The sequence below is a fragment of the Kaistia defluvii genome (assembly GCF_026343955.1).
GTDB lineage: Bacteria > Pseudomonadota > Alphaproteobacteria > Rhizobiales > Kaistiaceae > Kaistia > Kaistia defluvii.
In genome coordinates this window covers 168,112-283,454 of record NZ_JAPKNI010000002.1, presented here as the reverse complement: position 1 = coordinate 283,454, position 115,343 = coordinate 168,112, and the positions used below count along the sequence as shown (strand labels likewise).

At 65.0% G+C, this 115,343-nt stretch carries 102 protein-coding genes (1 of these 102 running past the window's edge); 49 read left to right on the top strand and 53 right to left on the bottom strand.

What is annotated here, in order from left to right:
• Positions 1-71 precede the first annotated feature (71 nt).
• Entirely contained in the window at positions 72-1,496 is a 1,425-nt protein-coding gene (locus tag OSH10_RS05755; RefSeq protein WP_266330669.1) for a mannose-1-phosphate guanylyltransferase/mannose-6-phosphate isomerase, read from the top strand.
• A gap of 231 nt (positions 1,497-1,727) precedes the next feature.
• On the opposite strand, the gene OSH10_RS05750 is transcribed toward OSH10_RS05755, so the two are convergent.
• From OSH10_RS05750 to OSH10_RS05725, 6 genes are all read right to left on the bottom strand, one after another.
• On the bottom strand, positions 1,728-2,594 hold the full coding sequence (locus OSH10_RS05750; RefSeq protein WP_266330668.1) for an NAD(P)-dependent oxidoreductase: 867 nt from the start codon (positions 2,592-2,594) through the stop codon (positions 1,728-1,730).
• 184 nt (positions 2,595-2,778) lie between these two features.
• On the bottom strand, positions 2,779-3,561 hold the full coding sequence (locus tag OSH10_RS05745) for an amino acid ABC transporter ATP-binding protein (RefSeq protein ID WP_266330666.1): 783 nt from the start codon (positions 3,559-3,561) through the stop codon (positions 2,779-2,781).
• Positions 3,558-4,214 (bottom strand): amino acid ABC transporter permease, encoded by a 657-nt coding sequence (locus tag OSH10_RS05740; RefSeq protein WP_266330665.1) that lies wholly within the window; start codon positions 4,212-4,214, stop codon positions 3,558-3,560. Before OSH10_RS05740 ends, OSH10_RS05745 begins: the two co-directional genes overlap by 4 nt.
• Positions 4,215-4,232: 18 nt before the next feature.
• The gene (locus OSH10_RS05735) at positions 4,233-4,892 is read right to left on the bottom strand and encodes an amino acid ABC transporter permease (RefSeq protein ID WP_266330664.1); all 660 of its coding nucleotides are present in this window, start codon (positions 4,890-4,892) and stop codon (positions 4,233-4,235) included.
• Between the two features lie 18 nt (positions 4,893-4,910).
• Complete coding sequence (locus OSH10_RS05730; protein ID WP_266330663.1) at positions 4,911-5,756, bottom strand: transporter substrate-binding domain-containing protein; 846 nt, start codon at positions 5,754-5,756, stop codon at positions 4,911-4,913.
• A 260-nt stretch (positions 5,757-6,016) separates the two neighbouring features.
• Positions 6,017-7,378: an aspartate aminotransferase family protein gene (locus OSH10_RS05725; RefSeq protein ID WP_266330662.1), complete on the bottom strand. Its 1,362-nt coding sequence runs from the start codon at positions 7,376-7,378 to the stop codon at positions 6,017-6,019.
• 128 nt (positions 7,379-7,506) lie between these two features.
• Here OSH10_RS05725 and OSH10_RS05720 point away from each other — a divergent pair, with 128 nt between their 5' ends.
• From OSH10_RS05720 to OSH10_RS05695, 6 genes are all read left to right on the top strand, one after another.
• Complete coding sequence (locus OSH10_RS05720) at positions 7,507-8,304, top strand: IclR family transcriptional regulator (protein ID WP_266330661.1); 798 nt, start codon at positions 7,507-7,509, stop codon at positions 8,302-8,304.
• Between the two features lie 254 nt (positions 8,305-8,558).
• Positions 8,559-9,014 carry an RbsD/FucU family protein gene (locus OSH10_RS05715; protein ID WP_266330660.1) on the top strand — a complete coding sequence of 152 codons (456 nt, stop codon included), beginning with the start codon at positions 8,559-8,561 and terminating at the stop codon, positions 9,012-9,014.
• Positions 9,015-9,027: 13 nt separating this feature from the next.
• Positions 9,028-9,966, top strand: coding sequence for a ribokinase (gene rbsK, locus OSH10_RS05710; protein ID WP_266330659.1), 939 nt, complete (start codon positions 9,028-9,030; stop codon positions 9,964-9,966).
• Positions 9,967-10,324: 358 nt separating this feature from the next.
• Positions 10,325-12,001, top strand: a complete 1,677-nt coding sequence (locus OSH10_RS05705) for a type 2 periplasmic-binding domain-containing protein (RefSeq protein WP_266330657.1) — start codon at positions 10,325-10,327, stop codon at positions 11,999-12,001.
• A gap of 183 nt (positions 12,002-12,184) precedes the next feature.
• Positions 12,185-13,300: a carbohydrate ABC transporter permease gene (locus OSH10_RS05700; RefSeq protein WP_266330656.1), complete on the top strand. Its 1,116-nt coding sequence runs from the start codon at positions 12,185-12,187 to the stop codon at positions 13,298-13,300.
• 11 nt (positions 13,301-13,311) lie between these two features.
• Entirely contained in the window at positions 13,312-14,253 is a 942-nt protein-coding gene (locus OSH10_RS05695; protein ID WP_407660676.1) for a carbohydrate ABC transporter permease, read from the top strand.
• A gap of 182 nt (positions 14,254-14,435) precedes the next feature.
• On the opposite strand, the gene ligD is transcribed toward OSH10_RS05695, so the two are convergent.
• The 5 genes from ligD to OSH10_RS05670 form a co-directional block, all read right to left on the bottom strand.
• Positions 14,436-17,195, bottom strand: a complete 2,760-nt coding sequence (ligD, locus tag OSH10_RS05690; protein WP_266330655.1) for a DNA ligase D — start codon at positions 17,193-17,195, stop codon at positions 14,436-14,438.
• A gap of 1 nt (position 17,196) precedes the next feature.
• A complete protein-coding gene (gene ku / locus OSH10_RS05685) occupies positions 17,197-18,063 on the bottom strand; it encodes a non-homologous end joining protein Ku (protein ID WP_266330654.1) in 867 nt (288 codons plus the stop codon).
• A 180-nt stretch (positions 18,064-18,243) separates the two neighbouring features.
• Positions 18,244-20,505, bottom strand: a complete 2,262-nt coding sequence (locus OSH10_RS05680) for a N,N-dimethylformamidase beta subunit family domain-containing protein (protein WP_266330653.1) — start codon at positions 20,503-20,505, stop codon at positions 18,244-18,246.
• Between the two features lie 70 nt (positions 20,506-20,575).
• The gene (locus tag OSH10_RS05675; RefSeq protein WP_266330652.1) at positions 20,576-20,896 is read right to left on the bottom strand and encodes a hypothetical protein; all 321 of its coding nucleotides are present in this window, start codon (positions 20,894-20,896) and stop codon (positions 20,576-20,578) included.
• Positions 20,897-20,919: 23 nt separating this feature from the next.
• Positions 20,920-22,137 carry an ROK family protein gene (locus OSH10_RS05670; RefSeq protein ID WP_266330651.1) on the bottom strand — a complete coding sequence of 406 codons (1,218 nt, stop codon included), beginning with the start codon at positions 22,135-22,137 and terminating at the stop codon, positions 20,920-20,922.
• Between the two features lie 332 nt (positions 22,138-22,469).
• On the opposite strand from OSH10_RS05670, the gene OSH10_RS05665 reads away from it, so the two are divergent.
• From OSH10_RS05665 to OSH10_RS05650, 4 genes are all read left to right on the top strand, one after another.
• A complete protein-coding gene (locus OSH10_RS05665; RefSeq protein WP_266330650.1) occupies positions 22,470-23,918 on the top strand; it encodes a substrate-binding domain-containing protein in 1,449 nt (482 codons plus the stop codon).
• A 152-nt stretch (positions 23,919-24,070) separates the two neighbouring features.
• Complete coding sequence (locus tag OSH10_RS05660) at positions 24,071-24,985, top strand: carbohydrate ABC transporter permease (protein WP_266330649.1); 915 nt, start codon at positions 24,071-24,073, stop codon at positions 24,983-24,985.
• Between the two features lies 1 nt (position 24,986).
• Positions 24,987-25,820: a carbohydrate ABC transporter permease gene (locus OSH10_RS05655; RefSeq protein WP_266330648.1), complete on the top strand. Its 834-nt coding sequence runs from the start codon at positions 24,987-24,989 to the stop codon at positions 25,818-25,820.
• 7 nt (positions 25,821-25,827) lie between these two features.
• On the top strand, positions 25,828-26,871 hold the full coding sequence (locus OSH10_RS05650) for a Gfo/Idh/MocA family protein (RefSeq protein ID WP_266330647.1): 1,044 nt from the start codon (positions 25,828-25,830) through the stop codon (positions 26,869-26,871).
• 65 nt (positions 26,872-26,936) lie between these two features.
• Here OSH10_RS05650 and ku (OSH10_RS05645) read toward each other — a convergent pair whose 3' ends face one another.
• The 12 genes from ku (OSH10_RS05645) to OSH10_RS05590 all read right to left on the bottom strand — a co-directional run bounded on the left by ku (OSH10_RS05645) (position 26,937) and on the right by OSH10_RS05590 (position 37,637).
• Positions 26,937-27,737, bottom strand: coding sequence for a non-homologous end joining protein Ku (gene ku / locus OSH10_RS05645; protein ID WP_266330646.1), 801 nt, complete (start codon positions 27,735-27,737; stop codon positions 26,937-26,939).
• Positions 27,738-27,759: 22 nt separating this feature from the next.
• Entirely contained in the window at positions 27,760-27,912 is a 153-nt protein-coding gene (locus OSH10_RS05640; RefSeq protein WP_266330644.1) for a hypothetical protein, read from the bottom strand.
• A 46-nt stretch (positions 27,913-27,958) separates the two neighbouring features.
• Complete coding sequence (locus tag OSH10_RS05635; protein ID WP_266330643.1) at positions 27,959-28,276, bottom strand: plasmid stabilization protein; 318 nt, start codon at positions 28,274-28,276, stop codon at positions 27,959-27,961.
• Between the two features lie 74 nt (positions 28,277-28,350).
• The gene (locus OSH10_RS05630) at positions 28,351-28,803 is read right to left on the bottom strand and encodes a PTS sugar transporter subunit IIA (protein ID WP_266330642.1); all 453 of its coding nucleotides are present in this window, start codon (positions 28,801-28,803) and stop codon (positions 28,351-28,353) included.
• A gap of 62 nt (positions 28,804-28,865) precedes the next feature.
• Complete coding sequence (locus tag OSH10_RS05625; RefSeq protein WP_266330641.1) at positions 28,866-29,558, bottom strand: response regulator transcription factor; 693 nt, start codon at positions 29,556-29,558, stop codon at positions 28,866-28,868.
• The gene (locus OSH10_RS05620; protein WP_266330640.1) at positions 29,555-32,254 is read right to left on the bottom strand and encodes a sensor histidine kinase; all 2,700 of its coding nucleotides are present in this window, start codon (positions 32,252-32,254) and stop codon (positions 29,555-29,557) included. Before OSH10_RS05620 ends, OSH10_RS05625 begins: the two co-directional genes overlap by 4 nt.
• Before the next feature lie 66 nt (positions 32,255-32,320).
• A complete protein-coding gene (kdpC, locus tag OSH10_RS05615) occupies positions 32,321-32,890 on the bottom strand; it encodes a potassium-transporting ATPase subunit KdpC (protein ID WP_266330639.1) in 570 nt (189 codons plus the stop codon).
• 11 nt (positions 32,891-32,901) lie between these two features.
• On the bottom strand, positions 32,902-34,974 hold the full coding sequence (kdpB, locus tag OSH10_RS05610; RefSeq protein ID WP_266330638.1) for a potassium-transporting ATPase subunit KdpB: 2,073 nt from the start codon (positions 34,972-34,974) through the stop codon (positions 32,902-32,904).
• Positions 34,975-35,015: 41 nt separating this feature from the next.
• A complete protein-coding gene (locus OSH10_RS05605; RefSeq protein WP_266330637.1) occupies positions 35,016-35,201 on the bottom strand; it encodes a hypothetical protein in 186 nt (61 codons plus the stop codon).
• Positions 35,202-35,210: 9 nt separating this feature from the next.
• Complete coding sequence (gene kdpA, locus OSH10_RS05600) at positions 35,211-36,914, bottom strand: potassium-transporting ATPase subunit KdpA (RefSeq protein WP_266330636.1); 1,704 nt, start codon at positions 36,912-36,914, stop codon at positions 35,211-35,213.
• Positions 36,915-36,963: 49 nt separating this feature from the next.
• Positions 36,964-37,053 carry a K(+)-transporting ATPase subunit F gene (locus OSH10_RS05595; RefSeq protein ID WP_266330635.1) on the bottom strand — a complete coding sequence of 30 codons (90 nt, stop codon included), beginning with the start codon at positions 37,051-37,053 and terminating at the stop codon, positions 36,964-36,966.
• 377 nt (positions 37,054-37,430) lie between these two features.
• The gene (locus OSH10_RS05590; protein ID WP_266330633.1) at positions 37,431-37,637 is read right to left on the bottom strand and encodes a hypothetical protein; all 207 of its coding nucleotides are present in this window, start codon (positions 37,635-37,637) and stop codon (positions 37,431-37,433) included.
• A 402-nt stretch (positions 37,638-38,039) separates the two neighbouring features.
• On the opposite strand from OSH10_RS05590, the gene OSH10_RS05585 reads away from it, so the two are divergent.
• Positions 38,040-39,470, top strand: a complete 1,431-nt coding sequence (locus OSH10_RS05585) for an aldehyde dehydrogenase family protein (RefSeq protein WP_266330632.1) — start codon at positions 38,040-38,042, stop codon at positions 39,468-39,470.
• Between the two features lie 46 nt (positions 39,471-39,516).
• On the opposite strand, the gene OSH10_RS05580 is transcribed toward OSH10_RS05585, so the two are convergent.
• Positions 39,517-39,966 (bottom strand): PPC domain-containing DNA-binding protein, encoded by a 450-nt coding sequence (locus tag OSH10_RS05580; RefSeq protein ID WP_456077678.1) that lies wholly within the window; start codon positions 39,964-39,966, stop codon positions 39,517-39,519.
• A gap of 174 nt (positions 39,967-40,140) precedes the next feature.
• Between OSH10_RS05580 and OSH10_RS05575 the strand changes: the two genes are divergently transcribed.
• The 12 genes from OSH10_RS05575 to OSH10_RS05520 all read left to right on the top strand — a co-directional run bounded on the left by OSH10_RS05575 (position 40,141) and on the right by OSH10_RS05520 (position 54,933).
• Entirely contained in the window at positions 40,141-40,371 is a 231-nt protein-coding gene (locus OSH10_RS05575; RefSeq protein WP_266330630.1) for a hypothetical protein, read from the top strand.
• A gap of 172 nt (positions 40,372-40,543) precedes the next feature.
• The gene (locus OSH10_RS05570) at positions 40,544-42,586 is read left to right on the top strand and encodes a GAF domain-containing protein (RefSeq protein ID WP_266330628.1); all 2,043 of its coding nucleotides are present in this window, start codon (positions 40,544-40,546) and stop codon (positions 42,584-42,586) included.
• Positions 42,587-42,597: 11 nt separating this feature from the next.
• The gene (locus OSH10_RS05565) at positions 42,598-42,975 is read left to right on the top strand and encodes a response regulator (RefSeq protein ID WP_266330627.1); all 378 of its coding nucleotides are present in this window, start codon (positions 42,598-42,600) and stop codon (positions 42,973-42,975) included.
• A 370-nt stretch (positions 42,976-43,345) separates the two neighbouring features.
• Entirely contained in the window at positions 43,346-44,077 is a 732-nt protein-coding gene (locus tag OSH10_RS05560) for a GntR family transcriptional regulator (protein WP_266330626.1), read from the top strand.
• A gap of 330 nt (positions 44,078-44,407) precedes the next feature.
• A complete protein-coding gene (locus OSH10_RS05555) occupies positions 44,408-45,568 on the top strand; it encodes a sugar ABC transporter substrate-binding protein (RefSeq protein WP_266330625.1) in 1,161 nt (386 codons plus the stop codon).
• Positions 45,569-45,646: 78 nt separating this feature from the next.
• Positions 45,647-47,158, top strand: a complete 1,512-nt coding sequence (locus OSH10_RS05550; protein ID WP_266330624.1) for a sugar ABC transporter ATP-binding protein — start codon at positions 45,647-45,649, stop codon at positions 47,156-47,158.
• A gap of 23 nt (positions 47,159-47,181) precedes the next feature.
• A complete protein-coding gene (locus OSH10_RS05545) occupies positions 47,182-48,216 on the top strand; it encodes an ABC transporter permease (RefSeq protein WP_266330622.1) in 1,035 nt (344 codons plus the stop codon).
• Positions 48,217-48,450: 234 nt separating this feature from the next.
• The gene (tkt, locus tag OSH10_RS05540) at positions 48,451-50,454 is read left to right on the top strand and encodes a transketolase (RefSeq protein ID WP_266330621.1); all 2,004 of its coding nucleotides are present in this window, start codon (positions 48,451-48,453) and stop codon (positions 50,452-50,454) included.
• 404 nt (positions 50,455-50,858) lie between these two features.
• The gene (locus OSH10_RS05535; RefSeq protein WP_266330620.1) at positions 50,859-52,082 is read left to right on the top strand and encodes an ABC transporter substrate-binding protein; all 1,224 of its coding nucleotides are present in this window, start codon (positions 50,859-50,861) and stop codon (positions 52,080-52,082) included.
• 197 nt (positions 52,083-52,279) lie between these two features.
• Complete coding sequence (locus OSH10_RS05530) at positions 52,280-53,020, top strand: carbohydrate ABC transporter permease (protein WP_266330618.1); 741 nt, start codon at positions 52,280-52,282, stop codon at positions 53,018-53,020.
• On the top strand, positions 53,013-53,831 hold the full coding sequence (locus OSH10_RS05525) for a carbohydrate ABC transporter permease (RefSeq protein WP_266330617.1): 819 nt from the start codon (positions 53,013-53,015) through the stop codon (positions 53,829-53,831). The genes OSH10_RS05530 and OSH10_RS05525 overlap by 8 nt, the downstream gene beginning before the upstream one ends.
• A gap of 157 nt (positions 53,832-53,988) precedes the next feature.
• Positions 53,989-54,933 (top strand): sugar-binding transcriptional regulator, encoded by a 945-nt coding sequence (locus OSH10_RS05520; RefSeq protein WP_266330616.1) that lies wholly within the window; start codon positions 53,989-53,991, stop codon positions 54,931-54,933.
• A gap of 25 nt (positions 54,934-54,958) precedes the next feature.
• On the opposite strand, the gene xylB is transcribed toward OSH10_RS05520, so the two are convergent.
• The 5 genes from xylB to OSH10_RS05495 are packed head-to-tail and all read right to left on the bottom strand — an operon-like array spanning position 54,959 to position 60,982.
• Positions 54,959-56,431, bottom strand: coding sequence for a xylulokinase (gene xylB / locus OSH10_RS05515; protein ID WP_266330615.1), 1,473 nt, complete (start codon positions 56,429-56,431; stop codon positions 54,959-54,961).
• 20 nt (positions 56,432-56,451) lie between these two features.
• The gene (locus OSH10_RS05510) at positions 56,452-57,423 is read right to left on the bottom strand and encodes a sugar-binding transcriptional regulator (protein WP_266330614.1); all 972 of its coding nucleotides are present in this window, start codon (positions 57,421-57,423) and stop codon (positions 56,452-56,454) included.
• A 32-nt stretch (positions 57,424-57,455) separates the two neighbouring features.
• Positions 57,456-58,244 carry an alpha/beta fold hydrolase gene (locus OSH10_RS05505; RefSeq protein WP_266330613.1) on the bottom strand — a complete coding sequence of 263 codons (789 nt, stop codon included), beginning with the start codon at positions 58,242-58,244 and terminating at the stop codon, positions 57,456-57,458.
• Between the two features lie 11 nt (positions 58,245-58,255).
• Positions 58,256-58,495 (bottom strand): lipoyl domain-containing protein, encoded by a 240-nt coding sequence (locus OSH10_RS05500; RefSeq protein ID WP_266330612.1) that lies wholly within the window; start codon positions 58,493-58,495, stop codon positions 58,256-58,258.
• A gap of 27 nt (positions 58,496-58,522) precedes the next feature.
• Complete coding sequence (locus OSH10_RS05495; RefSeq protein ID WP_266330611.1) at positions 58,523-60,982, bottom strand: alpha-ketoacid dehydrogenase subunit alpha/beta; 2,460 nt, start codon at positions 60,980-60,982, stop codon at positions 58,523-58,525.
• A 222-nt stretch (positions 60,983-61,204) separates the two neighbouring features.
• Here OSH10_RS05495 and OSH10_RS05490 point away from each other — a divergent pair, with 222 nt between their 5' ends.
• Complete coding sequence (locus OSH10_RS05490; protein WP_266330610.1) at positions 61,205-61,459, top strand: BrnA antitoxin family protein; 255 nt, start codon at positions 61,205-61,207, stop codon at positions 61,457-61,459.
• Between the two features lie 287 nt (positions 61,460-61,746).
• Here the strand turns inward: OSH10_RS05490 and OSH10_RS05485 are convergent, their stop codons facing one another.
• From OSH10_RS05485 to hutI, 13 genes are all read right to left on the bottom strand, one after another.
• Entirely contained in the window at positions 61,747-62,733 is a 987-nt protein-coding gene (locus OSH10_RS05485; RefSeq protein WP_266330609.1) for an acetamidase/formamidase family protein, read from the bottom strand.
• 25 nt (positions 62,734-62,758) lie between these two features.
• The gene (locus tag OSH10_RS05480) at positions 62,759-63,469 is read right to left on the bottom strand and encodes an ABC transporter ATP-binding protein (RefSeq protein WP_266330608.1); all 711 of its coding nucleotides are present in this window, start codon (positions 63,467-63,469) and stop codon (positions 62,759-62,761) included.
• Positions 63,462-64,178: an ABC transporter ATP-binding protein gene (locus OSH10_RS05475; protein WP_266330607.1), complete on the bottom strand. Its 717-nt coding sequence runs from the start codon at positions 64,176-64,178 to the stop codon at positions 63,462-63,464. Before OSH10_RS05475 ends, OSH10_RS05480 begins: the two co-directional genes overlap by 8 nt.
• On the bottom strand, positions 64,178-65,239 hold the full coding sequence (locus tag OSH10_RS05470) for an ABC transporter permease subunit (RefSeq protein ID WP_266330606.1): 1,062 nt from the start codon (positions 65,237-65,239) through the stop codon (positions 64,178-64,180). The genes OSH10_RS05475 and OSH10_RS05470 overlap by 1 nt, the downstream gene beginning before the upstream one ends.
• 17 nt (positions 65,240-65,256) lie before the next feature.
• Positions 65,257-66,129: an ABC transporter permease subunit gene (locus OSH10_RS05465; RefSeq protein ID WP_266330605.1), complete on the bottom strand. Its 873-nt coding sequence runs from the start codon at positions 66,127-66,129 to the stop codon at positions 65,257-65,259.
• A gap of 195 nt (positions 66,130-66,324) precedes the next feature.
• On the bottom strand, positions 66,325-67,563 hold the full coding sequence (locus tag OSH10_RS05460) for an urea ABC transporter substrate-binding protein (protein ID WP_266330604.1): 1,239 nt from the start codon (positions 67,561-67,563) through the stop codon (positions 66,325-66,327).
• 20 nt (positions 67,564-67,583) lie between these two features.
• The gene (locus OSH10_RS05455) at positions 67,584-68,243 is read right to left on the bottom strand and encodes an ANTAR domain-containing response regulator (protein ID WP_266330603.1); all 660 of its coding nucleotides are present in this window, start codon (positions 68,241-68,243) and stop codon (positions 67,584-67,586) included.
• The gene (locus OSH10_RS05450; protein ID WP_266330602.1) at positions 68,240-69,391 is read right to left on the bottom strand and encodes a transporter substrate-binding domain-containing protein; all 1,152 of its coding nucleotides are present in this window, start codon (positions 69,389-69,391) and stop codon (positions 68,240-68,242) included. Before OSH10_RS05450 ends, OSH10_RS05455 begins: the two co-directional genes overlap by 4 nt.
• 358 nt (positions 69,392-69,749) lie before the next feature.
• Positions 69,750-70,328 (bottom strand): HutD/Ves family protein, encoded by a 579-nt coding sequence (locus OSH10_RS05445; RefSeq protein ID WP_266330601.1) that lies wholly within the window; start codon positions 70,326-70,328, stop codon positions 69,750-69,752.
• Positions 70,328-71,998, bottom strand: a complete 1,671-nt coding sequence (gene hutU / locus OSH10_RS05440) for a urocanate hydratase (RefSeq protein WP_266330600.1) — start codon at positions 71,996-71,998, stop codon at positions 70,328-70,330. Before hutU ends, OSH10_RS05445 begins: the two co-directional genes overlap by 1 nt.
• Complete coding sequence (gene hutG, locus OSH10_RS05435) at positions 71,995-72,810, bottom strand: N-formylglutamate deformylase (RefSeq protein ID WP_266330599.1); 816 nt, start codon at positions 72,808-72,810, stop codon at positions 71,995-71,997. The genes hutU and hutG overlap by 4 nt, the downstream gene beginning before the upstream one ends.
• Positions 72,807-74,348, bottom strand: a complete 1,542-nt coding sequence (gene hutH, locus OSH10_RS05430; RefSeq protein WP_266330598.1) for a histidine ammonia-lyase — start codon at positions 74,346-74,348, stop codon at positions 72,807-72,809. Before hutH ends, hutG begins: the two co-directional genes overlap by 4 nt.
• A complete protein-coding gene (hutI, locus tag OSH10_RS05425) occupies positions 74,348-75,547 on the bottom strand; it encodes an imidazolonepropionase (RefSeq protein WP_323181555.1) in 1,200 nt (399 codons plus the stop codon). The genes hutH and hutI overlap by 1 nt, the downstream gene beginning before the upstream one ends.
• 133 nt (positions 75,548-75,680) lie before the next feature.
• Here hutI and OSH10_RS05420 point away from each other — a divergent pair, with 133 nt between their 5' ends.
• Together OSH10_RS05420 and hutC are read left to right on the top strand one after the other, a co-directional pair.
• Positions 75,681-77,027: a formimidoylglutamate deiminase gene (locus OSH10_RS05420; protein WP_266330597.1), complete on the top strand. Its 1,347-nt coding sequence runs from the start codon at positions 75,681-75,683 to the stop codon at positions 77,025-77,027.
• A 59-nt stretch (positions 77,028-77,086) separates the two neighbouring features.
• Positions 77,087-77,806: a histidine utilization repressor gene (gene hutC, locus OSH10_RS05415; RefSeq protein WP_266330596.1), complete on the top strand. Its 720-nt coding sequence runs from the start codon at positions 77,087-77,089 to the stop codon at positions 77,804-77,806.
• A gap of 59 nt (positions 77,807-77,865) precedes the next feature.
• Here the strand turns inward: hutC and dhaL are convergent, their stop codons facing one another.
• Positions 77,866-79,545 carry a dihydroxyacetone kinase subunit DhaL gene (gene dhaL, locus OSH10_RS05410; RefSeq protein WP_266330595.1) on the bottom strand — a complete coding sequence of 560 codons (1,680 nt, stop codon included), beginning with the start codon at positions 79,543-79,545 and terminating at the stop codon, positions 77,866-77,868.
• A gap of 32 nt (positions 79,546-79,577) precedes the next feature.
• Positions 79,578-80,357 (bottom strand): UTRA domain-containing protein, encoded by a 780-nt coding sequence (locus OSH10_RS05405; protein ID WP_266330594.1) that lies wholly within the window; start codon positions 80,355-80,357, stop codon positions 79,578-79,580.
• Positions 80,358-80,786: 429 nt separating this feature from the next.
• Here OSH10_RS05405 and OSH10_RS05400 point away from each other — a divergent pair, with 429 nt between their 5' ends.
• From OSH10_RS05400 to OSH10_RS05380, 5 genes are all read left to right on the top strand, one after another.
• Positions 80,787-81,728, top strand: a complete 942-nt coding sequence (locus OSH10_RS05400) for a transporter substrate-binding domain-containing protein (protein ID WP_266330593.1) — start codon at positions 80,787-80,789, stop codon at positions 81,726-81,728.
• Between the two features lie 72 nt (positions 81,729-81,800).
• The gene (locus OSH10_RS05395) at positions 81,801-82,691 is read left to right on the top strand and encodes an amino acid ABC transporter permease (protein ID WP_407660675.1); all 891 of its coding nucleotides are present in this window, start codon (positions 81,801-81,803) and stop codon (positions 82,689-82,691) included.
• Position 82,692: 1 nt separating this feature from the next.
• On the top strand, positions 82,693-83,457 hold the full coding sequence (locus tag OSH10_RS05390) for an amino acid ABC transporter ATP-binding protein (RefSeq protein ID WP_323181554.1): 765 nt from the start codon (positions 82,693-82,695) through the stop codon (positions 83,455-83,457).
• A 78-nt stretch (positions 83,458-83,535) separates the two neighbouring features.
• Positions 83,536-84,015 carry a cucumopine synthase-related protein gene (locus tag OSH10_RS05385; RefSeq protein WP_266330592.1) on the top strand — a complete coding sequence of 160 codons (480 nt, stop codon included), beginning with the start codon at positions 83,536-83,538 and terminating at the stop codon, positions 84,013-84,015.
• A 28-nt stretch (positions 84,016-84,043) separates the two neighbouring features.
• Positions 84,044-84,469, top strand: a complete 426-nt coding sequence (locus OSH10_RS05380; protein WP_266330590.1) for a hypothetical protein — start codon at positions 84,044-84,046, stop codon at positions 84,467-84,469.
• Positions 84,470-84,711: 242 nt separating this feature from the next.
• Here the strand turns inward: OSH10_RS05380 and OSH10_RS05375 are convergent, their stop codons facing one another.
• Both OSH10_RS05375 and OSH10_RS05370 read right to left on the bottom strand, forming a co-directional pair.
• Entirely contained in the window at positions 84,712-86,115 is a 1,404-nt protein-coding gene (locus tag OSH10_RS05375; RefSeq protein ID WP_266330589.1) for a nucleotidyltransferase family protein, read from the bottom strand.
• 38 nt (positions 86,116-86,153) lie between these two features.
• A complete protein-coding gene (locus tag OSH10_RS05370; protein WP_266330588.1) occupies positions 86,154-87,101 on the bottom strand; it encodes a polysaccharide deacetylase family protein in 948 nt (315 codons plus the stop codon).
• A gap of 137 nt (positions 87,102-87,238) precedes the next feature.
• Between OSH10_RS05370 and OSH10_RS05365 the strand changes: the two genes are divergently transcribed.
• Entirely contained in the window at positions 87,239-89,071 is a 1,833-nt protein-coding gene (locus OSH10_RS05365; RefSeq protein ID WP_266330587.1) for a glycosyltransferase family 2 protein, read from the top strand.
• Here the strand turns inward: OSH10_RS05365 and OSH10_RS05360 are convergent.
• Positions 89,041-90,132 (bottom strand): phosphoenolpyruvate carboxykinase (ATP), encoded by a 1,092-nt coding sequence (locus OSH10_RS05360; RefSeq protein WP_266330585.1) that lies wholly within the window; start codon positions 90,130-90,132, stop codon positions 89,041-89,043. The two genes, OSH10_RS05365 and OSH10_RS05360, sit on opposite strands and share 31 nt — an antisense overlap.
• A 123-nt stretch (positions 90,133-90,255) precedes the next feature.
• On the opposite strand from OSH10_RS05360, the gene OSH10_RS05355 reads away from it, so the two are divergent.
• The 4 genes from OSH10_RS05355 to OSH10_RS05340 all read left to right on the top strand — a co-directional run bounded on the left by OSH10_RS05355 (position 90,256) and on the right by OSH10_RS05340 (position 93,180).
• Positions 90,256-91,185: a hypothetical protein gene (locus OSH10_RS05355; RefSeq protein WP_266330584.1), complete on the top strand. Its 930-nt coding sequence runs from the start codon at positions 90,256-90,258 to the stop codon at positions 91,183-91,185.
• A 99-nt stretch (positions 91,186-91,284) separates the two neighbouring features.
• Entirely contained in the window at positions 91,285-91,977 is a 693-nt protein-coding gene (locus OSH10_RS05350) for a glycosyltransferase family 2 protein (RefSeq protein ID WP_266330583.1), read from the top strand.
• Positions 91,977-92,714 carry a glycosyltransferase family 2 protein gene (locus OSH10_RS05345; RefSeq protein ID WP_266330582.1) on the top strand — a complete coding sequence of 246 codons (738 nt, stop codon included), beginning with the start codon at positions 91,977-91,979 and terminating at the stop codon, positions 92,712-92,714. The genes OSH10_RS05350 and OSH10_RS05345 overlap by 1 nt, the downstream gene beginning before the upstream one ends.
• Positions 92,715-92,757: 43 nt before the next feature.
• Positions 92,758-93,180 carry a hypothetical protein gene (locus OSH10_RS05340; protein ID WP_266330581.1) on the top strand — a complete coding sequence of 141 codons (423 nt, stop codon included), beginning with the start codon at positions 92,758-92,760 and terminating at the stop codon, positions 93,178-93,180.
• A 116-nt stretch (positions 93,181-93,296) separates the two neighbouring features.
• On the opposite strand, the gene OSH10_RS05335 is transcribed toward OSH10_RS05340, so the two are convergent.
• Positions 93,297-93,461 (bottom strand): hypothetical protein, encoded by a 165-nt coding sequence (locus OSH10_RS05335; protein ID WP_266330580.1) that lies wholly within the window; start codon positions 93,459-93,461, stop codon positions 93,297-93,299.
• On the opposite strand from OSH10_RS05335, the gene OSH10_RS05330 reads away from it, so the two are divergent.
• From OSH10_RS05330 to OSH10_RS05320, 3 genes are all read left to right on the top strand, one after another.
• The gene (locus tag OSH10_RS05330; RefSeq protein WP_266330579.1) at positions 93,437-93,787 is read left to right on the top strand and encodes a GMC oxidoreductase; all 351 of its coding nucleotides are present in this window, start codon (positions 93,437-93,439) and stop codon (positions 93,785-93,787) included. The genes OSH10_RS05335 and OSH10_RS05330 overlap by 25 nt on opposite strands.
• Before the next feature lie 177 nt (positions 93,788-93,964).
• Positions 93,965-94,516: a DUF1349 domain-containing protein gene (locus OSH10_RS05325; protein ID WP_266330578.1), complete on the top strand. Its 552-nt coding sequence runs from the start codon at positions 93,965-93,967 to the stop codon at positions 94,514-94,516.
• 83 nt (positions 94,517-94,599) lie between these two features.
• Positions 94,600-95,784, top strand: a complete 1,185-nt coding sequence (locus OSH10_RS05320) for a glycoside hydrolase family 88 protein (RefSeq protein WP_266330577.1) — start codon at positions 94,600-94,602, stop codon at positions 95,782-95,784.
• Between the two features lie 463 nt (positions 95,785-96,247).
• Here the strand turns inward: OSH10_RS05320 and OSH10_RS05315 are convergent, their stop codons facing one another.
• Entirely contained in the window at positions 96,248-101,923 is a 5,676-nt protein-coding gene (locus OSH10_RS05315) for an autotransporter domain-containing protein (protein ID WP_266330576.1), read from the bottom strand.
• Positions 101,924-102,972: 1,049 nt separating this feature from the next.
• Positions 102,973-103,875, bottom strand: coding sequence for a LysR substrate-binding domain-containing protein (locus OSH10_RS05310; RefSeq protein WP_266330575.1), 903 nt, complete (start codon positions 103,873-103,875; stop codon positions 102,973-102,975).
• Between the two features lie 170 nt (positions 103,876-104,045).
• On the opposite strand from OSH10_RS05310, the gene OSH10_RS05305 reads away from it, so the two are divergent.
• Genes OSH10_RS05305 through OSH10_RS05295 form a run of 3 tightly spaced genes read left to right on the top strand, consistent with a single transcriptional unit; the run spans position 104,046 to position 105,784 of the window.
• Positions 104,046-104,591: a sugar ABC transporter gene (locus OSH10_RS05305; RefSeq protein WP_266330574.1), complete on the top strand. Its 546-nt coding sequence runs from the start codon at positions 104,046-104,048 to the stop codon at positions 104,589-104,591.
• A 6-nt stretch (positions 104,592-104,597) separates the two neighbouring features.
• Complete coding sequence (locus tag OSH10_RS05300; protein ID WP_266330573.1) at positions 104,598-104,924, top strand: hypothetical protein; 327 nt, start codon at positions 104,598-104,600, stop codon at positions 104,922-104,924.
• Between the two features lie 20 nt (positions 104,925-104,944).
• Positions 104,945-105,784 (top strand): MBL fold metallo-hydrolase, encoded by an 840-nt coding sequence (locus OSH10_RS05295; protein WP_266330572.1) that lies wholly within the window; start codon positions 104,945-104,947, stop codon positions 105,782-105,784.
• Between the two features lie 131 nt (positions 105,785-105,915).
• Here the strand turns inward: OSH10_RS05295 and OSH10_RS05290 are convergent, their stop codons facing one another.
• Positions 105,916-106,803, bottom strand: coding sequence for a LysR family transcriptional regulator (locus OSH10_RS05290; RefSeq protein ID WP_266330571.1), 888 nt, complete (start codon positions 106,801-106,803; stop codon positions 105,916-105,918).
• A 95-nt stretch (positions 106,804-106,898) separates the two neighbouring features.
• Here OSH10_RS05290 and OSH10_RS05285 point away from each other — a divergent pair, with 95 nt between their 5' ends.
• From OSH10_RS05285 to cyoD, 6 genes are all read left to right on the top strand, one after another.
• The gene (locus tag OSH10_RS05285) at positions 106,899-107,606 is read left to right on the top strand and encodes a type 1 glutamine amidotransferase domain-containing protein (RefSeq protein ID WP_266331119.1); all 708 of its coding nucleotides are present in this window, start codon (positions 106,899-106,901) and stop codon (positions 107,604-107,606) included.
• Positions 107,603-108,856 carry an MFS transporter gene (locus OSH10_RS05280; RefSeq protein WP_266330570.1) on the top strand — a complete coding sequence of 418 codons (1,254 nt, stop codon included), beginning with the start codon at positions 107,603-107,605 and terminating at the stop codon, positions 108,854-108,856. The genes OSH10_RS05285 and OSH10_RS05280 overlap by 4 nt, the downstream gene beginning before the upstream one ends.
• Positions 108,857-109,764: 908 nt before the next feature.
• Positions 109,765-110,604: a COX aromatic rich motif-containing protein gene (locus tag OSH10_RS05275; protein WP_266330569.1), complete on the top strand. Its 840-nt coding sequence runs from the start codon at positions 109,765-109,767 to the stop codon at positions 110,602-110,604.
• Positions 110,601-112,601, top strand: a complete 2,001-nt coding sequence (locus OSH10_RS05270) for a cbb3-type cytochrome c oxidase subunit I (RefSeq protein WP_266330568.1) — start codon at positions 110,601-110,603, stop codon at positions 112,599-112,601. Before OSH10_RS05275 ends, OSH10_RS05270 begins: the two co-directional genes overlap by 4 nt.
• Positions 112,598-113,221, top strand: coding sequence for a cytochrome c oxidase subunit 3 (locus tag OSH10_RS05265; protein WP_266330567.1), 624 nt, complete (start codon positions 112,598-112,600; stop codon positions 113,219-113,221). The genes OSH10_RS05270 and OSH10_RS05265 overlap by 4 nt, the downstream gene beginning before the upstream one ends.
• On the top strand, positions 113,218-113,574 hold the full coding sequence (gene cyoD, locus OSH10_RS05260; RefSeq protein WP_266330565.1) for a cytochrome o ubiquinol oxidase subunit IV: 357 nt from the start codon (positions 113,218-113,220) through the stop codon (positions 113,572-113,574). Before OSH10_RS05265 ends, cyoD begins: the two co-directional genes overlap by 4 nt.
• A 64-nt stretch (positions 113,575-113,638) precedes the next feature.
• Here the strand turns inward: cyoD and OSH10_RS05255 are convergent, their stop codons facing one another.
• Both OSH10_RS05255 and zwf read right to left on the bottom strand, forming a co-directional pair.
• Positions 113,639-114,319: an ROK family protein gene (locus OSH10_RS05255; RefSeq protein ID WP_266330564.1), complete on the bottom strand. Its 681-nt coding sequence runs from the start codon at positions 114,317-114,319 to the stop codon at positions 113,639-113,641.
• Positions 114,320-114,330: 11 nt separating this feature from the next.
• A protein-coding gene (gene zwf / locus OSH10_RS05250) for a glucose-6-phosphate dehydrogenase (RefSeq protein WP_266331118.1) crosses the window boundary here: on the bottom strand, positions 114,331-115,343 show its 3' portion. It continues 364 nt past the right edge of the window; only the last 1,013 of its 1,377 coding nucleotides appear in the window; the start codon falls outside the window, past its right edge; its stop codon occupies positions 114,331-114,333.

The window sequence follows — 115,343 nt, the reverse complement described above, 5'->3', positions numbered from 1 at the left end:
CCCCGCAAAGCGAGGGGGCATCCCCGGCAAAAGGCGCATGAGGCGCAAGCTGCGTTTGAGAGGCGATCACTATGGCAGGTTCGAAGATTGTTCCGGTTATTCTGGCAGGCGGATCGGGAACACGACTCTGGCCGATCTCGCGCGACAGCATGCCGAAGCAGTTTTTGGCGCTCGGATCCGATCGCACCTTCTATCAGGACACGCTGCTGCGGGTGCCGCCGAAGAGTGCGGGCGGTACGGATCCGATCATCATCACCGCCGATGCCTTCCGTTTCTTCGCCCGTCGCCAGGCGGCGGAAATCGGCGTCGACGTCACCATTATCCTGGAGCCGGCGCGACGCGATTCCGCCGCGGCGCTGATCGTCGCCGCCCGCTATGCGCAGAAGATCCATGGCGATGATTGCCTGGTGCTGGCGCTCGCCGCCGACCATCTGGTGCCTGACGTCGCCCTGTTCCAGCAGGCCTGCCTGGACGCCGCCGCCGCGGCCGAGGAAGGCCATATCGTCACCTTCGGCATCACCCCGACCGAACCGCGCACCAGCTATGGCTATATCAAGCCGGGCAAGCCGCTCGGCACGCCAGGCGCCTTCGCCGTCACCTCCTTCGTCGAGAAGCCGGACCGGGAGACCGCCGAGCGCTACGTCGCCGACGGCTATCTATGGAACTCCGGCAATTTCATCTTCCCGGCCGCCCTGATGCTCGCGGAAGCCGCCAAGTTCGAGCCCGAGATCGCGGCCGGCGCCGACAGGACGATCGCCGGCGCCCATGAAGACCTCGGTTTCATTCGACTGGAAGAGACGAGCTTCAAGTCGATGCCGGCGAAGTCGATCGACTATGCCGTGCTCGAGCGCACCGACCGCGCCGCCGTCATCGAGGGCCGCTTCAGCTGGTCCGACATCGGCAGCTGGGACGCGGTGCGCGACAGCCGCGAGGCCGGCGAACATGGCAATGTCACTTCCGGCCCCGTCGCGCTGATCGACAGCCACAACGCCTTCATCCACTCCGAGGGTCCGCTCGTCACCGGCATCGGCCTCGACAACATGACCGTCATCGCCTCCGAGGATGCGATCCTGATCATGCCCTCCGACCGCGCCCAGGACGTCAAGCATCTGGTCGCCAGCCTCAAGGCCGAAAAGCGCAACGAAGCCAACGAGCACATCAAGATTCACCGGCCGTGGGGCACCTACCAGACGATCTGCCGGGGCGACCGATTCCATGTGAAGAAGATCGTGGTCGAGCCCGGCGCCAAGCTGTCGCTGCAGAAGCATCATCACCGCGCCGAGCACTGGGTCGTCGTGCGTGGCACCGCCGAGGTGACGCTCAACGACACCATCAGGACCGTGAACGAGAACGAATCGATCTACCTGCCGCTCGGCGCCATCCACCGCGTCTCCAACCCCGGCAAGATCCCGCTCGAACTGATCGAGGTGCAGACGGGTTCGTATCTGGGTGAAGACGACATCGTCCGCATCGAGGATATTTACGCGAGGGTGTGAGGGGGGCGCGCCTTTTCGCTAGCCCCTCCCGGAAGCGTGGCATACCCACGCCGCCCCTCCTCAGTCGTCATCCCGGGCGGAGACCCGGGATCCATTCAGCAGGGTTGCCAGCCGTGCCAAACGCCCAAGTTCACGGCTGGATGGGCAAGTTCACGGCTGGATGGGTCCTCGCCTTCGCGAGGATGACGGCGGAGGGTGGGCGTTGGCGGGAGCGCGGGCCCCAAAAGGCCCCTACGTCTCCAGCCGGGCGATCAGGCTCGACGTGTCCCAGCGGTTGCCGCCCAGGGCCTGGACATCGGCGTAGAACTGGTCGACCAGCGCGGTCAGCGGCAGCTTCGCGCCGTTGTTGCGCGCTTCGTCAAGGCAGATGCCGAGATCCTTGCGCATCCAGTCGACCGCGAAGCCGAACTCGAACTGGCCGGCATTCATCGACTTGTAGCGGTTCTCCATCTGCCAGGACTGCGCCGCGCCCTTCGAGATGACCTCAACCACCGCCTCGACGTCGAGGCCGGCGCGCTTGCCGAAATGCAGCGCCTCGGCCAGGCCCTGGACGATGCCGGCGATGCAGATCTGGTTCATCATCTTGGCGAGTTGGCCGGAGCCCACGGGTCCGAGCAGGCGGCAGGCGCGGGCGTAGCTGGCGATCACCGGCTCGACGCGGGCGAAAGGCTCGGCATCGCCGCCGCACATCACCGTCAGCAGGCCGTTCTCCGCGCCCGCCTGGCCGCCGGAAACGGGAGCATCGATGAAGGCGAAGCCGCGGCTCTCGGCCTCGGCGTGCAGTTCACGCGCCACCTCGGCGGAAGCGGTCGTGTGATCGACGAAAACGGCGCCCTGGCCGAGCCCGGCAAAGGCCCCGTCCGGCCCGATGGTGACCGAGCGCAGATCATCGTCATTGCCGACGCAGGCGAAAACGATGTCCTGCCCTTCGGCGGCCTCCTTCGGCGTCGCGGCAGCGCGGCCGCCGAATTCCGAGACCCACTTGGCCGATTTGGCGGCATTGCGGTTGTAGACGGTGACCGCGTGGCCCTTCGCCTGCAGATGCCGCGCCATCGGATAGCCCATCACGCCGAGGCCCAGGAACGCTACCTTCGTCATCTCGATCTCCGTCCAATTCCATCCTGCCGGCATCGGTCCACGACGCCCTCGCACAGGCCTAACATGGCACCCGCTTCCTGGCACCCCGCCTCGGGCGAGACACCGCCCTGCCCCATGAAAAAAGCGGGCGCCGGTGAGGGCTGCCCGCTTCCGTCATTTTGATGGACGTCCGGCGCAGCGCCGTTCAGTGGCGCGAGCTCTTCAGGAACTCGTTGAGACGCTGGCTGCGGCCCTCGCCGAAGATCTCCGCAGGCGTGCCTTCCTCGGCGATCCGTCCCTGCTCCATGAAGACAATGCGGCTGGAGACCTCGCGGGCGAAGCGCATCTCATGCGTGACGATCAGCAGGGTCGCGCCATCGTCGGCAATGCTCTTGATGGTCGTCAGCACTTCCTGCACCAATTCCGGATCCAGCGCCGAGGTCACCTCGTCGAGCAGCACCAGCTTCGGATTCATCGCCAGCGCGCGGGCGATCGCAACGCGCTGCTGCTGGCCACCGGAAAGCTGGCTCGGATAATGCTCGAGCCGCGCGCCGAGCCCGACCCGGTTCAGCCATTTTTCCGCGATGACGAAGGCTTCCTCCTTGCCGAGCTTCTTCACCTTGCGCAGGCCGAGCATGACGTTGCCGGCGGCGGTCAGATGCGGAAACAGGTTGAAGCTCTGGAACACCATGCCGGTCATGGCGCGCTGGCGCGACAGCTCGGCGTCGCGCAGCCGGACCCGCTTGCCGCCGACCGTCTTGTAGCCGATCGTCTCGCCATCGAGAATGATGTCGCCGCCCTGGAATTCCTCCAGCAGATTGACGCAGCGAAGCAGCGTCGTCTTGCCGGAGCCGCTCGAGCCGATGATCGAGACGACGTCCTTCGGACGGAGGCTGAGATCGACGCCCTTGAGGATTTCCACGGCGCCGAAATTCTTCCGGAGCCCGCGAATGTCGAGCAGCGGTCGCGCGGTGTCTGTCGTGGTCATTGGCGGGCTCCGAGGCGGCGTTCCATCGACTTGCCGAGCAGGTCCAGGGCGATATTCACCACCAGATAGAGGACGCCGGCGAAGACGTAGAATTGAATGGTCATGAAATTGCGGCCGATCACTTCCTGCGTCTTCAGCAGCAGTTCACCGACGCCGATCATCGAGAGCAGGCTGGAGCCCTTGATCAGTTCGACGCCGGTATTGATCCAGGGCGGCAGCGAGATGCGGAGCGCCTGCGGCAGCAGCACGTTGGCGAGGATCTGCGGGAAGGTAAGGCCGATCGAACGCCCCGCCTCGATCTGGCCGGGCGGGATGGCCTGCAGCGATCCGCGCAGCAGCTCGCCGATATGGGCGCCGGCGAACAGGCCAAGCGCCAGCGTGCCGGCATGCGCCGCCGACAGCGATAGCCCCAGCACGGCCGGGATGTAGAAGGCGGCGAGGATCAGGACCAGCAGCGGCGTTCCACGCATGATGTCGACATAGGCGCGGAATGGAAGACGGAGCCAGAGCGGCGCGAAAACGAGCTGGATGCCGACGATGCAGCCGAGGATCGTGCCGAACACGATCGCCCCGGCCGAAATGCCCAATGTCATCAGGAAGCCGTCGAATATCGGCCATCGGGCGATCCAGAGCTGGGCGAGAAAAGCGTCCATAGGATAGGTGTGACCCGATCAGAATTTGGGGAAGCGGCGCTCGAGCCTTCGCAGCAGGGCGGCGATCGTGAAGCAGGCGGCGATGTAGAGGCCGCTCGCGACCGTCCACGTCTCGACGACGCGAAACGTGTCGACATTGATCTTGCGGGCTTCGAAGGTCAGTTCGGGAATGGCGATCGCGGCGGCGATCGAGCTGTCCTTGAACATGCCGATAAAGGTATTGCCGAGCGAAGGCAGCGAATTTCGCAGCATCACCGGCATGACGACCGACAGATTGGTCTGCATCCGCGTCAAGCCGATCGCACGGCCAGCCTCGACGATGCCCTTCGGCACGGAAAGCAGCCCGGCGCGGAACACCTCGGTCAGATAGGCGCCGGCATAGAGCGCCAGCGAGCCGATGAAGCTCTCATATTTGTCGAGCCGGATTCCGGTCGCCGGCAGCGCAAAATAGACCAGCAGCACCAGAACGAGCAGCGGAATGTTGCGGATCAGCAGGACATAGGTCCCGCTGATCCCGCGCAGCAGGCGTGATTTCGACACGCTGGCAAAGGCCGAAAGCAGCCCGAGAACCGTACCGACCGCCACGGCGGCGACGGCAAGAGCCAGTCCTATGGCGAGCCCGCCCAGCAGATGGTCGAAGCTCGCCCAGACGGCACCGAAGTGCAGCGTGTAGTTCACGGCGGAAATGGCTCCGGCTTAGCGGAATTCGGCCGGGAAGCCGATCGTCGGCTCGGACGGCGACGTGCCGAACCAATGCTCATACGCCTTCTTGTACATCGGGAAGGTCGTGCCGGTCATCGACTCGCGCAGCGCGACATTGACGAAGTTCAGCCAGTCCGGATCGCCCTGCTTGACGATGCAGGCATAGGTCTGCGGGTTCCAGCTGAAGCCGGAGTCGACGTAACGACCCTCGTTCTGCTTCATGTAGTAGGCGAGCGACGAGGTGTCGGTCGCCGCGGCGTCGGCCCGGCCCGAATTCAGCGCCTGGTACATCAGGTCGACGCTCTCGAACTGATCGACCTTGGCGTCGGGCAGCGCGGCCTTGACCATGCCCTCGGCGAAGACGTTCTGCAGCACCGAGACGGTCACGGCATTACCGGCAGCCTTGAGCGCGGCATAGTCGGGATACTTGCCGCCGGCCACCATCATCAGGCTGACGCCCTCGCGATAATAGGGAACGGTGAAGGCGACCTGCTGGGCGCGGGCGGCCGTCACGGTGATGAACTGGCAGCTGATGTCGACCTTGTCGGTGACGATGTTCGGGATGCGGGCGTCGGACGCCTGGTTCACGAACTCGATCTTGGTGTCGTCGTCGAACAGGCCCTTGGCGATGATCTTGGCGACGTCGATGTCGAAGCCGACCAGTTCGCCCGATTCATCGCGGAAATGCCAGGGCGGATTGGTGCTCCCGGTGCCGACGACGAGCTTGCCGCGGCTCAGCACGTCCTGGAGCTTGCCGGCGGCGGAAGCCACCTGCGTGAAAGACAAAGCGAGCGAAAGGGCACCAAGACCCGCCGCAACCTTCAATGCAGTAGAGCGCATATTATTCCCCTCTGTCAGGCAGCGCGACTAGTCCAAAGACTTTCCCTGCCGCGCCGCGAATGGATAAGATTGCGTGGCGAATTAAACTTCGCCTACCCAAAATTTCACTCTCGATTTTGCTGGCGCGGGTGCGGCTTGACGCCGTTTCTCTGCGCCGCAGTTTCGAAGCTGCGGCGCACAACGTCCCCTGCGGATGGACGCAAAGCAAGACGGCATCGTTTCACGTGGTGGAATTTTTCACGACCGCCGCGCTTTACAACCTAAAGGATACCCTGCCCCTTCAGTTCGCTCACAGCACCCTCGACGGCTGCCAAAGTGGCGTCGACGACGGCCTCGTCATGGGTCACCGACATGAACCAGGCGCCACGCTCGAGCGCGCGAACGCCGCGTTGCAGCAGGGCCGTGGTGAAGGCGACGTAGGCCTTCTTGTCGGAGCGGGCGAGATCGCGATAGTCATGCGCCGGCGCATCGAGGCCGAAGGCGACGTGGAAGATCTGCGGATAGCCGGTGACGACGGCCTTGACGCCGGCCTTGTCGAAAACGGCGCGCATGCCTTCCATGAGCCGCGTGCCGTTGCGGCCGATCGTGGCATAGAGCTCGGGCGTCAGCGACTTGAGCGTCGCCACAGTCGCCGCCATGGACAGGGGCTGCGAGTTGTAAGTACCGCCATGCACGACGCCGCCGGACACGAACATGTCGAGCAGGTCGGCGCGGCCCGCGATGGCCGCGACCGGGAAGCCGTTGGCGATCGCCTTGCCGAAGGTGGAGAGGTCGGGCTTGACCCCGAAATGGGCCTGCGCGCCGCCGGCGCCGAGACGGAAACCGGTGATGACTTCGTCGAAGATCAGGATCGTACCGGCCTTGGTGCAGGCCTCGCGCACCCCTTCGAGATAGCCGGGCGCCGGATGGATGGCGCCGGCATTGCACATCGTCGCTTCCATGATCACGCCGGCGACGTCGCCCTTGGCGAGACGCTGCTGCAGCAGCGCGAGATCGTTCCAGGGCAGGACTTCGAGACCCTCGACCGATTGCGGCAGCTGGCCCTTGCTGCCGGCGAAGGGCACGGGCTTGTCGGCCGGGCCGGCGGCGTCGAGCGGCGGCGCGGTCGACCACAGGACGTTGTCGAACCAGCCGTGATAATGGCCTTCGAACTTGATGATGACCTGGCGTCCGGTGGCCGCGCGCGCTAGCCGCAGCGCGGCCTGGTCGGCTTCCGAGCCGGACGAGGCGAAGCGCATGCGCTCGGCGCTGGGGACCATCTCGCAGACGAGGCGCGCGGCCTCGACTTCGACCTTCGACTGGCCTCCGAACAGGATGCCGTGCCGCATCTGCTCGGTGACGGCGTCGGTGAGCGCCTTCGGATTGTGGCCGAGGATCATCGGCCCCATGCCGAGGTAGTAGTCGATGAGCTTGTTGCCATCGACATCGAACAGATAGGGGCCTTCCGCCTTCTCGAAGACGAGCGGCGTCGGCGAGATGTTCAGGCGGAAGTTGCTGTTGACGCCACCGGCGATCCACTGGGCATTGCGGCAGATCTCCTCCGCGGAACGCTCGAAGGTCAACGGCTTGGACGACTGGGCGGTTTCGGTGGACGTGCTGGCCGCCTGGTTGTGGATGGTCAACGCTAGCTCCTCTGCTTGGTATGCCAGCACCAAGCCAGAAGGTCCGTTTCATGTAAACGAGCGCTTGTTTCGCGTGGCGGAAAAAAGCTAGTTTCCGCGCGGCGGAAGCGAGAATGGGACGACCGGCAATGAGCACGGAAACGGACGAGCGTTATCTTGTGGGGCCCGTCCTGAAGGCCCTCAAGGTACTGGATGCGATTGCACAGAAAGGCCATCCTGCCTCGCTGACGACGATCGCCAGCGAACTGGGGCTGCCGAAGACCAGCGTGTTCCGCTATCTGCGCACGTTGAGCGCCGCAGGTTTCCTCACCTATGACCCGAACAGCGACCGCTACAGCGTGGGCATCCGGTTTCGCGCGCTGGCGACTGCCGACAAGAGCATCCAGAGGCTGCGCGAATGCGCGCTGCCGGCGCTGACCGAGATCAACCGCGAATTCAACGAGACGACCAACCTCGCCGTGCTGGCCGACAACCACGTCGTCTATATCGACATCATCGAATCGACCCGCGCGCTGCGGATGCAGGCGCGCATCGGCAGCCGCGATCCCGTGCACTCGACCGCGCTGGGCAAGGCGATCCTGGCGCAGTTGCCGCTCGACGAACGGACGCAGTTGCTCTCCGACGCGCTGCCGCAGCGCACGCTGCGCACGATCACGCAGCTGAAGACGATCGAGAAGCAGCTCGTCGAGGCGGCGGCGACCGGCGTCGCCATCGAGATCGGCGAGAACGAGGAAGGCACGATGTGCATGGGCGTCGCCATCCTGAACGAGACCGGCTATCCCGTCGCGGCGATCAGCATCTCGGCGCCCGAGCGTCGTGTCACGGCGGAGATCCGCCCGCGCCTCATCGCCAGGCTTCAGGAAGCGACGGCGCAGATCTCGCAGAAGCTCGCCTCATCGCAATTGGAGCGGCTGGCGACGGACTGAACTCGCCAACGCCATCGCCGGCCTCGCCGAGCGGCCCTGCGCTCCTTTGTGGATCGTACCTGTCACCGCGCTCGAACGTGCTCCAACGCGCGGAAAGCCGCGATTCTTTTTGTGCATCGGAGGGCGGAGTCGGGCCAGAATCAGCGTTCTGGCCATTCCCGCCGCCGCTCGTGTCACGCTAGAGTGGCCCGGTAACCGGCCGGTCGGCGACGCCAAGATCTGCTCACGCGAACGGACGGACAACGGAGGGACTCATGCTGAAATCGATCGACCCGCTTTTGAACGCGGACGTGCTGTACGCCCTGAGGGCGATGGGCCATGGTGACGACCTCGTCATTTGCGACACCAATTTTCCCGCCGACTCCGTCGCCCGCGAAACCGTGCTGGGCGAATTGCTGCGGATCGACAATGTCTCGGCCGCCGAGGCGGCGCGCGCGATCCTCTCCGTCATGCCGCTCGACAGCTTCGTCGACCAGCCGGCACTGCGGATGGAGATCGTCGGCAGCCCCGACCAGCTTCCCGACGTGCAGAACGAAGTACAGGCCGAGATCGACGCCGCCGAAGGCCGTTCCTGGCCGATGGGCTCGGTCGAACGCTTCGATTTCTACGAGCGCGCCCGCAACGCCTATTGCGTCATCCAGACCGGCGAGCGCCGCTTCTATGGCTGCTTCATCCTGAAGAAGGGCGTCATTCCGCCCGACGCGCGCTAGGCGGAGGCGCAACATGACGGATACGAGGCGCGGCGTCGCCATTCTCGGAATCTTCGTGGCGGACCTCGCGTTTCGTGCCGGCCGGATGCCGGCCGTCGGCGAGACCATCGCCGGCTCCGGCTTCAAGATGGGCCCGGGCGGCAAGGGGTCCAATCAGGCCGTCGCGGCGGCCCGGGCGGGCGCACCGGTCACTTTCCTGTCGAAGATCGGCAAGGACGCATTCGGCGCCGTGGCCCTCGACACCTGGCGGACCGAGGGCATCGCCGCCCAGGTCACCGAGATGACGGACCAGCCGACCGGCGCCGCCTTCATCTATGTGAACGACGCGACGGGCGAAAACGCGATCATCGTTGTGCCCGGCGCCGCGGCGACGATCAGCGCCGGCGATGTCGAGGCGGCGGCGGACGGGATCCGCACGGCTGCGGTGTTCATCACCCAGCTCGAGCAGCCGGTCGAGGCCGCCCGACGGGGGCTCGAGATCGCCCGCGCCGCCGGCGTGGTGACGATCTTCAACCCGGCCCCCGCCGAAGCCTTCGACGACGCGCTCTACGCGCTTTGCGACTATGTCACGCCCAACGAGAGCGAAGCGGCGCTGCTGACCGGCATCGCCGTCACGGACCTCGCCAGTGCGCGCCAGGCTGGCGACGCCTTTCTCGCCAAGGGCGTTGGCACGGCACTGATCACGCTGGGCGAAGCCGGCGTGCTGCTGCACAGCCGCAGCGGCTCGATTCACATCCCGGCCGTGAACGCCGGCCCGGTCGTCGAGACAGCCGGCGCTGGCGATGCGTTCAATGGCGGCTTCGCCGCGGCGCTGGCGGGCGGCGCGGACCCGGTCGCCGCCGCGCGCTTCGGCTGCGCCGTTGCCGGCATTTCCGTCACGCGCGCGGGCACGGCGCCCTCGATGCCCTACCGGGCCGAGGTCGAAGACCTGCTTCAGGCGAGCGGTGCATGAGGCGGCAGATCCGGCACCTGTGAAGTCCGCACGGGCGCCGAGCAAGCGAAGATAGCAGCAATCTTTGAATATCGCAGAGGCAGATAGTATTGCTTCCATACTTTTTGCTTTTTTCATGTATGAAAAGCAAAATGCAAGGAAGAAAAACTTACCCGTTGACGCCGCCTGCGATTGCCGCTTTTGTTGTTGCCCAGCCCGGCAGGCGCATCCTTCGCGCAACGCCGGCCAGATCGGGAATTGTGCCGCCGCGAGGCTGCATGGAGGAAGGTGAATGCACGCGCTCGCCAGATGAACCGTCCAACGGTCCGGCACCAGCAGCGGCAATCACCGAAACGTCGTCTCAATCGGGAGGATTTTCATGAAGACGCAGGACTACGAACAGCATTCGAAGTGGCTGGCCAGCCGCCGCGGCATCCTGAAGGGCGCCGCCGGCCTCGGCGCGCTCGCCGCGACCGGCGCGCTCGGCATGGGCGGCGCCAGCCTGTTCGCCCAGCCCGCCATGGCGCAGGCCGGCGACCTTCGCGCCCAGCTTCTGGCGGTTCCCGGCGTCGGCAAGGGTTCGCCCACCGATGCCGACTGGCAGAAGGTCGGCGAGATGGTGCTCGACGCGACCAAGAAGAACGTCAAGGAAGGCGAGTTCGCCGGTGTTGAGCTGACCTTCATGGGGCTCAACAACCAGAACCTGCACAACATGCTGTTCCGCGGCTTCCTGAAGCCGTGGGAGGCCTATACCGGCGCCAAGATCAACTGGATCGACCTCGCCCAGGCCGACTATAACGCCCGCCTGCAGCAGTCGATTGCCACCGGCACCGTCGATTTCGACGTCATCGAGATGGGCGCTCCCTTCGAGGGCGACGTCTGCGGCAAGGGTCTCGCTTCCGAGATGCCGGACTGGGTCAAGGCCCAGATCGACATGGACGACTATGTCGGCTACCTCAAGGCGCCGGTCGGCACCTGGAACGGCAAGACCTATCGCGTCTCGATCGACGGCGACTGCCACACCTTCAACTATCGGACCGACGTGTTCGCCGATGCCGACCTCGCCAAGGCGTGGAAGGACGAAGGCCATGAGGGCGAGTGGGGCGTGCCGAAGACCTGGCAGCAGGTTCAGGCCGCGACCAAGTTCCTCAAGGGCAAGAAGCTCGGCGGTCAGGACCTCTATGGCTATCTCGACGCGCCGAAGGCCTGGGGCGGTTTCGGCTTCTACTTCCTCGGCAGCCGCGCCACCGGCTATGCGAAGCATCCCGACGACAAGGCCTGGCTTTTCGATGCCGACACGATGAAGCCGCGCATCAACAATCCGGCCTGGGTGCGCGCCATCCAGGACGTGATCGACGCGCTGCCCTCGGAGCCGGCCGACCAGATCAACGCGGACCCGAACACCACCGCCTTCCAGCAGTTCCTGGGCGGCACCGGCTCGATGGTCTCCTGGTGGGGCGACGTCGGCTCCAACGCCAAGACCAGCGACACCTCGGTCGTCGGCGACGTCACCGGCTTCTCGATCCTGCCGGGCTCGGACGACGTCTACAACGCCAAGACCGGCCAGTGGGACAAGCTCGCCTCCGGCCCGAACTATGCGCCCAACATGGCCTTCCTTGGCTGGGGCGTCTATGTCATGGCGCGCGTCGACGCCGACGAGAAGAAGAAGAAGGCGGCCTGGTCCGCTGCCGCCCATCTCGGCGGCAAGGACATCGCACTCTGGATGTCGGCCTATCCCTCGGGCTTCCAGCCCTACCGGAACAGCCAGTTCAACATTCCGGAATGGGTCGCTGCCGGCTATGACGAGGCGTTCATCACCGCCTACCTCAATGCCAACAAGGACAGCTACAATCACCCCAACGCGGCGATTGAGCCGCGCATCCCCGGCATCTTCCAGTACTACTCGATCGCCGAGGACGAACTGGCCAAGACCTTCGCGGGTCAGGGTACCGCCCAGGAAGGCGCCGACAGGATCGCCGCTGCCTGGGAGAAACTGACCGATCAGATCGGCCGCGACAAGCAGATCGAGCTCTACAAGGCCTCGCTCGGCGGCTAAGCCTGGCGCCTGCCGGCTCCGGGGCCAGCAGGCGGTTCTTCGGCCCCAGGGCCGGGAGACCGTCCATCGGCCGCAAGCCGGCGGACATGCCAGCGGAACGTAATGGGCTGGCGGCGCGAATGCGTCGCCAGCCGGTTTTTTCTGGGAGCGTCGTCCGCGACGTTCATTGATGAGCAAACCTCTATGCAGACGTCCCAAGTTGCCGCGCCGCAGGACCTGATCGCCACGCACGACATACCGCCCGCGCGCCGCGCGGCGGGCAAGTGGCTGATCACGCTGGCGACGCTCGCGCTCGCCGCCATCGTCCTGTTCCAGATTCTGTACGCCGCCGGCCAGACGGAAACCGGCTTCGCCAACTGGCGTCCGGTCCTCTACGCCTATCTCGCCTGGGGCGTCGCCCTCGGCGTCGGCCAGGTGATGATCCGTGGCGAGGGCGGCAAACGGGCGCTGTTCGTACTGCCGGCAATCCTGTTCACCGTCGCCGTGGTGATCTTCCCCACCATCGCCGGCCTCTACATCGCCTTCACCGACTGGAACCTCGCGTCGTTCGAGGGCCGCTCGTTCAACGGCCTCGCCAATTTCTGGGCGCTGATGAACGACGGCTATTTCTGGAACGCGCTGCGCAACATGGGCTTCTATGTGCTGGCGGTGCTGCTGCAATACGCCATCGCCTTCGGCCTGGCGCTTCTCCTCAACGCCGAAATCCGCGCGCGAAAATTCTTCCGCGTCGCCTTCCTGATGCCCTTCATGCTGAGCCCGGTCGCCGTCGGCTGGATGGTCGGCAAGTCGCTGATGGAATACCGCTTCGGCCCTGCCGCTACCCTCGCGCGCCATCTCGGCTGGGAGAGCCCCGCATTCTTCGCCTCGCCCTGGATCGCCCGCTTCTCGATCATGGCGATGGATGCCTGGGTCTGGATCCCGTTCGTGATGATCCTGTTGCTCGCCGGTCTGCAGGCGCTGCCCAAGGAAATCATGGAGGCAGCCAAGGTTGACGGCGCCAATGGCTGGCGCTCGTTCTGGCAGATCGTTTTTCCGCTGATGCTGCCGGTTTCGATCACCGCCATCATCATCCGCGTCATCTTCCAGCTGAAGCTGGCCGACATCGTCATCACCGTGACCTCGGGTGGGCCCGGCGGCTCGACCGACACCGTATCGAGCTTCATCTTCCGCGAATATCGCGACCGTTCGAATGTCGGCTACGGCACCATGGTGGCGGAGTTCTATTTCATCCTGATCGCCCTGTTCATCGCCCTGCTGCTCTGGGGTTCCAGCCGCTGGATGAAGCGGGTGACCGGATAATGGCCACGAGCATGAAAGCACAAAACGCCATGGCCCCCCGCTATCAAGCCTACCGCGAACCGCCGAGCGAGCTCGTCAGCAATTCGAAGCGCATCGCCGGCAAGGTGGCGATCTACACGCTGCTGATCCTGTGGACCTTCATCGCGCTGTTCCCGATCTACTGGACCATCACGACGTCGTTCAAGGTCGCCGTCGACGTCACCCAGGGCCACATGATTCCCTGGTACGACTACACGCCCGACTGGCGTGGCTGGCGCTCGATCGGCCTGTCTCCGGATACGATCTTCAGCACCTCCACGGTGCGCGAAGAGTTCATGAAGCGCTTCCTGAACTCGGCCATCATGTCGATCGGCGCCTCGCTGCTGGCCGTCATCCTCGGCTCGCTCGCCGCCTACGGCCTGGTCCGCTTCGACTACAAGTTCGCGATCTGGCGCAACCGCGACATCTCGTTCTTCTTCCTGTCGCAGCTGATCCTGCCGCCCGTCGTGCTCGCCATGCCGTTCCTCGTTCTCTACAAGGAACTGGCGCTGCTCGACACTCGCATCGGCCTCATCGTCGTCTACACGCTGATGGTGCTGCCGATCGTCATTTGGATCATGCGCGACCAGTTCCGCGGCATTCCCGTCGAGCTCGAACAGGCGGCCCTCGTCGACGGCTGCTCCACCTGGGGCGCGTTCATGCGCATCGTGCTGCCGATCTCGCTGCCGGGCATGGTCGCCGCCTTCATCCTGTCGGTGGTGCTCTGCTGGAACGAGTATTTCTTCGCCGCCCTGCTGACCTCGACCAACGCCAACACGCTGCCGGTGATGGTGGCGAGCCAGACCGGATCGCAGGGCATCAACTGGTGGTCGATGGCCGCGCTCTCGACGGCCGCGATCGCGCCGCTCGCCATCGTCGGCATCTTCCTGGAGCGCTACATCGTCAAGGGCTTGACGGCCGGCGCGGTGAAGTAGCCAAGCGAGCTTCAAGCAAGGTCCCTCACCCCCACCCTCTCCCGCGCGCGGGAGAGGGCTTTTCGGTCGGCGGGCTTCCCCAAATGCGAGTTTATCCAGCGCAGCTCGATCCCCTCTCCCGCACGCGGGAAAGGGTTAGGGTGAGGGTCTCGCTACCCAGCCACACCTCCAAGAAACCGACGCTACTTCTTGGGCGCCCGGACCTTCTTTTTGCCGGCCGGAGCGATCTCCAGCGGCTTGGCCGCCTTGCGAAAGTCGGCCCAGGGATCGGTACCGAGCGAGGCTAGACGGGTCGGCATGTTGAGAACCGTGAAGTAGGCCGGCCCGATCGCCGGGCTCAATTCCTCCCAGGCGAGCGGCGCTGAGACCGGCGCGCCAGGGCGCGCACGGGTCGAATAGGGCGCCACCGCCGTCTGGCCGCGCTGGTTGCGCAGATAGTCGATCAGGATCTTGCCGGGGCGCTTGGCCTTGCTGATGGTCGAGACGTAGAGATCCGGGCTGTCGGAGGCCATCGCGTCGGCAAGCCCCTTGGTGAAGGCCTTGATCTCGGGCCATTCGGCCTTGGGCGCGAGCGGCGCCACGACGTGCAGCCCCTTGCCGCCGGATGTCTTCACGAATGCGTCGAGCCCCGCATCGGCCAGCCTCTGCCGAACCTCCTGCGCCGCGTCGATCACGGCCTGCCAGTCGATACCCTCGCCGGGATCGAGGTCCAGGATGATCATGTCCGGCTTCTCCCAGGCGTCGAGCGTCGAGCCCCAGGGATGGATTTCGAGCACGGCCGATTGGACCAGCGCCGTCAGCCCGTCGAGATCCTCGATGCTGATCAACTGCTCGATGTCCCGGGTCGACGGGTCGTCGACCAGCACGATCGCCTCGTTCAGACCCTTCCAGGCGTTCTTCTGGAAGAACTGCTCGCCCGTGATGCCACTCGGACAGCGCAGCAATGACAGGGGCCGGTGGGTGATATAGGGCGCGATCGAGGGCCAGATCTCGGCATAGTAGTCGGCGAGCCCCTGCTTGGTGACCCCCGCATCCGGCCAATACACGCGGTCGGGATGGGTCAGCTTGACGGTTGAGCGCGCGGGTTCTCCCCGCGCAGGCTTCTTCTTGCTCGCCGGCTTCTCATCCATGGCAGCGGTCTCCCGGGTAATCTCGACGGCCGGCTTGTCCTCGCGCAGGCCGCGGAAGGAAGCATGGCGGAGATGACCATCCGCCGTCCAGGCGCGAAACTCGACCTCGGCAACCAGATCCGGCCGGACGAAACGAACCTTTCGCCCCTCCTCCGTCGTGAGCGGCGAGCCGAACGGACTTTCGCTGGTCCGCATCCTTTCGAGCGTCTTGAACAGATCCTCCGCCACGCTCGCGGAAAAGCCAGTGCCGACGCGGCCGACATGCTGAAGCGCGCCGCCCTCCTGCACGCCCAGCACCAGCGAACCGATGGCGCGACGCGAGGTCGTCGACGGCACATAGCCTCCGATGACGAATTCCTGCCGCTTCGAACTCTTCGTCTTCAGCCAACTCTTGCTGCGACCCGAACGATAGGGTGAATCCGCGACCTTGGAGACGATGCCTTCGAGGCCGAGCCGGCTCGCATGGCGAAACACCACAGCGCCTTCCTCCTCGAAATGCTGGCTGAGGCGCAGGCAGGGCCCAGCCTGCGCCACGACCTGGGCCAGTAGTTGCTGGCGCTGGGTAAGGGGCAAGTCGCGAAGATCGTAGCCATCGAGATAGAGCAGGTCGAAGACATAGAACACGAAGCGATCCGAGCGCCCCTCACTCAGATCGGCCTGCAGCGCCGAAAAATCCGACGCGCCGCCATCCGTCTCGACCACCAGTTCGCCGTCGATCCAGGCCGTGCCGATCGGCAGCGCCTGCAGCGCGCCGGCGACCTCCTTGCCGAACTTCTTGGTCCAGTCGAGGCCGGTGCGGGTGAGCAGCTTGACCCGTCCGGCCGCGACATGCGCGAGCAGCCGGTAGCCGTCGAACTTGATCTCGTGGATCCAGCGCTCGCCGGCGGGCGGCGCGTCAGTGAGCGTCGCCAATTCCGGCTCTATGGAGGCCGGCATGGCCATCTTCCTGGCGCCCTCGAACTGGGCGGGGTCCGGAAGTGACGGCGGGGGTTCCGCTTCGCCCTCCGATGCCGGTTCGGTCTTTGCCGAAACCTCCTTTACGGCGGCCTTGGCTTTGGCCGGCGCTTTGGCTTTGCTCGAAGGCCTGGCCTTTACCACCGGCTTTGCCTGGGCCTCGGGCTTTGCCTTCGCCCGGGGGTTGCGGGCGGGCTTGGCCTTGTCCGCCTCGCCCTGGTCGCGCTCGATCTTGCCGGTCTTGGACGACCAGCCGGGCTCTTCGCCCTCGACATCTTCCAGCGCGCGCCCGCTCTTCACCGAATCCGGCATTTCCTCCAGAATATCCGGCGCGCCGGAAGGACGGGCGGCCTCATCCTCCGCCTTGATCAGCAGCCAGTTCTCGCGCTTCTCGCCGGGCCGGCCATGCATCTTCACGAGATGCCAGCGGCCATGCAGCTTCTCGCCCTTAAGCTCGAACTCCAGATGCCCCTTGGCGTAGCCCTTGTGCGGGTCACCGACCGGTTCCCAGCTGCCACGGTCCCAGACGAGCACGGTGCCACCGCCATACTCGCCCTTCGGAATGGTGCCTTCGAAGCCGCCATATTCGAGCGGGTGGTCCTCGACATGCACGGCAAGGCGCTTCTCCGAAGGATCCAGGCTTGGCCCCCGGGTGACGGCCCAGCTTTTCAGGACGCCGTCCATCTCCAGGCGGAAGTCGTAGTGCAGCCGCCTCGCATCATGCTTCTGGATGACGAAACTATGCCCCGCTGCCTGACCCTTCGTCGCCTTGCCTCTCCGGGAGGCCTTGCCTCCCGCCGGCTCGGCGGTGACCTTGAAATCGCGCTTGCTGCGATAGACTTCGAGCGGCGCGGCCATGTCAGCTTGCCTTGCGGCGCGGCGCGGCCGCCGGCTTGGCCGCCGTCTTGCTCTTGCTCGCGGTCTTGGCCTTGGCCGGGACGGTCTCCTTGGCCTTCACACCTGCACTTTCGCGCAGCGCCGCCATCAGGTCGACCACCTTGGCGGTCTTGCGCGGCGGCGGCGCCTTGAAGGTCTTGCCTTCGAGCTTGGCCTTGACCAGATCGGCCAGGGCCGCCTCGTAGCGATCGTCGAAGGCAGCGGGGTCGAAGGTGCCGCGCTTGGTCTCGATGATGTGCTTGGCGAGCTCCAGCATCTCGCCTTCGATCTTCAGCTTCGGGATCGGATCGAACGCTTCGCGCGCCGGGCGAACGGCGTAGTCGAAGCTCAGAGTCGTTGCGACCAGTCCCTCCTCATCGGGCCGGATCAAGACGCTGCGCATGCGGCGGAACAGGACGGCGCGGGCAATCGCCACGGCCCCGCTCCTGCGCATGCCGTCGCGGATCAGCACGAAGGCCTCCATGGCCGCCTTATCGGCGGGCGTCAGGTAGTAGGGCCGATCGAAATAAGCATCGTCGACCTGATCCAGCTTCAGGAAGGTCTCGACCGCCAGCGTCTTGTCGCTTTCGGGCGTCGCGGCGGCGATTTCCTCGGGGTCGATCTCGACATATTCCCCGGCGGCGATCTCGTAGCCCTTGATCTGCTCGTCGGCCTCGACGGGCTTGCCGGTATCCTGGTCGACGAATTGACGCCGGATACGGTGGCCGGTGGCGCGATTGAGGGTGTGAAAAGCGATCCGGTCGGAGGTCGAAGCGGCGGTGTGCAGCGCCACCGGACAGAGGATCTCGGCGACCTTGAGGTAGCCCTTCCATATAGCCCTTGGAGCCATCTTCCGTACTCCCACGCACCACCGAACGATCCGCCAACCCTAGCAAGGGGTGCGAACGGAGAGTCCAATGACCATTGCGTGATTCAGTTCCGGTTTCGCACAGTCTCTCCGGTGGAGGCCAGGACCGGGGCACCGCCCCCGATGAATGACGGCGGAGCCAAGACTCCGCCGCCCCGTCGCCTAGACGAACGGCGTCTCGTCCAGGAAGCGCTCGAGCACGTTCCAGGTGATGCGCGAGACGTTGTTGTCATAGTCGTTGTGCGAGAGCGAGCCGCACCAGGCGATCGACGACGTGGCGAAAAGCGCGCCGCCCGAGGGCGTTTCGCCGAAGGCGAGATCCGCATGCACGCGCTCGTTCTGGTCACCGCCGAGATTGGGCGGCACGACGCCGAATTCCTCGTTGACCAGCATCATCATGGCGCTGTGGCCGTCCGACGAGGCGAGCCGCAGCATGTTGGGGGGGCCGCCGAGATTGGCCGAGATGCAATCGAGCTCGATGCCCGCCGCGCCGCCGCCAACCAGGCCGAAATCGCCGATGATTTCGTCCGGCACATCCTTGAAGATGAAGGCCGCGCGCGGATGGTCCGCGTCGGGCGCCCGCCGGTAGAAGGTCGAGATGTCGAAGCCCTGGGCGATGAAGCCGACGCCGGCCATGACGTTCGGCGCCCGGCCGATGCGCCGCCACAGGCCACCGAACTCGCCGTTGAACGACTGGTAATATTCGCCGGGCTCGGCCGCCCAGGTGCGGATGCCGTCCTCGGCGCGCCGCACCTCGATGACGCCGGGCTCCGTCTTGTGGAATCCGATGCGCCAGTACCAGCCATTGCCGCCCATATACATGAGCCGGCCGCCGCGATCGATCCACGCCTTCATCCCGTCCCACATCGCCGTCGAATGATATTCGGGATGGGTGCCCGTGATGACGATGCGATAATCGGCGAGAAGGTCATAGCCCTCCTCGTGCAGGTCCTCGTCGGTGATCAGGTCGTAGTCGACGCCCTTGTGGTCGAGCCAGTCGAAAAGATGCGTGTCGGCATTGTACTGGTAGAGCGCCGAACCGGGACCGCCGAGCCAGGAATGATAGCGCGGCGAGAAGTTGAGGTTCGGCCGCAGGCGGCTCGAATAGCAGACGCCCGAGCCGTCGGCATGGGTGTCGTAATGCGAACCGCCGAGTTCGGGGTGGTCGTACATGTAGAGGTCGGTATGGCCGAAGGTCAGCAGCCGGCCCATCTGCCGCTCCGCGCCGCGCGCCGTGATGTGCTCGGCGTGGTTGCAATAGGAGAGGTAGGACATGGTCGGCGCCAGCACCAGGACGGGCGGGCGCTTGCCGCGCTTCGCCTTGTCGCGCGGCGGGCGGACGAAGAAGGGAATGTAGGTCTCGCGCGTCGCGGTCTCGTCGCTGTCGCCCGACCAGGCATGCAGCGCATAGGCGCCGCTCTTCAGATCGTCCGGGATGCTCAGCGAGACCGAGGTCTCCCACTGCGCGTCATAGATGTCGTCATGGTGGAAATGCACCGCGCCGTAATGCTCGGGCTTGTTCGGCCAGGCCTGTTCCTCGCCGGTCCAGTTGTGGCCCTTCATGGCGCGGGCCGGCATCTGCATCAGCCGGCCATGCCGGCCGGACGGGCCGATGTCGATGGCGTTGACGCTTTCGATCTCGCGGGAAAAATCCCAATGGGCGATCCGCGCCGTCACCACGTCCTGCGGCGCGCTGCCAGCCAGCAGGCCATCATGATCGGCATGGGTGCGCACACCCGAAAGCAGGATCGGACCGTCGATCTTGCCATCGAAATGATGGCCGACCGTGCCGTCGCTATCGGGGCGGCCGGCGAGATAGAAGGCGACCGGCGGCGCCTGCACTTCCAGGCGAATGCGGCCGCGATACTGGCCATGGTCGCGGACGACCGCATAGGGGATGAGCGGACGCTGGTCGAGCGTGAACTCGCCGCTGGGCGGATCGAAGGTGACCGCGATCTGGTACCATTGGCGCTCCAGCATCGGATGATCGACGCGGACCGTCTCGGTGCCGCCGCTGCCGTCGCCGACCGTCAGCGAAAGCCGGCCCTCGTCGCCGATGCCGATCTGGAAGCCGGCCTGGGTCGCGGGATCCCATTGCGCCGCGATCACCTGCTCGCCGCGTCCGGGCATCGTCGGCCAGACGAAGCCGAGGAAGGAGAAGGTCTGAGCGGCCACCGCCGGCAGTTCCGTGGCCACCATGTAGGAGCCGGCGTCGATGCGCTGCGGCTTGCCGGCGTGAATGCCGTCGATCTCGGTCGGGATGTGGGGAAACTTCAGGCCGGGGCCGGCGGGATTGCAGTCGCCATTGACGACGCGGACCAGCCGCGCCTCGAAGGTCTCGCCTTCCTCCAGTGAAATCTTGAAGGCGATCTCTTCGCCCGGGGCGACGCTGTAGCGGTCGGGATAGCCGACGATCTTGAGCATGGAATGAAATCCGGATTGGCGCAGGAAACGGGATCGCTGTGGCAGCGATCGGCGATTCGAACGGGAAGGGTCAGTCGCGAAGCGGCCGGTTGATGCTTTCGCCTGTCAGCAGGCGCCAGCGGCGACGGAAGACTTCCCATTCCGCCTCTTCGATGTCGGTGAAGACGGGTCCGTCCTCGATCGCGATCGGTTCGCGACGATCGGCCGGCATCAGCCCCAGCACCCATTCCTCGAACGGGCGCTTGCAGACCAGCACCACCTGCTTGCCGGAAGGGTCGTGGCGCATGGTATTGAGAAGCCGCTGCAGGCCGGGGCTGTGCGCGCCGATCGGCTTCTGCCGGAACTCCTCGATGTAGTGTCGATCTATCTCCGGATCGATCTTGTAGACCATGAGCACTCCCCCTGCGTCGAACCCTACAATGGAAACTGAAGCAACTCCGACAAGACAAGACCGGCCGCGCCCAGCAGCGCTGCGCGGTCTTCCGTCTCCCCGATCGCGAAGCTGATTTCTCCCCCGCTGCGCGATGGTACGAGCGCGCGGACATGTCCCGCAATCGCCTCGGCCATGATTTCCCCGCCGCCGACGACGTCGCCGTGCAAAACGTAGAAATTCGGCGCCACGGTCTGCTGCAGATTGGCGATGCCGACGGCGACGTTGCGGGCGTAGAGATCGAGCAGGTCGCGCGCGCCCGGCGCGCCCGCGCCGGCCAGGGCGACCAGGCGGCGCGAATTGATCTCGTCGGGCGCGTCGATGCCGATGGCGCGCGCCTGGCGGCGCAGCCAGCCCACGGTCGCGATCGTCTCCCAGCAGCCGCGCCGGCCGCAGGAACAGATCTCGCCATCGACCTGCACGAAGGTATGGCCGAGTTCGCCGCCGGCGCCGCTGCGACCGCGATAGAGATGGCCGCCGAGATAGAGCGCGCCGCCGAGCACCTCGCCGGTATAGACAGCGGCGAAATTCTGCATGCCGCGCCCCTTGCCGAACCAGCGATCGCCGACCAGCAGGGCACGCGGATGATGGTCGAGCAAAGCCGGCAGGCCGTAGCGTCGAGCCAGCATGTCGCCGAGCTCGAAGCCATTCATCACCGGCGCCAGGTTGACGGCGATGATGGCGCGGCGATCGGTGTCGACCATGCCGCCGACCGCAACCCCGATGCCGAGCGGCTCGCGCCGGGCGGAAGCCAGGGTGCGCGAGGTGCAGCGCTCGATGGCGCGCTCGATATCGGCGATCTTCGGATTATCCGGAAACCGCACGCTGTGCTCGGCCGAGAGGGTGCCGGCCAGGGTGACGAGGCAGGTATGGACCGCGTCCGGCATCAGCATCATGCCGCAGATCGGCCGGGCATCCGGTGAAAACCACAGTGGCCGCGCCGGCTTGCCGCCTGCCTCGCTCGGCCGGATCGGCTCCCCCTCCACCAGCACCTGCTGGTCGAGCAAAGGCTGGACGATGCCGGAAATGGTGGTGCGGTTGACGCCGGCCAGTCGCGCCAGCTCCGCCCGGCTGGTCGGGCCGAGATCGAACAGCGTCTGCAGCACCCGCCCCCGATTGGCGGACCCGACCATCGAGGACGACAGCAGCGACCGGCCATGCGGCACCATCCGCACGTCGCCGGAGACATCTTCCTCGTCCATGGACCAACGCTGGGTGGAAGGTTCGCGCTCCAAGCTGCCCTCGTTGTGCTCGCGGCGACCGGATGGCCGGCCCTCCGCTTCCTATACGGAAACTCGGCTGGGTGCGCGCGCTGCCAGTCCGACCTCCGAATTAATTCTTAGCCGATCATCGGGTCGTTGACGAGTTAAAATGTTTGTGCGAGCCTCATACTAACAAGACGATCCGGTCGCCGCCACAGCCTTCGATGGGAACCGAGGCTGCAGCGGCCAGTAAGCAGCCGTGCTCGTCGTGCTCAACGAGCGCCAGTCATGGATCTGGCGCCGGACAATGCTTCCAAGAGGAGAGTGGGAACATGAAGTCTGGATTCGATTTCAATCTTTCGCGTCGAAGCCTGCTGAAAAGCAGCGCAGCGCTTGCTGGCACCGCGGCTATCGGCGGCGGGTTGATGCCGCGCCGTGCCATGGCTGCCGACAAGACCTTGCGCGTTCTGCTTGCCGGCGACCCGTTCTACTATGCGATCGAGGGGTTGAAGGACCAGTTCGAGCAGGAAACCGGCATCAAGCTGCAGATCGAGGCGATCTCGCTCGAGGCGCTGCAGGCGCGCCTGACCTCGTCCTTCATCAGCAACGAGCCGGACGCCGACGTCATTTCGGTCGACCAGATGTGGCTCGGCCAGTATCTCGAGAGCAAGTGGATCACCCCGCTCAACGAGTTCATCAAGGCGGATAGCGACACGCATATCGAGGACTACATCCCCGAGGTGCTCTACTCGCTGAATACCTGGCGTGGCCAGATCGGCACGCTGCCGGTCGCCGCCTATGGCCAGATGGTGCTCTACCGCAAGGATTTCGCCGACAAGGCCGGCATCGCCGTGCCGGAGGATGGCAGCTGGTCGTGGAACGACTATCTCGCCGCCGTGCAGAAGATGAACGGCCAGGATTTCGACGGCCACAAGATGAGCGGCACCGTGCTGGCAGGACAGCAGCCCGCCCCCGTCGTGCACATGTATTCGCAGCTCGCCGCCAGCATGGGCACGCGCTGGTTCAAGGACTTCCCGGCCGCGACGGCCTGGGATTTCCAGCCCACCATCAACAGCCCGGAAAACCTCGCCGCGCTGAAGATCTTCGCCGAGCTCTACAAGAACGCGCCGGCTGAATCGGTCGGCTACAACTGGTTCGACGCCGGCATGCGCTTCGCCAAGGGCGATGTCGGCATGTTCTACTGGTGGACGCCCTATGCCTACCTTTGCAAGAAGGACGGCTATATGAGCGGCAAGGACTCGGTCGTCGCCGACAAGCTCGGCATCGCACGCCTGCCCAAGGGCCCGGGTGAACAGGTCGTGTCGCTCGGCGGCCACAGCCTCGGCATCACCGCCAACACCGCCAATCGCGACGCCTCCTGGCAGTTCGTCAAATGGGCGACATCGGCCAAGACGCAGAAGGCGATGGGCCTCTACAACAAGTATGGCTACCAGTTCTCCGACTTCGCCCGGCCGTCGCTCTACAAGGATGCCGAGTTGCTGAAGATCTACCCGCACCTGACCGCCCAGCTCGGCGATCTGGAGCGCGGCAACGGCAAGATCGTCCGCCCGCCGGTGCCGGTCTACACGACGCTCGAAGGCATTTACGGCCTCAACCTCAACAAGGTCCTGACCGGCCAGCTGACGCCCGAGGCCTGCCTCTCGGATACCTCGACCTTCTTCGAGACCATCCTCAAGGGCAACTTCCTGATCCCGTACCAGCAGGCATCGTTCAACGATACGCTGGACGCGACCAAGAGCCTGCTCAAGTCGCTCGCCTAAGTCCGGCGGCCGGCCGGAACCTCCCTGCCAGGCGGTTCCGGCTTCAAGCAGAGCCTCTACCTGAGAGCAAAGAGCCCAAGATCTTTGCTCGACAAAGAGTGGACGGGACTTCCCTCCCGGCCCCGTCCACTCTCTTTTCCATTGGAGCGTCCATGTCCGCAGTATCCATCGCCACGCCGCCGCGGGCGCGACGGCGCTTGCCCGATTACACGCCGTGGCTGCTGATCAGCCCGTCCATCCTGCTGCTGGTGGCGCTGATCGCGTTCCCGCTGCTGTTCGCGCTCAAGAACAGCTTCTACTTCTGGAACCTGCAGATGGGCCCCTCGCCGATGGGTTTCATCGGCTTCGACAACTACAGGATGGCGTTGTCGAACGGCATGTTCCTCGACTCGCTGAAGACGACGCTGATGATGACCGTCGTCGGCACGGTGGTGGAATTCACGCTCGGCCTCGCCATCGCGCTCCTGCTCCTGCGCAAGCTGCGCGGCATCAAGCTGACCCGCGTGCTGCTGATCATGCCGACGACCATTGCGCCGATCGTGGTCGGTTTCCTGTTCCGCTACATGTATGATCCCAATGGCGGGCTGATCCCCTGGCTACTGACCTCGGCAGGCATCCCGTTGCCGGCCGCCGGTCTGCTCGGCTCGCCGTCGACGGCGCTCTGGGCAGTGCTGTTCGCCGATATCTGGCAGTGGACCCCGTTCTTTGCCATCGTGCTCTATGCCGCCCTGCTCGCCGTGCCCGGCGAGATCGTCGAGGCGGCGAAGATCGATGGCATCACGCCCTGGAAGCAGTTGCTGCACATCAAGCTGCCGCTCATCCGCAAGACGGCGATGATCGTGGTGATGCTGCGCTTCATGCAGATCTTCAACACCTTCGACCTGGTCGTGGTGCTCACCAAGGGCGGGCCGGGAACGTCGAGCCGGACGCTTGGCTACAGCCTCTATCAAGCCGGCATGGTCGATTTCAACATCGGCCTCTCCAGCGCCATGACGTGGATGATGGTCATCGTCGTCAACGCCATCATCGGCCTCTTCGTCTTCTTCGCGTTCAAGGATTGGGATTGATATGGAAGGCTCGGAAAGCGTCGCCGGCCGGCTGCTCGGCTATGCGGCCATGGGGCTGCTGCTGCTGATCTTCATCGGCCCGATCCTCTGGTTCGTGCTGCTCGCGATCCGGCCGGCGGAAACCTATTTCGCCATGCCGCCGGTCCTGTCCTTCACGCCCAACTGGGAATCGATCCGCTACACCTTCTTCAACCCCGGCAACAACGCGCCGCAGCTGATGAACAGCCTGATCGTCGCGGTGGGCGCGGTCGCGCTCAACCTGCCGTTCTCGTTCCCGGCGGCCTATGCGCTGTCGCGCTACAAGATCCGCGGCCGCAAGCACATCATGCTCTGGTATCTCGGCCTGCTGATGGCGCCGCCCGTCGCCTTCCTGATCCCCTACTCGATCCTGGCCAGCCTTGCCGGTGTGAAGGGGACGTATTTCTCGATGATCCTGATCTCGCAGACCCTGACCATTCCGTTCTCGGTCTGGCTGATGCGGAGCTTCATCGACGAGGTGCCGATCGAGATCGAGGAAGCGGCGCGCATCGACGGGGCGGGCACGACCACGATCCTGCTCAAGTTCATCCTGCCGATGGTGATGCCGGGCCTGATCGTCACCTCGATGTTCGCCTTCGTGTTCTCGTGGAACAACGCGGCCTTCCCGCTGGTGCTGGCCAACCGCAGCACGACGACGCTGCCGGTCGGCACGCTGCAATATTTCGGCACCGCCGGCGTCACCTGGGGCTTCATCGCCTCGGCCGCCGTCGCCGCCATGATCCCCCCCATGCTGATTTTCCTCGTGCTCGACCGCTATGTCGTCCGAGGCCTGACCTTTGGTTCCGTGAAAGGATAAAACGGAAATGACGTCATCGCGTAAAGTTCGCTTCGGCGTGGTGGGAGCGGGCCTCTGGGGCTCGTTCCATTGCAAGACCTTGAGCGCCATCGAGGGCGCCGAGCTCGCCGCGGTCTGCGATCTCGACCCCGCCCGCGTCGCCGACATGCAGAAGCAGTTCGGCGCGGCCAAGACCTATACCGATTATCGTCAGCTGCTGGCCGATCCCGATATCGACGCCGTCACGGTGGCGACGCCCGATTTCGCCCATGGCGACATCGTCCTGGCCGCCATCCAGGCCGGCAAGCATGTGATGAGCGAGAAGCCGCTCGCGACCACGCTGGCCGAGGTCGAGGCGATCGCCGCCGCCGCCGACAAGGCCGGCGTCAAGGTGATGGTCGACTTCCACAACCGCGTGAACCCGGCCATCGCCGCCGCCCGCGACGCCATCGCCGCCGGCGAGATCGGCATGCCGCTGCATGCCTCCGCGAAGCTGTCGAACACCGTGTTCGTGCCCTATGACCTGCTGTCCTGGGCCGGCCGCTCGTCGGCGCTCTGGTTCCTGGGCAGCCATTCGCTCGACGCGCTGCGCTTCATCATGGGCGCTGAAGTGAAGCGGGTGCAGGCGATGGTGCGGCGCGGCTACCTGGCGTCGAATGGCGTCGATACCGCCGACGTCCATCTCTCGATCCTCGAATTCGACAATGGCGCCATCGCCCAGATGGAAAACAGCTGGGTGCTGCCGCGCGACATGCCCGGCGTCGTCGATTTCCGGCTCGAGTTCATCGGCGAGAAGGGTGCGATCCAGACCGACACGGCGCAGAACAGCGCCTTCAGCAAATACACCGGCTCCGGCCGGCGGGCCCATGACCTGCTCGGCGTGACACCGGCGGCGGGCGGGCGCATCGGCGGCTTCGTCATGGAGGCGATCGCCCGCTTCATCGATTCAGTCGCGCATGACGCGCCGCTGCTGGCCGATGCGCAGGACGGCCTGCGCGTGACCCGCGTGCTGACGGCGATCGAAGAGGCGGCCGCAACGGGCAAGATCATTACGCTCGCCGACGGCGTCTAAGCGCGACGAACACAAGAGGGCAGCGCGGATCCTTCCGCGCTGCCTTTTTGACCCCGGTCAGGGGCTCAGCGCCCCTTCGGCTTGGACTCGGAAGCGATGCTCTTGCGCAGCGCATCCATGATGCTGACCACGTTGCCGTGGCTGACCGGCGCTTCCTTGCGGGCCGGGGGCTTCCTGCCCCTCTTCTTCGCCGCGATGATATCCAGGAGACGCTCCTGCACGGGATCGCTCACCATGGCCGGCGACCAGGTCTTGATGCGTTCCCTGATCAGGGTCTGCATCATTTCCAGCAGCTTCGCATCCGCCTTGGCGTCGCCAATCGGCTCGAAATAATCATCCTCCGGGCGGATCTCGTCACCGTAGTGGAGGGTCCAGAGTTCGATGCCATTGTCACGCGGCTTCAGCATCACGGCCCGCTCGCGCCGATAGAGGACCAAGCGGGAAATACCGACCGTGCCCGTCGCGGCCATGGCGTCGCGAATGACCGAGAAAGCCTCCTCGCCGACCGGGTCGTCCGGCACGAGATAATGCGGCTTGTCGTACCAGATCCAGTCAATGTCATCCGCCGGCACGAACATCTCGATATCGATCGTGCGCGTGCTTTCCAGAGCGACGGAATCGATCTCGTCATCCTCCAGCATCAGGAACTCGTGCTCGCCGCGCTGGTAGCCCTTGACCTGATCATCATCCTCGACGAGGTCGCCCGTTTCCGTGTCGACATATTGGCTGACGACCCGGTTGCCAGTGGCGCGGTTCAGCGTGTGAAAACGCACCTTTTCATTGTCGGTGGTGGCCGGGATCATCGCCACCGGACAGGTGACGAGCGAGAGCTTCAGATAGCCTTTCCAGAATGAACGCGGCGCCATGATGTTCTCGTCCGCTGGCAGGTTACGGAATCATGAAATAGACGGCGAGGAATCCGAGCACCACCGCCACGATACCGGCCAGCAGCATGTATCGCAGCCGATGCGGCGTGATCGCCTGCCGGGCCTGCGTCGTTGTCGCGTGTTCCTCGGAGGACTGTCCTGCTCGCCGGTCCATGCTCGCCTCTTTCGGTCGTGGGGAATGGGGACCAGTCGCCATGCGCTCAGCCATGCGCCCGATGCTCCGCATTGCGCTTCCGGGTGGCCGCGGCCTTCCTGGCTGCAGCCGAGCGATCGGCCGCCGGGCGCGCTGCCGACGCGGCACCGCCTTTTTCGCCGCCCTTATGCGCGGCGGGGTGGCCGGTGTCGGCCCCGCGGCCGGAGCCGGACTTCTTGCCGCCGCCATCATCCTTGTTGACGGTAGCCCAGGCACGTCGCTCGGCTTCCTTCTCCGGAACGCCGCGCTCTTCATAGCCCTCGGCAATATGATCGGCCTTGCGTTCCTGCTTGTCGGTATATTTCGATTTGTCGCCCCGGGGCATGTTGCACCTCCGTTTGCTTCAACCGGGGGTCAACGCAGCGGCGCCGGGGGAGTTCCGGCCAAGGCCGCCTTCGGTCAGGCCGCCTCGTCGCACAGCGCGGAATAGACCTGTTCGTTCAGAACCGCCTGGCGGATCGACTTGACCACCTTGGGCGAACGCAGCTTGCGTGCCAAGGAGGCCAGCACGTTCAGATAAGTCGTGGAACTCTGGCCCGGCAGCAGCAGCAGGCAGACGATGTCGACCGGGATGTCGTCGATCGACTCGAAATCGATCGGCTTCTTCAGCCGGATCACCATGCCGAACGGCGTCTCGAGGCCGGGAACCGGCGCATGCGGAATGGCGATGCCCTCTCCGACGCCGGTTGACCCGAGCCTCTCGCGATTGTGGATTGCCTGGAAGATGTCATCCGCCGGCAGGTCCAGCGCCTGCGCAGCCTGATCCGACAGGCCGCGCAGCAACTTCGCCTTCGAGGGGGCCGGAAGGTCAATCATCACGCTTTCGGGCTTGATGAATTGGGAAAGGATCATCGTCTCACTCGCATCGGCACCAAGGTGCGCATCGGATCACGGCACGGCCTGTGCCAGTTCATTCATTCGACGTCGCGCAACCGATAGCCGACGCCCGTTTCGGTGGTGATGTATTCGGGCTGGTCCGGCTGACGTTCGATCTTCTGGCGGAGCTGGCGCACATAGACGCGCAGGTATTGCACATCCGTCGAGCCGCCCCAAACCTGGCTCAGGAGATATTGATGGGTCAGCACCTTGCCGGCGTGCTGCACCAGCACGCGCAGGATGTCGTATTCCTTCGGCGACAGCTTGATCTCCCGGTCGGCGACCTTGACAATCCGCTTGACGAGATCGACGGAAAGCTCGCCCGTCTGAAAGATCGGCTTCTCGCCCTGCTGCTGCAACTTGTGGCGGAGAGCAACACGAATGCGCGCCACCAGTTCCTTCATCCCGAAGGGCTTGCTCATGTAGTCATCGGCGCCGAGTTCCAGCGCCCGCACGATGCCGGCCTCGTCGGTGCGGCTGGACAGCACGACGATCGGGAGATCCGGCAGCTCGGTCCGCCAGCGGCCGATCAGCTCGTGCCCCGGCATGTCCGGCAGGCCGAGATCGAGCAGGATCAGGTCCGGCTTTTCGGCCGCGACATGCTCGATCGCCGTGCGCGCATTGGTCGCCTCGTCGACGGCAAAGCCCTCGGACGTCAGCCCGACCCGCAGCAGGCGGCGGATCGGGGGTTCGTCGTCGACGATGAGGATTCGGACCATCGGACCGTTCATGGCAGCTCTTCCAGCGTGGCGGCGTCGGCCGGGACCGGCATCCTGATGGTGAAGACCGCGCCCGAGCGGCCGTTACGGTTGCTGGCCTCTATCGTCCCGCCCATCGCCTCGACGAAGCCACGGCAGATCGACAGCCCCAGGCCCGTTCCGGCCAGCACATGGTCGGTCTTGCGCACCCGATAGAAGGTATCGAAGACCCGTTCAAGGTCGGCCGACGGAATGCCAGGCCCCTCGTCCATCACCTGCAGCAGCACGATCCCGCCATCGGCCCAGCCCTGGATCCGCACCGTCGAGGCCTCGGGCGCGTATTTGGCGGCATTGTCGAGCAGGTTGAACAACACCTGCTCGAACAGAACGGGATCGAGCCGCACCATCGGCAGGTCAGCGGGGATGTCGACCTCGACGACATGGCGCGACAGGATCTTGGCCGCGCGGCGCAGCGCCGTTCCGACGACATCGCCGACATATTGCGCCGAGGCATTCGGCGCCATCGCGCCGGATTCGATCCGCGTCATGTCGAGCAGATTGGCGATGAAGCGATGCAGCCGCTCGGATTCGTCGATGACGGTCGAAAGCAGGTCGACCCGGTCGGCCTCGGCAATGGTGTCCGGATAGTCGCGCAGCGCCTCTGCCGCGCCCATGATCGCGGCAAGCGGGGTCTTCAAGTCGTGCGAGATCGAGGTCAGCAGCGCCGAGCGCAGCCGATCCGCCTCGGCCGCGAGACGGGCTCGGTCGACATCGGCGACCAGTTCGATCCGCTCGATGGCGAGCGCCGCCTGGTCGGCGAGCGAGTCGAACAGCCGCTGTTCCTCGGGCGTCAACAACGGCCCCTGCCCGTCATCGTCGAGCCCGACGACGCCGACCGCCGTGCGGCCGGTACGCAGCGGCAGATAGAGCCGCTTCGCGCCGGGCAACGTGTCGGCGCCGCGCCCGGCCGGGCGATTGTGCTCCCAGGCCCAGCGCGCCGCGGCGATATCCGCATCGAGCAACGTGTCATCCGGCGGATAGCCGGCGCGCACCGCAATCGTGCCGTTTTCGGGCAGAAGCACGACGACCCGTACCTTCAGCATCGAGGCGATCTGGTAGACCGTCGCCCAGAGCACATCCTCGAGCGTGCCGGCGCCGGCCAGCTTCTTGCTGAAAAGATAGAGGCCTTCGGTGGTGCGGGCGCGCTGCCGCGCCGCCGCCGCCTGGCGCTGCACGCGAGCGGTGAGATTGCTGGCAATGACCGCGACGCCAAGGAAGAACACGAAGGCGATCACGCTCTCCGGGTCGCCGATGTTGAACGTATACAACGGCGGCAGGAAGAAGAAGTTGAAGGCGAGCGCGGCGACGGCCGAGGTGAACAGAGCCGGCCCGAGACCCGCCGTTACGGCCGAGGTCAGCACCGCCATCAGGAAGACCAGCGCCAGATTGCGGACGTCGAGCACGCGCAGCAGCATGGCGAAGGCGAGCCCGATGCCGACATAGCCGACGCCGAGCGCATAGGGGCCAATCCTGAACCGGCGCGGCGTGGCCAACGCCACGCCGCGTGCTGGCGGCGCCTCGCGGTCGTCGCCGGAGATGACGTGGACGCTGATGTCGCCGGCAAGCCGGATCAGCTCATGCGACACCGAGCCTTCGAACGCCTCGCGCCAGCGGGACTTGTCCGGCTTGCCGACGATGATGTGCGTCGCATTGGCCGCCAGCGCATGACGGACAATGTCCCGGGCTACGTCCTGCCCCGGCAGGGTGATCGCCTCGCCGCCCAGTTGCTCGGCCAGCCGCAGCGTGGCGGCGATGCGGTCCTTGTCGGCCTCCGGCAGGCCGGCGGAACGCGCCGTCTCGATATGGATCGCCGCCCAGGGCGCCCGCAGCCGGTCCGCCTGACGGCGCGCATAGCGCACCAGCGACGCGCTACGCGGCTGCTCGTCGATGCAGACCAGCACGCGGTCGCCCGCCGCCCAGGGCCCGGAGATAGCATGCGCCTGCATGTGACTGACGAGTTGCTCGTCGACCCTCTGCGCCGTGCGGCGTAGCGCCAGCTCGCGCAGCGCGGTCAGATTGCCGGGCGAGAAATAGTTCTCGATCGCCCGCTTCGCCGTGCCGGCGAAATAGACCTTGCCCTCATGCAGGCGCTTGATCAGGTCGTCGGGGGTGAGGTCGATGACCTCGACATCGTCGGCGCGGTCGATGATCGAATCCGGCACCGTCTCGCGCACCCGGATCCGGGTGATCTGGGCAACGACGTCGTTCAGGCTTTCGACATGCTGGATGTTGAGCGTGGTATAGACGTCGATGCCGCACGCGAGAATCTCCTCGACGTCGAGATAGCGCTTGGGGTGGCGGCTGCCCTCGGCATTGGTATGGGCGAGTTCATCGACCAGCACCAGCGCCGGCCGGCGCGCGAGGATGGCGTCGAGGTCCATCTCTTCGAGCACGCGGCCACGATAGTCGACCGTCCTGCGCGGAATGACCTCGAAGCCCTCGACCAGCGCCTCCGTCTCGGCCCGGCCATGCGTCTCGACCACGCCGATGAGGACATCGACGCCATCGGCCTTGCGGGCCCGGCCGGACATCAGCATCTCGTAGGTCTTGCCAACACCGGGTGCCGCGCCAAGGAAGATCTTCAGCCGGCCGCGCGTCTCGCGCGTCGCCCGCTCCAGCAGTGCCTCGGGGGACGGCCGGTTCGGCGCGTCTCGACTGTCGTCAGGCATCAATCACGCCCCATCTGTCCGAACGGCCGGAACCGACGCCGGAGCGCGGGTTCCGGCCCCTGCCTGTCATGGCGCGCCGGCTGCGTCCAGCGCAAGGTTCAAGGCAAGAACGTTGACGACCGGCTCGCCCAGGAAGCCAAGCTGCCGATCCTCGACATGCGCCGTGACCAGCGCCTTCACGGTGACCTCGTCCAGCCCGCGCGCCTTGGCGACGCGGGGCACCTGGAACAGGGCGGCCTCCGGCGAGATATCGGGGTCGAGGCCGCTGCCCGAGGTGGTGACCAGGTCGATCGGCACGGCGGCGCCGGGGTTTTCCGCCTTCAGCTTTTCCGCTTCGGCCTGGATGCGCTGGATCAGGGCCGGATTGCTCGGGCCGAGATTGGAGCCGCCGGAAGACGCCGCGTCATAGCCCTTGCCGGCGGCCGAGGGGCGGCCGTGGAAATAGCGGTCGGTGGTGAAACTCTGCCCGATGAGCTCGGAACCGACGACCTTGCCCTCGCGCTCGATCAGGCTGCCATTGGCCTGGCGCGGGAACAGCGCCTGGGCGATGCCGGTCATCCCCAGCGGATAGATCAGGCCGGTGATCACGGTGAGCGCGACGATCATCAGGATCGCAGGGCGTAGCTGTTTCAACATGGAAATATCCTTCAGACGAGGCCGAGGGCCGTAATGGCCATGTCGATGGCCTTGATGCCGGCAAACGGCACGATGAGGCCGCCGACGCCATAGATCAGCAGGTTGCGCGACAGCAGCGCGCCGGCGCCGACGGCCCGGTATTTGACGCCGCGCAGCGAGAGCGGGATCAGGGCGACAATGATCAGCGCGTTGAAGATGATCGCCGACAGGATCGCGCTTTGCGGCGTGGCCAGCCCCATGACGTTGAGCGCGCCAAGCTGCGGGTAGAAGGCCAGGAACATCGCCGGGATGATGGCGAAATACTTGGCGACGTCGTTGGCGATCGAGAAGGTGGTGAGCGCGCCGCGCGTCATCAGCAATTGCTTGCCGATTTCGACGATCTCGATGAGCTTGGTCGGATCGCTGTCGAGATCGACCATGTTGCCGGCCTCGCGCGCCGCCACCGTGCCTGTGTTCATCGCGACGCCAACGTCGGATTGGGCCAGCGCCGGGGCGTCGTTGGTGCCGTCGCCGCACATCGCCACCAGCTTGCCCTTGGCCTGCTCCTCGCGGATCAGAGCGAGCTTCATCTCGGGCGTCGCCTGGGCCAGGAAGTCATCGACGCCCGCCTCGGCCGCAATGGCCGCCGCCGTCATCGGGTTGTCGCCGGTGATCATCACCGTCCGGATGCCCATCCGGCGAAGCTCCGCGAAACGCTCGCGGATGCCCCCCTTGACGATGTCCTTGAGATGGACGACGCCCAGCAGGCGGCCATCCTTGACCACGGCCAGCGGCGTGCCGCCGGTCTTGGCGATCTCGTCGGCGATGGTCTGCAGTTCGCGGATCGTGCCGGTGATGGCCCGACTGCCGCCGGCCGCCACGCCGGCCTGCTCGACATGCTTCAGCACGGCATCGACCGCGCCCTTGCGGATCGACGAGCCGTCGAAATCGACCCCGCTCATCCGGGTCTGTGCCGTGAAGGGCACGAAGGTGGCATGCAGGCTCTGCATGTCGCGGGCACGGATGCCGTATTTCTCCTTGGCGAGCACGACGATCGAGCGGCCTTCGGGGGTCTCGTCGGCGAGCGAGGCGAGTTGCGCCGCGTCGGCCAGTTCCGGCTCGGTGACGCCGCGCACCGGGCGAAGCTCGGTCGCCTGGCGGTTGCCGAGGGTGATCGTGCCGGTCTTGTCGAGCAGCAGCGTATCAACATCGCCGGCCGCCTCGACAGCGCGACCCGACATGGCGAGCACGTTGAATCGCACCAGCCGGTCCATGCCGGCGATGCCGATGGCTGAAAGCAGCGCGCCGATCGTCGTCGGGATCAGGGTGACGAACAGCGCCACCAGCACGACGACCGGAATGTAGCCGCCGGCGTAGTTCGCAAAGCTCGGGATGGTGACGACGGCGAGCACGAAGATCAGCGTCATGCCGGCGAGCAGGATGTTGAGCGCGATCTCGTTGGGCGTCTTCTGCCGTTCGGCGCCCTCGACCAGGGCGATCATGCGGTCGATGAAGGTCGATCCGGCGGCGGCCGTGATGCGGACCCGGATCCAGTCGGACAGCACCTGCGTGCCGCCGGTGACGGCCGAACGGTCGCCGCCGGATTCGCGGATCACCGGCGCGGATTCACCCGTGATCGCCGCCTCGTTGACCGAGGCGACGCCCTCAATGACTTCCCCATCGGACGGAATGATATCCCCCGCCTCCACCAGCACGACGTCACCAACCCGGAGGCTGGTGCCCGGCACGAGCTTGAAGTTGGCGGGGTCGTTGCCCGAAAGCAGCTTGGCCTGCGTCTCGGTGCGGGTGCGACGGAGCGATTCCGCCTGTGCCTTGCCGCGCCCTTCGGCGACGGCTTCCGCGAAATTGGCGAACAGCACCGTGAACCACAGCCAGATGACGATCTGCAGCGAGAAGCCGAGATTGGCGCCGCCGGTGGCGAGATCGCGCAGGAACAGCACCGTGGTCAGCGCCGAGACGACGGCGACGACGAACATCACCGGATTGCGCGCCAGGCTGCGCGGATCCAGCTTGCGGAACGCGCCGCCTATGGCGGGAACGAGGATGCGAGCGTCCATTATGCTCGCGGATTTGGACTGGCTCATCAGAGACTCCAGCATGAAGTTCCGGGACAGGCGGTTGGACCTCAGGTCGCCGCGATCCACCGGTTGAAAAGGTCAACGACCAGCGCGAGCAGGAACATCGAAACGGTCAGCCCCAGGATGAGGGACGACACGCGGGGAGCCCCCCGCTTCCCCCGCGCCAAACCGGCGCGAGGAGATTGGAGCGAGAGGGCGAGGTCCGGGCTGGCCAGCCAGAAACGGTAGCTCATGATGCTTCCTCACAGCCCCGGCGCCCGGATCATGGCGAGATGCTCGACGATCGGACCAAGCGCCAGCGCCGGGAAGAAGGTCAGGCCGCCGACGATCAGGATGACGCCGACCAGCAGGCCGACGAAGAGCGGCCCATGCGTCGGGAAAGTGCCGGCCGAAGCGGGCGAGACCTTCTTGGTCACCAGCGAACCGGCGATCGCCATGGCCGGGATGATGACCAGGAAGCGGCCCATCAGCATCGCCATGCCGAGGGTGAGGTTGTACCAGGGCGTGTTGCCCGACAGGCCGCCAAAGGCCGAGCCGTTATTGGCTGCCGCCGAGGTATAGGCATAGAGAACCTCGGAGAAGCCATGCGGGCCGGGATTGGCGATCGAACCGAGGCCCGTCGGCAGCACGATGGCAATGGCGGTGAAGCCGAGCATGGTCAAGGGCAGGCAAAGCACGGCAAGCATCGCCATCTTGACCTCCTTGGCCTCGATCTTCTTGCCGAGATATTCCGGCGTGCGGCCGACCATCAGGCCGGCGACGAAGATTGCGATGACGATGAACAGCAGGATGCCGTAGAATCCGGCGCCGACGCCGCCGACGATGATCTCGCCAAGCATCATGTTGATCATCGGGATCATGCCGCCGAGCGCCATGAAGCTGTCATGCATGGCGTTGACCGCGCCGCAGGAAGCGGCAGTCGTCACCACGGCGAACAGCGCGGAGAGAACGATGCCGAAGCGCGTCTCCTTGCCCTCCATGTTGCCGCCCTCGATGCCGAGCGCATGGACCAGCGGATTGCCAGACGCTTCCGCCCCGTAGCAGACGACGACGCCGGCCAGGAACAGCACGCCCATGGCGGCCAGGATCGCCCAGCCCTGCCTCTCGCTGCCGACCATGCGGCCAAACACGTCGGTCAGCGCCGCGCCGATGGCGAAGATCATCACCATGTGGATCAGGTTGACGAGCGCGGTCGGGTTCTCGAAGGGATGCGCGGCATTGGCGTTGAAGAAGCCGCCGCCATTGGTGCCGAGATGCTTGATCATCATCTGCGAGGCGACGGGGCCCTGGGCGATGGTCTGCTGCGCGCCTTCCAGCGTCGTCGCGACGGTGTAGGGGTTGAGGTTCTGCGGCACGCCCTGCCAGACCAGCACCAATGTGCCGACGACGCAGATCGGCAGCAGGATATAGAGCGTGGCGCGGAAAAGATCGGCCCAGAAATTGCCGAGCGTCTTCGCCGACTTGCGCGAGAAGGCGCGGATCAGCGCCACCGCGATGGCGATGCCCGATGCGGCCGAGACGAAGTTCTGGACGTTCAGCCCCGCCATCTGCACGAAATAGGACATGGTGCTTTCACCGCCATAGTTCTGCCAGTTGGTGTTGGTGACGAAACTGGCGGCGGCGTTGAAGGCGAGTTCCGGCGGCACGGCGCCCATGCCGGCGGGATTGTAGGGCAGCCCGCCCTGCAGCCGTTGCATCGCATAGAGCAACAGCAAGCCGGCTAAGTTGAATAGCAGGAACGCGCCGGTATAGGTCGTCCAGTGCTGCTCCTCGCGGTCGCTGGTGCCGGCAAGCCGGTAAAGCCCGCGCTCGAGCGGCCCGAAGACGAAGGAGAGGATCGTGCGCTCGCCGTTGAAGACGCGGGTCATGTAGCCGCCGAGCGGCTTCACGAGCGCGAGGATAATCCCGCAAAAGAGCAGGATCTGTAACCAACCGTTGACGGTCATGGGACGTGCTTTCCGAGAATGGCGCCTCGAACGGGGATCGCGCTGGCGATCAGAACCGTTCCGGGCGCACCAGCGCGTAGGTGAGGTAGACGAGCAGGAACACCGTCACGGCGCCGCCCAGAATGTAATCGACAAGCATGGTCGGCTCCGGCTCTACAATTTCTGGCAGAGTTTCACGTAAGCGAGGGACGCGGCGAAGAACAGGACGCCCATCCCGACGACGATGAAATCCATGGTCATGACTCCTTGCAGTGTTCAGTCCGTCCCGCTGCCAATTTCGAATATCGATGCCGTGCAACGACAGGCGACGCCCGCGAATCCACGTTTGCGGGGTCGTTCGGCTGGATCGAAGGACGACAGGAATATGGCCCCGAACCGCATAGGCGTTCGAGAGAGGCCGGGGAGCCAAGATATAAAGATCCCATATGAATCCGGCCCCTCGGCACGGCCGCTCCAGCCGCATTGGCGTGAGCCGCCGCCGCGGCGTCGCTCAACCTTGGCGAGTCGAGCCGGCGCTCAGCCGGTGAGGCAGAGCATCAGCAAGGCCATGCCGCCGAAGAAGGCCATGACCGCGAGGAGGCGAAGAACGAGGCCAAGTTCCTCGGAATGCTGACGCGCCAGCGCAACCGCCCTGGAGCGATGGCCGGGACGCGGCGACGAAGCGGCTGAACCGCGCCAATCGTGGCTGGAGGGCAAGACGTCAAAGGGGCTGCGAAGCTGCATGATTCCAATCCTTGTCCGGTCGGCATGCCAACGCGCTTCGCGCCGAAGGCGGCCCGTAGGACCGGGACCCGACATCCACGGCGCGTCGCTGCGACCCGAAAAAGGTGGATCGACCCGCATAGTTTCTCGATCGGGCTGGCGCAGCAACTCTATAAAAATATCATAGGAAAAAGATCCGGCTTTGTTAATTTTACATCCCGGAATTGCGCATCGACTTGATATCGCCACAACAAGCCCGGATCACATCTTGTAGAGGCAAAATCTCGAGGCAGGACGATCTTGCCAAGCCGGCAGCATGGTTCACCGCGAAGCGCGTCCTCTCACGCGTGGCGGATATCTGGTTGAACATGGCAGGGTCCATCGCCAAACTATAAGCGAGCCGGATCAACGGGAGGATTTTGGATGTCGCATAATCTGCAGTTCTATATAGACGGTGCCTGGGTGGACCCGGTGGTCCCGAAGGTCATCGACGTAATCGATCCCTCCAACGAGGATGCCTTCGCGCAGATCTCGCTGGGCTCGAAGGCGGATGTCGACAAGGCCGTCGCCGCCGCCAAGCGGGCCTTTGCCACCTTCGGCTTCACCAAGCCGGCCGAGCGGCTGGAGCTGCTGCGCAGCATCCTCGCCGTTTACAACAAGCGCGCCAACGATCTCGCCGATGCGATCTCGCGCGAAATGGGCGCGCCCCGTCCCTTCGCGCTCGACAGCCAGGTCGGCATCGGCCGCGCCCATCTCGAAAAGATCATCGAGGTTCTTGGGGATTTCCAGTTCCAGCATCCCAAGGGCACCTCGCTGGTGGTCAAGGAGCCGATCGGGGTCGTCGGCCTGATCACGCCCTGGAACTGGCCGCTCAACCAGATCACCTGCAAGGTCGGGCCCGCGCTCGCCGCCGGCTGCACGATGATCCTGAAGCCAAGCGAGATCGCGCCGCTCGACGCCATCATCTTCGCGGAGATCCTCGACGAGGCCGGCGTTCCGCCGGGCGTGTTCAACCTGGTCAATGGCGACGGCCCGACCGTCGGCGAGGCGCTTTCCAGCCATCCCGACATCGACATGATGTCGTTCACCGGGTCGACCCGCGCCGGCATCCTGGTGGCCAAGGCCGCCGCCGACACGGTGAAGCGCGTGGCGCAGGAGCTTGGCGGCAAATCGGCCAACATCCTGTTCCCGGACGTCGATTTCTCCGTCGCCGTGCCGAAGGGCGTCGCCAATTGCTTCGGCAATAGCGGCCAGTCCTGCAACGCGCCGACGCGGATGTTCGTGCCGCGCGAGCGCCAGGACGAGGTGATCGGCTACGCTCGGGAAGCGGCGGAAAAGTTCATCGTCGGCCCGGCGGATGCGCCGAACACCAAGCTCGGCCCGGTGGTCAGCCAGGTGCAGTACGACAAGATCCAGAACCTGATCGAAAGCGGCATCGCCGAGGGCGCGACGCTGGTCACAGGCGGCCCCGGCCGCCCGGCCGATCTCAATCGCGGCTATTATATCCGCCCGACCGTCTTCGCCGACGTGACGCCGGACATGCGCATCGCCAAGGAGGAGATCTTCGGACCGGTGCTGTCGATCCTGCCCTATGACAGCGTGGAGGAAGCGATCGAGGAGGCCAACAACACGGTGTACGGCCTCGCCGCCTATATCCAGTCGGCCGATCTGCAGACGGCCCGCGACGCCGCCGCGAAGATGCGGGCGGGCGCCGTCCACATCAACTATCCGGCGTGGGATTCGGGCATTCCGTTCGGCGGCTACAAGCAGTCCGGCAATGGCCGCGAATATGCCGAGTATGGCCTCGAGGACTTCCTGGAGACCAAGGGTATCCTCGGCTACGAGGCGGCCTAATCAAAACCGGGGGAGCCGATCGTTCGGCTCCCCCTGATTCGCATTCTCAACTCGACATCCGTCCGCCCTGCCCGCTGCTGGCGGCGAGCGAAATCAGGGTCAGCCCGCTTTCCGGATCCTCGCGCTTGCGCAGGTGGGCCGGGGACTCCGTCAGGATCACCTCGAGCGTGGGGCGCACGACGCCGCTCTTCAGGTGGCCCGCCAGAGCGGATCCGTCGGCGCGCCCGAGCACCGCGTGAAGATGCAGGGCCGGCTGTCCGTCCGGCCCCAGCGCGATATCGCCGATCAGCGAGGCGACCTCGACCTGCTCGTTCACCGGAATGGTCGAATATTCCTTGGTCTGCCAGTCGAGAAAAGCGAGCTCCGCGCGCTCGAACGCACCGATCGCCTTAAGGCTCGCAGCGGATAGACCGGTTTCGGCAGCGAAAGCCTGAAGGCAGGCCATCACCTCGTCGCCTGCCGAAAGGATGACGGCAAAGGTCTTCTGGCCGTCCACCTCGTGGATCAGTTTGCTTTGCAAGCTTGCCTCCTTTTCCGGCGCAGCGCACGCCCTCGTTCCGGCAACGCCAGCGTGTCGGAAACGTTGCCGCGATAAAGATCGCGGGACGGTGCGCGGAACCCAGCCCCGCGCTCTCCGTTGCCTCCCATAACCCTCGCAAAGGAGGCCATCATGTCCAATATGCCGCTGGTACCGCCCATTCTGCCCCTGGTGGAGGATGACGCGAACAAGCCCGAGCCTGGTAGCGAAGCCGAAGCGCGCAACGAAGCCGAACGCATCGACCGGCTCGAAAAGGGCGAGCAAGTGGGGGCTGACGATCTCGACGGCGAGCCTGTCGCAGACACGGTGCGTCGGGAAATCGAGGAAGCGGAGCGCCTTCAAAAGACCAATTCCGACGCCTAGACAGGGCGGGATCGGTTCGGGACCGCCACTTTCGGGATGGCGCGCTTTTATCGTCCGAGCCCAGCCGGTTGTCGGCGTCTCTCGTCAAACTCCTCTTGTGATGACTATGATGTGCCGTTGGACGCCTGCCCACCGGCCAATCGCGATGACCGAATGGCAAGGTTCACACTGAATGAACGAACATCCGATCGGGACCCTGGACCTTGAAGAGCGCCGGCTCGCGGCGCTTGCCAGCTATGACGTTCTCGATACGCCGCGCGAACGCGAATTCGATGAAATCGCCCGCCTGGCGTCGGATATCTGCGAAACTCCCATCGCCGTGGTCAACCTGATCGGCGCGTCCCGCCAGTTCTTCAAGGCCGAGGTGGGGCTTGGCGTCCGAGAGACACCGTTCGAAAGCTCCTTCTGCGCCAAGGCCATTTTGGAAGACGAGTTTCTTCTCGTCCCCGACGCGACGAAGGACTGTCGCTTTGACGGCAATCCGCTGGTCACCGGCGAACCGCATCTTCGCTTCTATGCCGGCGCGTTGCTGAAGACCGCCGATGGCTTTCCCCTCGGCACGATCTGCGTGCTCGACTACCAGCCCAAGACGCTGACCGAACTGCAGCAGCGAACCTTGCGCGTGCTCGCCAGCCAGGTGATGGCCCAGCTCGAATTGCGCAAGGTCCTGCAAGTGCAGGCGCGCGAACTCGCCATCGAACGGCGGCTTAGCGCGCGCCGCCAGGCCCAGGCGTCCAAGCTCGGCCGGGTCAGCGATCAGGCACGGCAGGAGGAGGAGCGCTACCGGGCGGCGCATGGGGCCGGCCGCGTCGGCGTGTTCGAGATCGACGTGCCGACCGGGCAGATGACGGTCTCCGAAGAGTTCTGCCGCATTTTTGGCGTGCCGGTGCGCCGGCACTATCCGGCCTCGACCTTCGAGAACATCGTGTTGCCGGAAGACCGGCGGGCGATTTCCAGCGATGACAGCCGGCGCGAGGGCACCGCCGAACTGGATGTCGAATATCGCATCCGCCGGGAGAACGATCAGAGCCTTCGCTGGATATCGCGCCGCGCCCGCTTCACGGTTGGCGAGACCGGCGTCGACCGGATGATCGGCATCATCCTCGATATCACGGAGAGCAAGCAGAAGGACGTCCGGACCCAGGCGCTACTCTCGCTCGGCGACCGGCTTCGCGTTGCCCGATCGGCGCAGGAAGCGGCGCGCACCGCTGCCGAAACCCTGGGCGAAGGCCTCGGCGTGAACCGGGCCGGCTATGCGACGATCGACCTGCCTGCCAATGCCTTCCTCGTCGAGTTCGACTGGCTTGAGCCCGGCGCAAGCTCGATGGAGGGGCGCCACCCGCTCACCGCTTTCCAGGCCACCACCGCGCGGCTGGCAAGCGGCGAAACCCTCGCCGTGCCCAATATTCCGGCAGCGCCGTGGCTGGGCGCGGACGCCCACGCCTATGAGGCGGCGGGCATCCGCTCGTTCATCAAGGTCCCCATTCTCGAAGCGGGCACGCTGATCGGCGTTCTGTTCGCCCATGACGATACGCCCCGCTTCTGGACCAATGACGAGATGGCGTTCGCCTGGGGCGTCGCCGACCGCACCTACGCCGCGCTTGGAAAGCTGCAGGCCGAGGCGCAGCAGCGGCTGCTCAACGAGGAATTGAGCCACCGGTTGAAAAATACGCTGGCCATGGTCCAGGCCATCGCCGGGCAGACGCTGAAGAATGTCACGGAGCAGGAAGCCGTGCGGGCGTTCACGAGCCGGCTCCAATCGCTGAGCACGGCTCACGACGTCCTGCTGCAGCAATCCTGGACCGCCGCCGACATGCGGGAAATCGTTCAGGCGGTGCTGCGTCCTCATGCCGAGCCGGCGCGATTTTCCATTTCGGGTCCAGAGCTCAAGATCGGACCGAAGGCGGGCCTTTCGATCTCGCTCATCCTGCATGAGCTGGCGACCAATGCGCTCAAATATGGCTCGCTTTCCAACAGCGAGGGCCATGTGGATATCTCCTGGGAGATCCAGGGCGAGGCAGCCGAAAGCCGGCTCGTCTTCATCTGGGCCGAGAGGCTTGGCCCACCTGTCACCGAACCCTCGCGCAGGGGGTTTGGCTCGCGGCTGATCCGGATGGGAATTATCGGAACCGCCGACGTCGATAAAAGTTACTTTCCCACGGGCCTTGTGGCGGTCTTCCGTGCCCCACTGGGGCTGGTCCGGGAAGTCGGATAGAGAGAGCAGACGTGGCATCAGCGCAAAAACCAGTCGCCGCCGTTCTTGTGGTCGAGGACGAGCCCCTCATCCGCATGTCCGCCGTCGACCTTGTCGAGGAAGCGGGCTTCAAGGCAGTCGAGGCCGATAATGCGGATCAGGCGCTGGCAATCCTTCAGAGCGGTGAGCCGATCCACGGCGTCTTCACCGACATCGACATGCCGGGCTCGATCGATGGGGTGGCCCTGGCCAATGTCGTCCGCGAGCAATGGCCGGGGATCGTGATCCTCGTTGCCTCGGGCAAGCGGCACGTTTCCGAGGTACAACTTCCGCCGGGCGCGCATTATTTTCCCAAGCCCTATGACGCGAAATCGGTCATCCGGACGCTTGAAGACGGCTTGCCGATCTAGCTGAAAGACATCTGGCAGCGCCCGCCCACGCGCGGCCAGGCGAGAGAGGGTGCGCGTCAGGCGAGGGTCCCGCGGACCCGGCTTCGGGGAAATGCGTCGTGCCGCATCCCCATCCTGAAGCCGGTTTCGGGAGGTTGGCCGTCGCCACCAGGCCGCCATTACTGAATACGCCTGTACGTACAAAATCCTCGATTTTGGCTGCCCCTCCGACAGGCTTCGGCGCGGAAGCCCGGAAAGCTCGGCTCCGCCAAGCTTCCCCCAGCGTTGCCTTTCGGTGGAAAGGTACCGCTCAGCATCTCCACCCGGCAGATTGAAACACCACAAACTGCGCCATGTATGATAGGCGTACAGGATGCACGGCCAGGGCAAGATGTTGATAGATCGCACGACCCCCATACCCCTGTACTTCCAACTCGCAGGGCTGCTCAAAGAGCAGATCCGCTCCGGCCAGTTCGCGGTGGGCGACCGCTTGCCCTCGGAACACGAGCTTTGCGCCGAATATGACGTGTCCCGAAGCGTCGTCCGCCAGGCCTTGCTGTCGCTGGCGCAGGACGGACTGATCGCGACCGAGCGCGGTCGTGGCGCGTTCGTGCGCGACCGCAAGGTCCCGATCACGCTCATCCAGAAGCTCGACCCCTTGCAGGAAGGCATGGCGAAAGCCGGCTTCAAACTGACGACGCGGGTTTTGCAGCAACGCCTGATCGACGCGCCGCCCCATGTTGCCGAGCAGATCGGGGACAAGAAGGCGGTCTTCCTGGAGCGGCTGCGCCTTGCCGATGGCGAGGTCCTTCTGCTGGTGCAGAACTACCTGCCCTATAGCCGCGTACCCGACCTGCTGCACTACAAGGAGCTCGAGACCACCTCGCTCTACAACTACCTGCGCAGCGAGCTCGGCATCATCGTCTCCACCGGCAAGCGGCTGATCGAAATCGGCAAGGTCGACAGCCATGTCGCCGGACTTCTTGGACTGGAAGCCGGCGCGCAGGCGCTTTTCAATCGCGAGACCACCTTTGACGAAGGCGGCAGAGCCGTCGAATACTACGAGTCCTGGCACCATCCCGACCGCACGCGGCTGACGATCGACCTGTATCGAAGCCTTTAGACGCGAACGTCGAAGCCGGACTTCACGGGTGCGGAAGATCCGCCTCCCCCTGCGGGCGGGCCTTAGGCGGACCGCCATGGTTCGCGTTTCCGCCTGCTCGCGCGGCGTGAGCCCCATTTCGCCATAGCGCCCCCATCGCGCCGACACCCTCCTCTTGCCTTGCCTCTCCTTGGCCTGAGCGCTGAGCACGCCCGCTGCCCCTCCCGGCCTGCGGGGGCAGGGTCAAGCCGGACGCAACAACCAACTTGTAATTACAGGCGTCTATCTTGACATACGTATTTTGCGCTGTCAGCCTCCCCGGGTCATGTTGGTCTTTGGGAGGAGAAAAATATGCGAGGGTTGAGGCAAGTACTGGCGAGCGCCATTGCGCCTCTGGCCATTATAGCCAGCGTATCTGGAGTGCATGCGCAGGATGCTCCGATAGACATAACAATCGGATGGGCGCCTCCGGACGTATCTGGTGTCTTCAAGACAGCGACCGATTTCTTTGAAAAATCGGCCGCGGATGCCAAAGGCAAAGGCTTTGACATCAAGATCATTACCTCTACCGGCCAAGGCCATGACATTGCTCAACAAGTCAATGCGATCGACGACCTGATCCAGCAGCAGGTCGACGTCATCGCCGTCTCTCCGGCTGATGTGAATTCGGTGAAGCCGGCCCTGCGTCGCGCCAAGGAAGCGGGCATCGGCGTCATTGTCGTGAACCTGCTCGAGCCGATCGAGGGTCTCGAGGTCGATAGCTATATCGGCTACGACAACACCGTCGCGGCTGAGGTCAGCGCGTCGGCGGTGGCGGATTACTTTGGCGCGCCGGGCGTGCTCGGGGCCGGCGACAAGCTGGATGTGAAGCCGGAAATCTATCTCGATCGCGCGTTCTGGAAAGAGACGTTCGACAAGCTCACCCCAGAGCAGAAGGCCGCCATCAAGGCGAAGGGCGTCATCATCGAAGGCGTCTCGGGCAACTTCTACTCGAATACCCGCCTGACCGGCTTCCGGAACGTCCTGAAGGAATTTCCGGGCATCGAGATCGTTGGAGCGCCCTGCGCCGGCGACTGGAAGCGCGAGAAGGGCACCAACTGCGCCGAGGACTTCCTGCAGGCCCATGACGACATTGACTTCATCTGGGCCGCCTCGAACGAGATGGGCCTCGGTGCGATGCTGGCGGCGCAGAATGCCGGCCGGCTGGAGACAGCCTCCGACGGCGTCAAGGTCGGCGACGGAAAGGTTGCCATCTTCACCAATGACGTGACGCCGGAATCGGTCGATCGCATCGCGGAAGGCAAGCTGATCGGGGAAACCACGCATGGTTTTGCCGACTGGGGCTGGTACGGCACCAAGATTGCCGTCGAGATCGCCTGCAAGGAAGAGGTCGCGAAAATCTTCGACATCCGCCCGCGCACCGTCGAGATCAACAACGCCCGTCTTTTCTATCCCGATCCGAAGCTTGAGCAGATCGACTGGCAGACGCTTCGCGCCAACTGCAAGAAGTAACGGTCCCGGGCCGGTCGGACCTCGGCGCAACGCCGTCGGTCCGCCCGAGACTGGACATACCTGACGGAGTTGCATCCGGTGGCTACCTCGCCCGCCCATGCTCTGCCTGACACGGTTCCGGAAGCGAAGGTTCTTCTGCGCCTCCGGAACATTGGCAAGGTATTTCCTGGCAACGTCGCGCTTTGCGACGTCTCGCTGGACATCCGCGCCGGAGAAATTCACGCCCTGATGGGCGAGAATGGGGCGGGCAAGTCGACCCTGATGAAGATCATCGCCGGCGAGTATTCGGCGACGTCGGGCGACATCCTTGTCGACGGCAAGAGCCTGCCGGCGAATTTCGACGCGGCACGCTACGGCATCGGCCTCGTCCATCAGGAACTGAGCCTCGTTCCGGCGCTCTCCGTGGCCGAGAACATCTATCTCGGCCGGCTGCCACGGCGCTTCGGCTCCATAGACTGGCGGGCGGCCGAGCGGAACGCACGGGCGATCCTGCAGCGCCTGGGCGTCGACCTCGACCCGCGCGCGCCCGTCGGCAGGCTGGAGGTGGCCGAGCAGCAACTGGTCGAGATCGCTCGCGTGCTGGAGCGCGCGCCGAAAATCGTGCTGTTCGACGAGCCGACATCCGCCCTGTCCGACAGCGAGCGAAGCCGCCTCTTCGACGTGATCCGCCTCCTCAAGGAGGAAGGACACGGCATCGTCTACATCTCGCACAATCTTTCGGAGATCATGGCGATCTCGGATCGCGTCACGGTGCTGCGCGATGGGCAGCTCGCGGCATCCCTGCCCATCGCCGAGGCGAGCGAGGCGAAGATCGTCGGACTGATGGTCGGCCAGGCGCTGGCGCAGCAATTCCCCAAATTCGAAAGCGACATCGGCCAGCCTGTCCTGCGCGTCGAAAATCTGGTTTCAGGCACGGCGCTCAAGGGCGTCTCCTTCTCGCTGCGCCAGGGCGAGATCCTGGGCGTCTATGGACTGATGGGCGCGGGACAGGCGGAACTGGCTGGCGCCATCTTCGGACTGACGCCCTTCGACAGCGGCGAAATACACGCCGGCGAGACGCCCCTGAAGGATCACAGCGCGGCCGATGCCATTGCCGCGCGGATCGGCCTTCTGTCGCGGGATCGACGGCAGAGCCTGATCCCGATGCAGCCGATCGCTCCCAATCTGAGCCTTGCCTGGCTCTCGGATCGCGCCATGCTCTCGAAGCTGGAGGTCGGCCGCGAGAAGCGCGAGAGCGCCGACTATATCAAGATGATGCGGATCCGGCCGCCCTCCATGACCCAGAAGCTCCTGCACTATAGCGGCGGCAACCAGCAGAAGGTCATCCTCGCCCGCTGGATGTCGAGCGGCTCGAAAATCCTCATCTTTGACGAACCAACCCGCGGCATCGACGTCGGCGCCAAGGCCGAAGTCTTCGCGATCATGAGCCGGCTGGTCGAGGCGGGAACCTCCATCCTGATGATCTCGTCGGAAATCAACGAGCTGGTCGCCTTGGCCGACCGGGTTCTCGTCATGCGCAGCGGCCTCATCAAGGTGGAACTGACGCGAGAACAGCTCTCCCAGGAAGCGCTGCTGCTCCATTCTCACTGACAGGCGTTACGATGGCACATGAAATGACCACCTCGAGCCCCGCCTCGACCAAGGCTGACCGGTCGCGGCTGGCCCTGCGGGACATTCTCTTCAAGGCAGGCCCGCTGATCGCCCTGATTGCGCTGATCGCCTATCTGTCCTTCGCCTCTCCGAAGTTCGCCACCCATACCAATTTCGCCAATATCGGCCGCCAGACCGCCCCCCTGGCGATCCTGGCGATCGGGCAGACCTTCGCCATCCTGACGGGCGGCATCGATCTGTCCGTCGCTGCCATCGCCGCCTTCGCTTCCGCGACGACGGCCGTCCTGATGACGTCGCCGCTGGTCCTGTTCGGGGTCGACCTCGGCTACCTCCCGATCCCGGTCTGCCTGGCGGCCGGCCTGATGGTCGGACTGCTCGCAGGACTGCTGAACGGATGGATCATCGCGACCTTCAAGATCCCCGATTTCATTGCCACGCTGGGGACGATGCAGGTATTTCGCGGCGTCGCGCTGCTGACCACCCAGGGACAGTCCGTGCCCGGACCCTCCTCGACCCGTGAAATGCCGCCCGCCTTCACCTGGCTTGGAACGGCCAATGTCGCGGGCATTCCAGCGAGCATCTTCATCGCGCTGATCTGCGCGGGCATTGCCATCTACGTGCTCAAATTCACCGCCCTCGGGCGAGCGGTCTATGCCGTCGGCGGCAATCGGGAGGCGGCGCGCGTCTGCGGTATCTCCGTCGGCCGGACAAAGATCTATGTCTATGCCATTTCGGGCCTGCTCGCCTCGATCGCGGGCATCCTGCTCGTGGCCCGGCTCAGTGCCGCAAACGCCCTGCTGGCCGAGGGCGAGGAGCTACGCTCGATCGCGTCGGTGGTGATCGGCGGCACCAATCTGTTTGGTGGGGAAGGCGGCGTCATCGGCTCGCTCATCGGCGCCATGCTCGTCGGCGTGCTGGGCAACGGTCTCAATCTGCTCGGGGTGAGCCCCTTCTACCAGCGCATCGCGCAGGGCGTGGTCGTGGTGCTGGTCGTCATCTTCGACCAGTGGCGCCGCCGCAGCCTGAACAAGAAATAGCAGCCCCGTTTACGAGGCGCGCCGGGATCCACCTCCCCGGCCGCCCCCGCATCCGCCGTGGTTCCCGGTGGGCACGCGCGAGCCGCCCAAGTCCGTCTTGGCGCACCGGCAAGGCGCCGGAGCGCCGACGGAATTTCGGCCCGCCTCGCCAAAGCAGTTGACAGGAGGGTCGATATAAGTTGTACGGTCAACCTTACATAATGACATGCATGCATCCATTCATAGGAACCGACGATGACATCCCCCAGCCGCCGCGACCTTGCCAACGCCATCCGGTTCCTGACCGCCGATGTTGTCCAGCAGGCGAGCTCCGGCCACCCTGGCACGGCCATGGGAATGGCCGATATCGCCGAGGTTCTCTGGAACGGCTTCCTGAAGCACAATCCCGCGAATCCGAAATGGAGCAATCGCGACCGGTTCGTCCAATCCAACGGACACGGCTCGATGCTGATCTATTCGCTCCTTCACCTGTCCGGCTACGATCTGACGGTGCAGGACCTTCGCGATCATCGCAAACTGCATTCGAAGACCCCGGGCCATCCGGAACTGGGCATCACGGATGGCGTGGAGACGACCACCGGCCCGCTTGGCCAAGGCTTCGCCAATGCGGTCGGCATGGCGTTCGCGGAAAGGAAGCTTGCCGCCGAGTTCAACCGCGACGGCTTCCCGATCGTCGACCACTTCACCTATGTCTTCGTCGGCGATGGCTGCCTCATGGAGGGCGTGGCCCAGGAAGCCGCATCGCTGGCGGGTTCGCTGGGGCTGAACAAGCTCATCGCCGTCTATGACGACAACAACATTTCCATCGACGGCGAAGTCGGAGCTTGGTTCGCCGACGACACGGCCGCCCGCTTCCGCGCGCTGGGCTGGAACGTCGTGGCCGATGTCGATGGCCACGACAGCGCAGCCATTGCCAGCGCGTTCGCGGCGGCGCAGCGGTCGCAGGACAAGCCCACCCTGATCTGCTGCAAGACGATCATCGGCTTCGGCTCGCCCAACAAGCAGGGCAAGGAAGAGGTCCACGGATCCCCGCTGGGGGTGGAGGAAGTGGCGCTGACGCGCAAGAACCTCGGCTGGGATCATCCGGCATTCTTCGTGCCCGCCGAGATCCTGCAGGGTTGGAATGCCCTGGCGAAGGGCGCGGCCGCGGAGAATCATTGGAACGAATTGTTCGCCGGCTACTCGAAGCGCTACCCGGAGCTGGCCGCCGAATTCAGCCGCCGCAATGCGGGCGAACTGCCGAAGGAATTCGACGCCGTGGTCGCCGCGGAAGCCGCACGGATCCTTGGCTCGGATCCGGCGAAGCAGCCGCTTCGCAAGGGATCGAACCGGGTCGCCACCCGGCTCATCGAGGCAATGCCGGAAGTCGTCGGCGGCTCCGCCGACGTCTCGGTCTCGACGCTGGCCTGGACGTCGGCCTCCCGCTCGATCACGAAGAACGATTTCACCGGCAATTTCGTCCATTACGGCGTGCGCGAATTCGGCATGTCGGCCATGATGAACGGCATGGCCGCGCATGGCGGCCTGCTCCCCTACGGCTCCTGCTATCTGGTGTTCAGCGACTACAGCCGCAACGCGGTGCGCCTGGCCTCGCTGATGGGGCTGCGCGCCGTCTTCCTCTATACGCACGACTCGATCGGCGTCGGCGAGGACGGCCCCACGCATCAGCCCTGCGAGCAGATGCTGGCGCTGCGGGCGATCCCCGGCATGTCGCTCTGGCGCCCCGGCAGCGAACTGGAAGCGCTCGTGGCCTGGGAGGCCGCATTCAAGCGAAAGGGGCCGACGGCCATCGTCGCCGCGCGGCAGGATGGCGCGGTGTTCGCCCATGAGCCCGACCATCTCGCGGGCATCCGCAAGGGCGGTTATGTGCTGCGCCAGTCCGCCGGCGGGAAGCCCGACATCGTGCTGGTCGGCACCGGCTCGGAATTGGCCCAGATCCTCGCGGCCGGCGAGCAGCTCGAGCAACAGGGCAAGTCGGTGCGGCTGGTGTCCATTCCCAACGGCAATCTCTTCGCCGCGCAGGACCGGGCCTACCAGGACGAGGTCCTCGCATTCGGGACGCCGGCCGTGTTCGTCGAAGCCGCCTCGCCGCTCTACTGGTATCAGTTCCTCAAGGGCCCCGGCACGGTGATCGGCGTGGACCGCTTCGGCGAGTCCGCGACCGGGCCGGAACTCTACCGCCTTCTCAACATCACCGCCGAACGGGTCGTGGCCGAGGCGAACGGCCTGTTGGGCTGATCCCCTTCCAGCATCGGGAAGACCATCCATGCCTGTCGACATCCGTCTTCGCACCCAGCCTCGCAGGGCCCGCCGGTCGGCCCGGCTCGGCGCAAGGCATCAGGCCACGGCACCTTCACGAAAGGTCATTTAAGCAGAGGTCCGATTTTAATTGAATTTCCTTCTTTATAATAAATTATTGCAATAAGCGTCGAGATCGTCTCTATTTATCGATAGTGCTCGTGTTGGGATATTTTCGATTACCGAATTGATGTCCCCGTAGATGTCGGCGTTATCGCCAACATGAAGACCCGAACGGCCCAGCAATAACAAAGCTATAAAAATAGTACCTATGGAGGAGAACCAGAATGCGACCTTTTAAAGCTATCAATTTTCTGGCCGCAGCTTCAGTTGCTGCCATCGGAATGTCGGCAAGCCTAGCCAGCGCCGCCGAGTTGAAGATCTGGCACCACACTTACCCGCCGGCCGAAGAATTCATCAAGCAGAAGGCTGCCGAGTACAGCAAGCTTCATCCGGATGTGACGTTCACGTTCCAGTCGGATCCACACGGCGACTACGAGGTCAAGCTGCTGGCAGCGATCGCGGCCGGCGAGGCGCCCGATCTGATCAACGTGCTCGACTACCTGTATCCGAAATTCGTCAGCAAGGGCATTCTGGCGGAAGCCAACCTGCCGGCGATGGGCGTCAAGACCAATGAGGAGCTGGAAGCGCTCTATTCGCCCGGCGCCCTGAAGGGCCTGATGATCGATGACAAGATCTACGGTCTTCCGGAGGAACTGAATACATTCGCGCTGTTCATGAACAAGGAACATTTCGCGGAAGTCGGCATCGACGTGACCGACAAGGCCAACTGGCCGAAGAGTTGGGATGATCTCTTCACTATGGCCAAGAAGGTCCAGAAGAAGGATGAGAGCGGCAACTTCACCCGCCTCGGCTTCAATTGGGTCTTCGGCCTGGATGGCTTCTGGTATGCCATGGAGTATTGGCCGATCCTCAACCAGTATGGCTGCGAGGTGCTCGACAGCGCCGGCAAGGCAACGATCAATTCGCCGCAATGCGTCGCGGCCTTCACCGACACCTGGCAGCGCTTGGTCAAGGATGGCATCGGCGGCCCCGACTACGCCACGGTCAATCCGGTCAATGCGCTGCAGGACTTCTCCGATGGCCGGCAGTCGATGATGATGGCCGGCATCTGGTCGCCCCCGCTGTTCGGCGAGGACGTCAAGAAGAACTACGTCGTGGCGCCGATCCCGCAGAAGGATCCCGCCAATCCCAAGACGTTGCTCTACAACTACTCGATGACGGTCACCCAGGCATCCAAGAATCAGGAAGAAGCCTGGCGCTTCCTTCGTTTCCTGACCTCCGATGGCGATGGCTATCTGCGCCACACCGGCTACGTGACCGGCCTGAAGGGCTGGGAGAAGTCGGAAGCCGCCAAGGATACGATCGGCGCCGACATCTTTGCCGACCAGCTCCAGTACGGCACCTATTTCTGGCGTTCGCTGACCTGGAACGAGGAAGGCAAGGCGATCAAGGACGCCATCGAGCAGATGATGCAGGGTACTTCGGTGCAGGAGGCGCTCGATCAGGCTGCCAAGCAGATCGACTTCGTGCGTAGCCAGAACTAACTATCCGTCGCAGTCTATTGTCCATCCGGCATGAAAACCGGATGGACACTACGCCGGCCGAAAGGTACCGACGCGTGTTTCAATCCAGAAAACGCTTATCTCTTGTATTCATAGCGCCCGCCCTTTTGTATTTGGCGATCTTTCAGCTCTACCCCGTATTATACGCCGTCTATATCAGCTTCCATAAATACGACCTGATGTCGCCGCCCGTATTCACCGGGCTTTCCAACTACATCCGGCTGGCCTCGGACGAGCAGTTTCTTCGCTCGCTCTGGGTGACCGCATTCTACGTCTTCTGGACGATCGTGCCGGTGATCGGATTGTCCTTCGTGCTGGGCGGGCTTCTCAGCACGCTGGGCCGCAGCCGAAGCGTCTGGCGGTTCCTGCTCTATCTGCCGTCCATCCTGCCGTTCGTCTCCGTCGCCCTGGTCTGGAAGCTGATGTTCAACCAGCGCGGCCCGATCAACGACGCGCTCAATACCGCTGGCATGGCGTCGATTCCGTGGCTCACCAATGGCGCCTATGCGCCGTGGGCGCTGATCTTCATGAGCTGGTGGCACGCGACAAGCTACTACACCATCATCTTCCTGGCCGGATTCCTGACCCTGCCGCGCGACTGCTTCGAAGCCGCCCGGCTCGACGGCGCCAAGCTGTTTCCGATGATCCGGCACATCACCCTGCCGCTGATGCGTCCGACCATCGCGCTGGTGGTCGTGCTGGCGACGGTGAACGGCCTCAAGGCCTTTGTCTTCCAGCAGGTGCTGACGGATGGTGGCCCCGCCAATGCGACGCAGATCCTGACGATTCTCATCTACAAGACAGCGTTCAGCTATCTCGACATGGGCCGGGCCAGTACCTACTCGATCGTGCTCTTCGGCTGCATCATGCTGCTGAGCCTCATTCAGATCTGGCTGATTTCAGGACGAAGAGATGCATAGGTCCCAGGTCGAACGCATCGCGATTATCCTGTTCATCGCGATCTTTGCCGCCATCGCCCTGTTTCCGATCCTGTGGATGCTGGCCGCCTCCTTCAAGACGGACAAGGAACTGCTGGACGGCAGCCTGTGGGATTTCGGCAGCGCCGGAATCAGCAATTATGTGAAGGCGTTCCAGGCACGGCCGTTTCTCCGCTATCTGGTGAATTCGCTGCTGGCGGCAGGCGTATCCGTGCTGATCACCCTCTTCCTGGGCGTGCTCGCCGCCTATGGTTTCGCCAAGATGCGCAACCGTTACTCGGAGATGATCTGGATCGCCGTGCTGGCCTCGATCATGATCCCGATCGAGGCGATCGTGATCCCGCTCTTCCTGCAGGTGCACGCCTTTGGCTGGCACGACAGCTATGCCGGCATCGTGCTCCCCACCGCCCTGAATGCGGCGGGAATCTTCATCCTGCGGCAGGCGATCCAGGGAATCCCGAATGAATTGCTCGAGGCGGGACGGATCGATGGCGCCAGCGAGTTCACCATTCTGCGCCGGATCGTGGTTCCGCTTCTGGCGCCCAGCATCGTGGTCGTCGCGGTCCTGACCTTCAGCCTGAGCTGGAACAACTATCTCTGGCCCCTCATCATCACCAGCACCGACACGCTGCGCACCCTGCCTCTCGGCATGGCTGCGTTCCAGATGACGCTGAATACGAAGTATAGTGAAATCATGGCGGTATCGACCTTCGGGACGATCCCGATGGCGTTGCTGTTCATCTTCCTGCAGCGCTATTTCATCGATAGCGCCATCGGATCGGGCATCAAGTAGAGGAGGCATCGGCCGGGCCCGGGCGAGCCTTGTGGCCGCTTGGGAAAAAAGTCTCGACAAAGGCGCTTAGAGAAAGCGATTGCAGGAATATCTGATATAGCGTCGTCAGCACGAAGAGGCTCGGACCTCGCCCAGCCGGCAGCGATCAAGGAGCCCCATGGCACGCCCTAAACCGGACGAACAGGCGCTGATCAACGTCGCCCGGCTCCGCTATGAGGACGGGGTCCCCCAGAACGAGATTGCCCGAAACCTCCAGATCTCGGAGGCGACCGTCAGCCGGTATCTGAAGCTTGCCATGGAACTCGGCATCGTCGAGATCCGCGTGGCGACCAGGGCGTTTCGCAACGCCGCACTCGAAGCGCGTCTGACGCAGCGCTTCGGCCTTTCCTTCGCGATCGTGGTCGATCGGCGCTCCTCCGATGTCGACCGGCTGCAACTGCTCGGCAACGCGGTGTTTCGCGGCATCGAGGACCTCGTTGTCGACGATGCGGTAATCGGCGTCTCCAATGGCGAGACGGTGGCCAGTGTCGCGGCTGCCGGCCGGCTGATCCGCGCCGACAATCTGTCGGTCGTAACGCTGATCGGCGGTGTCGGCCGCGCCGAGGAGGCCAGCCACACCGGCGAAATCTGCCGGACGCTGGCGCGGCGGATCGGCGCTCGGGCCTGGGTTCTGCCGGTCCCTGCCGTGGTCGACTCGATGGAGGCGGCCGAAGCGCTGCGTTCCACCTCGGGCGTCAGCGACGTCTTCCAGTTGATCGACCGCGTATCGATTGCCATCGTCGGCATCGGCGCCATGACCGAAGGCGCGTCGACGTTCCGCAACGGGCTGTTTCCGCCGTCGCGCGTGCAGGCGATCATCGCGGACGGCGCCGTCGGCTCGATCTGCGCCCGCTTCTACAATGCGGACGGTCAGGTGGTGCATTCCGACATCGACGCACGGACGCTTTCGCTACCGCTGGATGCCCTGCCGAGCGTCACACACAGCATTGCCGTGGCCACGGGACCCGAGAAGGTGCCCGCCATCCGCGCCGCGATGCGCGGGCGCATGATCAATGCGCTGGGCACGGATGCGGAGACAGCCGCGCTGCTCTGCGACGGCTGAGCCGCCCTCGCCTCCCCCGAGCCCGCTAGCGATCCGCATGGGACGAATAGGTGGCGACGGCCGGGAACATCGCCTTGAAGGCCTCGTATCGCCGGTCATAGCGCTCGACCTGCTCCGGAAAGGGAGCGATCACCACCTCGTGGTCCGGCGGCGTCGCAATCTCCGCAATGCCACAGCCGCTCTCGCCCATCATGGCCAGGCGGGCCGCACCCAGCGACGGCCCGAGATCGGCATCGTCGTAGCGCGCCAGATTTCGGCCCAGCACGGTCGACAGGATGCGGCACCAGAGCAGGCTCTGCGCGCCGCCGCCGATGAGACCGGGAACGGCACAGGGACTGCCGGCCTGCGTCAGGAGTTCATCCGCCTGGCGTATCGAAAAGGCCACTCCCTCCATCACGGCCTGGGCGATATCGAGGGGGTCGGAAGCCGGGCTCAGCCCGAAAAAGGCGCCGCGAATGTCGCTGTCTCCATGCGGCGTCCTCTCGCCGCTCAGATAGGGCAGGAACATCAGGGAAGACGGGCCCGCATATCGGGCCTCCACCCTCGACACCAGCGCGCCGATATCGTCGACGCCCATCAGCTTCCTGGCCCAGTTCAGGGCGCTGGCGCCGTTCAGCATGGCGGCCATCTGGTACCAGCCGGGCGTGCAATGGGCGAAATTGTGCAGGACGAGCTCGGGCTTGGGGGCGTAGCGATCCTGCGCCACGAAATAGACGACGCCGGTGCCAAGCGAAATGAAGCCCGATCCGGGCGCGGCGCAGCCGAGGCCGATCGCGCCGGTGCCGACATCCGCGCCGCCGCAGGCGACGGGCAGCCCGGCCCTCAGGCCCAGTGACGCCGCCACCGTCGGGCGCAAACGGCCGGCGATTTCGAACCCCTCCAGGAGCGGCGGCATCAGGGCATGGTCGATCCCCAGCCCGTCCAGGATGGCGGGCGACCACTGCCGTCGCGCCTGATCGAACAATTGCGTGCCGCCCGCATCGGACATGTCGCTGGCAATCTCGCCCGTGAGCCAAAAGCGCACATAGTCCTTCGCCAGCAGGACATGGGCCACTCGGTCATAGGCCTGCGGCTCGTTCTGCCGGAGCCACAACAGCTTGGCAGCCGTGAAGCTCGTCATGGGGAGAACGCCCGATATCTCGGCGAGATCCGGCACGCTGGCCGCCATCTCCACGCACTGGTCGGCGCCGCGGCCGTCGTTCCAGAGAATGGCCGGCCGCACGACATCATGATCGGCGTCCAGCGTTACCAGCGAGTGCATCTGTCCCGAAAGCCCCAGCGCCCGAACCGCCGCGAAGGCGTCGGGGCATGACTGGCGCAGGACCGCAAGGCAGGACTGAACGGCCTGGATCCATAGCGCCGGATCCTGCTCGCTGCGCCCGGGTCCAGGCCGGGCTGTCGCATAGTCCTGCGTGGCCCGCGCCAGCGTACGTTGCTGCTCGTCGACCAGGATGGCCTTGGTCGCCGTCGTGCCGACATCGATTCCGAGATACATCATCCCCCCGATTATGCTTTGCGTCACCGCGCCATGGCGAGAAGGGCCTGCGCCGCGGCCTCGTCGGTGATCAGCGTATTGCAGCCGACGCGCTGAATCGTCGCGTGGATGGCGACGGCGCGCTTGGCGCCGCCCGTCGCCAGGACGACGTGGCGCGCCTTGCTGATCTTGTCGAGATCGACCGACATCACCCGGTCGTTCAGCGCGTGGGGGACGGAACGCCCTTCCGCATCCAGGAAATTGCAGATGGCGTCGCCGACGCAGCCGGCCTCGACCAGTTCCTTCAGTTCCTGCGCCGAGATCAGGGTCTGGGAGAGCGACGTCGCGTCCGGGCTGATGTCGCCGACGCTGATGACGGCGATATCGAGCTCTTCGGCCAGCCGGTAGAGGCGATCCAGACCGCACCGTTCGATCAGATGACGCTTGGTCTCGATGGAATCGACCAGAAGCGGCGACAGGAAGAGATAGCACTCCGCCCCGATCTGGCTGGCCAGCCGCCAGGAAAACTCGATCGGATTGACCTGATGCGCCTCGAGCACGCCGCCAAGCAGGGAAACGACACGAACGCGGTCGCGCCGGGCCGGGCGGAAGCTGGCGAGCGAAGCGGTCAGCGTGCGTCCCCAGCCGACGCCGATCGTGCAATCGTCGGGAATGGCGTCCGACAGAAACTGGCCGAGGGCGAGCCCGACGGCCTTGGCCGTCCCCTCGACGTCGTCGGCTCCCGGCACGACGATCGCCTCATCCAGGCCGAACGCCTTTTCGAGCTGCAGACCGAGTTCGACGCACTCCTGGATGCCCTCATTGATCCAGATCTGCACCTCGCCACGTTTCACGGCCTCGTCGAGCACGCGAATGATCGTCGTCCGGCTGACGCCGAGCCTCTCGGCGACAGCCTTCTGCGTCAGGCCCTGATTGTAATAGAGCCACGCCGCGCGCAAGCGGAGCGACGATGTCTCGGAAAGCAGCTTCTGTCCGGCTCGTTGGAGTCTGGCCAATACAATCCTCAATTCTGCGGCGAGCGCAGCGGTCAGCTATGCGCGGTCAGGAAGCCCTGGATCCATCCGTTGACCCGCGTGATTTCCTCGATCTGGGGCAGATGGCCGGCACCCGGCACGATGTGCCGTTCACCGCCAAAATTCGCCAGCCGCTCCGGATCGAGCGGATTGATGGCGTCATTCTCCCCCCAGATGACCATTCGCGGCAAATCGCCTTGCCGGATCGCGGCGATGGCGGGCTGCACCATCTCCTCGATGGCAGGCAGATTTTCGGCCAGAGCCGACAGGGCCTGGCGCCGTCCCGGCCGGTCCAGATGCGCCAGCACATGCAGCGCCATCGCCTTGTTGATCAGGCGCGGGCGCGCCACCAGCCGCTGCAGCAGGGCCAACGCCGGATCCGGCTCCTCCAGCCGCGCGAGGCCGGCCGTGAAATCGCCGTCGATGCCCCTGCCGAGGCCAGCCGGCGCAATGAGCACGATCGACCGCACCCGATCCGGCGCGCGATGGGCCAGGCGAAGCGCAAGGGCGCCGCCAAGCGAATGGCCGACCAGATGCACCTTGCCGGTCAGATGGGGGGCCAGGCCTGCCAGCACCGCATCGGCAAGACCATCCAGGCTATTATCCTGTCCGGGCTCCGCGTCACCATGCCCCGGCAGGTCGACACCCCAGACCTTGAACGCGCCAGCCAGGGCGGGCGCGTTGGCGAGCCAGGCCAAGCGGTCCGATCCGAAGCCATGCACGAACACGACCTCCGGCCGACCGTCGCTTCCGCCGAGCCGATGCGGCACTGCCACGGCGGCCGCCTTGTTGGTCTCCGCCATGCCGGCAGCGCCTATTCAGTCGCGATGATGGCAAGCGTCGCGCCGATTTCGGCGATATCGCCCTCCGGCACGACAATGTCCTTGAGGACGCCCGTCGCCGGGGCCTCGATCTCCATGCTGAGCTTGGTCGTCGTGACGATCAGGATCTGCTCGCCCTCGCGGACGGGATCTCCCACCGCCTTCAGCCACTCCGTCAGTTCGGCCTCGGTCGTCTCATTGCCCAGTTGCGGCATCAGCAGTGGAATGTTCATCGTTTCCTCCAGGTTCAGGGGACGCGGCTAGAGCGCGAGGCGGGCAAGATCGAGGTCGTTCCAATCGCGCACACCGCGACGATTGACGCGCTTCTCCGGGAAGAAATCGCTGGTGACGGCATCGAGAATGTCGTCCACCTGCGGGAAGTAGGTCGATTCCATCTCGGCCCCCGGCACGATCCAGTTCGGCGAACCAAGGACGCGCGGCGCGGCCTTCAGGTCGCCATAGGCGAAGCGCGTGATGTTGCTCGACAGCGTCATGGCGAAGCTGCCGCGCTCGGACGCTTCGGAAACCAGCAGGAGCCGCCCGGTCTTCTTCACCGATTCCAGCACCGTGTCGTAGTTGAACGGCACCAGCGTGCGGGCGTCGATGATTTCGGCCGAGATGCCGTAATTGGCCTGCAATTCGTCCGCGGCCGCCATCGCCGAATAGAGCGAAGGTCCGATGGTCAGTATGGTCAGGTCCGACCCGGCCCGCTTGATGTCCGGCTCGCCGATCGGGATGCGGTAGTACTCGGTCGGCACGCCTTCGGTACGGAACGGCTCGACGGTGTCGTAAAGCCGCTGGCTCTCGAAAAACACGACCGGATCGTCGCTGGACAGCGCCGAGGCCAAGAGCCCCTTCGCATCATAGGGCGTCGCCGGGTAGATCACCTTGAGGCCAGGAATATGGGCGACCAGCGACGACCAATCCTGCGAATGCTGGGCTCCGTACTTGCTGCCGACGGAGCAGCGCAGCACGACAGGAACCTTCAGCGCCCCGGCCGACATTGCGTGCCATTTCGCCATCTGGTTGAAGATTTCGTCGCCGGCGCGGCCGATGAAATCGCCATACATCAGCTCGACGAGAGACCGGCCGCCCTCGAGCGCATATCCAACCGCCGTGGCGACAATGGCAGCCTCGGAGATCGGCGAGTTGAACAGACGATCATAGGGCAGGATTTCGGAGAGCCCGCGATAGACGCCGAAGGCGCCGCCCCATTCGCGGCATTCCTCGCCATAGGCGATCAGGCTCGGATCCTGGGTCATGTGATGCAGGACCGCCTCGAAAAGGCCGTCCCGAAGGGTGATGGCGCGCATCGAGGACAGCTTTTCGCCCGTCTCCGACAAGCCGAAGCGAGCCTTCTTGGCGTTCTGGCGAATGCGGGCCGATGTCTCCGGCGCGGCCAGCAGCGGCGCCGGGGTCGCCGGAACCGGGATCTCGTGATGGCTGAACATCAGCTTGCCGATCAGGGTCGGATCGGCGCGCACGTCGACGATCGGCGCCGCCTCGGGATTGACGGCGGCCGCCGTGACCGCGGTGACCTGCGCGACGACCTGAGCCCGCATCGCCGCCAGACTCTCGTCGGTCAGGATGCCCTCGGCGAGCAACTGGCTCTGGAACAGGACGATCGGATCATGCGGCTCCCAAAGCTGCATTTCCTCTCGCGAGCGATAGACGCTGGCATCCGTCGTCGAGTGGCCACTGATGCGATAGCACTCGACATCGAGAAGCGCCGGGCCCTTCCCTTCGAGCAGCAGCGCACGCTTGCGCGCCACGGCGTCGGCGACGGCGAGCGGATTGGAGCCATCGACGGTCTCGGCATGCATCGAGGCCGGATTGATCGCCGCGCCGATGCGCGACAGCCGATCCCAGCCCATCGTCTCGCCGATCGTCTGGCCGCCCATGGCGTAGAAATTGTTGTTGAAGAAGAACAGCACCGGCAGGCCGCCGTGCTTCTCGCCCCAGAGCGTTTCGAACTGCGCCATCGAGGCGAAATTCATCGCTTCCCAGACGGGTCCGCAGCCGGTCGAGCCATCGCCGCTATTGGCGACGGTGATGCCCTTGGCCCCACTCAGCTTCCGCCGCAGCGCCGCGCCGGTCGCGATCCCGCCGGATGCGCCGACGATCGCATTGTTCGGATAGGCGCCGAACGGCGGGAAGAAGGCATGCATGCTGCCCCCCATGCCGCCATTGAAGCCGTTGGCGCGCATGAAGATTTCCGATAGCAGGCCAAACAGCAGGAAATTCTCCGCCAGAACCTTGCCATCGCCGCCCAGATGGGTCTCCACCGCCCGCAGCAGGCCGCCATCCTGGTGACCGGCCATGATGGCCCGAAGCGCAGGCGCCTCCAGCCTCGCGATCGCCGACAGGCCCTTGGCGATGAATTCACCATGGCTGCGATGGCTTCCGAAGATGTGATCTTCCGGCTCGAGCGCAAGCGCCGCGCCAACCGCCGCGCCCTCCTGCCCGATCGAAAGGTGCGCCGGCCCCTTGTAGTTGAAGGGGATGCCCGCATAGGCGCCGGTCGCCTTGAACGAACCCAGCATGGATTCGAACTCCCGGATGATCAGCATGTGGCGGAGGACTTCCGTCAGCGCCGCATCGCCCCGCCGCGCCCGCTCCTCGGAAAAGGGGGTCGCATAGGCGTTGACAGGGATCTCCGCGAAAGAAACCGTCGACCTCTGACGGACAATATTCGGGTCGACTGTGATTTCCTTGGGCATGGATCCCCTCCAACATCAGGCGCCGCCGCATCGCGGCCCGGTTCGGGATCAATATCGCAGCATCTGGACATATGTCCAATCAAATGTACAAATGTAATGAGCAGGACGGCGCGGAGCCTGCTTGTGCCCGCCATTCATATTGAGCATTGATGGCTGGCCCCATGGCGCGGCGGTCGTGGCCGCACATGCCAGCAGCCATGCAACCAAGGAAGAAGACCAACCATGCCATCAGACAGGCCCCGTCGCCCCCAGGACCCGTTCGCGGCAGCGGAGGCCGTGTTCGCCAAGAAGAAGCCGGTCGCAGAGATCAAGGCGCCTTCGCTCCCGAATGTGAGGGAGCTTGTCTCGCTCAGGATCGATCGGGACGTGCTGGAATACTTCCAGGCGGACGGCCCCGGCTGGCAGGATCGGATGAATGACGCATTGCGCGCCGCAGCCGTGGCCAACGGCATGGTCCCGACGGGCACCGCGCCCTGAACCCGGACCGCCTCGGACGACCGCCGCGATTGACGGCTTCGGCGCCCGAACGAGCGCCTCCCGAACGAGTTGCGGGGCGCCGGGGGACGAATAGCGGCTCGGCGTGAGCGAGTCCGGCATTGGTTGCCGCGTCGTCCGGTCGCCGCCTGGCGAGAACAGCCTCCATTGGCCCTGGGATTGCCGGAAGCGAACACGACCGCGGCTGAAGGCACCAGAGAAGAACGCTCGATTTCATTGGCATCCTGACGCCACCGAAGTGCCGTCAGGTTGTTGCGAGGCTGGCAGGCTCAGACCAGGAATGATTTCTTGATCGAGGCGCCGAGCGTGTATTTGGGGTCAACCATGTTGCCGAGGCGGACGCGGCCGCACTGCGTCAGCAGCATGTAGGCCTCGATCTCGTCGAAGCCATAATCGGTCGCCATCCAGCGGATCAGGTCGCGATAGGCGATGCGGGCGGCGTCCTCCATCGGCCGGCTGGAGCCGATCGACATGATGAAGTTCTCCGTCTCCAGCCGCGGCCATTTGAGCGACCAGCCCTTGATCAGGTCGATCTGTACCGTGGTGACGGTCGGATGCTCGATCGCAACGCCGCACAGTTCGCCGTCGCCCTGCGCCGCATGGCAGTCACCGAGATAGAGCAGCGCCCCCTTGGTGTTGACCGGCAGGTAGATCACCGCGCCGACGCCGACATCCGGCAGGTCCATGTTGCCGCCGTAATAGTCCGGCTGCAGCGCCGAGATCGCCTCGATCTCCGGCGAGGTACCGATCGTGCCGATGAAGGGCTCATAGGGCAGCGTGATCTTGTCGTTCCACTTCGTGCCGTTCTCGTCGATGTGGAGCTTCTTGACCCGCTCGGGCAGCGGCGCGTTCAGCATGGCGGTATCGCCGGTCGGCACCAGGCCGCCGAAATCCGGCATGATCACGGTGGTCCCGCGCGGCTGCGGTCCGCGCGGGACGATGCTCTTGATGTAGACGGCGAGCGTATCGCCCTTCTCGGCGCCGTTGACGAAGACCGGTCCGTTCTGCGGGTTCAGGAACGGAAAGTTGAGGATCTCGCTCGGCTTGTCCGTCTCGTGCTGGATCTGGCCCTCGAACGCGTCATGCGTCTCGGCCGAGACGACGGCGCCGGGATCGACCTTCAGGACGGGCTCGACATAGGGACCATAGACATAGTGATACTTGCCCTGATCGGCCTCCGTTATCGAATGGGACGAGCCCGCCTGGCCCTTGGCGAGGCCTTTGCGAGCCATGATGGAATTTTCGAGCCAGGACATCGTTTTCTCCTTTTTACTGTCTCGTTCAGACGGCGAGGTGGCGGCGCATGGTCTCGCCATCGGCGAGCGCGCTCCGGTCGAGTTCCGCGACGATGCGGCCCTTGTCCATGACGTAGCAGCGCTGCGCCATGGCCCGGATCATGTCGATGTTCTGCTCGACCAGGATGATGGTGACGCCGGTTTGCCGGTTCAGCTCGACCATGATGCGGGCGATGTCCTGCACGATGTTGGGCTGGATGCCCTCGGACGGCTCGTCGAGCAGGATCAGCTCGGGATCGGCGATCAGCACGCGTCCAATGGCGAGCTGCTGCTGCTGGCCGCCCGACATGGTGCCGGCGCGCTGCGACCAGCGCTCGCGCAGGATCGGGAAATAGCCGAGCACGCGCTCGCGGTCCGCCTCGGTGACACTCTTTCGCAGGCCGCCGACCACCATGTTCTCGGCAACCGTCAGGCGCGGAAACACGTCGCGTCCCTGCGGCACATAGCCGATACCGAGGCGGGCGCGCTTGTGCGTCGGCAGGCTGCCGATATCCCCGCCCTGATAAAGGATGGATCCGTCCATCGTCGGCACGAGACCGATCAGGCTTTTCATCAGCGTGGACTTGCCGACGCCGTTGCGGCCGATGACGGCAACGATCTCGCCTTGGCGGACGTCGAGGTCGAGCCCCTGCAGCACGGGCTTGCCGCCATAGCCGGCGCGCAGCCCCTTGGTCGAAAGCAACGTTTCCTTAACCATGGGCTTGCCCCAGATAGATGGCCGCCACGCGCTCGTCGGCGACGATCTGGTCGATCGACCCTTGCGCGAAGACCTGGCCGAGATGGAGGACGGTGACCTTGTCGGCGACCTGGCGGACAAAGGCCATGTCGTGCTCGACGGCGAGCACGGTCATGCCGTCGGCGTTCAGTCGCCGCACCATCTCACCGGTCATGTGCGTCTCCTCCGGCGACATGCCGGCTGTCGGTTCGTCCAGCAGCAACAGCTTCGGCTTCAGACTGATCGCCATGCCGATCTCCAGCCACTGCTTCTGGCCGTGACTCAGATTGCCGGCGAGCTGCCGGCTCTCGCCCGACAGCTTGAGGAACTCGAGCAACCGGTCGATCTCCTCATGCAGCGAGGCGGCGGGATAGTGGTGCTGCATGGCCGTCTCGAGGTTCTGGCGGACGCTGAGCGCCTTGAAGATCCCGGGAACCTGGAACTTGACGCTCATGCCGCGCCGGATGCGCTGGAAGGATTTCAGCGCGGTGATGTCCTCGCCGGCGAACAGGATCTGGCCGCTGCTCGGGCTGTGCTCCCCGAGGACGAGGCGGAACAGCGTGCTCTTGCCGGCGCCGTTCGGGCCGATGAGGCAATGCACTTCGCCGGCTTCGAGCGAGAGATCGACATTGTTGGTGACATGCAGGCCGCCGAAACGCTTGTTCAGCGCGCGGGTTTGGAGAAGCGCCATCACGCACCTCCCTGCTTGGACTTGCCGAACCGGCCGAGCAGACCGGCCGCTGCCAGGATGATGCCGCGCGGCGCCAGCAGCACGGTCAGCACCAGCAGGAAGCCCATGACGACGAGCGCGTACTGGGCGCCGTGGATGGTGAGGGCCTGGAAACCCGACAGCACCACCAGCGTGCCGATCAGCGTCGCCGTCAGATCGGAGCGCCCGCCGACGGCGACCCAGACGATCGGCAGCGCAGCCGCCGTCATGCCCATGCTGGACGGTGTGATGTACTGGCCCCAGCTCGTGTAGAGCACGCCGGACAGACCAGCGAGGACAGCGCCGATGACGAACGCGCCGAGCTGGTATTTGCGGATGTCGTAACCGAGCATTTCGGCCCGTTCCGGGTTCTCGCGGATCGCGACCAGGACGTTGCCGAAGGACGAGTTCACCAGGATGCGCAGGCCGAGATAGACCAGCACCAGCAGCCCGAGCACGACATAGTAGAGCTGGACATCCGGATACAGGATGATGTCGCCACCCGGCCAGGGAATGGTCAGCGGCGGCATGTTGCTCATACCGTTGAAGCCGTTCAGCCGCGCCTTGCCGATCGCCCATTCGGGCCCGGCCGTCTGGGCCATGAAGCGTTCGAGCACCAGGGTCACCGACAGGGTGACGATGCCGAGGAACACGCCCGAGATGCGGCCGAAGAACAGGAAGTAGCCCAGCAGCAGCGCGGCGAGCGCGGCGATGACCAGGGCGATCACCACGGCAACCAGGGTGAAGCCGTAGGCCGCGCCGAAATTCAGCGTCAGCACGCCGTAGCTGTAGCCGGCGATGCCGAAGAACGCGGTCTGGCCGAAGCTGAGCGAGCCGCCATAGCCCCAGATCAGGCTGAGGCCGAGGGCCATGAAGACCCAGGTGAAGAAATACACCGTGTTGCCGACGGTATAGCCGTCGCTGAACATCGGATAGGAGCAGGCGCCAGCCAGAACGATCAGGAAGCCGACCCAGAAGACAGGCCCCCTGCCGATCGTCTGCGGCCCCTCCAACCGGGCGAAGAAGCGGGATAATGCGTTCATGATGATGCTCCCACGGCTCAGGTGCGTTCGCGCAGCAGGAAGCCGGAAATACCCTTGGGCAGGACCCGGATGACGACGATGACGGCGAGCAGCAGGCCGATCTGGCCAAAGAGCTGGCCCTGCCAGGAGGTCATCGCCGACTTGACGATGGCGAGGATGACGGCGGCGGGAGCGGTTCCGAGGAAGACATCGGCGCCGCCGACGACCACGGTCACGAAGGCCTCCATGATGAAGGTGGTGCCCATGGTCGGGACCAGCGTCATGGTCGGCGCATAGAGCCCGCCCGTCAGTCCGGCGAGGCCGGCACCGAGCGCGAAGGTCAGGCTGTAGACCATGCGCGTGTCGACCCCGAGCGCTGCCGCCATGTGCGGCACCTGGATGGTCGCGCGCGCCATCACGCCGAAGCGCGTCCAGTTGAACAGCACATAGAGCCCCGCCAGCACCGCGATCGCCATGACGAAGAGGACGAGGCGATAGACGGAATAGGAATAGCCGCCGATCTGGAAGCTGCCGAGCGGCGTGCCGATGCCTCCCATCGTCGAGCCCAGCACGATCAGCGTGCCCTGGGTGGCGATCAGGCTGAGACCCCAGGTGGCGACGATGGTGTCGAGCGGGCGTTCATAGAGATGACGCACCACCAGCCGCTCGACCAGCGCACCGACGGCGGCCGACACCAGCGCGCCGAGGAGGATCGCCAGCGGTAGCGGCAGGCCGGCATTGGCGCCGGAGACGGTCACGTAGGCGCCGCACATGATGAATTCGCCATGGGCGAGATTGATCACGCCCATCATGCCGAAGATCACCGCCAGGCCGCAGGCCGACAGAACGAGAAAGGCGAAGGCGTCGCCAAATTGGTAGAGCGCCGCGAAGGCGACAGTGATGGCGTCCATCGTCAATGGGCCTTTGGGTTCGAAAGTACGCTGCCAGGAAGCAGCCCGTCGCGGAGGTCCCGCCATGGGTCCCGCGCGGGCGCCGCGTCGGGCGAGGTCTGGAGGATCCGGCGAAGCCGGGATCGTGGACACGCCGAAGACGGGTGCCCGGCACAGCGCCGGGCACCCGCTCTCATCCTTCGGAGCGCATCGCGATCAGGACTTCGACGGCGGATTCGAGGGCGTGTACTGCTCGCTCGGATCGCTCTTGGTCAGATCGCAGCCTGCCTCGCCCAGCCAGTACGGCTTGATGTCCTGCCACACCTTCGGGAAGGTGATCGAGTGATCGGCGCCGACCTTCGCCAGGTAGATGGTGTGCGACATATGCTGGCTCTTCGGGTCGAGACAGACCTTGCCTTCCGGCGCGTCCATGCAGACGTCGCCCTTGGCGATCTCCGCCCGGAGATCGTCGCGCTTGGTCGACTTCGCCCGCTCGACCATCTGCTTGTAGAGATAGACGGCGAGATAGGAGTTCTCGGCTTCCTGGTTGACATAGGGCTCGTCGGGATAGGCGGCCTTGAACTTCGCCACGAAAGCCTTGCTCGCCGGCGTATCGACTTCCTCGATGTAGTTGGTGGTGACGTACATGTCCTTCAGGCTCGGCGGCTTGAAGCGCTTGTGCTCGTAGCCCTGGCCGACATTGACCGACGAGGCCATCGGCAGATTGACGTTGGCGGCGGAGGCCTGCTCGTAATAGGAGGCCTGCGGCGTGCCGACCAGCAGCGTGACGACGAAGTCGGGCTTCGCCTTCTGGATATTCTGGATCGACTGCGAGAACTGCGACACGCCGAGCGGGATGAACTCCTCGCCGACCATCTCGCCACCATTCTCCTTGACGATGTTGCGCACCCATTCGGCCGAGATCTGGCCAAAATTGTAGTCGGCGGCGAGCGTGTAGACCTTCTTGCCGTAGGTCTCCATCATGTAGGGGATGAGCGTCGAGAACTGCTGCTCGGGCACCGCGCCGGTGACGATCATGTTGGCGTCGCAGACGCCGCCTTCATACTGGTTGTTGTAGAAGGCGAGCCCGTCGAACTGGTTGACGATCGGCCGGTAGGCCTCGCGCGAGGCCGATGAGAAGCCGGCGAAGACGGCGTCCACCTTGTCCCGCTGCAAGACGCGGCGCATGAATTCCTGGTAGCGCGTGTTGTCCGACTGGGTGTCGTAAATGACGAGTTCGAGCGGCCGGCCGTCAATGCCGCCGGCCTTGTTGATCTCGTCGGCGGCAATCTGGATGGCATGCACCTTGCCGATCGTCGCGGCGGCGAAGTCGCCGGACTGATCCTCGAGCACGCCGAGCTTGATCGGATCGGCGGCAGAAGCAGGTCCGGCGCCGAGCAAAACCGTCCCTGCGAGGGCCGCGGCTCGCAGCCCCCTTGCAAAATTCCCTGACATTTCAGCTTCTCCTCTGTGATCTAGTCCCGGTTGGCGCGTTTTTCAGGCATCTCGCCCTGCGCCAGTCGTATGGGCTCGTTGGCCCCTCTACGGAGGTATTCCTCGCAGTAGTCTTCCAGGCTCAGACGCGATCGCATGCTTTCGCGCCGGAGCAGGTCATAGGCGGCATCGTCGTCGATGCCCGCATGGCTCATCAGGCGAATGATCGCCTTGATGACGAAGCGGCGGCCGTGACGGCGACGCTCCATGTCTTCGATCCGCGCGCGCAGGGCGCCGCGCAGCAGGAACTGGTTCACGCCCAGGAAGAGCGCCATATAGACGGCGGATCCGTGCACGGGCTTGCGCAGAAACGACGTGGCGCCGAGCTGGACCAGGCTCTTCAGCCGGCTCGGCGCCTCAACGCCGACGAGGCCGATCACCGGAACGGCGGATAGACGGCCGTCCGGCCCGCCCTCCAGGCCGAGACCCTCGTGGAGATCGCCGTCGACGAACAGGATGTCGCGATCCGGATCGAGCTGAGCGAGATCCAGTTCGGCGCGGCCGTCGCGGATCTCGGGGAATTCCGACACGACGCCGAGCTTGACCAATGTCGATTCCAGCGCCTCCACGGCGACACGGTTGGTCGTGACGATCAACGCCCGACTGCCCTTGAAATTCTGAAGCAATCGCGGAGCGGTCATTTCACCACCTTCAGTTCCGGGGTGCGCGCAAGCGCGTAGCGCGGCGACGATTGGACGAGATAGGGGTCGGGCCGGGTCGGAACCGCCGACTCCACGATGACTTCGAACCGGGCATCGCGGGTCGAGCGTCCGATGCGCGGCGTCAGCCAGGCATGCAGGGTCTGCGGATCGATCCAAACGTCTCCCTGCGGCGCAGCGAGGCGCTGGCGCGTGACCGCCGCCTTGACCGACTGGACCTCGTCCGTACCGGCATCCGCCAGCGACTGGATCAGGAGCGTGACGGCGTTGTAGGAGGCCTCGGCGTCCGCCGAAACCACGGGCCCGTGGGGATAGGCGGTGCGATAGCCCTCCGTGAACGTCGTGTTGGCCGGGGTCGCGAGCGATGAGAAATAGACGCTGGAGCTCAGATGCCCATCGACAGCCTCCGCGCCGATCTCCTCCAGTTCCGGCTCGGACAGCGAGCAGCTGGCAACGGGAATCTGCTTCGGCTGATCAATGCCACGAGCCACGCAGGCTGCCCGCAACAGGCGGAAGAACGAATAGGCGCTGGTGCCGATCAGCGTGTTGAAGACGAAATCCGGCCTCAACTCCAGGATCTCGTCGACGACCTGCTGCAACTCGATGTCGCCGATGGCGAAATAACGCTCCGCCAGGACCTGGCCGCGCCGGGTCATCAGGGCCTCGCGCAGGATCCTGTTGTTCTCCCACGCCCAGATATAGTTGGAACCGACACAGACAGCGCGACGCCGCCCGCTCGACAGGAGATGGTCGACCAGCAACGCGACGTGGTGGTTGGGCGAGGCGCCGGTGTAGATGACATTGGCCGAGCTTTCGAATCCCTCATAGTGCGAGGGATACCAGAGCAGGGCATCGTGCTTTTCGAAACAGGGGATGACCTCCTTGCGGCTCGAAGAGGTGTAGCAGCCGACGACATGGCGGATTCCGGAGGCGATCAGCTGCTGGCTAAGCTCCGCATAGCGCGCCAATTCCCCGTTCGGATTGACCACGACGGGCTCGACGGTGATGCCGGACTGCGCCGCCGCCTCGCCAAATGCCAGAAGCGCGCCATTCAGCATGGAGCGAGCGACGACGTTGTAGGACCCCGTCGTCGAAAACATCACGCCGATACGATAGTGCTTTGCCGACATGCCCCGCCCAAAACAAAAAAACCCGCCGATCGAACGATCGCGGGCTTCGGTGCCACCAACCAAGCATCCGCTTCCGAGCGGCGCCGTTGGAAATGTTTAATTCAGATGGCGCAAATATAGGCAGCTCTGCCGTGCGCTTGTTTTTTAGACTATCCCGGCCAGCCATATTGTCAAGCAGGAATTCCAGGGGCGTTTCAGACATCGCGAGCGCCATCTTCGCCGCCATGGGGCCGCTGACGTTCCGCTTGTTTCCGCGGGGGCCTTGGGTTTCTGCCTGCAGGAGTTCCCGCCGGCAGCCATAGCGTGTCGTGGAGGAGGCAATCGCCCGGCCGGGCTTGAACAAGCACCCGATGCGCCCTCAGGCACCCGCCAGGAGGATCCGGACCTGATACGCCTCCGCGTCGGCATCGATCGACACATGCCGCGGCTCGACGACCATCAGCGCGTCACCGGCACCGACCCAGTGGGAGGCGTCCTCCGTCACCACCCTGCATCGCCCGGCATGGCAATAGACTATCGAGGCCTCGGCCGACTGTTGATCGATCTGCAGGGAGCCCGTGAACCTCGACACCTCGGACCGGGCCGTTCCCCGTCGCGTCATGACGTTCAGATCGACGAGCGGCCCGTCGATCAACCGCCCTTCCACGGCCACGTCCCCGGGGAAAGCAAACGGCGCGTCGCCGCCCGTCAACGTCACCGTTCTGCCGCCGCCGAAGGCGAGCGCGATACCTCGGCCCTCGACGATACTCAACGTACGGTCGATGCCCGGAAAGACGGAGAATGGCCCGTCGCGCTCGACCCGCGCGAGGCTGACGCGCCAGTCGAAATCGTCGAGCCCTGCCCCGTCGGGGCCGACGGCGATCTCGATCGTCTCGCCGCCGCCGTTCTTCCACGGCATGCGGCGATGATCAGACCGCCTCAGCAGCCGCGCGGCCATCAGCCGAGGATGCCCGGCAGGTTGAGCCCCTGTTCGCGGGCACAGTCGAGGGCGATGTCGTAGCCGGCATCGGCATGGCGCATGACGCCCGACGCGGGGTCGTTCCAGAGGACACGGCCGAGCCGCTCGGCCGCCGCATCGCTGCCGTCGGCGCAGATAACCATGCCCGCATGCTGCGAAAAGCCCATGCCGACGCCGCCACCATGATGCAGCGACACCCAGGTGGCGCCCGAGGCGGTATTGAGCAGCGCGTTCAGCAGCGGCCAGTCCGAGACCGCGTCCGAGCCGTCGCGCATCGCTTCCGTCTCGCGGTTCGGCGAAGCGACCGAGCCGGAATCGAGATGGTCGCGGCCAATGACGACAGGCGCCTTCAGCTCGCCATTCCGCACCATCTCGTTGAAGGCGAGACCGAGCCGGTGGCGGTCGCCGAGGCCGACCCAGCAGATCCGCGCCGGCAGCCCCTGGAAGGCGATCCGCTCGCGCGCCATGTCGAGCCAGTTGTGCAGATGCGTGTTGCCGGGCGTCAGTTCGCGCACCTTCGCGTCGGTCTTGTAGATGTCCTCCGGATCCCCCGAAAGCGCGACCCAGCGGAATGGCCCGACGCCCCGGCAGAACAGGGGACGGATATAGGCCGGCACGAAGCCTGGGAAGACGAAGGCGTTTTCGAAACCCTCGTCCTTGGCGACCTGGCGGATGTTGTTGCCATAATCGAGTGTCGGCACGCCGCGATCCCAGAAGGCGACCATCGCCTCGACATGCTCCCGCATCGAGGCGCGCGCGGCCCGCTCGACCGCCTTCGGATCGCTCTCGCGGCGCGCGCGCCATTCGGCCAGCGTCCAGCCCTTGGGAAGATAGCCGTTGATCGGATCATGCGCCGAGGTCTGGTCGGTGACGATATCGGGGCGCACACCGCGCCGGACGAGTTCCGGCAGGATCTCGGCCGCGTTGCCGAGCAGGCCGACCGACTTCGCTTCGCCCGCCCTGGTCCAACGCTCGATCATGGCGAGCGCCTCGTCCAGCGTCCCGGCCTTCTCGTCGAGATAGCGGGTGCGCAGGCGGAAATCGATCGAATCGGGATTGCACTCGATGGCGAGGCAGCAGGCGCCGGCCATGACGGCGGCGAGCGGTTGGGCGCCGCCCATGCCGCCGAGGCCGGCGGTCAGGATCCAGCGCCCCTTCAGATCGCCGTGATAGTGCTGGCGCCCCGCCTCGACGAAGGTCTCGTAGGTGCCCTGCACGATGCCCTGCGTGCCGATATAGATCCACGAACCGGCCGTCATCTGGCCGTACATGGCGAGGCCCTTGCGGTCGAGTTCGTTGAAATGATCCCAGTTCGCCCAGTGCGGCACGAGGTTGGAATTGGCGATCAGCACGCGCGGCGCGTCGGCATGGGTGCGGAAGACGCCGACCGGCTTGCCCGACTGCACCAGCAGCGTCTCGTTCTCGGAGAGCGTCTTCAGGCTATCGACGATGCGGTCGAAATCCTGCCAGGTCCGCGCGGCGCGGCCGATGCCGCCATAGACGACCAGCTCATGCGGGTTCTCGGCCACGTCGGGATCGAGATTGTTCATCAGCATCCGGAGCGGCGCCTCGGTCTGCCAGCTCTTCGCGGAAAGCTCGGTGCCGCGCGGCGCCCGCACGGTGCGGCTGTTGTAGCGGGGGTCGTTCATGTCGTCCTCTGGGATGCGAGTGAGAGCGCAGCGGTTTCGACGCGCTCGAGGACCACGCGCAGGACAGCGCGCAGCCGGTCAGCCCGCTCGGCGTCATAGCCGAAGGGCGCGGTTTCCGTGGCGAGATGGGTGGCCTGCGCCAGTTCCATCTGGATGGCGTGCACGCCGGTCTCCGGACGGCCGTAATGGCGCGTGGTCCAGCCGCCGCGAAAGCGACCGTTCAGCACGCTGGTGAAGCCCGGCGCCGCTTCGACGGTCATCGCCGCCGCGGCCTCGATCTCGGCCGCGCAGGTCCGCCCCATGTCGGTGCCGATATTGAGGTCCGGCAGCCGGCCCTCGAACAGGAAGGGAATGTGCGAGCGAATGGAGTGGCAGTCATAGACGACCGCGATGCCGCGAAGCGCCTTGACGCGGGCGATCTCGGCCTCAAGCGCCGCGTGATAGGGCGCGTGATACTGCGCGCGGCGGCGCGCGATCTCGTCCGCGTCCGGCTCGGCCCCCGCCTTCCAGATCGCGACATTGTCGAAATCGGTCAGCGGCACCAGCGCCGTCGTGTTTTGGCCGGGATAGAGGCTGGCGCCACTCGGATCACGGTTCAGGTCGATGACGTAGCGGTGTTGCTCGGCCCGCACCGTCGTCGCCTCCGGCAGCAGCCCGTCATAGAGGCGCGGCAGGTGCCAATCCGTATCGGACAGGATGCGGCCATTGTCGTTCAGCCTCTCCCGGATCGCCGGCGGCATCGCCGTGCCGCTGTGCGGAAAGGCGAGGATGACGGGCGACTCCCCGCGCGCAACGGCGACGATCCCCGTCACGCGCCCACCCTCATGCCGGCCAGAATCGCCGGATCGACCGAGGCGACCAGCACGCCATCGGCAACGAGATGAGCAGCCGCCTCGAGATCGGGGGCCATGTAGCGATCGATTTCGAGCGTCGGCACGACGCGGCGGACAGCGGCGAGCGCCTTGATCAACTCCGTTCCGGTCCGCAGCGGCTGGCGGAATTCGACGCCCTGCGCTGCGGTCAGAAGCTCAATGCCGATGATCGAGAACAGGTTGTCGGTCATTTGCAACAGCCGCCGCGCGCCATGGCAGGCCATGGAGACGTGGTCTTCCTGGTTGGCCGAGGTCGGCGTCGAATCCACGGATGCCGGATGCGACATCTGCTTGTTCTCGGACATCAGGGCGGCCGAGGTCACCTCGGCGATCATCAGGCCCGAGTTGAGACCCGGCGACTTGGCAAGGAAGGCCGGCAGGCCGTGCGAGAGAGCCGGGTCCACCAGCAAGGCGATGCGCCGCTGCGCGATCGCGCCGATCTCGCAGATGGCGATGGCGATCTGGTCGGCGGCGAAGGCAACCGGCTCGGCGTGGAAATTGCCACCCGAAACGACCGATCCGTCCGAGAGCACCAGAGGATTGTCGGTGACGGCGTTGGCCTCGATCTCCAGCGTGGCTCCGGCGCTGCGGAGCAGATCGAGGCAGGCGCCGTCGACCTGCGGCTGGCAGCGGATGCAATATGGATCCTGCACGCGTTCGTCGCCCTCGACATGGCTCTCGCGGATCTCGGACCGATCCAGTAGCGCCCGGAGGCTCGCCGCGACGTCCTGCTGGCCGCGATGGCCGCGCAGCGTATGGATCTCGGCATGGAACGGAGCGGGCGATCCCATCGCCGCGTCGGTCGACATCGCGCCCGTGATCACGGCCGACTGGGCGGCGCGGTGAGCGCGGAACAGGCCGGCCAGCGCCAGGGCGGTCGAAGCCTGCGTGCCGTTGATCAGCGCCAGCCCTTCCTTGGCCGCCAGCACGATCGGCGCCAGGCCGGCCTTCGCCAGCGCCGCCGCGCCGGCAAGGCGCTGGCCCTGATAGAAGGCCTCCCCCTCGCCCATCATCACGGCCGCCATATGCGCGAGCGGCGCGAGATCGCCGGAAGCGCCGACGGAGCCCTTCTCGGGAATGACCGGGACCACGCCTTTTTCGAGCATCGCCTCGATCAGACGGACGATCTCGAGCCGTACGCCCGAAGCGCCCCGACCGAGCGAGATCAGCTTCAGCGACAGGATCAGGCGGACGACGTTCTCGGCCAGAGGCACACCGACGCCACAGCAATGCGACAGGATCAGGTTGCGCTGCAGCGTCGCGACATCGGCCGGTGCGATCCGGATCGAGGCGAGCTTGCCGAAGCCGGTGTTGATTCCATAGACGGGCGCGTCGCCCGAGGCGATCTCGGCAATGCGCGCGGCTGCCTTCTCAATGGCCGGATCGCAGACAGGGTCGAGATGCGCCGGCTCGCCGGTCCAGTAGATGGTCTCCAGCGTCGCGAGCGAGACGGCGCCGGGTTGCAGCGTGATGGCCATTACGAAGTCCTTTCGCCGCGCGCGATGCGGGCGTGGAGAGGGTTGAATCCGAGGCGGTAGATGAGTTCAGCGGGAGACCCGACGTCCCAGACAGCGAAATCGGCGCTCTTGCCGGCCTCCAGCGTGCCCGTCTCGTCGGCGAGCCCGAGCGCCCTGGCCGCATGGCGCGTCGCGCCGGCGAGACATTCGTCGACGGTGAGGCCGAACAGGGTCGCAGCCATGTTCATGGCGAGCAGCATCGAGGTCAGCGGCGAGGTGCCTGGATTGCAGTCGGTCGCCACCGCCATCGGAACGCCGGCGGCGCGCAGCGCCGATACCGGGGGCTTCCGGGTCTCCTTGAGCGTGTAGAACGCGCCGGGCAACAGCACGGCGACCGTGCCGGCCCCGGCCATCGCCGCGATGCCTTCGTCATCGAGATATTCGAGATGATCGGCCGAGAGGCCGCCATAGCGCGAGACCAGCGCCGCGCCGCCGAGATCGGACAATTGCTCGGCGTGAAGCTTGACCGGCAGGCCCAGTTCGACCGCGAGATCGAAGACGCGCGCCATCTGGACCGGCGAGAAAGCAATCCCTTCGCAGAATCCGTCGACCGCGTCGATCAGGCCCTCGGCGTGGCCCTGCCTCAGACCGGGCAGGACCACCTCGGCGACATAGTCGTCGCCGCGGCCGCGATATTCCGCCGGGATGGCATGGGCAGCGAGATAGCTCGTGACGATGCGGACCGGGCGCAGGGTGGCGAGCCGCCGCGCGGCGCGCAGCATGTCGAGTTCGCTGGCGATGCTGAGCCCGTAGCCCGACTTGATCTCGACCGTGCCGACGCCCTCGGCCAGCAGCGCATCGAGGCGCGGCAGCGCTGTCGCCACCATGCCGTCGACATCCAGCGCCCGGGTGGCCGAGACGGTCGAGACGATGCCACCGCCCGCGCGTGCAACTTCCTCGTAGCTGGCGCCGGCCAACCGCATCTCGAATTCACGGGCACGATGGCCGCCATGCACGAGATGAGTATGGCAATCGATCAGTGCCGGCGTCACCAAACGCCCGCCGAGCGGGACCGTCTCGGCGCCGGCCTCAATCGGACAGTCGATACGCGGACCGGCGAAGACGATGCGCCCTTCCCTGACCGCGATCGCCGCGTCGGGGATGATGCGCGCCGTTCCGTCCGCGACGGTGACGAGGTTTGCGTCCTGCCAGATTTTCACCCTGCGCCTCCTTTGCCGCGGCGCGATCCCATCGCGAGCGGCTGGTGCTTGCTAGCCATTATGTATATACATAGTTTGAACCCTGACAAGCCGGAATCATCGCCGGCCGGCACGGACGAAAGGAGCGGCCGACATGACGAGCCTATTCGCGGAGCGGGCCCTGTTGCCCGATGGCTGGCATTCCGCCGTCCGTATCGAAATCGCGGAAGGCCGCATCGGAGCGGTCCTTTCCGACGCGGCGCCCGCCCCCGCAGACGAGCGCCACGCCGTGCTCGTGCCGGCTCCCGGCAACGTCCACAGCCACGCCTTCCAGCACGCGATGGCGGGACTGACGGAACGGCGCGGCGCCGGCGACGACAGTTTCTGGACGTGGCGCGAGACGATGTATCGCTTCGCACTCGGCATGCGCCCGGAGGATGTCGAGGCGGTCGCCGCCATGCTCTATGTCCGCATGCTCGAGGCGGGTTTCGGCAGGGTCGGCGAGTTCCACTATCTTCATCACGACCGCGACGGCTCGGCCTACGCCGATATCGGCGAGATGGCGGCGCGGATCGCGGCCGCCAGCGCGTCCACCGGCATCGGCCTGACGCTTTTGCCCGTCTTCTACGCGCATGCCGGTTTCGGCCCCGCCCCCGCCCTCGCCGAGCAGCGCCGCTTCGTCTCCTCGCTCGACACGTTCGCCCGCCTGATGGAGCGTTCGGGGGAGATCGTCGCGCAGCAGTCCGGCGCGGTGCTCGGGATCGCGCCGCACAGCCTGCGGGCCGCGACGCTGGCTGAAATCGGCACGATCCTGCCGCTCGCCGGCGCAGGTCCGGTCCACATCCATGTCGCGGAACAGACGGCGGAGGTCGAGGCCTGCGAGCGGCGGCACGGCGCGCGACCCGTGCGCCTGCTGCTCGACAACGCCCCGGTCGACGAACGCTGGTGCCTGATCCATGCGACCCACATGACCGAGGACGAAATCCGGGACATGGCCTCGCGCGGCGCGGTCGCGGGGCTCTGCCCGATCACCGAGGCCAATCTGGGCGACGGCATCTTCGCCGGCACGGCCTTCCGCGCCGCGGGCGGCCGCTTCGCGGTCGGCAGCGATTCGAACGTCTCGATTTCGCTCGCCGGCGAACTGCGCCAGTACGAATATTCGCAGCGCCTCGGCCTCCGGATCCGCAACGCCATCGCCGATGCCAACGGCTCGACCGGCCGCGCCTTGTTTTCGGACGCCCTCGCCGGGGGTGCCCGGGCGTTGGCCAACCCGGCCGGCATCGCGCCCGGCAACCGGGCCGACCTGGTCGCGCTCGACGGCCGCGCGGCGCCGCAGCTTCGCGACGATTCCCTGCTCGACGGCTGGATCTTCGGCGACGACATCCGGGTCGACTGCGTCTGGGCCATGGGCAGCAAGCAGGTCGCCGGCGGACGGCACCGGCGCCGCGACGCCATCGAGGCCCACTACCGCGCGACGATGGCGCGCCTGTCGGAGGACTGAGAACCCTTGCCCGCACCGGCGCGCCGTGTGCTACTGCCCTAGGGACATTGGGGCGGACGATGAAGACGGACAAGGATCCAACACTGCATCAGCGGATATTGGGCGAGATCGAGGGCAACATCGTCTCCGGCGCCTGGCCGCCCGGCTACCGCATTCCCTTCGAGATCGATCTCGCCGCGCAGTACGGCGTGTCGCGGATGACCGTCAACAAGGTGCTGACGCAGCTCGCCAAGGCCGGCCTCGTGGAGCGCCGCAGGCGGTCCGGCAGTTTCGTGCGCCAGCCGCAGGCGCAATCGGCGGTGCTGGAGATCCAGGACATCCGCAACGAGGTCGAGCAGCTCGGGCAACCCTATCGCTTCCACGTCGAAAGCCGCCGCAACCGCCGGGCCCGCCAGGACGACCGACGATGGATCGACGTCGCGGAGGGCGGCCGGCTGCTCGAGGTACGCACGCTGCACTTCGCCGGCCCAGCGCCCTTCTGCATCGAGGAACGCCTGATCAACCTGGAGGCCGTGCCGGCGGCGGCGGACGCCAGCTTCGAAGCGCATACGCCAGGACAATGGCTGCTCGACCAGGTGCCCTGGAGCAGCGCCGAGCATCGCGTGCAGGCAACCGGCGCCAACGCCGAGATCGCCGCGCTGCTCGACGTCGCGGCCGGCACGGCGTGCCTCGTCATCGAACGCCGCACCTGGAGCATGCAAGTGCCGGTCACCTATGTGCGCTTCACCTATCCGGGCGACCGGCACACGCTGGTCGCCCGGTTCACGCCGCAGAGCTAGAGCCTTCGCGCCCTGAGGCGAGACGGCCTTCCCCGCTCGAAAGCGCTCCGTCGCAACGACTAGCTCCGGCCCGCTGCGATCGCCTCCAGAAGCATCGCCACCGCGACCGCGCCCGGATCGGGATGCCCCATCGCACGCGCGCCGAGATAGCTCGAACGCCCGCGGCGCGGCGCCATCGCGCTCGTCGCTTCGGCGCCGGCCCGCGCCGCCCGGGCCGCGGCTTGGAGATCACGGGGATGCTGGGCGAGCGACGCCGCAGCCGGCAGCAGCGCGTCGACCATCGTGCGGTCGCCGGCGGACGCGCCGCCAAGCCGCGTGATCGCCTCTGTGCCGGCAGCGAACCCGCGCTGGAAGGCGCCGGCATCGGCCGCGCCCTTCGTCACCTGCTGGCCGGCCGCTATCGCAAAGGCCGCATAGAGCGGGCCGGACGTGCCGCCCACGCTGCGTCGGAGCGTCCTCCCCACGGCCTGAAGGACCGCATCAACCGGCTTGCCGCGCCAGGCGTCGAGCTCGGCCAGAAGCGCGCTGGCCCCGCCCGCCAGGGAGTGGCCGATATCGCCATCGCCCACCAGCCGATCCATTTCGGTCAATTCGGGCTCGGCGGCGATCAGCGCCTCGCAGGCGGCCTTCAGAAGATTCAGGACCCGGTCGGGCATCGCCGGTCCCGTGCCTGCATGATCGGACTGCGCATTGGCGGCCACCGCGATGCGGCGCGGCGCCGGAGCGATCGCTCCCCCCTGGGACGGCCAGGCGGGCGCCTCGGTCCCCGCATCCAGGGCGGCCAGGGTTTCCGGATCGGCCGCCAGAAGACTGAGCGAAATGCCGGCCATGTCGATCGCCGTCAGGAACGTCCCGCAATAGGCGCGCTCCACCGGGATGCCCCGCGACGCCAGTTCGCTCAGCGCCTCGCCGGCGATGATGGTCTGCTCCATGACCGGCGTCGCGCCGAGATTGTTCACCAGCAGGGCGACCGGCTGGCCGGGCATGATGCCGCGATCGGCGATCAGCGTATCGAGGAGTTGCACGACGATCGCCCGGGCCGGAGCCATTTCCGCGCGGCGCACGCCCGGCTCGCCATGGATGCCGAGGCCGAGTTCCATCTCGTTGTCGGCCAAGGTGAAATTGGCCTTGCCGGCGGCCGGCACCGTGCAGGCGGAAAGTGCCACGCCCATGGAGGCGACGCTGGCAATTGCCCGCCGCGCCGCGGCTGCGACCGCGTCGAGCGGCAGGCCCGCGTCGGCCGCCGCCCCGGCGATCTTGTGAACCAGCACGGTGCCGGCAATGCCGCGCCGGCCCGCCGTATGCTCGGCCGAGCCGAGCGCCGCATCATCGTCGACCACAACCACCTCGACGGGGATGCCATCGGCACGGGCCATCTCCGCGGCGAGACCGAAATTCAGCCGATCACCCGTATAATTCTTGACGATGACGAGCACGCCGGCCGGGCCGGCAACGGCCTTGACCGCCGCATAGACCGCGTCCGTGCTGGGAGAGGCGAAGACATCGCCGCTGACGGCCGCGGTCAGCATGCCCCGCCCCACATACCCGGCATGAGCCGGCTCATGACCGGCGCCGCCGCCCGTCACGATCGCGACCTTGCCGCTCTGACGGAACGCCTCGATATCGGCGCGCACCACGGTCGTCTCGCCCTCCAGCAGCGCGAGTTGCGGATGCAACGCCACCAGCCCCTCCAGCGCCTGGCGCACGACGACGGGAATCTCATTGATGAGTTTCTTCAAGACAGCTCCTCCACTTGATATCTCACTGCCGCTTATCGGTGCGGCACGTCGAGCGAGACGACCTGGCCGGTCGTTGACGAGAACTGTCCCGTCAACTCGTGCCCCTCGCCCGGATAGGTGATGTCGACATCCGTCACGAACTCGGCCTGATGCCACGTCCTGCGGTTGAGCACGAGGCAGGCATCGCGCTCGGGAATGCCGAGAATGCCCGCCAGCGTCGCATCGGCATTGATGGCCCGGATGGTATGCCGCGCTTCCGTCCAGGGAACATGCCCCAGCAACCAGGTACCAGGCGGAACGGCCTCGAAAGTCTCCTCGCGCACCGCCTTGACCTTCTCGAGCGAGATCACGCGATCCTCATAGGCTTGTGGCTGGTCGTCCAGCACATGCAGGCAGAGGACACGCAGAACCGGCAGCCCGGGCACGAGCCGCAGGCTGAGCGCGCGGACCTCGGAGAGCTTCTCGATCCGCCGAAGCAGGATCTCGTGGCGGTAGGGGCGACCCTGCCCCGCGGCCTCGCGGGCAAAGTCCCGGATTTCCAGGAACATCGCGCTGTCCTGGCGCGGCGGCGCGACGAACGATCCCGCCTTGCGGCGGCGCAGGATCAGCCCGCGCTCGGACAAGCGCGACAGCACCCGGTTCACCGTCATGCGCGAGCAGTGATACTGCGCCATGAATTCCTGCTCGCTCGGGATGCGCTCTCCCGGCGCCCAGAGGCCCGACATGATGTTGGCCTCGACGTCGCGCCGGATCGTCTCCGACAGGCTCGAGCCTTCGACCCGGGTGGCATTTCCGGATTCGCGGACGGTCACGGAGATACCCCTTGCCTCATGAATGATGATCCTCTCCGATTCTGCCCGTCCTGAGCATCAGGATAGGTCGCAACTTCTGATTTCGTATAGACATAAAAATAGGCTGTCCATAAGATCCCCCGAGAGCGACAGAATCTGGAACGCGGCTTGGGAGGGGCGCAATCGTAGGTCGCCCTTGCCCTTTTCTAGATATTCGCCAGTACAGAGCCTGCCGCAAGGCCGGAATAAGGTCGCCCATCGCTCGCGGACGAAGGAACGAGACAGGGTGGCATGATTTTGTGCGACTGGCTCAAAAAATAGGCTCTACAAAAAACTGCCCAATTAGCATTTAAATCTACGAACAACGCGATTGACGCGAACTTTCTTTTGTACATACATTTTCGCGCCAACCAGATGGTCTCCGCCCGGGGCCCAACAGGAGAGAACGCGATGAACCCGATGAAGCTGATGCTCGCCGCCGCGGCGACCAGCATGGTGCTTGCCGCCGGCCTTGGCGCGGCGACCGCCGAAGACAAGAAATATGAGGAAGTCGTCGGATCCGGCCTGCCGGTCCTGCAGAAGGACCAGGCGCTGCACGATATGCTGCCGCAGGCGATCAAGGACGCCGGCGTCCTGACCATCGCGACCGACGCCAACTACCCGCCCTGCCAGTCCTTCGCCTCGGACAACAAGACGATCATCGGCTACGAGCCCGACCTCTGGAACGCCATCTCCCAGAAGCTCGGCATCACCTACAGCGTGGAATCGATTGCCTTTGCGGGCCTGATTCCGGGCGTCGAGAGCGGCCGCTACAACATGGCATCGGAGTGCATCTCCGACAATCTCGAGCGCGAGAAGCGCGTCACCTTCGTCGTGCACGCCTATGCGACCGGGGCCGTCTACACCCTGGCCGACAACAAGGTGATCACCGAGGATCCGAAGTCGCTCTGCGGCCTGACCGTCGGCGTCCAGCAGGGCTTTGACTTCATCAACGTCGTCAACAAGGTGATGACGCCGCATTGCGAGGCCGCCGGCCTGCCCGCGATCAAGGCCAACGAATATCCCTCCGCCGACGCCGTTCTGCTGTCGCTCTATTCCGGCCGCGTCGATTTCGTGCTGAACAACCTCGCCGCCGCCCGCGCCATCGAAGCCGCGGCTCCGCGCCCCGTCCGTCTCGAGACCAACCGCCTGCTGCCGAAATACTATAACGGCATGGTCGTCCAGAAGGACAACAAGCAACTGGCCGAAGCCCTGCTCGCCGCGCTGAAGGCGGTCCAGAAGGAAGGCGTCTACGCCAAGATCATGGACAAATGGGGCATCTCCGCCCTCGGCATCGAGGAGCCGGGAATCAACCTGGCGTCGAGCCACCCGCTCGAATACCCCAAGCCCTGATCCTCAACCCTCATTTTCCAAGGCGGGCCCGCCTCCTGGCGTGGCCCGCCTCCCCTTCATGAAGGTTAGTCAATGTCCAACACCAAAGTCGGCGCGGTTGCGGACGAGCGGCCAGAACCTCCCACCGCGGGCCTGACCATCGTTCCGCGCAGCGGCCGCTTCCGCTGGGTGCCGGTCGTCATCGTGCTCTTCCTCGCCGCGATGCTGACCGAGAGCGTCCTGCTCAATCCCCGCTTCGAGTGGCCCCTGGTCGCCAGCTATTTCTTCTCGCCGGCCATCCTGCATGGTCTCGCCACGACGGTCTGGCTTACCGTGCTCTGCATGACGCTGGGCATCGCGCTCGGCATCGTCATCGCTGTCAGCCGCATGTCCGACATTCCGATCGTCTCCGGCTTCGCGCGCCTCTACATCTGGTTCTTCCGCGGCACGCCGATCCTCGTCCAGCTCATCTTCTGGTACAATCTGGCCGCGCTTTTCCCCGAACTCGGCTTCGGCATCCCGTTCACGGGCATCACCTTCTTCCAGGCCAACACCAATCACATCGTCACGCCGGTGACGGCGGCGATCCTGGGCCTCGCGCTCAACGAAGGCGCCTACATGGCGGAGATCGTGCGCGCCGGCATCTCGTCCGTCGATGACGGCCAGAACGAAGCCGCGCGCGCCCTCGGCATGACCCGTCTCAAGGCCATGCGCCGCATCATTCTGCCCCAGGCCATGCGCGTCATCATCCCGCCGACCGGCAACGAGACGATCGGCATGTTGAAGATGACCTCGCTCGTCAGCGTCATAGCCCTGTCCGACCTGCTCTACACCGCGCAGTCCATCTATTCCCGCACCTTCGAGACCATTCCGCTGCTGCTGGTCTGCTGCTGCTGGTATCTGCTGCTCACCAGCGTGCTCAGCGTGATCCAGGGCCGCATCGAGGCGCATTACGGTCGCGGCATCGTCCGCGCGGGAGGTTGAAATGAGCGCCTTCATGGTGGAAGCCCTCGACGTCAGGAAGAGCATCAGCAATCTCGACATCCTGCGCGGTGTCGATTTCACGGTGGCCCGCGGTGAGGTCGTCAGCCTGATCGGGCCCTCCGGCTCCGGCAAGTCGACCTTCCTGCGCTGCATCAACCACCTCACCAAGATCACCGGGGGCTATCTCTCGGTCGACGGCGAACTCGTCGGATACCGGCGCGAGGGCGACAAGCTCTACGAACTTGGCGAGCGCGAGACGGCTGCGAAGCGGGCCGAGATCGGCATGGTGTTCCAGCGCTTCAACCTGTTTGCCCACAAGACCGCCATCGAGAACATCATCGAGGCGCCCGTGCAGGTAAAGGGCGAGAAACGCAAGGCGGCGACCGAGCATGCCCGCGGCCTGCTGGATAAGGTCGGTCTCGCCCACAAGGCGGACGCCTATCCCAGCGAGCTTTCGGGCGGCCAGCAGCAGCGCATCGCCATCGCGCGCGCCCTCGCCATGCGTCCCAAATTGATGCTGTTCGACGAGCCCACCTCGGCGCTCGATCCGGAGCTGGTGGGCGAGGTCCTGGAAGTCATGCGCGGCCTCGTCGCCGACGGCATGACGATGATCGTCGTCACGCACGAGATGAACTTCGCTCGCGATGTCTGCGACCGCGTCGCCTTCATGGACGAGGGACGCATCGTCGAATGCACGACCCCGGCGGAGCTGTTCGATTCCCCCAAGACGGAACGCGCCCGCAACTTCCTGTCGCACGTTCTTTGATCTCACCTCTGCCGGGCATGGCGTCTGAACAGCGCGCTCAACCCGGCATCCTTCAGCTGTTCGACCTAGGAGAACACAATGACTGTCGATGAAGCCATCCAGCGCTTCGAAAGCGAACGCGAGCGCATCTGGCTGAAGAGCCCCGATGACGTGGCGGCGCTGGGTCGCGGCGAGGTGCCGCGCGGCACCGGCTCGCGCGGGCAGTATCTGAGCACGATCATCTTCGCCGAGGGCGAGACCCGCACGCTGGCCGACGAGATGCTCTGGGGCATCATCCGCGTCGGCGAGGACGACCCGAACGCCGACCTCAAGACGCTGCAGTCGATCATCAAGCAGATCATCGGCTACAAGGCCGATTTCTTCGACTTCGTCAGCCTGCCGGAAGCGGCTGAACTGACCAAGCTCTATGTCGAGACCGCGCTCGCCTGCACCTCCGTCGAGGAACTGGTCCGCCTGACGCACGCCATGCTCAGCTATGCCAACCGCCTGCACATGTGGGTCGACTTCATCCTGCCCTGGGGCCTCGGCGACGGCTTCCGCCGCAAGACCACCGCCTGACCGCAACACAATCAAAGGATCCAAGACAATGAAGCTCAAGATGGCCGTTGCGGGCAAGGACGTCTGCACCATCGAAGTCTGGGAAGACAAGGTTCCCAAGCTCGCCGAGGAGTTCCGCAAGAAGCTGCCGATGACCACCATGCTGCAGCATGGCAAGCTGATCGGCGACATGGTGTTCTTCACGCTGCCGATCGTCGCGCCGTGGGAGAACAAGTACCTGACCGAGGATGTCGGTCGCGAACGCCGCGCCAAGTATGGCAGCGGCGCCGGGTCGGTCTGCTTCTACAGCCCTCGCCAGCAGTTCTGCGTCGTCTATGGCGACGACACGGCGGAGGAGCCGCTGCCGATCTCCTATATCGGCGAAGTGGTCGAGGGCAGCCTCGAGCTCAAGGTGACCGGTCTCGAGACCTGGTTCGACCAGAGCCGCACCGTCGAACTCCGCATCGTCGAGTAGTCGCGAAACCTCCCTGCCGGCCAACGCGGATCCGTCCGTGTTGGCCGGAATATCCATCGGACCTCGGCAACGCTTCCATCACGCAGCAGGTGTCAAAGCCGCGGCTGAGCCGGGACCGGGAGCGGAAGAGCAGCTTTTCGCGTCGTCGCCGCGAAGGATGACGTTGCCCTATCCACCTTCGACCGTCTCGATACCGGCTCATCTCCTGCGATGACGGCTGTCGAGCGTCGCTGAATCGGACCTCACGCCGTCCAGATGCCAACAATGCGGAACGGCGCGGCGGAGAAGCGGGCGATCTCGGCAGCCGTCGCGTCGGGTCGGACCAGCTTGAGCGGGCTGGCCGAGATGACGACTTGCAGGCTGCCGCGCCTGCCGTCCGGCAGAGGCAGCCGAAAGAGGCGATCGACCGGCTCGCGCGAGCGACCGCCGACGACGCGGGTCCTCAACTGGCCGATGGCCACGCCATCGACACTGACCTCGAAGAGAAAGCGGCGCGGGTTCTCCGGCGGATCCATCCGCACCCGGAAGAACAGCGTGGCATTGCCCTGCACATCGCGCAGGGACAGGTGATGATCGAACGCCGCAGCGGAGGGGGCGGTGTCGTAGCCGCGGCGCCGGTTCATCCAGACGCCGGGCGTCCGCATCGCCCTTACCAGTCTCGCATTCTTGACCGCCAGGTCGAAGCCCCGACGACGCAGGATGCGATCGACGAGCCCATCCACCAGATTTTCGATGCGGCTACGGTCGTCCGGGTGGCGGGTATTGGACCAGTGCTTGAGCCGTTCGGTCGCCGATACCCGCGCCCTGGCCAGCCTGGCCGGAACGTGCTCCGGCACGGCGAGGCCGACACCCTGGATAAGATAGGCGATCCCGTCGCGGATGCCGGGCACGAGGCATCGTTGTTCTGCCGTAGCGACGAGGCGGTCCCAATCGATCGGCTGCCGGGCCATGCGCGTGGCCGCGTCGATCGCCCAGTCGCCCCCACCGCCTTCGACCCCGTGCGCCATCATCAACAGCATCGAATCCGTGGGGTCGGGCACCAGAACGGGCCGAAGCACCAGATTGGCAGGCTTCGCCCGGGCCCAGAGCGCCGCCTCGAGGACCGGGGTGCTGCGGGCGAAATGGAAGGGGCTGACATGGAGATCGATCTCGCCATGCTGGCCTTTCCTGAAATTCACTCGCAACCGGCCCGGAAGGGACTGCCGCAGCAATGCGAACGACTCGCCGCCCACGGCCCGCCATCCATTGGCCTCGAGGGCATCCAGCGCCGGGACGACATCACGCCTCTGGATCAGAATATCGATATCGCCCATGACCCGGCGGGGGGAAACCGCCAGGCCTTCGGCATATTGCGCACCGCCCTTGAACACGATGAAGGGCACGCCCGCCTCGTTGAGGCCATCGAAAACCTGGCACGATTCGCGCAGCCTGATCTGGGTTCGCGTCCAGATCTGCTTCGCCAGTCCATCGATGCGGGGCCGAAGCGGCGAGCGGGGATCGATCTCCGCCAGGCGCGCCGCCACGGGCACCAGAAGCCGCATCTCCTCCCACGTGATGTCATCGAAGTTCCGGCTGGCTTTCCAGTCCTGCCAGGATCGAGCGGCCTCGGCCGACGGACAAAGCGCTGCGCGCACCAGCAGCGCCACGCGCCCGGTCGGCCAGCTCTTTGGCGGCTGGGTTGCGATCACCGGCCTGCCTGGGCGAACGAGGCGCCGCGCATCACCGCGCCGCGAGGCGGCGATCCAACGCGGTCAAGATCGTCGGAAAGCTGAGCATAGGTGCAGAACGTCACGTCCGGCCGGTCGATGACACTCTCGATGAACCGCATCAGGGCCTTGCGGTAAACCAGCCCGCGATAGTTCGTGAAGTGATGGCCGATGTGGAGGGGAGCGCGATCCGTGACATAGTTTCTCTTGAAGTACTGGAGGTACGCCTCCACCACGCGTTCCTCCAGATCCTCCAGATCCTCGAAGATTTCAGGATTTTCCTGGGACTGCACGATGAAGAGATTGTAGTCCATCGAAAGCGGCGTCCGCCGGTAGCCCCTCAGCGGGATACTGGCCAGCTTGAACTTCCAGATCCCGTCACGGTTCTTCATCGGCCAATCGCCGGCCCGGCCGGCCATGCTGGCATCATAGCGGTATTGACGCGCGGCAAGCGCGGCATCGAGCCCCGGGCCTATGCTCAGGAAGGGCGCGCGAAACCCCTGGATATCGCTCGGGCCGAAAGCGAGGCCATCCTCGGCGCCGAGACCATTATTGGCTGCAAAGCCCTCGAGCAGCCGGTCGTAGGTCTCGAATTCGGCAAGCCACTCGGCCGGGCTCCAGGATGCGCCATCCAGATGCCCGACGGCATGCGAGGCGATTTCGTGCCCCGATCGGAAGAGCGCGTTCATGCAGGCGACGCGCTCGACCAGCTCGGGTTGCGTTCCGCCAAACCGGATCCTGGCCGTGCCGGGTTCGCTGCCCGGACCCTGGTAGAGGGTGCGACGCTCCTCTGTGAGGAAACAGGTCCCGCTGACAAAGAATGTGAGCCGAAGACGGGGATGCTTGTCGGCGAAAGCCGTCCAGGCGCGCCAGCTCTCGATGTCGACGCAGCCATCGAACGAAATCAGCACATATTGCTCAGTCACGTGCGGTTCGACCTTCCCCCTGGCGCAGCTCTGCGGCATCGTGACATGCGCGATGCGCGCGATCCAGAACTACGGCTGTCGGACCGGCCGATATGAACGGATTGATTCGTCGCCCCCCTAGAACAAGCGATCCTACCTTGCCGAACCATTCTGAAGCGGCCCTGCATGCGTCAACGGAGCACGCGCCCTGCCGCGATATCGCCCTGCGCATGCTTGCCAGCCTGCGCAAGGGAAAGAGGCAGGCGGCATTTGATCTCGCCTGCGAGATCACGGACTCCGAGGCCGCCGACCTGCATAGCCTCGCGCTGGCGGGGCGCATCCTCGAGCGCGTCGGAGCTCGCAACGGCGAATCGGAACGGCTCTATCGCCGCATGATGGCGGCGGCGCCGGAACGTATCTATCCTCGCTATAAGCTCTGCGACGTTCTTCTGAACCGGGGCCAACCCCTCGAAGCGGCAGAGCTTGCCACGACGCTGGTCGCGCAGGCGCCCGACAATGCCCGCATCCAGACCCTGGAGAAGCGCGTGACCGCTTCCACGACGGGGTCGGATTTCGGCCTCTGGCGTCGATGGTGCATGGGCGACGGTTCATCGCAGGAGGGCGACAGCATCGCGACCGCGGCGATGGCCGTCATCGTGATCGGCTTTCGGGCCCAACCGGGCCTGATCCATGCCGTCGAGTCCCTGCTCGAACAGGACGAGCCGGCCGAAATTGTCGTCGTCAACTCAGGCGGCGGGGACCCCGCGGCACTGCTGCAATCCTGCGCAGCCCGCATTCGCCTCATCGATATCCAGGCGCCGCTCTATGCCGGGGCGGCGCGCAATATCGGCATCGACGCGAGCAGCGCCCCCTACATAGCTTTCCTCGCCGGTGACTGCAGGGCCAAGCCCGGCTGGATCCGGACCCGGCTGGCCGCGCATGACAGGGGAGCCCGGGCGGTCGCCTCTGCGATCATCCCCGCGGATCATGATGACGATCTGGCCCTGGCGGCCCATCTCTGCCTGTTCGGTGCCCGGTCTCCGGAGATACCGCCTACGCAGGCGCTTCGATACGGCGCGTCCTATGATCGGCAGGTCTTCGCCGAATTCGGCTATTTCAATTCGACGTTGAGGGTCAGCGAGGACACGGATCTGGCCAGACGGCTCGGCAGGGACATTCACCCAGCCTGGGTTCCGCAGGTGCAGACCGAGCATGGCGGCCCGCAAGGCCGGCTGCGCTTCTGGCGCGACATGTTCGGCCGAGGCCGCCGGGCGGCCCGCTATCAGCCGGCGCGGACCCAGCCATCGTCAAAACGCGCTGCGGTCCTCGGTGACCTGCTCGCCGCCGCGCGTCAGCGCGCCATGACAGCGCTGCGCATCGCCGACGCGTTCCTGAAACTGGAACCGACGCGGCAGGCTGCCATCGGGAAGCTCGTCTGGCCTGCCTCGCTCGCCTATGGCGCCGGAAACTATTTCGGACTTCTCTCGATCCGCCGCGCCCAACGCTTGCACCGGCAAAGTCGCCGGTGGCGATCCGGGGGCGCCATTCGGTCAGCGCTCCGCAAGGCCGAAAGGGCACTGCAGGCGGATCCTGCGAACCTGGCAATTCGCCTTGAACTGGTTGATCTCCTGCGCGCGAGCGGCGGGAACGGTGCCAATGCGAGCGCCAGCGCCCATCGGGACATCGCCGCCCATCTGGACATCGCAATGTGGCAGTCGGCCTTTCACGACGAGAGGCTGGCCGGGATGGCCGACTGGCTGATTGAGCGGAAACTGATCGAGCAGGCATGGCGGCTCGGCGAAATCGCGACCTTCAGCCTGCCCTCGGCATTTCTCGTCCATGATCGACTCGCGCGGGCGGCAGAAGCCATCGGCGATCCCGCCGCCTTCGAACTCGCGGCATTCGATGCGATGGCGCGCGATCCAGCCGCGGCGCCGATCCGCCCGCGGCTCGATGCGCTTTACGAAACCAGCTCTCGTGCATCGAACTGAGCCGGCAATGCCGCGATGAAGTCGCGCAGCACACGCCCGTTCGCAGCCGCGTCGTCGGAGAGCTCCATCTCGAAACAGGGCAGGCACGCCAGAAGCCGTGCAAAAAACGACATGCCGTCATCCGCTTCGCCAGCGAACTGGTGCAGGTTCGAACTCATCAGCGCCAGCATCAGCGCCTGGGGCCGGGCCGCCACGATGGCCGGCCGGCTCGCATGCGCGATACGCGGCAGGATGGCAGCGCGCAGGTCCATTTTATCGACGGTTGCGCCTCGGAAGAACTGATCCGGGTCGAACTCGACCTTGCCACGCCAATTGTCAACCAAATGCGCCGTTTTCGCATCGAGTTCCGGGGTGCGCGCCAGCCCTGCCCGGTCCTGCTTGAGCACGCGATAGAGCGGGCGCGCCACCGGTCCGGGGGAACCGGCGAGAGCGACATAGTCGTCTCCCACCGTTGAAAGCCCCGCCGCGAGCCCGGCAAGCGTGGTGCCGGACTTTCCAGCGCCGCCCTTGCCGAACAGCACGACGCCACGATCCCGCCAGCCAAGCGTCGCGGCATGAGCCAGGCGCAGGCCGCTCTCGTCCAACAGCCAGTGCAGATGCTGCCGAAGCGGTGCCGAACCCTCCCACGGCGGCAGGTCGTCGGGACTGGCCGTCCATTGCACGCCGACCCGGGATCGGGGGTCGAAGAAGCGCCAGACACGAGCCTGGAAGGGATAGGCCGCTCGCAGGCCGGCGGCCCTGATCATGGCGTGAAACGCAGGCGGTGGAAATTCGGCATCCCGCCATGCCGGCACAGCCTGAAACGCCGCCGCCTTGCCGGTCAGCACATAGAGACGGTCGGCCGGCATCCCCTCCACCTCGACATCGCGGAGCCGGCCTGCATAGGCCGCGGCGAAATCGGGATCATCGAAATGCGTTTCGATGTTGAGGCCCGCCGGCGTGATGCGATGGGTGGTGAAAAGCGCACGCGGCGTCGCTTCAAGCTCGCGGATCACCTGGCGCATCCAATCGACCAGATTGCAACGATCCACGCCGGCTCCCTGATCGGCCTTGGTCTCCATGTCTTGATATCTCCCATCCGGCGCGCCGGCATATTCTCGTGGCAGTTGAAGCGCGAGACCGTTTGCTGTCTAGCTCTTCGCCTCGCGACACCGGACAATCCAAGCCTTAGCATGCTGCCGTTCATGAAGATCAAGAACATTGAAGTCCGTCACGCCAGCGATGCGGTCTGCAGACGAATTCACGCATGGTTTCAGTCGGACAAGCGGATCGGCATCCTCGACGGCAGTCGCTCCATCCAGCTGCCGCACCCGGAGAAACGCGGCTTCGCCCTCAAGATCAAGGGCGCGGGGCTCCATGGCGGCACCGTGCGTTTCGGCGTGTTCAGCAAGACGGGACCAGCCGCAAGGCGCTTCGATTTTGACGGGCGGGTCATGGAGGACGTGGCGTCTGGCCACGACAATGCCTTCCTGGGAGGCGCTTCCTTTCAGCAGGCATCGACCGAATTCCATGTCAGCCGACTTCTGGCCGAACGGGGTGTCCCCGTCGTCCCATGCCTGGGCTTTGGCAGGATCGACACGGAGACGCACGTCTCGTGGTTCTCCATCTTCGAATGGCACCGCGACTGGAAGTCCGGTCTCATCCCCGGCGAAGACTATGGCGAGGCCAATATCCGCCTGACCTCTGCGATGCTGCAGCTTGCCGTCGAACACGACCTCATCGGCTATTGCGGCCAGATCCGCGACAGCGCGGGACGATACTTGCTGAAGGATCTGCACCCTTTCCATCAGGCGGACCCGATCAGCATGTCGCAGCTCTCCTGGGTCATGCAGGTGCTGTTCACGCTGAATATCCGCTGTCATGCCGCCCGGCACTTTGCCGTTGCCGCCGGTCTGGACGTTTTGCCCGACGATATCGTCGCCTATCCGCTGCGAGGGCTCGTCGCAGACGCGACCCTGGACGACTTCACCGCGCTGCGGGCGAGTGTCCTCAAACCCTACCTGGCCCGGGCCCCGCAGGATTTCACGCCTCGGGCGCTTTACGAGGCGCTCCGAAGCACCCGAACCGGCAATGCCCTGCTCGATCTCTGCCCTCCGAAATTTACCCGCTGGTGAAATCCCGCTTTTCACCTACCCGCCCTTGCCCTACGAAATGGAGACAGGCAGTAAGGTATTCGACCTTAGGTAATGCTGTATCGGAACAGTTTGGGGAACATGACGAGCACCACCAGCAGAAGGGTCAGTGTCGTGATCCCCGCCTTCAACGCCGAGGCCTATCTCGCCGAAGCCGTGGCGAGCATCCTCGAACAGACAGCGCCTGCCGCCGAGATCCTCGTCATCGATGACGGGTCAAGCGACGGCACCGGAAACGTCGCCCGCAGCATCCAAGGCGTGACCTATGTCCGTCAGGCCAATGCGGGCGTCGCCGCGGCGCTCAACCACGGGACCCGTATCGCCAGCGGCGATTGCATCGCGTTTCTCAGCGCGGACGATATCTGGTCCCCGGACAAGCTCGCGTGGCAGCACCAGGCGCTGCAGGACGCGCCGAACCGGCTTGTCTTCGGCCATATGCAGCACTTCGTTTCGCCCGAACTGACGCCGGTCCAGGCGGCAGGCCTGGTGTGTCCGCCAGAGCCGATGCCCGCCTTTTCGGCCGGTACGCTGCTGACCCGACTCGATACGTTTCGCGCCATCGGCCCGCTGAACGAAAGCTTCACGGTCGGCGAATTCCTCGATTGGTATGGCAGGGCGCGCGATGGCGCCGCCGAGGTGATCATGCTCGACGCCGTCCTGTCTCGACGCCGCGTCCATCTCGACAACCAGAGCACCAGGGCCCTGCGCGAGAAAAGCTACACGCCCGTGCTGAAGGCGCTGCTGGACCGCCGACGCAGCGCGAAGGCCAACTGATGCGGCTGGTGGTTCTGCTGCAGGCCCGCAACGAGCAACGTTTCCTGCCCGGCTGGCTCGAGAATGTCGCCCCGGCCGTCGACGGCGTCCTCGCGCTGGATGATGGCTCCGAGGATGCCACCGCGGAGATCCTCGCCGGGCACCCAAAACTGATCCAGCTCATCCGCAATCCCGTGGGGCAGCCATGGAACGAGCGCGGCAACCAGATGGCCCTCATCAAGGCGGCCCGCCAGCATGGCGCCGAATGGATTCTCTGCGTCGACGCCGACGAGCGGCTGGAGGAACGGTTCGCTGGCGACATCGGCCAAATTCTCGATGATGCCGAAACGAAGGGTATCGAGGCCTATTCGCTGCGGTTCCGCGAGCTGTGGGATGACCGGGCGCACTACCGGAAGGACGGCATCTGGGGCCGCAAGATGCGCTACTGCCTGTTCCGGAACGACCCTCGCCACACCAAATTCGATCCGCGCCCGCTCCACCGCTACTGGATGCCGCTCGATATCGTCACGCGCCTGGCAAGCGTCGGCGCCCAACTGCCGCACAATCTCTATCACCTGCGCATGATACGCGCCGAAGACCGCCAGGCGCGCCACCAGCGCTATGTCACCCTGGATCCCGACAATCGCTACCAGGCCCAGGGCTACGACTATCTCGTCGATGAGACCGGGATGGAGTTGGCGACGATTCCACCCGAACGCGACTTTCTGCCCCTGCGGGACGCCGCTCTTTCAGAATGAGCGCGCGCTCCCATTCCACCACTCCCATCACTAGGACATTCTCGTGTCGGCCCATTACCTTGAACTCGCATCGCCCCAGTGCTCGGCGGATGATTTCGACGGCGAGATCGTCGCGATCAATCTAGAAACCGGCATCTACTACAGCATTAAGGATTCCGGTGCCGTGCTCTGGCACGATCTGACGGCCGGCCATTCGGTCGAGGCACTCGTCGAACTGGCCGGTGAAAACATCGAACTGGCCGCCGGGATCGCGCGCTTCGCCGACGAAGTGGTGAGCTGCGGCCTCATGCGCCCGACCACCGAGGCGCCAGTTCCGAACGAACCTGCCGCCACCGCCGCGCAGGCTGCAACGATGAGCGCTCCGGCGCTGGAGTCGTTTGGCGACATGCAGGATCTCCTGCTGCTCGACCCGGTGCATGAGGTCGACGAGGAGATGGGCTGGCCGAAGGCGCAGGACCAGGGATAGGCCCTTGCGACGCACGGCCCCGCTGCCTGCGGGGCCGTGCAGCTCGCCGGACTTGCGCGATGCCGCAGGCTCCTGCCGCCGTAAGGACAGGCCGTGGTGGGTTCCGCCCCCCTGCTTCACGCCACCCAGTGCCTGCGCTTGCCGAGGGACGATCGCGGCAGCCATGCCTCCAGCGGGATCGTGATCTCGATGACGTCACCGACCTTCGCCGTCTGCGGCACGACGATCGCGCCGGGATCAATCCGGAAGGGGAAGTTTGCAGGAAGCGTCGGAGCCGACATCCGGCTTTCCGCCTTCACGCGCTCGAGATAGAGCCGACCCTCGCTTCCCCCCGGCCGAATTGCGGACCGACGAACAGATCCTGTCCTACGTCCGGCAATATGGATCGGTCGACTATCATCCGGCCGGGACGTGCCGGATGGGCGCGGGCGCGGATGCGGTAGTCGATCCGGAAGATAAGCTGGACGGCATGGATGGCATCCACGTCATCGACAACTCGATCATGGCGTATCTTAACGGTGGCAACACCAACGCTCCCGCGATCATGATCGGCGAAAAGGGGGCGGCGCTGGTTCGCGGCGAAGCTCCGCTGCATGAAGGAGCATAACGTGCAATTGAGATCCGGCACAGGGCGCAGACAAGACGATCAGGAGCGCGGAACACGTGAGCGACGGAACCTTGGTGCCCCCAACAATGCTGAAGCGCGCAACCATCCACGACGTCGCCTGGGCGACGAGAAGGGGCAACGGACATGACCATTGGGATATGGGAAGCGATGGAGTGGATGAACGAGCCGCCGGAATGGTCCGTTCAATCCGGTGCTCTTCAGGTCACGACGGCGGGGGAGACTGATTTCTGGCAATCCACCTTCTACGGTTTCCGGCGAGACAGCGGCCACTTCCTGCATGGACAGGCCGAGGGCGACTTCACCGCGATGGTGGAGTTCGAGGGCCGATACGAGACGCTCTATGACCAGGCGGGTCTGATGCTGCGGCTCGATGAGCGAAACTGGATCAAGCTCGGCATCGAGCATTCCGACGGGGTCACCAATTTCAGCCTCGTATGCACGCGCGACGGCGTGTCGGACTGGTCGGTCACGGCACGCCCGCTGCTGACGGGCCCCCAGGCGGTGCGCCTGACCCGCGTCGGTGGCGCGGCGATCGCGCATTACCGCGACACCGAAGGTGGCTGGCAGTTGATGCGGCTGTGCCCGTTTACGGAGACTTCCAGCTTGCGGATCGGCCCCATGACCTGCTCGCCACAACGGGCAGGATTCCAGGTTCGCTTCACGCGGCTCGAGGTCGGCGCGCCCATCGCCAACCCGCTGCATGGCTGACACATCGCCTCCATCCAAAGCTGCCAACGCACACATGGCGCGGCAAACCGCGCCCTCGCGACAAAGCGACCAGAGGAAACGCCATGAACCCGATGTCGATTGCGCCTTATCACGAAGCGCTCGATCTTCTTGCCGCCAAGCTCATCGAGGACGAGCGGACCCTCGGCGTCGAGTTCCCCTATGTCACCGCCCCGGACGGCGCCTGGCAGACCATGCCGGCCTCGGTCTCGGCCGGCTATACCGGGGCGAACTGGAGCCACGGCAACTGGTTCTGCGGCTTCTGGGTCGGCCTGCTGCTGGCGTCCTACCTGCACACGCGGGATGAAAAATTCCTGACGCTGGCGCGCGAGCGGATGCTGCTGGTCGAACAGCGCGCCGAGGACGGCAATACGCACGATATCGGCTTCATCTTCCTGAGCTCGGCGATGCCGTTCTACCGCATCACCGGCGAGCGCCGGTATCGCGACATCGCGCTGCGCGCCGCCGCCCGGCTGCGCGATCGCCTCGTCGTCACCCGGAAGGGCGCCTACATCTCGTCCTGGGGACCGATGAGCGATCCGCGCGGCCGCGCCAGTTCGGCGATCGACACCATGGCCAACATCCCCCTGCTCTACTGGGCCGCGACCGAGAGCGGCGATGCCAGCTTCCTGCTCGCCGCCGAGGCGCATGCCCGGATGACCGACCGCGCCTTCACCCGACCCGACCTGACGCTCTACCACGCCGTCGAATACGACACGACGAGCGGCGCGCGGCTGCGCGGCTACACCTATCAGGGCCAGCACGACGAATCGTCCTGGTCGCGCGGCACCGGCTGGTCGGTTTATGGCCTCGCGGCAACGGCAGGCGCCACGGGCGATCGCCAGTATCTGGCACGCGGCGGCGTGATCGCCGACAAATGGCTGCAACAACTCGGCGAAGACGTCGTGCCGCCGTGGGATTTCAACGACATTTCGGCCGACGCGCCGAAGGATTCATCGGCCAGCGCGATCATGGCAGCGGGTCTGATCGATCTCGCCCGCCTGCATCGCGACGAGGCCGAGCGCGCCAAGTGGCAGGGCGAGGCCGACCGGCTTCTGGCCGGCCTCTGTCGCGACTATCTCGCCCGCGAACCCGGCCATCGCGGCCTGTTGAGGAAGGCCTGCTATTCGATGCCGCACCAGATCGGCGTGCAGTCGGCGGTGATGTTCGGCGATTACTTCTTCGTCGAGGCGCTGATGCGCTTCGCCATGCCCGGCGCCTTCAGCCTCGAGCACCGGCAGATCGTTTAGGCCAGAATCTCGGTGCGGCGCACCTGTCGATTCGCGTCCGGTGTGCTCGAAAGATCCGCTCCATTCCCCCCGAATTCCGAAGTATGCCTAGCCTACACCTCCAGATCGGGCGGAATAGAACAAAAATGTCACATCCCTGGGATTGTGGTGACGTTTGGCAAGACACGCGCCGATTGCGAAGCCAGCTTGTCGGCAGGCCGACCCGGGGGCCGATCATGGCGCGCACGGCAACGATTGGGAGAGCAGAGGATCGGCCGCACGGCGCTGCCTGGCGTGACGGACGGATTGGGGAGCGGAAGCAGCCGCGGAGATCAGCCTCCCTTCAACGTCGGCTTTTGACCCAAGGCGCCCCAACCGGGGGCGCCTCGGGCTTCAAGAACGCCGGGACCTCAAGAACGCTCGGGCTTCAAAAAAACCAGGGCTTCAGGAACCGGGGATCGTCGAACGGTCTTCGCGCCAACTCTCACCACGTGAGTTTGAACCCGCCCCATAGCTGATGGTTGTCGTCTCCGCCGCCGAATTCGCCGTCATAGCTGACGAAGAGCGAGCTGTTGTCACGGATCCGGGCGGTAGCGGAGACGCCGACCAGCGCGCTGTCGCGCGGCACGCCCGCGCCCCAGACGGTGAAGTCGGCACCGGGAGCCGCGGCGAACGCCGCCGTCATCGACTGCGCGGTGTCGGCAAACTCGTGCACCCAGCCGAGCCGCGACCCGAGGTCGAGCGGCACGCCGTTGCCGAGGTCAAAGCTCGCCGTGAAGTCGGCGCCGAAGGTGGTGCGCACCGAGGTCGCGGATTGCGAGGCCACGACCAGGTTGTACGGGCTCGAGCCGGTCTCGGTGAAACCGTTCTGGTCGAGCGAGACCACCTGCAGCCGGCCGAACGGCGTGATCGAGGTCTTCGAGGGGATATCCAGGTCGAATTTGTAGCCGGTCTCGATCTGGCCGAGGAACTGGCCCGCCTCGGTGTCGCCGTTGGCGAGGCCGAAGGCCAGGCCAGGGCTCAGGATCATGCGCTCCATGCTGTTGCTGGCATGGGCATAGCCGACCAGCGCATCGGCATAGAACGCGCCCTGCGTGAAGGAGCCGTAGGCGACCGCGCTGAGGGTGTCGGCATCGGTGTCGCCGGCAAAACCGTCGACCGACGGCGAGCCGGAGACATAGCCGCCGGCAACGCCGAGCAGGAAATCCGGATTGAGGCGGTAGTCGAGGCCGAAGGCGGTGCCGCTCAGGGAATAGTCCAGGCCCGAGGCGTTGGCGTCGCCGCTCACGCTGCCGGTGCTGCCGATGCCGCTGATCCAGGCGGAGAAGCCCGCCAGCGTGTCCGAGCCGGGGCCGGCAAGGGATGCCCGGTCACCGCTCGAGCCGGCACCGCGCGCGGTCGACATCTGCCGTCCCACGGCGTTCATGAACAACTGGCTGGCGCGCAGGTTCACCGTGGCGAAGTCGGCATAGGGCTCGCCGCTGAGCTGCTGCAGCGCGGCGGAGCCGTAGCCGACCGGTACGTTGCCGAGCGCGTTCAGGAGGGCGGAAGAACTGCCGGTGGCGGCGACCAGATCGAGGGCGCTGCCCACCGCCTGCTGGTTGGCCGTGACGGCGGCGGCCTGGAAGGCGTCGTTTGCGAAATCGAGGGTGAGGTAGAGGTTCTGCGCATCAAACGACAGTTCGGGGGTGAGGAAGGCGCTACCGCCGGTGATCTCGTCGAAATGCGCCGTGCCGCCGCCCTCGGCGGAGACGATTGTATAGGTGATGCCGGGCGTATAGACGCCGGCCTCCTGAACGACGACGAGGGTGCCGGCGGTGATGGTTGCCGTATGTCCGGCGCCGATGACGATGATGCGGTCGCTCTCGCCGGCGGCATTCACCTCCACCACCATCTCGCCATCGTCGAATTCGAAATCGCCGTTGATGGTGATATGGCCGATGGAGTTGCCGGGGTTGATCTTGCCACCATTGTTTGTGACCTTGCCGTTGATCCGGCTGCTCCCCTCAAGCGTGCCACCACTGTTGACTGACACGTCGCCGTTCAGCGTGCCATTCACGGAGACGATGCCGTGATTATCGATATTGGTACCGTTGCCGGCGCTGTTCAGGGTGCCGTTCAGGGCAAGGGTGCCATAGACAGTGGTGCCCTCGCCGGCCGTGTTCAGCGTGCCGTTCAAGACGAGGGTGCCGGTATTGATCGTGGTGCCGCCAAGGGCGCTGTTGATGCCATTGAGGGTCAGCGTCCCCTCGCCGTTCTTGGCGAGTTCTCCGTCGCCTTCAAGACCGCCGGCATAGGTGCCGTCGACAATCTCCTTGAAGGTCAGCTCCGCTCCTTCGGCGATATGGATCTTGCCGACGAGGTTCTTGCTTGAACCCTCAAGATAGCCTTGCTGCAGATCGAAGGCGTAGCCGTCAGCCAGCCCCGCGAACTTGGTCTCGCCGGTCAGGACGAGGGTGCCCTTGCCGGTCTTCACAACGGTGCCGTACCCTGTCTCGGTGCCGAGGCCTGTGATGTTACCCGAAAATACACTGTAGACTTCATCTTGCTGGAAGACGACCGAGCGGGCATTGGTATTGTTCGCGTTGTAGTCGAATATGATGTTGCCCTTCAGCGTGTCGGTGTTGCCTATGATGGTGCCGCCGCTGTTGGTGATGCCGGCATAGGTGCTGGTGCCGTCGAGCACGAGCGTGCCGGTGCCGAGCAGGCTGAGGGTGGTGCCGCTGATCGCGCCCGTAAGGGTGAGCGTGGTGCCGCTGTCGAGCTGGAAGCCGCCGCCCGCGACCCCGCCGAGGGTGATGGCCCGCGAGGTCGTGAAGCTCTGGGTCGCCCAGAGGTGCCCGTTTTCGGAAAGCTCCAGCCTCGCGCCCGCCGCACCCAGCTTGTCATCGGAGGCAACCTGCAGCGTGCCGGCGCGCACGGCGGTGCCGCCCGTGGCGTTGTTGGTGCCGGTAAGGTTCACGATGCCGCCGCCGGACTTGATGAAGGTGCCGTTGCCGCTGATGGTGCCGGCATAGACCAGCGGATGGAGCGCGGAGGAAAGCCCGCCCGAGCCGACGATGTTGAGGTTGCGGGTCATCGTCAGGTTGGGCGCGGCATCGGCCGTGGTGCCGACTATGCCGCCATTCTGCAGCGTGATCGCCTGACCGGCGGTGCCGAGATTGGCGTCGGTGGTGAAGAGTGCCTGTGCGTTGCTGCCGATGACGCGCAAGCCGCCGGTGAAGGTGTTGTTCGCCGCCAGAACGACGGTGTTGCTGTTGATATCCAGCTGGCCCGATCCGCTGATGACGCCGCTCATCGTCGCGACGGCGTTGTTCGGCGTGGTGCCGCCCGTCGATGCGATGCCGCCAATGCCGGTGACCGTGACCGCCTTGTTGAACGCGGTCGCTCCGGTGCCAAGCATCAGCGTGCCGCCGTTGAGGCCGAGGGTCGAGGTCGCGCCGAAATTGCTGGCGGTCGTGGTGACGAGGACGCCGCCGCCCGTGACGGAGATGGCGCCGGCAATCGTGCTGGCCGCGTCCAGAGTGAGCCGGCCGGCGCCGCTGACAGCGACCGAGCCGGTGCCGGTGATCGCGCCGGCATAGGTGCCATTGAAAGACTGATCGAAGATCAGCGCTGCATTGTTCTCGATATTGCCGGCGAGGCTCTTGCTGTTGCCCTGCAAGGTGCCTTCCTGCACCTGGAATTCGGCCGTGCCGGGCACCTGGGACTTGAAATTGCTCTCGCCCATCAGAGTGAGCTTGCCGGCGCCGGTCTTCACGACATTGCCGAGCCCCGGGGTCGAGCCGGTGCTCCCGATATTGCCGGTGAACGTGCCATCCGTGGCCTGGGCGAAGACCACCTTGCGGGAACTGGTGTTGGAGGCGTCGCTGTCGAACCGGATGCTGCGCCCGAGCGAAGAGGAGTCGCCCTGGAGGGTGCCGCCGTAATTCGCGAAGCCGGCGTGGGAGTTCGCGCCGGTGACGACGAGGGTGCCCTGGCCCGTCTGGTTGACCACGCCGCCGGTGATCGCCCCGCTCAGGCCGAGGGTGGTTCCCGCCCCCAGTTCGAAGCCGCCTCCGCCCGTGCCTATATTGATGGCCCGCCCGGTCGTGAAGGACTGGGAGGCCAGCAAGCGGCCATTGCCGGAGAATGCCAGCGTGCCCCCGGCGTCGCCAAGCCGTGCGTCGGAATCGACCTTCAGGGCGCCGCCCTGGATCGAGGTTCCGCCGGAATAGGTGTTGGTGCCGCTGAGCTCCACGACATTGGCGCCGCTGACGACGAGAGTCCCGGTGCCGCCAATGGCGCCCTTCCAGTTCACGGCATGCTGCGCGCCGGAAATGCCTCCCGTGCCGGAGACGGTCAGGTTGCGGTTGGTGGTGAAATTCGCCGCCGCATTCGCCGCGGCGCCGATCATGCCGCCGTCCGCCACGGTGACAGCCGCACCCGCGGCCCCGAGATTGGCATCGGCTGTGAAGAGCGCCGTGGCGCCGCCGGTGACGTTCAGACCGCCCGTGAAGGTGTTGCTGCCGGCCAGCGCGACGGTGCCGGTGTTGACGTCCACCGCCCCGGTGCCACTGATGACGCCGCTCACGGTCGCGATGCCGCTGCTCGAGCCGAGACGGCCCTGGTTCGTGACCGTGATCGCGTTCGTGAAGCCGACTCCGCTGCCAAGCAGCAGCGCGCCATTGTCGAGGGCGACGGTGCTCGCCGCCGCGATGCTGTTGGCGGCGGTGACTTCGACCGTTCCACCACCCGTCACCGTGGTCAGGCCCGTATAGGTGTTGGCGCCGGTCAGCGTCAGCTTGTCTCCGGTGACCGTCAGCGCGCCGGTGCCGGACATGCTGCCGGCATAGCTCCCGGCCGAAGTCTGATCGAACACCACGCTGGCATTGTTGACGATGCCGCCCTTGAGACTCGTCGAATTGCCCCGCAGCACGCCGCCGCTCACCGTGGTGCCGCCGGTGTAGCTGTTGGCGCCGGTGAGAGTGAGGGTGCCGGCGCCGGCCTTTACCAGCGCCCAGCTGCCGGCATTCGCACCGGTGCCGCCAGCGCCCGTCTGATCGCTGATGGCGTCGGCAATGGTCTGCGTTTCGCCCGCTGCCGGGGCCAGATTGAGCGTGCCATTTCCGGCGAGGAACAGGCCGGCGCCGGCGGCGCCGCCATTGCCACCGCCCTGCGAGGTGCTGCTGCCCCCCGTTCCGCCGGCGACCGTATTGCCGGCAACGTTCAGCGTGCCGCTGACGGACAGCTTCCCGCCATCCTGAACAAAGACGCCGCCGCCCATTCCGGCGCCGCCACCGCCGCCGCCATTGTACCAGTTGGAGCTGGTGCCCCCGGCAGCCCGGCCCTTGCCGCCGTTTCCACCGAGAAATCCACCCGTGCCGATTGCATCGTCCTGGCCGCCGCCGCCGCCGCCGCCAAACCCGCCATTGCCGCCCTTGGCTGCCCCGACGCTGCCACTGCCGCCGCCGCCAGCGCCCCACTGGCCATTGCCGCCATTGCCGTTGCCGCCCCCGACGGTGCCGCCCTGCCCGACACTGCCGCCAGACGAGGTCTGTCCGTTCCCTGCATTGGGGCCGCTGCCGCCACCGCCGCCGCCCTGGGCCGGGTTCCGTCCATCCGTGACGCCAATGCCGCCATTGCCGCCAACGGCGCTGTTATTCTGCAGGATCACGTTGCTGAGGGTGACGTTCGCGGCCGCGCCGACAAAAAGCCCGGCGCCCGTGCCCGCGCCGCCGCCGCCACCGCCGGCGCCATTTCCGCCACTCGTTCCCTTGGTGGTCAGGCCGGACAGATCGAGATTCTGGATCGCCACCGTGCCGGACTGGACATAGAGGCCGTTGGCATTCGCCCCTGCCTTGCCGAGCAGCTTGTGACCATTGCCGTTGATGGTGACGTTGGTCGTGATGACGCCGGCCTTGCCCTTGCCGCTCAGTTCGATATCGGCGGTGAAGGTGATCGTGTCGCCATTGCCCGCGCGGGTGACGGCGTCGGCAAGCTGGGCCTCATTGGCGACATTGAAATTCGCGGCGCGCGCCGGCGTCGCGGCAAGGCCGAGCCCCAGAGCCAGCAGCAGCGCGGGCAGCGTGCGTGCAAGGCCGGAGTAAAGGCCGGTCTGGCCGCGATAGGCCTGCGCGCGCAGGCGGTAGGAACGGGCGGGAGCTGCAGTAACGGGCATCGGCTTAATCCATGAAACGGTGAAAGACGAGGCGCAGTCCTGCCCTGCCCGAAGCGGTCGGGGCGCAGGCTGCGCTCGCGTCGAAGGCCAGCGGCCCCCAGTCGAAGGAATGGAGTTGACGAGGCGCGGCGGTGGCGCCGCCGATCCGGCCGCGAGTCTCAGACGGATCGAACGACCCGTGCCGAAGCGCGGGCAAGGGGTCGGCCACACAACAGGCGCCGTGTCCGGAGCGCGATATGCACGAGGCGTCTTCGCCTGGCGCTCGCGGGAGGTAGCCCGCTCGTTGCGGCCGCCCCGGCCAGGCAGGGCGACATTCGGAGTTTTCGATCATCCCCACCTCATTCCCGCAGCGGTCGCCCCAACAATCTAGGGGCAACCATCCGCGCCTTCGCGATCACAAGCGGCCAAGCACAACTCGCGTGGATCGAAGCAAATCGAGCCGTGCCGGACGCCGCATCCTCAAGCGCAGACCATGTTGGAGTTCTCCGGTCGCGAAGCGCGTATTCAGGAAGAGGATGCCGACTTGCGTGGGATTACTGGTAGCATCTGATTGTTTGTGGAATATTTGAAGCGTGCTTCTGAAGCAGAATTCCGGCCGCCCATCGCGCTTTGCCTCGCAAGAGGCGCCTGGACTGGATGCGACGCTTCAGACTTGCTCACTTCCTGCGCGCGGGCATCGCGAACACCCTTGGATGCCGTGATGATGACAGCTTCTTGCCGCGATGGCGGGACCCGCCGCTGCACAGGCGGCAAAGGATCGTCCTGACGGTTTTTGCGAACGTCGTCGCCCTATGCATGCCCAGCGCGTCGGAGGTCAGAGTGCACGTCAGTCGGCCGAGGAAGAGCGCTCCGCGTCGGAGAAGACGCGTGCGACCAACCAGGGCCATAGTGACACACGGGTGACATCGACATCCCCGAAGGGGTGGATGATAGTGCCAACGCATTGAAATGATTGGCGCACCGCACCGGGTGATGAGGAGAACGATGTCAACGCCATAGCCCTCCCCTACAGCATGCTTCGTATCTCGGAAGTATCCGGCCGCCCCGTGTCAATCAAAGCTTGGACTGTGGCGGCGTGCTTCCTGGATCAGCCAGTTCGCGAACATCTGGATAGGCCCTTCGCTCAATCGGATCGGCTCCGGCAAGATCAGGCAGAAGGTTTTGGCGATCGATTTGCCATCGGGCCAGGGCGCGGCCAAGCGGCCTTCCGCCAATTCGGTTTCGACATAGAGGCGCGGTACGAGTGCAACGCCGAGGCCGGCCAACGCGGCTTCGATTTGCATGGAGTGAAGATCGTAACGGGCACCAACCGCAGGGTTGGTCAGCGCGATCCCGGTCTCCTGCGCATAGCGTTGCCAAGCGTCGGGGTTCTGGCGTCGATGGAGGCGGGGCAGTTCATCCAGCGATACCGCTCCTTCACCTCCATCGAGAAGCGCCGGATGGCAAACCGGGACCAGCGTCTCATGCAACAGCCGGTGCGTTCTCATTCCCGTCCAGGCGGGATGCTCGAAATGGATCGCAGCATCGAAACCGCTTCCGGCAAGCACAAAAGGCTCCATACGTTCGGCAAGATGTACGGTGATGTTCGGGTGCATTTCCCGAAACCGCGCTAGGCGGGGAATAAGCCAGCGCGTGGCAAAGGTCGGTATGGTGGCGATGTCGAGGCTCGCACCGTCGCTCGGCTGCCCCATCAGATATTGGCTGTCACGCTCCAGCCGGTCGAGTGTCTCGCGGACCTGAGCCGCATAACGCTCTCCATTCGGCAAAAGCCGGACGCGATTGCCGACCCGCTCGAACAGCGTGACGCCGAGGAACACTTCCAGCCGGCCGATCTGCCGGCTGATCGCCCCTTCGGTCAGGGCCAGTTCGTCGGCCGCGCGCGCGAAGCTCCCATGACGAGCCGACGCCTCGAACGCCATGAGTGCGGAATTGCTGGGAATCTTGCGGCGCATGACGGTTCCTGACGGGACGGTTCGGCATTTCGATCCGCCGTCACCTTGATATTAGGTCACTGAAGCATGATCCGATGTCGAGATATAGGCATGGATTGCCAGTCTATCATGAGAAAATATCAACGATAGGCAAGGTCGAAAGCTCCGTGCTTTCGGTCGAAGGTGATACAATGATCTATACGGTGGAATGCAGCTTTGCCGATCCCGTCAGCGAGGCGGAATGGAACGAGTTTTACAGCCTGGACAAGCTGCCGGCCCTGATTTCGGTGAGCGGCTTCCACACCTCGCAGCGTTTCAAGGCGCTGAGCGATGGCTGCCCCGTCTATCTAGCCCTTCATTCGATCGATGGCCTCGATGTTCTGGCGGGTGAGGAATACCACCAGAAGGGCGGCGGCAATTTCGCACGCTGGCAACAGCACATCACCGACTGGCACCGGAACCTCTATGGCGGCATCGACCGCGCGCCGGCCATTGGCGAGGGCGAATATCTGGCGTTGAGCGCAACAGGCCCCGAGCCTCTGGTTGGGCTTGGCCTCACTCCACATGCGATGCACGCGGTCGCCATGGAGAAGTTCCCGGAATATCGATGGCTCGCCAAGGTGGAGCGCGGCATGACGGCTGACATCGAGCCTCTACCGGAAGGCGTCCATCTCTATGCGCCGATGACGGCGCAGTTGACGAGCGACCATGACGCTGCTCCAGGGAAGGCACGGTAGATCCCGATGCCGAATGTCACGATCTATATTCCCGCGGACAGAATGCCGCCGGACGAAGCCCTCGCGGACCTCACGGAGCAATGCACCGAACTCTGCACCGGCATTCTCCGGGCCGCATTGGCGAACGTGCATATTGTCTACGTCGCTGTCCGGCATGGCCGAGGGCACCCGGCCTTCGCAGAAATCCAATATCGCCTTGAGCCCTTTCGGACGCCGCCCGTCATGGATCGGTTCATGGAAGAGCTGGACGAGGCCATCCAGCGCAATACCGGCCTCACCGCGCGCATTCGTTGCTTTGGCTATGAAGCGTCGAGCATTCACGCGCGAAACTGAGCCGATGCCAGGGGAAACCAATGTCTAGTCTCGCATTACCCAGTCAGCAGATCGGTGATTTGACAATCATCGCCGTCAGCGATGGCTATCTCCACGCCAGTTTCGATCTCCTCGCGAATATCGACCCGGCCGATGCCGCCCGCATGCAGGAAAATGCGGGGATAGCGGATCATACCTCGATCCATATCAACGGCTATCTGGTGCGCAGCGGCGGTCGCACGATCCTGATCGACGCCGGAGCGGGTGGATTCAAGCAATGGGGTGGTCGATTGAAAACCAACCTTCTGCTCGCGGGCATTCAGCCTTCCGAAATCGATGCGATCCTGTTGACGCATGCCCATCCCGATCATGTCGGGGGGCTGATGGACGCCTCAGGAACAGCCGCCTTCCCGAACGCCGAGCTTGTCGCCCACCACCTCGAAGTCGCGTTCTGGCAGGATGACGGCAACCTGAGCCGCGCACCCGAGCGCGCGCGCGGCAATTTCCTCTTGGCGCGTCAGGCGTTCGACGGCTATCGCGACAGGCTGCGTGCCTTCGACGGCGGCGAGGTGCTGCCCGGCATCACGGCAGTTCCGCTTCCGGGCCACACCGCCGGACACACCGGCTATCGTCTCGATTCAGGGGGCAAGAGCCTGCTGGTCTGGGGCGACATCGTTCATTTCCCGCAAATTCAGGTTCCGCGTCCGGAGGTGTCGATCGCGTTCGATCAGGATGCGCATCTCGCCGCCGAAACGCGAGCGAGGCTGCTGGATCTCGCCAGTTCGGAACGGCTGCTGATCGCCGGGATGCACCTTGGCGAGCTCGGGTTCGCGCGGATCGAGCGAAAAAAGTTGGCCTACGGTGTCGCATATGAGGCATGAGCGCGGGCTGTTGTCGGCGCGAGCTACGTTCGAAACCACAGAGCATCCGTCGCGGCGTGCTGGCCCTCAGCCCTTTTGCTGCTGTCGAGGGCCATAATGGAAGCGGCAACCGTTCACCCACGTTTACGCGCTCAAACCGCACGCAGCAGAAAATCTCTTACATGCACGACACGAGGATGGCGGAGCGCAGTCTTGTTCCAGACGAGATAGAGCGTGTTGTCCGGCCCCGGCCGCGTCGTCGGTAGTTCAACGAGTTGCCCGCTCGCCAACGCTTCGGCGCATAGATAGTCCGGCAACACGGTCCATCCCGTTCCGGCTAGCGCCATGCCGATCACGATGCGCAGATCCGGCGCCGTCACCACGGCCTGCATGTCGGGGGCCTTGCCAAAGACATGCTCGAAGAACGGGCGCAGCAACGGAAGGGCCTCATCATAAGCGATGCAGGGCAGCCCGCACAGGAGTTCGGCGGTGACGCTGCGCGCCTTGGTCCGCTCTGCAATGGTCGGCGCAGCGACCAGCACCAGGCGTTCCCGACCCAGTTCGGCAAAACCGTGGACGCTTCCGTCCGGCGGCGACGCGGTAACGGCGAGATCGGCGTGGCCCGCATCTAGCGCCGCATAGATACGCTCGCGGTTGCCGGTCTGAATGCGTAACCGCAGACCTTCCGCGACGAGCGGTGCCAGGGTGGGGCCAATGCGTGCGGACAGATATTCCGCCGGGCCGACCAGATGGACGGTGCCGCTCAAATGGCTGGAGCGCGCCTGCGCCGCCCCCATGGTCGCCTCGATCCCGTCGAGCTGGGAGGCGATCGAGCGGGCGAGATCGTCGGCGGTGGCGGTCGGGGCGACCCCGCGCGCCTGTCGGATGAAGAGTGGCTTGCCCAGCATCTCCTCCAGCGAGGCGATATGGGCTGACGCTGCCGGCTGGGTGATGCCGAGACGCCCGGCCGCGCGGGTCAGCGAGCCGGCGCGGTAGGTGTCGAGGAAGGTGCGCAGATAGATGAGGTAGTTCATGAACATCGAGCCATAGTTATTTCTATGGCTGATAGCATATGGAATGATTTTTGTCGCGATCTGTCGTGACGCATCTTCCGGGCGACAACCGGAGTGCACCAATGAAAAACCAGCTCAAAATTCTTATGATCCTCACGTCCAGCGCCACGATGGGCGAGACCAACAAGTCGACCGGCCTGTGGTTCGAGGAATTGGCGACGCCTTATTACGCCTTCCTTGACGCCGGCGCGTCGGTCACGCTGGCGTCGATTGAGGGCGGCCCGGCACCGATCGATCCCCGGTCTGTAAAAGCTGGGGGCGAGAACGAGGCCAGCGTTGACCGCTTCCTTGTTGACGAGACCGCATCGAAGGCGCTGAACGAAACACTTCCGGTCTGCGCCATCGACATTTCGGAATATGACGCGGTGTTCCTGCCGGGCGGCCACGGCACCATGTGGGACCTGCCCGAGAGCGCCGAACTGGCCGTGCTGCTCCGCAAGGCATGGGCGGACGGAAAGGTCATTGCCGCTGTCTGCCACGGCCCGGCCGGACTGGTGAACGTCAAGGACGAAAATGGTGTTCCGCTGGTGAGCGGCCGCCGCGTAACATGTTTCTCCGACAGCGAGGAACGCGCCGCCGGACTGGACGAGGCCGTACCGTTCCCGCTGGAAACCCGCCTGCGGGAACTGGGTGGCCGTTACGAAAGCATCGCCGATTTCCAGCCCTTCGCCATCGCCGATGGTCGGCTCATTACCGGCCAGAACCCGGCGTCCTCGGCACTGACCGCCAAGCTGATGTTGGAGGCGCTGAACGGCGGGGAAGTACTATGAGCGCCCAGCAAAAGAACGACCCCAGATCGCAGGCTACCCGCATCCCGCTGGTCATCTATGTCTTCGCGCTCTCGGCCTTTGCGCTGGGATTCACTGAGTTCGTCACCATCGGTCTGGTCTCGGACATCGCCGACGACCTGAGGGTGGATGTCGGTCAAGTGGGCGCGGCCGTCGCCGCCTATGCTATCGGCGCGACCATCGGCGCCCCGATCCTGACAGCGCTGGCCGCGAGTTGGAGCCGCAAGCATCTCCTGCTGGCGGCAATGATCGTATTCACCGTTGGCAACTTCCTTGTCTGCCTGTCCGGAGATCTCCCTTCGTTGCTTGCTGCCCGGTTCGGATCGGGGCTAGGTCGTGGTGTTTTCCTTGCCGTCGCCTCCAGCGTGGCAACGCGGCTGGTCGCGCCTGAACGCGCGGGCGCGGCGCTCGCCCTGGTCTTTGGAGGCGTGACAGTCGCGATGTCGCTCGGCGTGCCGGTCGGCACCTGGCTCGGCACCGTCCTGCACTGGCAGGTCATCTTTCGCGTCATCGCCGCTTGCGGCCTGATCGGCAGCGTCGGCATCGCAGCACTGATGCCCGCCGGATCGGGCGAAGCCGCGACGAAGGGCACGGGTTTGCGTGATCTCGGCGTGCTCGTCGATCGCCGCCTGCTCGCCGGGGCGAGCATCCCAATGCTCGCCTATACAGGCTCGTTCGCGCTCTACACTTTCGTGTCCCCGATCTTGCTCCACGTCACCAATGTCAGCGTCGGGACCGCGAGCTTGACGTTGCTCGCCTACGGTCTTGGCGCGGCAGTCGGAAACGTTCTTGGCGGTCGCCTGACCGACGGTCAGGGCATGGACCGCGCCTCAGTTATCCTGCTTGTCGGCATCGTGCTATCCCTCGTGCTGATCGCCTTTGCGCTGAATCAGCCTGCCGCGATGATTGGGCTGGTGGCGCTGCTGGGGCTGACAACGTATGGCGCGATACCGCCTCTCCAGTCGCGCATCCTGATGCTGGCCGAACGCCACCAGCCGCAGGCCATGGACGTGGCATCGGGCATGAACATCGCGGCCTTCAACGCCGGCGTCGTGGTCGGCTCGGGGATCGGCGGCGCGGCCATCAGTGCCTGGGGCCTGCCGTCACTCGCGCCGATCGGCGCGGCCATCGCCGTGGTCGCCGTCATCGCGCTCCTCTGGCAAATCGCCTTGCCGTCCATGAAAGCGTCCCGGGGCGATGCTACGCCGGCTACAGCGCAGGGAGGGCATTGACATGGCCCTCCATCCACAGACCGCTGCATTCCTGGCCGCCCACAGGACGAACGCGCCCTCAATCGATTATGACACAGTGACGGCGGCCGAGCTGCGACGACTGTTCAACATCCCAAAGCCGGAGATCGTGTCGGCGCGGCTACGAGGCGTCGAAGACTGCGGTCGACGTGCTGTGCAAAGCGCCCCTTTTCCGGGCGGCTTGACACTGACTGATTTGCAGAATTGGTGAATTGCCATGAGTTGGTTCGGACGATATGCCACCACGCTGATCGTCCGAATTGGGGCCGAAACCAGACTGGCCGCACTTGGTTGCCAGCTGTCGCAAGCACCTTGCAAGATCGGACATGTCTAGGCGCAAGTAGTGTCCCCGGACGTGGTGTGCTGATCGCGGTAGTCATGGGCGCTTTGCGGTAGGGTGTCATTGTTTGCACCAACCTGGTACCGGATAGACCACCGATGCCCGACGAAACTATGAACCTGGAGCGCCGGTGGAGAAGAGCCCCAACGCCAATTGTCTGCGCGAGATGGGTGCTAGACGTCGATCCGGGCGAAGACGCGGCGCGCTCGAAAAGGGACAAGACGGCTCAAGACCCGGCCCCATGACAAAGCTCACCTTGAACATCGTCCGAACCAGCCCCGACAAGGCATCCAAAGGGCAAGATAAAAAAATGGCAGAATGGGATGACCAGCTCCCGACCAGTCCAAATAGCCCACAGACGGTAGGCTCGGGCTGTGAAGGGGCACGGCAGTAACGGCACACCCTGCCAACCCCCTTGGCTACGCAGCCGCGTTCGTGCATTTCTGCAAGCGGATAAGAGGGCGGCCGCAGGGGACATGACGGGTCGCCGACCTGATTCAGATGCCCGCAAGGCTCCTTCTGGATGCCGTCTTCATTTCCCGGAGTGCCGATGTTTCAAGACACAATGCTCGATCCGGCGGGACCCGTTTCGGCCGCAACACGCGACCTGCTCTTCGAATCGGTCGGGTTGATGCTGATCGTCGTCGTCCCGGTCTTTGTCCTGACCGCTTTTGTCGTATGGCGCTATCGGGCGGGAAACACCTCCGCCGCCTACACGCCGCGTTGGAACGGCTCGCGCCTCCTGGAAATGGGCCTATGGACCGTGCCGGTGACAATCGTGGTGCTGCTCTGGTTCGTTGTCTGGAACCGCACTCATGAGCTTGATCCCTACCGCACCATAGAAAGCGACCAGCCACCCCTGGTGGTGCAGGTCGTGGCGCTGGATTGGCAATGGCTATTCATCTATCCGGAGGAAGAAGTTGCCTCGGTCAACCGGCTGGTGTTTCCCGTTGGCCGCCCGCTGACCATCCAGCTGACCTCCGACAGCGTCATGAACTCGCTGCTGATTCCAGCACTAGGCGGGCAGATTTATGCCATGGCCGGAATGCAGACCGAATTGAACCTGAAGGCAGACCGAATAGGGGTCTTCGAGGGGCGCAATACCATGTTCAACGGTAACGGCTTTTCGGCGCAGACATTCACCGTCGAAGCGATGGATATGGCTGGCTACCAGGCTTTCCTCGCCGAGGCTCGCACAAGCCCTAACGCATTGACCGAAGAGAGTTTTCAGACATTGGCCGAGCCCACCGTCAATGGCCCTCTGCGGCTTTATTCGAGCGTGGCGCCCAACCTGTTCCACACCATCATGGGCGCGCATGGCTCAATGCCACACACGGTGGCAGAGCCTGATATGAGCAGCGCGCCACACCATGCGGATCACGCCCGATGAATACCAGCATGCTACTGGGCAAACTGAGCCTCGATGCCCTGCCTTTCTATAGCCCCATCGCCGCTGCCGGCGCCGCCGTGATCGTCTTCGGTGGTCTGGGCGTGATTGCCTTGATCACCTGGCTCAGGGCCTGGCCCTATCTATGGCGCGAATGGTTCACCAGCACCGATCACAAGAAGATCGGCATGATGTATGTGGGGCTTGCTCTGGTCATGCTGATGCGCGGTTTTGTCGATGCCCTGATGATGCGGGCGCAGCAGGCCATGGCCATGAATGCAGAGGGCTATCTGACCCCAGACCATTTCCAGCAGATCTTTTCATCGCACGGCACGATCATGATCTTCTTCATGGCCATGCCGTTCCTGTTCGGCCTGATGAACTATGTCGTGCCATTGCAACTGGGCGCGCGCGATGTCGCCTTTCCCCTGATGAACGCCATCAGCTTCTGGCTGACGGCAGCAGGCGCGGCGCTCGTGATGGTGTCCCTGGTCATCGGGGTGTTTTCCACCGGAGGCTGGTCCGGCTATCCACCTTATACGGAGCTTAGCTATAGCCCGACGGTCGGCGTCGACTACTGGATCATGGCGCTTCTGGTCAGCGGTGTCGGCACGACACTGGGCGCCATCAATCTCGTCGTGACCATCTACAAGATGCGCGCGCCCGGCATGAAGCTGATGCAGATGCCCCTGTTCTGCTGGACGGCGCTTTGCGCCAGCCTTTTGGCCGTATTCGCCTTGCCGGGCCTCACCGTTGCAGCGGGCCTGCTGGGTCTCGATCGCTATCTTGGGATGCATTTTTTCACCAATGACGGCGGCGGCAACGTCATGAACTACGCCAATCTCTTCTGGATTTTCGGCCATCCCGAAGTCTACATCCTGATCCTTCCCGCCTTCGGCATCTTCTCGTCGGTCATTCCGACGTTTTCGCAGAAAAAGCTCTTCGGTTACAATGTTCTGGTCTATGCGACCATGTGCATCGCAGTGCTTTCCTTCACGGTCTGGCTGCATCACTTCTTCACCATGGGCGCCGACGCCAACGTCAATGCGTTTTTCGGAATCATGACCATGGTGATTGCCGTCCCGACCGGGGTGAAGGTCTACGACTGGATCCTGACCATGTTCCGTGGCCGGCTGCGGTTCGACACGCCGATGTTGTGGTCCATCGCCTTTATCGTGACCTTCGTGATCGGCGGCATGACCGGCGTGATCCTCGCCATCCCGCCACTCGACTATGTGTTTCACAACACACTTTTCCTGATTGCCCACTTCCACAACATGCTCATTCCCGGCGTGCTGTTCGGTTTGTTTGCCGGCTATGCCTACTGGTTCCCCAAGGCAACGGGTTTTCCCCTTGATGAGGCTTGGGGCCGCCGCGCGTTCATCTTCTGGGTGGTCGGCTTTTACCTCGCCTTCATGCCGCTTTATGCCCTCGGCTTCACGGGCGCCCCGCGGCGCATGGCCTATTACGATCAGCCCGAATGGCAGATATATTTCGTCATCGCGGCGATCGGGGCGTTGTCCGTGCTCGCGGGCATCATCTGCCAGGTGATCCAGCTGGTGGTGAGCATCCGCAATCGTGACCGGACCACCAGCTTTGCGGGCGATCCTTGGGGCGGGCAAACGCTGGAATGGGCGACATCCTCGCCGCCCCCGGAATACAATTTCGCTGTGCTGCCAAGGGTCAACTCGCTCGATGCCTTTGAAGAGGCAAAGGAAAGCGGGCAGCCCTATGTCTGGCCTGAGAAATACGATCCCATCGAGGTGCCGCGCAATTCCATGACCGGTGTCTTGCTGGGGGGAACATCGTTCGTGCTCGGTTTTGCCGCGGTCTGGCATATCTGGTGGCTGGCAGCGTTATCGCTTCTGGGGGTCATTGGCATCGTCATCGCCCGCAGCTTTGCCACCGACACGACGCGCTTCATTTCAGCTGACGAAGTCAAGGCGCACGAAAGCCGCTGGCGTACCGCCGTTCTGGCCCAGGGAAAGGCATCCTCATGACGGATCAGCCCAACCAGCACCCCGGCATCAATATCAGCCACGCGCGTCCGGAGGACGGTCGTCACACCGAAGTCACAGTGTTCGGTTTCTGGACCTTTCTGATGAGCGACGCGATCATCTTTGCGCTGCTGTTTGCCACCTACGCAACCATGGTCAACCGTACGGCAGGAGGCCCTACGGCCGCCGAGCTGTTCGACATCACCAATGCATTCATCGAAACCATTGTGCTCTTGGCCAGCAGCTTCACCTTTGGCATGGGCGCCGTGGCACTCAAGGAAGGGCGCGTAGGAGGGGTCAGACTCTGGCTCGTGGTTTCACTGGTTCTGGGCCTCGTGTTTATTGGTCTGGAACTGCGCGAATTTGCCGGCCTTGCCGCACGGGGTGCGACGGCGCAAGCCAGCGGCTTTCTGTCGAGTTTTTATGTTCTGCTGTCCACGCACGGCCTGCATGTGCTCTTCGGCTGCCTGTGGATTGTTGTCATGCTGGCGCAAATCTCGGTCTTCGGCCTCAACCGGCAGGTCCGCTCGCGTATCCTGCGCCTGGGCCTGTTCTGGCATTTCCTCGATCTGGTCTGGATCGTGATTTTCACAGTGGTTTATCTACCGGCGGTGGCAACATGAGCGGTGCTTGGGAAGGTGAACTGGGCGGACACAAAGTGCGCCAGCCCGTGGCGGAGGCGAGACATGAGCGTCGCCGTTATGTCTGGGGGCTGGGCTTTGCGCTTGTGCTCACCTGTGCGGCCTTTGGCCTTGTGGTCTTCAAGATATTGAGTGGTCCCGCCCTGTTGGCGGCGATAGGCGCCTTGGCGCTGCTACAGATCGTAGTGCAGTTCCGTTTCTTCCTGCATATCGATCTGTCGCGATCCAAGCGTGAGGATCTTCAGCTCATTCTTTTTACCGGCCTGCTGATCCTGATCATGGTAGGAGGCAGCCTCTGGATCCTGACCAGTCTCGATCAACGCATGATTGGCTGACTGAAGGCGACCACTCTGCCGGCAGGTGCGAACATGCTGACCCAAGGCGCGGCGCCGCGAGCGACTAGACCACGATGTCCGGATTTAGCCAGAGCGCGAAACCGCCCTTGAACGCGTTGGCGTTGTCGCCACGGCGCGCCTTCGGTGGCAGGCTCTTCAGCTTCGCGACATTGCCGCCGCCGATCACCACATAATCGGGCTCAAGCGCAGCACTGAGCTGCTCGACGGCATCGAGGACATGCTTTTCCCATTTCGCGTGCCCTCGTTTTTCAAGACTCGCCTCGCCCAGATAGTCCTCGAAGCTATGGCCGTTGCGGTATGGCAGGTGGGCAAGCTCCATGGGTTGGGCGACATTGTCCACTATCATGGCAGCGCCCAGTCCCGTGCCCAGTCCCAGAAACAGCATGCGGCCGCCCTCATAGCTGCCAATGGCCTGCATCAGGGCATCATTGACAATGCGCACGGGTTTGCCGAAGCGTTTCGCAAAGTCAAAACCGACCCAGCCTTGGGCCAGGTTGTGCGGCTCGCTCAGGATCTTGTTGTGTATCACCGGTCCGGGATAGCCCATGGCGATGACGTCATAATCCATGCCCTGGGCCAGTTCCTCTACTGCGCTGGCCATGGCGGCAGCATCCATTTTGGGTCCGGAGACGGCTTTGCGCTCTTCGCCTCCGGCGCTGCTCATGATCTTGACATGCGAGCCGCCGATATCGATGGCCAGAACGATTCGAGTTTTCCCGTCCATCGCTGTCTCCATCACGCTTTCGGGTCGACCCAGCCGCCGGCGGGCGCGAAGTCGGCCATGGCCTCCACTGGCCCCCAGGTTCCGGGCTTGTAGGGCGCGGGCTGGCCGGGCTGGTCCAGCACCGGATCAAAGATCTGCCACGCCAGTTCGGAGGCATCCTGCCGGGTGAAAAGCTGGCGTCGTCCGGCCATGGCATCGCCGATCAGCCGCTCATATGGCATCATGTCATCACTCGTATCGTCGACGGCATCGAGCTCGACATCTTCGCCAACCATGTCGCCACCGGCCGCCTTGCGGCGCGCACCGATCCCGATCGTCACCTGGGGGCCGACACGGAAGCGCAGATAGTTCGAGTCGGCAGGGCCGATTTCGTCGAACAGCATCAGCGGGGGACGCCGGAAGCGCACCACGACTTCGGTTGCTCGCACCGGAAGCTCCTTGCCAGCCCGAATATAGAAGGGGACGTCCTTCCAGCGCCACGTATCGACAAAGAGCCGTATCGCCGCAAAGGTTTCAACCTTGGAACCGGGCGCAACGCCGGGCTCGTCGTGATAGCCGTCGAATTGCCCTCGGATCAGGTCCGCCTTCGCGATGGGAGGGATCGCCTTGAGGATCTGCACCTTTTCATCGCTCATATCCTCCGCGCCACTGCTGACCGGCGGCTCCATGGCGAGCAGCAGCAAGACGTTGAGCAGATGGTTCTGGATGACGTCGCGGATGCAGCCCACCTCGTCGTAGAACTTGCCGCGCCCGGCTATGCCGAAGTCCTCGGCCATGGTGATCTGGACGCTTTCCACATAGGTGCGGTTCCAGACCGGCTCCAGGAAGGCATTGGCAAAGCGGAAGTAGATGAGGTTCTGCACGGCCTCCTTGCCAAGGAAATGGTCGATCCGGAACACCGCCGCTTCCTCAAAAACGGTGTGGAGCACATCGTTCAGGGCCTTTGCCGATGCGAAGTCGTGGCCGAACGGCTTCTCGACCATCAGTCTTCCGCCCTTGGCGATACCGGCTGCATCGAGCGCCT

Excerpts from the sequence above, each read along its gene's own strand:
- OSH10_RS05755 (WP_266330669.1), top strand. The coding sequence starts at position 72 with ATGGCAGGTTCGAAGATTGTTCCGGTTATTCTGGCAGGCGGATCGGGA.
- OSH10_RS05750 (WP_266330668.1), bottom strand. The coding sequence starts at position 2,594 with ATGACGAAGGTAGCGTTCCTGGGCCTCGGCGTGATGGGCTATCCGATG.
- OSH10_RS05745 (WP_266330666.1), bottom strand. The coding sequence starts at position 3,561 with ATGACCACGACAGACACCGCGCGACCGCTGCTCGACATTCGCGGGCTC.
- OSH10_RS05740 (WP_266330665.1), bottom strand. The coding sequence starts at position 4,214 with ATGGACGCTTTTCTCGCCCAGCTCTGGATCGCCCGATGGCCGATATTC.
- OSH10_RS05730 (WP_266330663.1), bottom strand. The coding sequence starts at position 5,756 with ATGCGCTCTACTGCATTGAAGGTTGCGGCGGGTCTTGGTGCCCTTTCG.
- OSH10_RS05720 (WP_266330661.1), top strand. The coding sequence starts at position 7,507 with ATGAGCACGGAAACGGACGAGCGTTATCTTGTGGGGCCCGTCCTGAAG.
- OSH10_RS05715 (WP_266330660.1), top strand. The coding sequence starts at position 8,559 with ATGCTGAAATCGATCGACCCGCTTTTGAACGCGGACGTGCTGTACGCC.
- rbsK (WP_266330659.1), top strand. The coding sequence starts at position 9,028 with ATGACGGATACGAGGCGCGGCGTCGCCATTCTCGGAATCTTCGTGGCG.
- OSH10_RS05705 (WP_266330657.1), top strand. The coding sequence starts at position 10,325 with ATGAAGACGCAGGACTACGAACAGCATTCGAAGTGGCTGGCCAGCCGC.
- OSH10_RS05700 (WP_266330656.1), top strand. The coding sequence starts at position 12,185 with ATGCAGACGTCCCAAGTTGCCGCGCCGCAGGACCTGATCGCCACGCAC.
- OSH10_RS05695 (WP_407660676.1), top strand. The coding sequence starts at position 13,312 with ATGAAAGCACAAAACGCCATGGCCCCCCGCTATCAAGCCTACCGCGAA.
- ligD (WP_266330655.1), bottom strand. The coding sequence starts at position 17,195 with ATGGCCGCGCCGCTCGAAGTCTATCGCAGCAAGCGCGATTTCAAGGTC.
- ku (WP_266330654.1), bottom strand. The coding sequence starts at position 18,063 with ATGGCTCCAAGGGCTATATGGAAGGGCTACCTCAAGGTCGCCGAGATC.
- OSH10_RS05680 (WP_266330653.1), bottom strand. The coding sequence starts at position 20,505 with ATGCTCAAGATCGTCGGCTATCCCGACCGCTACAGCGTCGCCCCGGGC.
- OSH10_RS05675 (WP_266330652.1), bottom strand. The coding sequence starts at position 20,896 with ATGGTCTACAAGATCGATCCGGAGATAGATCGACACTACATCGAGGAG.
- OSH10_RS05670 (WP_266330651.1), bottom strand. The coding sequence starts at position 22,137 with ATGGACGAGGAAGATGTCTCCGGCGACGTGCGGATGGTGCCGCATGGC.
- OSH10_RS05665 (WP_266330650.1), top strand. The coding sequence starts at position 22,470 with ATGAAGTCTGGATTCGATTTCAATCTTTCGCGTCGAAGCCTGCTGAAA.
- OSH10_RS05660 (WP_266330649.1), top strand. The coding sequence starts at position 24,071 with ATGTCCGCAGTATCCATCGCCACGCCGCCGCGGGCGCGACGGCGCTTG.
- OSH10_RS05655 (WP_266330648.1), top strand. The coding sequence starts at position 24,987 with ATGGAAGGCTCGGAAAGCGTCGCCGGCCGGCTGCTCGGCTATGCGGCC.
- OSH10_RS05650 (WP_266330647.1), top strand. The coding sequence starts at position 25,828 with ATGACGTCATCGCGTAAAGTTCGCTTCGGCGTGGTGGGAGCGGGCCTC.
- ku (WP_266330646.1), bottom strand. The coding sequence starts at position 27,737 with ATGGCGCCGCGTTCATTCTGGAAAGGCTATCTGAAGCTCTCGCTCGTC.
- OSH10_RS05640 (WP_266330644.1), bottom strand. The coding sequence starts at position 27,912 with ATGGACCGGCGAGCAGGACAGTCCTCCGAGGAACACGCGACAACGACG.
- OSH10_RS05635 (WP_266330643.1), bottom strand. The coding sequence starts at position 28,276 with ATGCCCCGGGGCGACAAATCGAAATATACCGACAAGCAGGAACGCAAG.
- OSH10_RS05630 (WP_266330642.1), bottom strand. The coding sequence starts at position 28,803 with ATGATCCTTTCCCAATTCATCAAGCCCGAAAGCGTGATGATTGACCTT.
- OSH10_RS05625 (WP_266330641.1), bottom strand. The coding sequence starts at position 29,558 with ATGAACGGTCCGATGGTCCGAATCCTCATCGTCGACGACGAACCCCCG.
- OSH10_RS05620 (WP_266330640.1), bottom strand. The coding sequence starts at position 32,254 with ATGCCTGACGACAGTCGAGACGCGCCGAACCGGCCGTCCCCCGAGGCA.
- kdpC (WP_266330639.1), bottom strand. The coding sequence starts at position 32,890 with ATGTTGAAACAGCTACGCCCTGCGATCCTGATGATCGTCGCGCTCACC.
- kdpB (WP_266330638.1), bottom strand. The coding sequence starts at position 34,974 with ATGAGCCAGTCCAAATCCGCGAGCATAATGGACGCTCGCATCCTCGTT.
- OSH10_RS05605 (WP_266330637.1), bottom strand. The coding sequence starts at position 35,201 with ATGAGCTACCGTTTCTGGCTGGCCAGCCCGGACCTCGCCCTCTCGCTC.
- kdpA (WP_266330636.1), bottom strand. The coding sequence starts at position 36,914 with ATGACCGTCAACGGTTGGTTACAGATCCTGCTCTTTTGCGGGATTATC.
- OSH10_RS05595 (WP_266330635.1), bottom strand. The coding sequence starts at position 37,053 with ATGCTTGTCGATTACATTCTGGGCGGCGCCGTGACGGTGTTCCTGCTC.
- OSH10_RS05590 (WP_266330633.1), bottom strand. The coding sequence starts at position 37,637 with ATGCAGCTTCGCAGCCCCTTTGACGTCTTGCCCTCCAGCCACGATTGG.
- OSH10_RS05585 (WP_266330632.1), top strand. The coding sequence starts at position 38,040 with ATGTCGCATAATCTGCAGTTCTATATAGACGGTGCCTGGGTGGACCCG.
- OSH10_RS05575 (WP_266330630.1), top strand. The coding sequence starts at position 40,141 with ATGTCCAATATGCCGCTGGTACCGCCCATTCTGCCCCTGGTGGAGGAT.
- OSH10_RS05570 (WP_266330628.1), top strand. The coding sequence starts at position 40,544 with ATGAACGAACATCCGATCGGGACCCTGGACCTTGAAGAGCGCCGGCTC.
- OSH10_RS05560 (WP_266330626.1), top strand. The coding sequence starts at position 43,346 with ATGTTGATAGATCGCACGACCCCCATACCCCTGTACTTCCAACTCGCA.
- OSH10_RS05555 (WP_266330625.1), top strand. The coding sequence starts at position 44,408 with ATGCGAGGGTTGAGGCAAGTACTGGCGAGCGCCATTGCGCCTCTGGCC.
- OSH10_RS05545 (WP_266330622.1), top strand. The coding sequence starts at position 47,182 with ATGACCACCTCGAGCCCCGCCTCGACCAAGGCTGACCGGTCGCGGCTG.
- tkt (WP_266330621.1), top strand. The coding sequence starts at position 48,451 with ATGACATCCCCCAGCCGCCGCGACCTTGCCAACGCCATCCGGTTCCTG.
- OSH10_RS05535 (WP_266330620.1), top strand. The coding sequence starts at position 50,859 with ATGTCGGCAAGCCTAGCCAGCGCCGCCGAGTTGAAGATCTGGCACCAC.
- OSH10_RS05530 (WP_266330618.1), top strand. The coding sequence starts at position 52,280 with ATGTCGCCGCCCGTATTCACCGGGCTTTCCAACTACATCCGGCTGGCC.
- OSH10_RS05525 (WP_266330617.1), top strand. The coding sequence starts at position 53,013 with ATGCATAGGTCCCAGGTCGAACGCATCGCGATTATCCTGTTCATCGCG.
- OSH10_RS05520 (WP_266330616.1), top strand. The coding sequence starts at position 53,989 with ATGGCACGCCCTAAACCGGACGAACAGGCGCTGATCAACGTCGCCCGG.
- xylB (WP_266330615.1), bottom strand. The coding sequence starts at position 56,431 with ATGATGTATCTCGGAATCGATGTCGGCACGACGGCGACCAAGGCCATC.
- OSH10_RS05505 (WP_266330613.1), bottom strand. The coding sequence starts at position 58,244 with ATGGCGGAGACCAACAAGGCGGCCGCCGTGGCAGTGCCGCATCGGCTC.
- OSH10_RS05500 (WP_266330612.1), bottom strand. The coding sequence starts at position 58,495 with ATGAACATTCCACTGCTGATGCCGCAACTGGGCAATGAGACGACCGAG.
- OSH10_RS05495 (WP_266330611.1), bottom strand. The coding sequence starts at position 60,982 with ATGCCCAAGGAAATCACAGTCGACCCGAATATTGTCCGTCAGAGGTCG.
- OSH10_RS05490 (WP_266330610.1), top strand. The coding sequence starts at position 61,205 with ATGCCATCAGACAGGCCCCGTCGCCCCCAGGACCCGTTCGCGGCAGCG.
- OSH10_RS05485 (WP_266330609.1), bottom strand. The coding sequence starts at position 62,733 with ATGTCCTGGCTCGAAAATTCCATCATGGCTCGCAAAGGCCTCGCCAAG.
- OSH10_RS05480 (WP_266330608.1), bottom strand. The coding sequence starts at position 63,469 with ATGGTTAAGGAAACGTTGCTTTCGACCAAGGGGCTGCGCGCCGGCTAT.
- OSH10_RS05475 (WP_266330607.1), bottom strand. The coding sequence starts at position 64,178 with ATGGCGCTTCTCCAAACCCGCGCGCTGAACAAGCGTTTCGGCGGCCTG.
- OSH10_RS05470 (WP_266330606.1), bottom strand. The coding sequence starts at position 65,239 with ATGAACGCATTATCCCGCTTCTTCGCCCGGTTGGAGGGGCCGCAGACG.
- OSH10_RS05465 (WP_266330605.1), bottom strand. The coding sequence starts at position 66,129 with ATGGACGCCATCACTGTCGCCTTCGCGGCGCTCTACCAATTTGGCGAC.
- OSH10_RS05460 (WP_266330604.1), bottom strand. The coding sequence starts at position 67,563 with ATGTCAGGGAATTTTGCAAGGGGGCTGCGAGCCGCGGCCCTCGCAGGG.
- OSH10_RS05455 (WP_266330603.1), bottom strand. The coding sequence starts at position 68,243 with ATGACCGCTCCGCGATTGCTTCAGAATTTCAAGGGCAGTCGGGCGTTG.
- OSH10_RS05450 (WP_266330602.1), bottom strand. The coding sequence starts at position 69,391 with ATGTCGGCAAAGCACTATCGTATCGGCGTGATGTTTTCGACGACGGGG.
- OSH10_RS05445 (WP_266330601.1), bottom strand. The coding sequence starts at position 70,328 with ATGGCCGCGCGGCTGCTGAGGCGGTCTGATCATCGCCGCATGCCGTGG.
- hutU (WP_266330600.1), bottom strand. The coding sequence starts at position 71,998 with ATGAACGACCCCCGCTACAACAGCCGCACCGTGCGGGCGCCGCGCGGC.
- hutH (WP_266330598.1), bottom strand. The coding sequence starts at position 74,348 with ATGGCCATCACGCTGCAACCCGGCGCCGTCTCGCTCGCGACGCTGGAG.
- OSH10_RS05420 (WP_266330597.1), top strand. The coding sequence starts at position 75,681 with ATGACGAGCCTATTCGCGGAGCGGGCCCTGTTGCCCGATGGCTGGCAT.
- hutC (WP_266330596.1), top strand. The coding sequence starts at position 77,087 with ATGAAGACGGACAAGGATCCAACACTGCATCAGCGGATATTGGGCGAG.
- OSH10_RS05400 (WP_266330593.1), top strand. The coding sequence starts at position 80,787 with ATGAACCCGATGAAGCTGATGCTCGCCGCCGCGGCGACCAGCATGGTG.
- OSH10_RS05395 (WP_407660675.1), top strand. The coding sequence starts at position 81,801 with ATGTCCAACACCAAAGTCGGCGCGGTTGCGGACGAGCGGCCAGAACCT.
- OSH10_RS05390 (WP_323181554.1), top strand. The coding sequence starts at position 82,693 with ATGAGCGCCTTCATGGTGGAAGCCCTCGACGTCAGGAAGAGCATCAGC.
- OSH10_RS05385 (WP_266330592.1), top strand. The coding sequence starts at position 83,536 with ATGACTGTCGATGAAGCCATCCAGCGCTTCGAAAGCGAACGCGAGCGC.
- OSH10_RS05380 (WP_266330590.1), top strand. The coding sequence starts at position 84,044 with ATGAAGCTCAAGATGGCCGTTGCGGGCAAGGACGTCTGCACCATCGAA.
- OSH10_RS05360 (WP_266330585.1), bottom strand. The coding sequence starts at position 90,132 with ATGGAGACCAAGGCCGATCAGGGAGCCGGCGTGGATCGTTGCAATCTG.
- OSH10_RS05355 (WP_266330584.1), top strand. The coding sequence starts at position 90,256 with ATGAAGATCAAGAACATTGAAGTCCGTCACGCCAGCGATGCGGTCTGC.
- OSH10_RS05350 (WP_266330583.1), top strand. The coding sequence starts at position 91,285 with ATGACGAGCACCACCAGCAGAAGGGTCAGTGTCGTGATCCCCGCCTTC.
- OSH10_RS05345 (WP_266330582.1), top strand. The coding sequence starts at position 91,977 with ATGCGGCTGGTGGTTCTGCTGCAGGCCCGCAACGAGCAACGTTTCCTG.
- OSH10_RS05335 (WP_266330580.1), bottom strand. The coding sequence starts at position 93,461 with ATGTCGGCTCCGACGCTTCCTGCAAACTTCCCCTTCCGGATTGATCCC.
- OSH10_RS05325 (WP_266330578.1), top strand. The coding sequence starts at position 93,965 with ATGAACGAGCCGCCGGAATGGTCCGTTCAATCCGGTGCTCTTCAGGTC.
- OSH10_RS05320 (WP_266330577.1), top strand. The coding sequence starts at position 94,600 with ATGAACCCGATGTCGATTGCGCCTTATCACGAAGCGCTCGATCTTCTT.
- OSH10_RS05315 (WP_266330576.1), bottom strand. The coding sequence starts at position 101,923 with ATGCCCGTTACTGCAGCTCCCGCCCGTTCCTACCGCCTGCGCGCGCAG.
- OSH10_RS05310 (WP_266330575.1), bottom strand. The coding sequence starts at position 103,875 with ATGCGCCGCAAGATTCCCAGCAATTCCGCACTCATGGCGTTCGAGGCG.
- OSH10_RS05305 (WP_266330574.1), top strand. The coding sequence starts at position 104,046 with ATGATCTATACGGTGGAATGCAGCTTTGCCGATCCCGTCAGCGAGGCG.
- OSH10_RS05300 (WP_266330573.1), top strand. The coding sequence starts at position 104,598 with ATGCCGAATGTCACGATCTATATTCCCGCGGACAGAATGCCGCCGGAC.
- OSH10_RS05295 (WP_266330572.1), top strand. The coding sequence starts at position 104,945 with ATGTCTAGTCTCGCATTACCCAGTCAGCAGATCGGTGATTTGACAATC.
- OSH10_RS05290 (WP_266330571.1), bottom strand. The coding sequence starts at position 106,803 with ATGTTCATGAACTACCTCATCTATCTGCGCACCTTCCTCGACACCTAC.
- OSH10_RS05285 (WP_266331119.1), top strand. The coding sequence starts at position 106,899 with ATGAAAAACCAGCTCAAAATTCTTATGATCCTCACGTCCAGCGCCACG.
- OSH10_RS05280 (WP_266330570.1), top strand. The coding sequence starts at position 107,603 with ATGAGCGCCCAGCAAAAGAACGACCCCAGATCGCAGGCTACCCGCATC.
- OSH10_RS05275 (WP_266330569.1), top strand. The coding sequence starts at position 109,765 with ATGTTTCAAGACACAATGCTCGATCCGGCGGGACCCGTTTCGGCCGCA.
- OSH10_RS05270 (WP_266330568.1), top strand. The coding sequence starts at position 110,601 with ATGAATACCAGCATGCTACTGGGCAAACTGAGCCTCGATGCCCTGCCT.
- OSH10_RS05265 (WP_266330567.1), top strand. The coding sequence starts at position 112,598 with ATGACGGATCAGCCCAACCAGCACCCCGGCATCAATATCAGCCACGCG.
- cyoD (WP_266330565.1), top strand. The coding sequence starts at position 113,218 with ATGAGCGGTGCTTGGGAAGGTGAACTGGGCGGACACAAAGTGCGCCAG.
- OSH10_RS05255 (WP_266330564.1), bottom strand. The coding sequence starts at position 114,319 with ATGGACGGGAAAACTCGAATCGTTCTGGCCATCGATATCGGCGGCTCG.